The organism is Stagnimonas aquatica (assembly GCF_003730135.1).
In the GTDB taxonomy this organism is placed as follows: domain Bacteria; phylum Pseudomonadota; class Gammaproteobacteria; order Nevskiales; family Nevskiaceae; genus Stagnimonas; species Stagnimonas aquatica.
In genome coordinates this window covers 114778-226222 of sequence record NZ_RJVO01000002.1, presented here as the reverse complement: position 1 = coordinate 226222, position 111445 = coordinate 114778, and the positions used below count along the sequence as shown (strand labels likewise).

General features: G+C 65.5%; 106 protein-coding genes, 1 tRNA gene and 1 pseudogene (2 of these 108 running past the window's edge). 60 read left to right on the top strand and 48 right to left on the bottom strand.

Translation table 11 applies throughout. The features are described from left to right. The 3 genes in view from ED208_RS05515 to ED208_RS05505 are tightly spaced (at most 33 nt apart) and all read left to right on the top strand, a layout consistent with a single transcriptional unit that may run on beyond the window. Positions 1-842, top strand: partial view of a WG repeat-containing protein gene (locus ED208_RS05515; protein WP_123210880.1) — the 3' portion only. Its footprint begins 847 nt before the window's first position; the window shows 842 of its 1689 coding nt (coding positions 848-1689); its start codon lies off the left edge, out of view; the stop codon is at positions 840-842. Between the two features lie 7 nt (positions 843-849). Next, positions 850-2589, top strand: a complete 1740-nt coding sequence (locus ED208_RS05510; protein WP_123210879.1) for an SEL1-like repeat protein — start codon at positions 850-852, stop codon at positions 2587-2589. 33 nt (positions 2590-2622) lie between these two features. Further along, positions 2623-3174, top strand: coding sequence for a tetratricopeptide repeat protein (locus tag ED208_RS05505; RefSeq protein WP_123210878.1), 552 nt, complete (start codon positions 2623-2625; stop codon positions 3172-3174). Between the two features lie 70 nt (positions 3175-3244). Here ED208_RS05505 and ED208_RS05500 read toward each other — a convergent pair whose 3' ends face one another. Further along, positions 3245-4027: an SDR family oxidoreductase gene (locus ED208_RS05500; protein WP_123211217.1), complete on the bottom strand. Its 783-nt coding sequence runs from the start codon at positions 4025-4027 to the stop codon at positions 3245-3247. Positions 4028-4128: 101 nt separating this feature from the next. Here ED208_RS05500 and ED208_RS05495 point away from each other — a divergent pair, with 101 nt between their 5' ends. The 3 genes from ED208_RS05495 (at position 4129) to ED208_RS05485 (ending at position 7009) form a co-directional block, all read left to right on the top strand. Continuing rightward, positions 4129-5061 (top strand): AraC family transcriptional regulator, encoded by a 933-nt coding sequence (locus ED208_RS05495; RefSeq protein WP_123210877.1) that lies wholly within the window; start codon positions 4129-4131, stop codon positions 5059-5061. Positions 5062-5372: 311 nt separating this feature from the next. Continuing rightward, positions 5373-6371 carry an ImmA/IrrE family metallo-endopeptidase gene (locus ED208_RS17040; protein ID WP_148044699.1) on the top strand — a complete coding sequence of 333 codons (999 nt, stop codon included), beginning with the start codon at positions 5373-5375 and terminating at the stop codon, positions 6369-6371. Continuing rightward, complete coding sequence (locus ED208_RS05485; RefSeq protein ID WP_123210875.1) at positions 6371-7009, top strand: hypothetical protein; 639 nt, start codon at positions 6371-6373, stop codon at positions 7007-7009. Before ED208_RS17040 ends, ED208_RS05485 begins: the two co-directional genes overlap by 1 nt. Before the next feature lie 13 nt (positions 7010-7022). Here the strand turns inward: ED208_RS05485 and ED208_RS17035 are convergent, their stop codons facing one another. Beyond that, a complete protein-coding gene (locus ED208_RS17035) occupies positions 7023-7958 on the bottom strand; it encodes a sce7725 family protein (RefSeq protein WP_148044698.1) in 936 nt (311 codons plus the stop codon). A gap of 59 nt (positions 7959-8017) precedes the next feature. Further along, positions 8018-8737: a sce7726 family protein gene (locus ED208_RS05480; protein WP_123210874.1), complete on the bottom strand. Its 720-nt coding sequence runs from the start codon at positions 8735-8737 to the stop codon at positions 8018-8020. Between the two features lie 315 nt (positions 8738-9052). On the opposite strand from ED208_RS05480, the gene ED208_RS05475 reads away from it, so the two are divergent. The 4 genes from ED208_RS05475 (at position 9053) to ED208_RS05460 (ending at position 13133) form a co-directional block, all read left to right on the top strand. Then, positions 9053-9472 carry a VOC family protein gene (locus ED208_RS05475; protein WP_123210873.1) on the top strand — a complete coding sequence of 140 codons (420 nt, stop codon included), beginning with the start codon at positions 9053-9055 and terminating at the stop codon, positions 9470-9472. Between the two features lie 66 nt (positions 9473-9538). Beyond that, entirely contained in the window at positions 9539-11500 is a 1962-nt protein-coding gene (locus tag ED208_RS05470; RefSeq protein WP_123210872.1) for a M1 family metallopeptidase, read from the top strand. Next, the gene (locus ED208_RS05465) at positions 11500-11955 is read left to right on the top strand and encodes a metallophosphoesterase family protein (RefSeq protein WP_123210871.1); all 456 of its coding nucleotides are present in this window, start codon (positions 11500-11502) and stop codon (positions 11953-11955) included. Before ED208_RS05470 ends, ED208_RS05465 begins: the two co-directional genes overlap by 1 nt. Positions 11956-12131: 176 nt before the next feature. Beyond that, positions 12132-13133: an LLM class flavin-dependent oxidoreductase gene (locus tag ED208_RS05460; RefSeq protein ID WP_123210870.1), complete on the top strand. Its 1002-nt coding sequence runs from the start codon at positions 12132-12134 to the stop codon at positions 13131-13133. A gap of 516 nt (positions 13134-13649) precedes the next feature. On the opposite strand, the gene ED208_RS05455 is transcribed toward ED208_RS05460, so the two are convergent. Further along, positions 13650-14249, bottom strand: coding sequence for a DUF2946 family protein (locus ED208_RS05455; protein ID WP_123210869.1), 600 nt, complete (start codon positions 14247-14249; stop codon positions 13650-13652). Positions 14250-14318: 69 nt separating this feature from the next. Then, the gene (locus ED208_RS05450) at positions 14319-15485 is read right to left on the bottom strand and encodes a glycerophosphodiester phosphodiesterase (protein WP_158608446.1); all 1167 of its coding nucleotides are present in this window, start codon (positions 15483-15485) and stop codon (positions 14319-14321) included. Between the two features lie 130 nt (positions 15486-15615). Here ED208_RS05450 and ubiA point away from each other — a divergent pair, with 130 nt between their 5' ends. From ubiA to ED208_RS05435, 3 genes are read left to right on the top strand one after another with little or no spacing between them, the layout of a single operon-like run. Then, a complete protein-coding gene (gene ubiA, locus ED208_RS05445) occupies positions 15616-16470 on the top strand; it encodes a 4-hydroxybenzoate octaprenyltransferase (protein WP_123210867.1) in 855 nt (284 codons plus the stop codon). 4 nt (positions 16471-16474) lie between these two features. After that, entirely contained in the window at positions 16475-17353 is an 879-nt protein-coding gene (locus ED208_RS05440; RefSeq protein WP_123210866.1) for an alpha/beta hydrolase, read from the top strand. Beyond that, positions 17341-18177, top strand: a complete 837-nt coding sequence (locus ED208_RS05435) for an alpha/beta hydrolase (protein WP_123210865.1) — start codon at positions 17341-17343, stop codon at positions 18175-18177. Before ED208_RS05440 ends, ED208_RS05435 begins: the two co-directional genes overlap by 13 nt. A 261-nt stretch (positions 18178-18438) precedes the next feature. On the opposite strand, the gene ED208_RS05430 is transcribed toward ED208_RS05435, so the two are convergent. After that, complete coding sequence (locus ED208_RS05430; RefSeq protein WP_123210864.1) at positions 18439-19767, bottom strand: GDSL-type esterase/lipase family protein; 1329 nt, start codon at positions 19765-19767, stop codon at positions 18439-18441. A 219-nt stretch (positions 19768-19986) separates the two neighbouring features. Between ED208_RS05430 and ED208_RS05425 the strand changes: the two genes are divergently transcribed. After that, positions 19987-21255: a DSD1 family PLP-dependent enzyme gene (locus ED208_RS05425; protein ID WP_123210863.1), complete on the top strand. Its 1269-nt coding sequence runs from the start codon at positions 19987-19989 to the stop codon at positions 21253-21255. Between the two features lie 144 nt (positions 21256-21399). Here ED208_RS05425 and ED208_RS05420 read toward each other — a convergent pair whose 3' ends face one another. Both ED208_RS05420 and ED208_RS17785 read right to left on the bottom strand, forming a co-directional pair. After that, a complete protein-coding gene (locus ED208_RS05420) occupies positions 21400-21969 on the bottom strand; it encodes a ComF family protein (protein ID WP_199720520.1) in 570 nt (189 codons plus the stop codon). A 102-nt stretch (positions 21970-22071) separates the two neighbouring features. Continuing rightward, a pseudogene (locus ED208_RS17785) lies at positions 22072-22230 on the bottom strand (double zinc ribbon domain-containing protein); the annotation flags it as partial. Between the two features lie 101 nt (positions 22231-22331). Between ED208_RS17785 and bioB the strand changes: the two are divergent. The 9 genes from bioB (at position 22332) to ED208_RS05380 (ending at position 30511) form a co-directional block, all read left to right on the top strand. Continuing rightward, positions 22332-23393: a biotin synthase BioB gene (gene bioB, locus ED208_RS05415; RefSeq protein ID WP_123210861.1), complete on the top strand. Its 1062-nt coding sequence runs from the start codon at positions 22332-22334 to the stop codon at positions 23391-23393. A 67-nt stretch (positions 23394-23460) separates the two neighbouring features. Beyond that, on the top strand, positions 23461-24636 hold the full coding sequence (gene bioF / locus ED208_RS05410; RefSeq protein WP_233574864.1) for an 8-amino-7-oxononanoate synthase: 1176 nt from the start codon (positions 23461-23463) through the stop codon (positions 24634-24636). Continuing rightward, the gene (gene bioD, locus ED208_RS05405) at positions 24633-25331 is read left to right on the top strand and encodes a dethiobiotin synthase (RefSeq protein WP_123210860.1); all 699 of its coding nucleotides are present in this window, start codon (positions 24633-24635) and stop codon (positions 25329-25331) included. Before bioF ends, bioD begins: the two co-directional genes overlap by 4 nt. Positions 25332-25386: 55 nt before the next feature. Further along, on the top strand, positions 25387-25914 hold the full coding sequence (locus ED208_RS05400) for a DUF2244 domain-containing protein (RefSeq protein ID WP_158608445.1): 528 nt from the start codon (positions 25387-25389) through the stop codon (positions 25912-25914). Between the two features lie 10 nt (positions 25915-25924). Then, on the top strand, positions 25925-27172 hold the full coding sequence (gene coxB / locus ED208_RS05395; protein WP_123211215.1) for a cytochrome c oxidase subunit II: 1248 nt from the start codon (positions 25925-25927) through the stop codon (positions 27170-27172). Positions 27173-27221: 49 nt separating this feature from the next. Continuing rightward, on the top strand, positions 27222-28859 hold the full coding sequence (gene ctaD, locus ED208_RS05390) for a cytochrome c oxidase subunit I (RefSeq protein ID WP_123210858.1): 1638 nt from the start codon (positions 27222-27224) through the stop codon (positions 28857-28859). A 5-nt stretch (positions 28860-28864) separates the two neighbouring features. Beyond that, entirely contained in the window at positions 28865-28993 is a 129-nt protein-coding gene (locus ED208_RS17675) for a hypothetical protein (protein WP_267897943.1), read from the top strand. Continuing rightward, positions 28990-29568: a cytochrome c oxidase assembly protein gene (locus ED208_RS05385; RefSeq protein WP_123210857.1), complete on the top strand. Its 579-nt coding sequence runs from the start codon at positions 28990-28992 to the stop codon at positions 29566-29568. Before ED208_RS17675 ends, ED208_RS05385 begins: the two co-directional genes overlap by 4 nt. A 64-nt stretch (positions 29569-29632) precedes the next feature. Next, positions 29633-30511 (top strand): cytochrome c oxidase subunit 3, encoded by an 879-nt coding sequence (locus ED208_RS05380; RefSeq protein ID WP_123210856.1) that lies wholly within the window; start codon positions 29633-29635, stop codon positions 30509-30511. Positions 30512-30679: 168 nt separating this feature from the next. Here ED208_RS05380 and ED208_RS05375 read toward each other — a convergent pair whose 3' ends face one another. Continuing rightward, complete coding sequence (locus ED208_RS05375) at positions 30680-30925, bottom strand: twin transmembrane helix small protein (protein WP_233574850.1); 246 nt, start codon at positions 30923-30925, stop codon at positions 30680-30682. Between the two features lie 26 nt (positions 30926-30951). On the opposite strand from ED208_RS05375, the gene ED208_RS05370 reads away from it, so the two are divergent. The 4 genes from ED208_RS05370 to cyoE all read left to right on the top strand — a co-directional run bounded on the left by ED208_RS05370 (position 30952) and on the right by cyoE (position 34303). After that, positions 30952-31713 carry an SURF1 family protein gene (locus tag ED208_RS05370; RefSeq protein ID WP_123210855.1) on the top strand — a complete coding sequence of 254 codons (762 nt, stop codon included), beginning with the start codon at positions 30952-30954 and terminating at the stop codon, positions 31711-31713. Beyond that, on the top strand, positions 31710-32345 hold the full coding sequence (locus tag ED208_RS05365) for a redox-active disulfide-containing membrane protein (RefSeq protein ID WP_123210854.1): 636 nt from the start codon (positions 31710-31712) through the stop codon (positions 32343-32345). The genes ED208_RS05370 and ED208_RS05365 overlap by 4 nt, the downstream gene beginning before the upstream one ends. An 85-nt stretch (positions 32346-32430) precedes the next feature. Then, positions 32431-33423, top strand: coding sequence for a COX15/CtaA family protein (locus tag ED208_RS05360; RefSeq protein WP_123210853.1), 993 nt, complete (start codon positions 32431-32433; stop codon positions 33421-33423). Further along, entirely contained in the window at positions 33416-34303 is an 888-nt protein-coding gene (cyoE, locus tag ED208_RS05355) for a heme o synthase (protein WP_123210852.1), read from the top strand. The genes ED208_RS05360 and cyoE overlap by 8 nt, the downstream gene beginning before the upstream one ends. Positions 34304-34325: 22 nt before the next feature. Here the strand turns inward: cyoE and ED208_RS05350 are convergent, their stop codons facing one another. The 4 genes from ED208_RS05350 to ED208_RS05335 form a co-directional block, all read right to left on the bottom strand. Then, a complete protein-coding gene (locus ED208_RS05350) occupies positions 34326-34772 on the bottom strand; it encodes a GDP-mannose mannosyl hydrolase (protein ID WP_123211213.1) in 447 nt (148 codons plus the stop codon). Positions 34773-34792: 20 nt separating this feature from the next. Continuing rightward, a complete protein-coding gene (gene lipA / locus ED208_RS05345) occupies positions 34793-35764 on the bottom strand; it encodes a lipoyl synthase (protein ID WP_366512207.1) in 972 nt (323 codons plus the stop codon). A 64-nt stretch (positions 35765-35828) separates the two neighbouring features. Further along, positions 35829-36437 carry a thioredoxin family protein gene (locus tag ED208_RS05340; RefSeq protein ID WP_123210851.1) on the bottom strand — a complete coding sequence of 203 codons (609 nt, stop codon included), beginning with the start codon at positions 36435-36437 and terminating at the stop codon, positions 35829-35831. A 23-nt stretch (positions 36438-36460) separates the two neighbouring features. Beyond that, the gene (locus ED208_RS05335) at positions 36461-38572 is read right to left on the bottom strand and encodes a protein-disulfide reductase DsbD family protein (RefSeq protein ID WP_123210850.1); all 2112 of its coding nucleotides are present in this window, start codon (positions 38570-38572) and stop codon (positions 36461-36463) included. On the opposite strand from ED208_RS05335, the gene ED208_RS05330 reads away from it, so the two are divergent. The 4 genes from ED208_RS05330 (at position 38565) to ED208_RS05315 (ending at position 41270) form a co-directional block, all read left to right on the top strand. Continuing rightward, positions 38565-39236 carry a DUF2845 domain-containing protein gene (locus ED208_RS05330; protein WP_148044697.1) on the top strand — a complete coding sequence of 224 codons (672 nt, stop codon included), beginning with the start codon at positions 38565-38567 and terminating at the stop codon, positions 39234-39236. The two genes, ED208_RS05335 and ED208_RS05330, sit on opposite strands and share 8 nt — an antisense overlap. After that, on the top strand, positions 39199-39645 hold the full coding sequence (locus ED208_RS05325; RefSeq protein WP_123210849.1) for a DUF1499 domain-containing protein: 447 nt from the start codon (positions 39199-39201) through the stop codon (positions 39643-39645). The genes ED208_RS05330 and ED208_RS05325 overlap by 38 nt, the downstream gene beginning before the upstream one ends. Before the next feature lie 75 nt (positions 39646-39720). Then, positions 39721-40896: a saccharopine dehydrogenase family protein gene (locus ED208_RS05320; RefSeq protein WP_123210848.1), complete on the top strand. Its 1176-nt coding sequence runs from the start codon at positions 39721-39723 to the stop codon at positions 40894-40896. Further along, a complete protein-coding gene (locus tag ED208_RS05315) occupies positions 40893-41270 on the top strand; it encodes a DUF423 domain-containing protein (protein WP_123210847.1) in 378 nt (125 codons plus the stop codon). Before ED208_RS05320 ends, ED208_RS05315 begins: the two co-directional genes overlap by 4 nt. A 15-nt stretch (positions 41271-41285) precedes the next feature. On the opposite strand, the gene ED208_RS05310 is transcribed toward ED208_RS05315, so the two are convergent. Continuing rightward, complete coding sequence (locus ED208_RS05310; RefSeq protein WP_123210846.1) at positions 41286-42368, bottom strand: response regulator; 1083 nt, start codon at positions 42366-42368, stop codon at positions 41286-41288. A gap of 273 nt (positions 42369-42641) precedes the next feature. On the opposite strand from ED208_RS05310, the gene dusB reads away from it, so the two are divergent. Next, entirely contained in the window at positions 42642-43601 is a 960-nt protein-coding gene (dusB, locus tag ED208_RS05305) for a tRNA dihydrouridine synthase DusB (RefSeq protein WP_123211210.1), read from the top strand. Positions 43602-43898: 297 nt separating this feature from the next. On the opposite strand, the gene ED208_RS05300 is transcribed toward dusB, so the two are convergent. Then, entirely contained in the window at positions 43899-44897 is a 999-nt protein-coding gene (locus ED208_RS05300) for an AI-2E family transporter (RefSeq protein WP_233574846.1), read from the bottom strand. A gap of 382 nt (positions 44898-45279) precedes the next feature. Between ED208_RS05300 and ED208_RS05295 the strand changes: the two genes are divergently transcribed. Beyond that, complete coding sequence (locus tag ED208_RS05295) at positions 45280-45489, top strand: cold-shock protein (RefSeq protein ID WP_123210844.1); 210 nt, start codon at positions 45280-45282, stop codon at positions 45487-45489. Between the two features lie 85 nt (positions 45490-45574). Here the strand turns inward: ED208_RS05295 and ED208_RS05290 are convergent, their stop codons facing one another. From ED208_RS05290 to ED208_RS05280, 3 genes are all read right to left on the bottom strand, one after another. Continuing rightward, positions 45575-46045 carry an SET domain-containing protein gene (locus ED208_RS05290; RefSeq protein WP_123210843.1) on the bottom strand — a complete coding sequence of 157 codons (471 nt, stop codon included), beginning with the start codon at positions 46043-46045 and terminating at the stop codon, positions 45575-45577. Positions 46046-46143: 98 nt separating this feature from the next. Beyond that, entirely contained in the window at positions 46144-46575 is a 432-nt protein-coding gene (gene arfB / locus ED208_RS05285; RefSeq protein ID WP_123210842.1) for an alternative ribosome rescue aminoacyl-tRNA hydrolase ArfB, read from the bottom strand. After that, positions 46562-47038: a flavodoxin family protein gene (locus ED208_RS05280; protein ID WP_123210841.1), complete on the bottom strand. Its 477-nt coding sequence runs from the start codon at positions 47036-47038 to the stop codon at positions 46562-46564. The genes arfB and ED208_RS05280 overlap by 14 nt, the downstream gene beginning before the upstream one ends. A 134-nt stretch (positions 47039-47172) precedes the next feature. On the opposite strand from ED208_RS05280, the gene ED208_RS05275 reads away from it, so the two are divergent. Then, positions 47173-48084, top strand: coding sequence for an alpha/beta fold hydrolase (locus ED208_RS05275; RefSeq protein ID WP_123210840.1), 912 nt, complete (start codon positions 47173-47175; stop codon positions 48082-48084). Here ED208_RS05275 and ED208_RS05270 read toward each other — a convergent pair. The 3 genes from ED208_RS05270 to ED208_RS17265 all read right to left on the bottom strand — a co-directional run bounded on the left by ED208_RS05270 (position 48065) and on the right by ED208_RS17265 (position 55948). Then, positions 48065-49930 (bottom strand): M61 family metallopeptidase, encoded by a 1866-nt coding sequence (locus ED208_RS05270; RefSeq protein ID WP_123210839.1) that lies wholly within the window; start codon positions 49928-49930, stop codon positions 48065-48067. The genes ED208_RS05275 and ED208_RS05270 overlap by 20 nt on opposite strands. 72 nt (positions 49931-50002) lie before the next feature. Then, positions 50003-52897, bottom strand: coding sequence for a WD40/YVTN/BNR-like repeat-containing protein (locus tag ED208_RS05265; protein WP_123210838.1), 2895 nt, complete (start codon positions 52895-52897; stop codon positions 50003-50005). 9 nt (positions 52898-52906) lie between these two features. Next, positions 52907-55948 carry a WD40/YVTN/BNR-like repeat-containing protein gene (locus tag ED208_RS17265; protein ID WP_158608443.1) on the bottom strand — a complete coding sequence of 1014 codons (3042 nt, stop codon included), beginning with the start codon at positions 55946-55948 and terminating at the stop codon, positions 52907-52909. A gap of 136 nt (positions 55949-56084) precedes the next feature. Here ED208_RS17265 and ED208_RS05255 point away from each other — a divergent pair, with 136 nt between their 5' ends. Next, entirely contained in the window at positions 56085-56294 is a 210-nt protein-coding gene (locus tag ED208_RS05255) for a SlyX family protein (RefSeq protein ID WP_123210837.1), read from the top strand. On the opposite strand, the gene ED208_RS05250 is transcribed toward ED208_RS05255, so the two are convergent. Further along, on the bottom strand, positions 56288-56938 hold the full coding sequence (locus ED208_RS05250; protein WP_158608442.1) for a CAP domain-containing protein: 651 nt from the start codon (positions 56936-56938) through the stop codon (positions 56288-56290). The genes ED208_RS05255 and ED208_RS05250 overlap by 7 nt on opposite strands. Before the next feature lie 80 nt (positions 56939-57018). On the opposite strand from ED208_RS05250, the gene kynU reads away from it, so the two are divergent. The 4 genes from kynU to ED208_RS05230 all read left to right on the top strand — a co-directional run bounded on the left by kynU (position 57019) and on the right by ED208_RS05230 (position 61094). Continuing rightward, positions 57019-58299 (top strand): kynureninase, encoded by a 1281-nt coding sequence (gene kynU, locus ED208_RS05245; protein WP_123210835.1) that lies wholly within the window; start codon positions 57019-57021, stop codon positions 58297-58299. A 9-nt stretch (positions 58300-58308) separates the two neighbouring features. Next, positions 58309-59238 carry an alpha/beta hydrolase family protein gene (locus tag ED208_RS05240; protein ID WP_123210834.1) on the top strand — a complete coding sequence of 310 codons (930 nt, stop codon included), beginning with the start codon at positions 58309-58311 and terminating at the stop codon, positions 59236-59238. Between the two features lie 36 nt (positions 59239-59274). Beyond that, positions 59275-59895, top strand: coding sequence for a peptide-methionine (S)-S-oxide reductase MsrA (gene msrA / locus ED208_RS05235; RefSeq protein WP_123210833.1), 621 nt, complete (start codon positions 59275-59277; stop codon positions 59893-59895). A gap of 470 nt (positions 59896-60365) precedes the next feature. After that, positions 60366-61094, top strand: a complete 729-nt coding sequence (locus ED208_RS05230) for a sigma-70 family RNA polymerase sigma factor (RefSeq protein ID WP_158608441.1) — start codon at positions 60366-60368, stop codon at positions 61092-61094. On the opposite strand, the gene ED208_RS05225 is transcribed toward ED208_RS05230, so the two are convergent. Next, on the bottom strand, positions 60986-61600 hold the full coding sequence (locus tag ED208_RS05225; protein ID WP_123211209.1) for a DUF502 domain-containing protein: 615 nt from the start codon (positions 61598-61600) through the stop codon (positions 60986-60988). The two genes, ED208_RS05230 and ED208_RS05225, sit on opposite strands and share 109 nt — an antisense overlap. A gap of 62 nt (positions 61601-61662) precedes the next feature. Then, a complete protein-coding gene (locus ED208_RS05220) occupies positions 61663-62715 on the bottom strand; it encodes an NAD(P)-dependent alcohol dehydrogenase (RefSeq protein WP_123210831.1) in 1053 nt (350 codons plus the stop codon). Between the two features lie 106 nt (positions 62716-62821). Here ED208_RS05220 and ED208_RS05215 point away from each other — a divergent pair, with 106 nt between their 5' ends. Further along, on the top strand, positions 62822-63571 hold the full coding sequence (locus ED208_RS05215; RefSeq protein WP_123210830.1) for a DUF2238 domain-containing protein: 750 nt from the start codon (positions 62822-62824) through the stop codon (positions 63569-63571). Beyond that, entirely contained in the window at positions 63568-63993 is a 426-nt protein-coding gene (locus ED208_RS05210; RefSeq protein ID WP_123210829.1) for a hypothetical protein, read from the top strand. The genes ED208_RS05215 and ED208_RS05210 overlap by 4 nt, the downstream gene beginning before the upstream one ends. Before the next feature lie 20 nt (positions 63994-64013). Here the strand turns inward: ED208_RS05210 and ED208_RS05205 are convergent, their stop codons facing one another. Further along, positions 64014-64772, bottom strand: coding sequence for an SDR family NAD(P)-dependent oxidoreductase (locus ED208_RS05205; protein WP_123210828.1), 759 nt, complete (start codon positions 64770-64772; stop codon positions 64014-64016). Positions 64773-64915: 143 nt separating this feature from the next. Here ED208_RS05205 and ED208_RS05200 point away from each other — a divergent pair, with 143 nt between their 5' ends. Both ED208_RS05200 and ED208_RS05195 read left to right on the top strand, forming a co-directional pair. Then, on the top strand, positions 64916-65722 hold the full coding sequence (locus ED208_RS05200; protein ID WP_123210827.1) for a DUF3014 domain-containing protein: 807 nt from the start codon (positions 64916-64918) through the stop codon (positions 65720-65722). Positions 65723-65808: 86 nt separating this feature from the next. Next, positions 65809-66579, top strand: coding sequence for a hypothetical protein (locus ED208_RS05195; protein ID WP_123210826.1), 771 nt, complete (start codon positions 65809-65811; stop codon positions 66577-66579). A gap of 10 nt (positions 66580-66589) precedes the next feature. On the opposite strand, the gene ED208_RS05190 is transcribed toward ED208_RS05195, so the two are convergent. Beyond that, the gene (locus ED208_RS05190) at positions 66590-67603 is read right to left on the bottom strand and encodes an AraC family transcriptional regulator (RefSeq protein WP_123210825.1); all 1014 of its coding nucleotides are present in this window, start codon (positions 67601-67603) and stop codon (positions 66590-66592) included. Between the two features lie 156 nt (positions 67604-67759). Here ED208_RS05190 and ED208_RS05185 point away from each other — a divergent pair, with 156 nt between their 5' ends. Both ED208_RS05185 and ED208_RS05180 read left to right on the top strand, forming a co-directional pair. Further along, entirely contained in the window at positions 67760-68563 is an 804-nt protein-coding gene (locus tag ED208_RS05185) for a sterol desaturase family protein (RefSeq protein WP_123211208.1), read from the top strand. 353 nt (positions 68564-68916) lie between these two features. Further along, positions 68917-69879 (top strand): NAD(P)H-dependent flavin oxidoreductase, encoded by a 963-nt coding sequence (locus ED208_RS05180; protein ID WP_123210824.1) that lies wholly within the window; start codon positions 68917-68919, stop codon positions 69877-69879. 40 nt (positions 69880-69919) lie between these two features. Here ED208_RS05180 and ED208_RS05175 read toward each other — a convergent pair whose 3' ends face one another. The 3 genes from ED208_RS05175 to ED208_RS05165 all read right to left on the bottom strand — a co-directional run bounded on the left by ED208_RS05175 (position 69920) and on the right by ED208_RS05165 (position 71488). Further along, positions 69920-70111, bottom strand: a complete 192-nt coding sequence (locus ED208_RS05175) for a DUF4169 family protein (RefSeq protein WP_123210823.1) — start codon at positions 70109-70111, stop codon at positions 69920-69922. Between the two features lie 16 nt (positions 70112-70127). Further along, positions 70128-70448 carry a hypothetical protein gene (locus ED208_RS05170; protein ID WP_123210822.1) on the bottom strand — a complete coding sequence of 107 codons (321 nt, stop codon included), beginning with the start codon at positions 70446-70448 and terminating at the stop codon, positions 70128-70130. A gap of 149 nt (positions 70449-70597) precedes the next feature. After that, a complete protein-coding gene (locus ED208_RS05165) occupies positions 70598-71488 on the bottom strand; it encodes a cation diffusion facilitator family transporter (RefSeq protein WP_123210821.1) in 891 nt (296 codons plus the stop codon). Between the two features lie 160 nt (positions 71489-71648). Here ED208_RS05165 and ED208_RS05160 point away from each other — a divergent pair, with 160 nt between their 5' ends. Continuing rightward, positions 71649-71873, top strand: a complete 225-nt coding sequence (locus ED208_RS05160) for a YgaP family membrane protein (protein WP_123210820.1) — start codon at positions 71649-71651, stop codon at positions 71871-71873. Here ED208_RS05160 and ED208_RS05155 read toward each other — a convergent pair. After that, the gene (locus tag ED208_RS05155) at positions 71859-72650 is read right to left on the bottom strand and encodes an alpha/beta fold hydrolase (RefSeq protein WP_123210819.1); all 792 of its coding nucleotides are present in this window, start codon (positions 72648-72650) and stop codon (positions 71859-71861) included. The genes ED208_RS05160 and ED208_RS05155 overlap by 15 nt on opposite strands. A 120-nt stretch (positions 72651-72770) precedes the next feature. Between ED208_RS05155 and ED208_RS05150 the strand changes: the two genes are divergently transcribed. Continuing rightward, positions 72771-73295: a hypothetical protein gene (locus tag ED208_RS05150; RefSeq protein ID WP_199720516.1), complete on the top strand. Its 525-nt coding sequence runs from the start codon at positions 72771-72773 to the stop codon at positions 73293-73295. Here the strand turns inward: ED208_RS05150 and ED208_RS05145 are convergent. From ED208_RS05145 to ED208_RS05135, 3 genes are all read right to left on the bottom strand, one after another. Further along, the gene (locus ED208_RS05145; protein WP_123210818.1) at positions 73292-74074 is read right to left on the bottom strand and encodes a sterol desaturase family protein; all 783 of its coding nucleotides are present in this window, start codon (positions 74072-74074) and stop codon (positions 73292-73294) included. The genes ED208_RS05150 and ED208_RS05145 overlap by 4 nt on opposite strands. 47 nt (positions 74075-74121) lie before the next feature. Next, the gene (locus ED208_RS05140) at positions 74122-74508 is read right to left on the bottom strand and encodes a group II truncated hemoglobin (protein ID WP_123210817.1); all 387 of its coding nucleotides are present in this window, start codon (positions 74506-74508) and stop codon (positions 74122-74124) included. A 127-nt stretch (positions 74509-74635) separates the two neighbouring features. Beyond that, a complete protein-coding gene (locus ED208_RS05135) occupies positions 74636-74986 on the bottom strand; it encodes an FKBP-type peptidyl-prolyl cis-trans isomerase (protein ID WP_123210816.1) in 351 nt (116 codons plus the stop codon). A gap of 153 nt (positions 74987-75139) precedes the next feature. Between ED208_RS05135 and ED208_RS05130 the strand changes: the two genes are divergently transcribed. From ED208_RS05130 to vapC, 3 genes are all read left to right on the top strand, one after another. After that, positions 75140-75802: a glutathione S-transferase family protein gene (locus tag ED208_RS05130; RefSeq protein WP_123210815.1), complete on the top strand. Its 663-nt coding sequence runs from the start codon at positions 75140-75142 to the stop codon at positions 75800-75802. Positions 75803-75966: 164 nt separating this feature from the next. After that, positions 75967-76161 carry a type II toxin-antitoxin system VapB family antitoxin gene (locus tag ED208_RS05125; RefSeq protein ID WP_123210814.1) on the top strand — a complete coding sequence of 65 codons (195 nt, stop codon included), beginning with the start codon at positions 75967-75969 and terminating at the stop codon, positions 76159-76161. 2 nt (positions 76162-76163) lie between these two features. Continuing rightward, a complete protein-coding gene (gene vapC / locus ED208_RS05120) occupies positions 76164-76562 on the top strand; it encodes a type II toxin-antitoxin system VapC family toxin (RefSeq protein WP_123210813.1) in 399 nt (132 codons plus the stop codon). A 361-nt stretch (positions 76563-76923) separates the two neighbouring features. Here vapC and ED208_RS17030 read toward each other — a convergent pair whose 3' ends face one another. From ED208_RS17030 to ED208_RS17020, 6 genes are all read right to left on the bottom strand, one after another. After that, a complete protein-coding gene (locus tag ED208_RS17030) occupies positions 76924-77535 on the bottom strand; it encodes a hypothetical protein (RefSeq protein ID WP_148044696.1) in 612 nt (203 codons plus the stop codon). Between the two features lie 436 nt (positions 77536-77971). Continuing rightward, positions 77972-80068 carry a TniQ family protein gene (locus ED208_RS05115; RefSeq protein ID WP_123210812.1) on the bottom strand — a complete coding sequence of 699 codons (2097 nt, stop codon included), beginning with the start codon at positions 80066-80068 and terminating at the stop codon, positions 77972-77974. A gap of 1 nt (position 80069) precedes the next feature. After that, positions 80070-81134, bottom strand: coding sequence for a TniB family NTP-binding protein (locus ED208_RS05110; protein ID WP_123210811.1), 1065 nt, complete (start codon positions 81132-81134; stop codon positions 80070-80072). Then, the gene (locus tag ED208_RS17025; RefSeq protein WP_148044695.1) at positions 81131-81964 is read right to left on the bottom strand and encodes a hypothetical protein; all 834 of its coding nucleotides are present in this window, start codon (positions 81962-81964) and stop codon (positions 81131-81133) included. The genes ED208_RS05110 and ED208_RS17025 overlap by 4 nt, the downstream gene beginning before the upstream one ends. Continuing rightward, positions 81961-83295 (bottom strand): TnsB C-terminal domain-containing protein, encoded by a 1335-nt coding sequence (locus ED208_RS05105; protein ID WP_158608440.1) that lies wholly within the window; start codon positions 83293-83295, stop codon positions 81961-81963. Before ED208_RS05105 ends, ED208_RS17025 begins: the two co-directional genes overlap by 4 nt. Beyond that, entirely contained in the window at positions 83231-84007 is a 777-nt protein-coding gene (locus ED208_RS17020; RefSeq protein ID WP_148044694.1) for a hypothetical protein, read from the bottom strand. Before ED208_RS17020 ends, ED208_RS05105 begins: the two co-directional genes overlap by 65 nt. Before the next feature lie 1301 nt (positions 84008-85308). Here ED208_RS17020 and ED208_RS05095 point away from each other — a divergent pair. Next, entirely contained in the window at positions 85309-85716 is a 408-nt protein-coding gene (locus ED208_RS05095; RefSeq protein ID WP_148044693.1) for a hypothetical protein, read from the top strand. 47 nt (positions 85717-85763) lie between these two features. Here the strand turns inward: ED208_RS05095 and ED208_RS05090 are convergent, their stop codons facing one another. Next, complete coding sequence (locus ED208_RS05090) at positions 85764-86462, bottom strand: hypothetical protein (protein ID WP_148044692.1); 699 nt, start codon at positions 86460-86462, stop codon at positions 85764-85766. Positions 86463-86932: 470 nt separating this feature from the next. On the opposite strand from ED208_RS05090, the gene ED208_RS17015 reads away from it, so the two are divergent. The 8 genes from ED208_RS17015 to ED208_RS05065 all read left to right on the top strand — a co-directional run bounded on the left by ED208_RS17015 (position 86933) and on the right by ED208_RS05065 (position 98013). Next, complete coding sequence (locus ED208_RS17015) at positions 86933-87331, top strand: hypothetical protein (protein ID WP_148044691.1); 399 nt, start codon at positions 86933-86935, stop codon at positions 87329-87331. A gap of 82 nt (positions 87332-87413) precedes the next feature. Then, positions 87414-87518 (top strand) — tRNA-Ile (locus ED208_RS05085). A gap of 25 nt (positions 87519-87543) precedes the next feature. Beyond that, the gene (locus tag ED208_RS05080) at positions 87544-88527 is read left to right on the top strand and encodes a metallophosphoesterase (protein WP_123210806.1); all 984 of its coding nucleotides are present in this window, start codon (positions 87544-87546) and stop codon (positions 88525-88527) included. Next, positions 88511-88744 carry a hypothetical protein gene (locus ED208_RS17010; RefSeq protein WP_158608439.1) on the top strand — a complete coding sequence of 78 codons (234 nt, stop codon included), beginning with the start codon at positions 88511-88513 and terminating at the stop codon, positions 88742-88744. The genes ED208_RS05080 and ED208_RS17010 overlap by 17 nt, the downstream gene beginning before the upstream one ends. A gap of 161 nt (positions 88745-88905) precedes the next feature. Next, on the top strand, positions 88906-90372 hold the full coding sequence (locus ED208_RS17005) for a restriction endonuclease-related protein (RefSeq protein WP_148044689.1): 1467 nt from the start codon (positions 88906-88908) through the stop codon (positions 90370-90372). Then, positions 90369-93770, top strand: a complete 3402-nt coding sequence (locus ED208_RS17000; protein ID WP_148044688.1) for an ATP-binding protein — start codon at positions 90369-90371, stop codon at positions 93768-93770. The genes ED208_RS17005 and ED208_RS17000 overlap by 4 nt, the downstream gene beginning before the upstream one ends. Before the next feature lie 5 nt (positions 93771-93775). After that, the gene (locus ED208_RS05070; RefSeq protein ID WP_123210804.1) at positions 93776-96508 is read left to right on the top strand and encodes an RNaseH domain-containing protein; all 2733 of its coding nucleotides are present in this window, start codon (positions 93776-93778) and stop codon (positions 96506-96508) included. Positions 96509-96612: 104 nt separating this feature from the next. After that, the gene (locus tag ED208_RS05065; RefSeq protein WP_123210803.1) at positions 96613-98013 is read left to right on the top strand and encodes a DUF2130 domain-containing protein; all 1401 of its coding nucleotides are present in this window, start codon (positions 96613-96615) and stop codon (positions 98011-98013) included. Between the two features lie 57 nt (positions 98014-98070). On the opposite strand, the gene ED208_RS17780 is transcribed toward ED208_RS05065, so the two are convergent. From ED208_RS17780 to ED208_RS05025, 8 genes are all read right to left on the bottom strand, one after another. Continuing rightward, a complete protein-coding gene (locus ED208_RS17780) occupies positions 98071-98289 on the bottom strand; it encodes a KTSC domain-containing protein (RefSeq protein ID WP_123210802.1) in 219 nt (72 codons plus the stop codon). A gap of 10 nt (positions 98290-98299) precedes the next feature. After that, a complete protein-coding gene (locus ED208_RS05055) occupies positions 98300-100195 on the bottom strand; it encodes an ATP-binding protein (RefSeq protein ID WP_123210801.1) in 1896 nt (631 codons plus the stop codon). Beyond that, positions 100182-101384: an SIR2 family NAD-dependent protein deacylase gene (locus ED208_RS05050; RefSeq protein ID WP_123210800.1), complete on the bottom strand. Its 1203-nt coding sequence runs from the start codon at positions 101382-101384 to the stop codon at positions 100182-100184. The genes ED208_RS05055 and ED208_RS05050 overlap by 14 nt, the downstream gene beginning before the upstream one ends. A gap of 248 nt (positions 101385-101632) precedes the next feature. Beyond that, positions 101633-102835, bottom strand: coding sequence for a ribonucleotide-diphosphate reductase subunit beta (locus ED208_RS05045; protein WP_123210799.1), 1203 nt, complete (start codon positions 102833-102835; stop codon positions 101633-101635). Positions 102836-102962: 127 nt separating this feature from the next. Then, positions 102963-105926: a ribonucleoside-diphosphate reductase subunit alpha gene (locus tag ED208_RS05040; protein WP_123210798.1), complete on the bottom strand. Its 2964-nt coding sequence runs from the start codon at positions 105924-105926 to the stop codon at positions 102963-102965. Positions 105927-106371: 445 nt separating this feature from the next. Further along, a complete protein-coding gene (locus ED208_RS05035; protein ID WP_123210797.1) occupies positions 106372-107325 on the bottom strand; it encodes a 2-oxoadipate dioxygenase/decarboxylase family protein in 954 nt (317 codons plus the stop codon). Between the two features lie 10 nt (positions 107326-107335). Further along, positions 107336-108268 carry an FHA domain-containing protein gene (locus ED208_RS05030; protein ID WP_123210796.1) on the bottom strand — a complete coding sequence of 311 codons (933 nt, stop codon included), beginning with the start codon at positions 108266-108268 and terminating at the stop codon, positions 107336-107338. Positions 108269-108290: 22 nt separating this feature from the next. Continuing rightward, complete coding sequence (locus ED208_RS05025; protein WP_123210795.1) at positions 108291-109166, bottom strand: FHA domain-containing protein; 876 nt, start codon at positions 109164-109166, stop codon at positions 108291-108293. A gap of 122 nt (positions 109167-109288) precedes the next feature. Here ED208_RS05025 and ED208_RS05020 point away from each other — a divergent pair, with 122 nt between their 5' ends. Then, positions 109289-111445, top strand: partial view of a bifunctional serine/threonine-protein kinase/formylglycine-generating enzyme family protein gene (locus tag ED208_RS05020; protein ID WP_123210794.1) — the 5' portion only. The gene runs 276 nt beyond the window's last position; the window shows 2157 of its 2433 coding nt (coding positions 1-2157); its start codon is at positions 109289-109291; the stop codon falls past the right edge of the window.

Sequence of the window (111445 nt, the reverse complement as noted above, 5' to 3'; positions counted from 1 at the left end):
ACGACTACAAGGGCCTGTTGATCGACCGCAACGGCGAACGGGTCGCCAGCCTGCCCGCCGCGCGTTGCTACACCCCGGCCGAGAACGGCCGTGTGTTCGCGCAGGTCAGCGGCGGCGATGGCGACGACTACGGCTATCTGCTCGACTACAAGGGCAAGAAGGTCGCCACCATCGCCGGGTTGTTCTGTGGCGACAATCCGCGCCTGCGCTGGATCGACGCCGAGCACTTCGTATTTGGCCAGACGGTCTACTCCGCCAACGGCGAGACGGTGCGCTTTGGTCAGTTTCCGTTCCGCTACGACCGCGTCGAGCGTGTCGACCGGGCAAAAGGTCTGCTCTACGTCAGGGCGGGCGCCGACTACGCGCCGGGCAGCCTGGCGCAGCTCCGGGCGATGGAAGCCGATCTGTATGAAAACACCCAGTTGCGCCCGGTGGGTGGCGCCGACTGGTCGCGCCTGAAGGAGCCCGACTTCCATGTCTACTCGGTGGTGCGCCTGTACGCCGACGAGAGCTGGCAGTCCGGCACCAGCCTTGATCAGCACCTGATCACCCTGGCCGTGGAGGTCAAGGCCCGCGACGGCCGCAGCCAGCGCGATCCGCAACTGGTGCTGGCCACCGCCGGCTGTCGGCCGACACTCGGCATGCGCTTCATCGCCGAAGGCGTGCTGGTCCCGGAAGACCGCAAGAAGAACGACTTCGTCGACTACGAAACCTTCAAGGCCTTCATCAAGCAAAAGACCGGGGCCGGCTACGTGGTGCCTTCGCAGAGCGGCATCGCCTGCGACAGCTTCCGGCTGATCGACGGCGCCATTCCGCGCCCCGCCGCCACGCCGACGCGCTGAAGCCGCCATGCGCAAACACGTTCTGAAATCCTCCCTGCTGTGCGCGGCCTGGTTGCTGGTCAGCGCCACGGCTGTGGCTGACTGGCGCAGCCAGTTCGATGCCGACCGTTTCAGTGCCCGCATGGACGAGCTGTATCGCGCCGAGCAACGGTCCACCGCCGGCATCATCGCCGGTGCCCAGGCCGATATGGCGCGGCAGACCGCCGGCTATTACGCGCGCATCTCGGCCGAGCGCGATGCCCGCTATGCCGCCTTCCAGCGCGCCATGGCGCAGGCCGAGGCCGCCGAGCGCAGCGCCCGCGAGCAGGCCCGATCCCAGGCCGCAGCGCAGCCCGCGCCGCCTTCCGGCTACGACCTGCTGCAGCGCATGGAAGCCGAGGCGCGCAGCGGCAAGCCCGGGCTGGCGCGCACGCTGGGCGACGCTTATCGCGAAGGCGTGGGCGTGGTCGAGCGCGACGCCACCAAGGCGGCGAGCTGGTACGCGCTGGCCGCGCAAGCGGGCGATGCGGCGGCGGCCAGCACCCTGGGAGCGATGTATGCCCTGGGCCAGGGCGTGGCCAAGGACGATGCCGCCGCCTTCCGCTACACCCTGCAAGCGGCGCAGGCTGGCGACGAGACCGCGCTTGGCAACGCCGGCTCGATGTACGAGTTCGGCATCGGCACGGCCCGCGACGACGCGCAGGCGGTGCGCTGGTATCGCCAGGCCGCCGAGCAGGGCAGCGTGCGCGGCGCCAGCGGCTACGGCCGGGCGCTGCTGGTTGGCAAGGGTGGGCTCAGCGCCAACGCGCCGGAAGCCATGACCTACCTGCGCAAGGCTGCCAACGCCGGCGACAGCGCCGCGCAGATGTTTGCGGCGCAAACGCTCATCACCGGCAGCGGTGGCGTGGCACGCGATCCGCAGCAGGCGCTGCGCTGGTACGCCTCGGCGGCGCGCGACTTCCCCGCGCTCTATGGCGATCTCGCCAGCCTCTACGCCAACGGCAGCCAGTACGGCGTCGCGCCCGATTCCGCCAAGGTTCTCGAATACGCCCGCGAAGGCGCCAAGGCCGGCGATGGTCAGGCCAGCTACCTGCTCGCCGACGCCTACTTCAATGGCCGGAGCGTGGCCACCGACGAGAGCATCGGCCGGCAGTGGATCGCGAGGTCCGCCGAGGCCGGCTACCCGCAGGGCATCTACTCCTACGCGCTCTGCCTGCTGCGCGGCATCGGCGGCGAAGCCGATGTTCCGCAGGGCGAGCGGCTGCTGTTCAAGGCGGCGGAAGCGGGCGTGACCAAGGCGCAGTACGAGGCCGCGGTGATGCTGTTCCAGGGCGGCCAGACGGTGCAGCGGGATGTCCCGCGTGGGGTGAAGCTGATGCTCGCCGCCGCCGAAGCCGGACACGCCGATGCCCAGGCCAATGTCGCCGACTTCCGCGCGGTGGGCGAGCTGTTGCCGGCCGACCCGGTGGCGGCGCGCGACTGGGCGCGGCGCAGCGCCGAGCAGGGCAGCCAGATGGGCCTGATCAACTACGGCGACTTCCTGCTGCGCGGCGTCGGCGGCGCCGCCAACCCGCAGGGCGCGGCGCTGCTGGAGAAAGCCGTGGCGCTCGGCGAACCCTATGGCGCGCACGCGGCGCTGACCCTGGGTCAGTACTACCGCGACGGCCGCTACTTGCCGCGCGATCCCGCACTCGCCCTGCGCTGGCTGCAGCAGGCGCGCGCGATGGGCCACCCCGAGGCCGACCAAGAACTGACCACGCTGCACTGAACACGCACCCACTTTTCCTTCGAGGATTCTCCGATGACGGCTTCCCCTGCTTTCCTCCGCCCGGCCGCGACCGCCCTGTTCGCCGGCGCAGTGCTGGCCTTGAGTTCGCTGAGCGCCCAGGCCGGCAGCGCCAACGCGGTGGCACAAGCCGCCTATGACGAAGCCAGCCAGTTGTTCGAGCGGGAGAACTACCCGGCGGCCGTCGCCGCCTACGACCGCGCGCTGGCCGCCGACCCGGCCTTCAAGAGCGCGCTGCAGGACCGTGGCCTCGCCAAGCTGCGCGGCGGCGACTACGCGGGCGCGGCGGCCGACTTCAGCACCCTGATCGCCCGCGCCAAGGCCCCGGAGGAGACCGACGAGGCCTATGCCTACCGGGGCCAGGCGCGCGCCGGCCTCAAGGACTACGCCGGCGCGCTCGCCGATCTCGGCCGCGCCATCGAGCTGTGTCCGACCTGCAGCTACTTCTATTTCAATCGCGGCAAGGTCCGCTTGCAGATGGGCGCCAAAACCGAAGCGAAAGCCGACCTCACCGAGGCCGCTGATCGCGGCGTCGAAGAAGCGATGGAGTTGCTCGAAGGTCTGTGATCGGCCGGCGTCTGGCAACACAGGCCCAGCCGCTGCGAGCCTGCGTCGTTGGCGACCGCCGCAGGACTTCCTAGGTGCCGGCCGGCGTCAGCGAACGCGCGAAGGCCGGGGCGGTCGTCGCGGCCAGCGCGACGGCGTCCGCGCCGGCCGGGAAGCGGAGCTGATTCGACTGGTCATTGGCGGCCCGCCACACCGCCTCGGCAACCTCGATCTCGCGGGTGACCGCCGCCGGCTGCGCGAACAGCGCGAACACCTGCCGCGCGTAGCCGGCGTAGGCCTCCGGAATCAGGCCCTGCATGCGCGCGCCGCCGTTTTCGGTGAAGCGAGTGCTGGGGCCGTAGCCCGGTTCGACCAGTTTCACGGTCAGCCCGAAGCTCGCCAGCTCATGGGCCAGCGAGGCGGTGTAGGCCTCGATGGCCGCCTTGCTGGCCGTATACACGGCCACCAGCGGCATCGGCGCCAGCGTGGCGCTGGAAGTGACGTTGACCACCACGCCCGAGCGCCGCGCGCGGAACTGTGGCAGCAGCGCCTGCGTCATCGCCATCACGCCAAAGGTGTTGGTCTCGAACAGCTCGCGCGTGGTCGCCATCGGCGTTGCCTCGAAGGCGCCGAACAGGCCGATACCGGCGTTGTTCACCAGCACGTCGATAGGGCCGCTGGCGTCCACTAAGGCGGCGATGCTCTCGGGCTGGGTCACGTCCAGCGCCAGCACCCGCATGCGCTCGGATGCAGGCAGCAGTTCCGGGCGCGGCCTGCGCATGGTGGCAATCACTTTCCAGCCCTGGTCATGGAAGTAGCGCGCGGTTTCAAGGCCATAGCCCGACGAGCAGCCGGTGATGAGTACGGTTTTCATGGAGGTCTCCTGGTTGGTTTCCATGGACGCCACGATAGGGTGCCGATGAAGTACGATCTATAACGAATAGTCCAAATAGCGTTATTGATCGTCCAAATCTTATGGACCCTTTGACCGAAGTCATCGCCTTGCTCCGCCCCAGCGCGGTGTTTTCCAAAGGCATCAGCGGCGCCGGACGCTGGGCGGTGCGCTACTCGGTGTTCGGGCAACCGAGCTTCTGCGTGGTGCTGGAAGGCGGCTGCCTGCTGGCCGTGGACGGCGAGGCGCCGATCCGGCTGGAGCAGGGCGACTTTGTGCTGTTGCCGGCCACGCCGGGCTTCACCATGTCCGGCTTCGAGCCGGCCGAGCCGGTGGCGATAGACCCCAAGGTCAGCGCCAGCAGCACCGGCGAACTGCGCCACGGCAGCCGTGGCGGGCGCCCCGATGTGCGCCTGCTCGGCGGCTACTTCGTGTTCGACTCGCCGGACTCGGCCTTGCTGGTGTCACTGTTGCCGGCACTGGTGCAGGTGCGCGGCGTCGAGCGCTTGTCGGTGCTGGTGCGCTTGCTCAGCGAAGAGTCGCGCGAGAAGCGCTCCGGCCGGGAGCTGGTGCTCAGCCGCCTGGTGGAAGTACTGCTGATCGAAGCCCTGCGCGCCGCGCCCGGCGGAAGCGCACCGCCCGGCCTGCTGCGCGGCCTGGCCGATGCCCGGCTGGCACGCGCCATCCGCCACATCCACGGCGATCCCGCCCGGCCCTGGACGGTGGCCGAGCTGGCGAGAAAGGCGGCCCTCTCACGCTCGGCTTTCTACCAGCGCTTCACCAGCGCGCTGGGCCTGTCGCCGATGGAATACCTGGTCGCCTGGCGCATGGCCGTCGCCAAGGGCTTGCTGCGCCGCCAGGAGCTTGGCCTCGCCGAGATCGCCGAGCGCGTCGGCTACGGCTCGGCCAGTGCCTTCAGCACCGCGTTCAGTCGGTACGTCGGACAGCCGCCGAGCCGGTATGGGCGCCAGCCACCGAATGCGGTGGCTGGTGAGATTTTGCCGGGATTGGCTTAGTGCGGATGTCTAGCGAGGGCCGGTTTTGATCGTGTCGGCAACGGCGCCGAGTCAGAGACCGGACCGACTACAGCTTCGTTTTTGGGCTGATTTTGTCAGTGGCGACTGAGTGCCATTAGCGGACGCTCATGGAACTTCAACATCTCGTCCGCTAGGTGACCAAGTGGCAGTGATCTGGCAATAGGAGATGTGGTCGACTAAACCGACTCCAGCAAGCTAAACTCCACTCGCCGACAAATCGCGATCTCACAAAAAAAACATCAGGCGCCGGAGCGTTTTCGGCGAACTGGATGCATTGCGAGGGCAAGCAAGTGAGCGATTTCAACTCTTTATTAACCAGCATCTCTGCGCTGGGAATTGAAAGGCGGTACCTACTGCGGGTACTTCCAGAATGGATGCTGGCATATCCGCCCACCAGCACCACGGAACTTGTCGAAGCCAAAGTTCTGTTGTCCACCATTCTGGGGCTAGATCTAGAGGCACTGCTATCTGGGCATGGGGCAGCCTTTGCTACCCCGCCTTCCCCCCCCTTGTTCAAGCGTGCTTTAAAGGTTTCAGCTGAAGCCCTCACTCCGGCGGCTGCCATGTTTGGGGCGCTCGCAAGGTCAGTGGCGTCCGCTGTTGCCAGTCAGGTGCAGCAGCTGCCAGCTGACCCAGAAATGCTGAGGGTGGAGGTCCTCAAGTCTACTGGCCTCGTATGCTTGGAAAGCCTGCTGACTGCTCTTTGGCAGCACGGCATTCCTGTTGTCCATTTTTCGGACCTGCCCGACAAGTTCAGCCGGCCGGATGCAATGGTCATGGATGTAGGCGGCAGACCATGCGTGGTCGTTGGGGGGAAACGCCAGCACGCCGCATGGCAGCTCTTCTATGTTGCGCACGAGGCTGGCCATATCGCTCTCGGTCACCTGACGGAGAATGGCCTAATCCTTGATGCAGACATCGACACCTCTTCAGTTGAAAAAGATGACGAGGAAGATGAGGCCAATAAGTACGGATTATCGCTGCTAGCCGGATCGCGGGCGATTGACCTCCCCGCTAATCCATCACTTACCGGCACACCCCTAGCACGTCAAATTTCCAAGTTGGCTCGCGATCAGGCAATCGATGCCGGGCACCTACTGCTTCGCTTTGCTGCGCAAAACAACGCTTGGGCAGCAGCCGGGCAGGTGCTGAACTTAATCTCCGTCGATGAGCAAAAAGACGGTCCGAAGCTCATTAATCGGATCGCAAGAGCTCATCTCGACTGGGGCAATATGACCGATGAGGGAAGATCTTTCGTCGCTCGAGCTCTTTGCGTCGAGGCTTCTTAATGACTGCCGTCGTTGACAACGATGTGCTCGTCAAATCGACTCGCTACAACCTCTTAGACGCGACGACGAAGCAACTTGTCAGACGGCACAGCGGAGACGTGATTGTGCAGCACTCTCTAGCCGCCTCTTGTGACTTCGAGGGCCGCCTAAAGCACATCCGCTTGCTTGCAAATATCGGGCAGCGAGATACGTTGCACGCGGCAGTAAAAGGGTTCAAGACTCTGACGCTTTCACCAGAGGCGATAGATTTGCTGACGATTATTCCCAGAGGCGGGAACATCCAGTCCGGCGACGCGCTTTGGCTGGCGGCAGCAGCTGTAGATTCAAAAGTGACAATCTATACGGGCGACAAAAAAGCTCTCGTCGAAATCGCCAATAACGAAATGAGCAAGAGGGTGGCGGACATGCTGCGGGGGCGCTGCGTCATCTTCCCAGAATTGCTGCTAATGCTGATCAATGCAGAAATGTTTAACTCCGTTCGCGCAGGGGTGATGGCCGATCAGGGCTGCGACCCGGGCATCAACAATTTCTTCCCGAACGGCGTAAAAACTGCAAGGGCAGAAGTAGTGGCTCTGTTGCAAGCCGAAATAGCTGCTGCCCACAAAAGTACCCACGGCCTCGTGAATCCGCCAGCTTGACCGGCGAAAGGAACTAAGGCCGCCGGGCGAGTTGAATCATCAACTCGATGTGATGCTGGATGGAAATCCTTTTTAGCGCGGGCAGCCCAGGAAAGTGTGACCGCTGCTGAAGGACCTTAAGCTCATCGCAGGCTGACGAGAAATCAAGACGCCCGCGCTGCCTCGCTAGAAAGTCGATCAAATAAGCGAGAGCTTCTTGAAATTTGTCGCGAACGTCATCTGCGCGGTCATGGCTATCTGAAAGGAAATGTCGCATGCCCACAGTGCCGTCAGGCCGTTCGTAACTCAGGTGAATTGCTACCGCTCCGGGCCGCCCTCCACCCGCCGCGTAGAAATCCCCCGTGATGGTGTAATCCCCGAATGCATCGAACCCGGGAACACGCAGCCGAGCTGCGTACAGCTCATCAGTATCCGCAGCGTAGTCCTGATTCCGGGGACGCCGATTAAAGTGGTCGCTGATAGTCGCTTTCGGACCGGGCCACTGCCGCATATACCTGTCGGAACAGGTGTCGCCTCGAAACAGATGCCAAACAAGCAGCCCCGGAGCACGAGCTAAAGCATCGCGAAACGGGTTCGGTGCACCCGGCTCCGAATCGTGGAATACAGCAAATTCTTTCCGCCCAACAGCAGCGATGCGGCGTTCGAAAGTTGCCACATCCAACTCACTCGTAATCGCCACCACGGGTGTCATGCAGTCGTTCTCGTCGAATGCATTGATCGCAGCAAGAATCTGGCGCTGGGAAGGCGCGGAGTCGTACAAAGGCGTGGTTAACAGGAAACAGGGCAACTCTGCCTCGCTGGCCTGCCGCACCAACAACTCCACATCTCGCTGCTTATTGGTAACAGGCTGAAAAAATGGCTTACAGAGGTCTGAAGCCTTGATCAACGGACTAACGCGCAGCACTGCGGAGCGCTCGGATTGACGAGCGTGAAGTACAGGAACATACATAGCGGCCTCCCTAGGCCAGTGGGTTCTATTTGTTTTTCCCCACGAACACTATTCCTGAATTACAAGCGGGCGTCCAGTGCCTCAGCCACTACCCGATAGCCGGTCACCGTCAACTGCCTGCTTAGGCAGAGGTGCTTCATGCTATCGGGAGCTCCTTTTATTAGCTCAAGCTGGGCGCCATGAATCTCTCTCTTGCGCAGCACGTCAACCATGCTTTGATGCGCTTGCGCTGGCTCCATTTGGCGGAAGGAATTGAGGTAGTGCCGCCGACGATGAAGATTGGGACCGGCATACCGCTGCACGCCAAATGCCTCACCGATGTCCTCAATCTCCGACAGCCGAAGACTCTGAAAAATCGCGTCCGGATCAGTGTGCCCCCTGTTCGAGAGGGCTTCCTTGCGTGTGCTTAGCGATCCTTTCCGCGTAAGAACTACTTGCCCAACGTGGCCGGGGATTTTTTTTGCTACCGAGTCTGATATCACCTCAGACGTAACGACATAGACGCGATCAAATACCAACGAGTAGCGTGCCAGCTGCCTCGACAGACGATCAAAATCGTCAAGGTCGGTCTTGATTTCGTAAGCGGACGAAGTGCCGTTTATGACGGCGACATCTACTTTTACATCCTTGATCCAGAACTCCGAAAGCAGTCGCGCAGTCCGAAGAGAGTGCTTGCCAAGCAAGATGCGCTTTGTGATCTCGTTCTTGAACACATACTCATTCCGATAGCCAGCGAAGAGGCCTGCGTAGGCCTCGTCGTACACTGCGCGGATGGGCATGCCCCTGTATTGAGACAGGCACTCACAGTCTGACAGTATCGACTTGACGACTTTCGCACCTCGCCCTTCAGCTAAGGCTTTGTAGGTAGTAGTAGTGAACAAGCGCGACAACTGCACGGCACTAGGTCCTGTAATAGCTTTCGGAATAAGCGGGGTGCGCAATAAATGTCTGGAGCGCAGCGATAGGCTAGTTGCCCGCGACAAGACTGTCACGTTGGGCGCCAATGCCCGCTTTGGGCTGATCCCGGACGGAGCATCCGCCCGTACCCATGAAGGTACACCAGAGTTCCCTCTCCGGCTGGAGGCCGCACGATCATCGCTGCCAATCCCCGCACCACCATCAAACCCGCGCTGCGCTACCGCGATGCCCAAGCCGCCATCGCCTGGTTGTGCAAGGCACTGGGTTTCGAGCGACGCGCGGTCTACGAAGACGGCGAGCGCGGTATCGCGCATGCGCAGCTCACGCTGCGCAACGGGCTGATCATGGTCAGCAGCGCGCGCGATGACGCCTGGGGGCAGCGCATGGCGCAGCCGGACGAGATCGGTGGACGGGAGACGCAGTGCTGTTGCTTCACCGTCGCCGATGTCGATGCGCACTACCAACGCGCGGTCGCCGCAGGTGCCGAGATCATCGAGCCGCTGGAGGCCAAGGATTACGGCGGCAAGGGCTATGCCTGCCGCGATCCGGAAGGGCATCTGTGGTGGATCGGCAGCTACGATCCCTGGGCCGACTAGGCGCGTCATGCCGTGCCGGCCGCCTATCATGGGGGCCTCGAAACCCGTCGCCCTGCGAACTCCGCCATGCCTCGCGCTGCTGCCCTGCTATTGCCCCTGTTGCTGCTCACCGCCATGACCTCCACCGCTTGCCGCCGCAGTGAAACGCCCGCGTCGCCCGCCGCCGACACCCAGGCTCCGGCCGCGCCCAAGGTCGATCCGCGCCGCGACCTCGCGTCCTACGCCAATGTCGAGGCGCTGCGGCTGTCGGCGCTCAAGCTTGATCTGACGGTGGACTTCGAGCAGCGGCGCCTGATCGGCAGCGCCGAGCTGAAGTTGCAGCGGTTGGACGCCGCCGCGAAGGAGCTGGTGCTCGATACCCGCGCGCTGGAGATCGCCGAGGTGCAGGCGGCGGTGGGCGAGGGCGCCTGGCAGGCGACGAGCTACAAACTCGATGCCGCCGACCCGGTGCTGGGCAGCGCGCTGCGCATCGCCCTGCCGGCCGGTGCCGACCGGGTGCGGATCGCCTACCGCACTTCGCCCGAGGCCAGCGGCCTGCAATGGCTGGCGCCGGTGCAGACCGCCGGCAAGAAGCAGCCCTTCCTGTTCAGCCAGTCGCAGACCATCCACGCCCGCAGTTGGGTGCCCTTGCAGGACACACCCGGGGTGCGCTTCACCTACGAGGCGCGCATCCGCACGCCGAAGAACCTCTTGGCGGTGATGGGCGCGGAGAACGAGGCCAAGGCGCTGCTCGACGGCGACTACAGCTTCCGCATGCCGCAACCTATTCCCTCCTATCTGCTAGCGCTGGCGGTGGGTGAGCTGGGCTTTGCCAGCACCGGGCCGCGCAGTGGCATCTACGCCGAGCCAGCGATGCTGGAGCGGGCGGCGCGCGAGTTTTCCGACACCGAGAAGATGATCGAGGTGGCCGAAAAGCTCTACGGACCTTATCGCTGGGGGCGCTACGACCTGCTGATCCTGCCGCCGAGCTTTCCCTTCGGCGGTATGGAAAATCCGCGCCTGACCTTCGCCTCGCCCACGGTGATCGTCGGTGACAAGTCGCTGGTCTCGCTGGTGGCGCACGAGCTGGCGCACAGTTGGTCGGGCAACCTGGTCACCAATGCCAGTTGGCGCGACTTCTGGCTCAACGAGGGCTTCACCAGCTATGTCACCAACCGCCTGATGGAGGCGGTGTACGGCCGCGAGCGCGGTGACATCGAGCGCGTGCTGGAAGCCGAGGAGTTGAAGCGCGATCTGCCCGAAGTACCGGAAGCCCAACGCGCACTCGCCGGCCCGCCGCAGGAAGGCGATCCGGACAACTTCGCCGGCGCGGTGGCCTACAACCGCGGCTCGCTGTTCCTCTACAACCTGGAACTCGCCTTTGGCCGCGAGCGCTTCGACGCCTTCCTGCGCGAATGGTTTGACCGCAACGCCTTCACCAGCCGCACCACCGAGGACTTCCTCGCCTTTCTCGACGAGCACCTGCTCAAGGCGCAGCCGGAGCGGTTTGCGCCTGAGCTGGCGCGCGACTGGATCTACCAGCCGGCGCTGCCGGCCTCGACGCAGTTCCCGGCTTCCGATGCGTTCGAGAAAGTGGCGCAGGCCCGCAACGACTGGCTGGATGGCCGCATCAGCGCCAGTCAACTGCCGCTCTCCGCGTGGAGCGTGTTGCACTGGACCTACTTCCTCGACGGCCTGCCGGAGCGGGTGAGCGCCAGCCAGCTTGCCGAGCTGGATGCCGCCGCGCGGCTCACCAGCAGTCAGAACCGCTTCCTGCTGCGGAGCTGGCTGCCGCTGGCGATCCGGCACGGCTACGGCGCCGCCGACGAGGCGGTGCGTCAGCACCTGCTGACGGTGGGACGCATGTACTACATCCGCCCGGTCTATCAGGCGCTGCTGGCGACCGAGGCCGGCCGTGCGCGCGCCAAGGCGATCTATGCCGAGGCGCGTCCGGGCTATCACCCCATCGCCCAGGCCAGCATCGACAAGCTGATTGCCGAAGCGGAGGCTGAGGCCCAGGCCCGGGCCCAGGCGGCGACCAAGCCCTGATGCGCATCGGCGTCATCTCCGATACCCACGGTCTGCTGCGGCCGCAGGCGCTTGCCGCGCTTGCCGGCAGCGAACTGATTCTGCACGCCGGCGACATCGGCACGCCTGAGGTGCTGTCGGCCCTGGAGGCCGTCGCGCCGGTGCTGGCGGTGCGTGGCAACAACGACACCGCGCCCTGGGCGCAGGCGTTGCCGGAGACGTGCACGGTCGAGGCCGGTGGCAAGCGCTTCTACCTGCTGCACGATCTCAAGGCACTCGACATCGACCCGCTCGCCGCCGGCATCGACGTGGTGGTCGCGGGCCATTCGCACCGGCCGCTGGCGGAGCTGCGCGAGGGCGTGCTCTACCTGAATCCGGGCAGCGCCGGCCCGCGCCGGTTCAGCCTGCCGGTGTCGGTCGCGCGGTTGACGCTCCACGCCGACCGCGTGCAGCCGGAACTGCTGATGCTCGAATAGTGCGGAGGGTTCCCTCTTCCCTCGCGGGAGAGGTGCGTCGTGTCGTTTCGGAACTCGGCGGAAAGAAGGCATCCGCTCCGCTCGCACCCCTCTCCCCAACCCCTCTCCCGCAAGGGGAGAGGGGCTCTACGCGCTCACCTTGATTCGGGCGCGGGCGTCGCCATCGTCTTCAGACCATGTCGCTCTCCTTCCCGCTCTCTGTACTCGATCTGGTGCCGGTGCCGGAGGGCGGCAGCGCCGCCGAGGCGCTGCGCCGCACGGTGGAAACCGCGCGCCACGCCGAACGCCTGGGCTATGCGCGCTACTGGTTTGCCGAGCACCACGGCATGCCCAGCGTCGCCAGCGCCGCACCGGAACTCCTCATCGGCCATGTCGCCAGCGCCACCACGCGCATCCACGTCGGCGCCGGCGGCATCATGCTGCCCAACCACGCGCCGCTGAAGGTGGCGGAACTGTTCCGCACGCTGGCGGCCCTGCACCCCGGCCGCATCGACCTGGGCCTGGGCCGCGCACCGGGTTCCGACGGGCTTGCCAGCCGTGCCTTGCATGCCAGCGACGGTCACGAATTCCCGGCCCAGCTCGCCGAGTTGCAGGCCTTTGGCGGCAGCCGCGCCTTCCCCACCAGCCATCCCTACCGCGCCATCCAGCCCATGCCCGGCGATGCGCCGCTGCCGCCGCTCTGGCTGTTGGGCTCCAGCGGCGCCAGCGCGCAGTGGGCCGGCTCGCTGGGCCTGGGCTACAGCTTTGCCAGCCACTTCAGCCCGACGCCGGCGGGGCCGGCGTTCCGCGCCTACCGGGACAGCTTCCAGCCCTCCACTGCCTTCCCTCGACCGCATGCGCTGCTGGGGCTGGCGGCGGTCTGCGCCGAAACCGAAGACGAGGCCGACTATCTGGCCGCGACCATGGACCTCGCCTGGCTGCGCATCCGTCGCGGCGAATTCCTGCCGCTGCCCAGCCCGGAGACCGCGCTCGCCTACCCCTACAGCGCTCACGAACGCGAGGTGCTGCGCGAGTACCGCAGCCGCACCCTGGTCGGCACCCCGGCACAGTTGCGCGCCGGCATCGAGCAGCGCGTGCGCGACAGCGGTGCCGACGAAGTGATGATCACCAGCAATCTCTACGACCACGCGGCGCGGCTGCGCAGCTACGAACTGCTGGCGCAGGCGTTTGCTGCCTAGGCGGGTTCTTATTCCCTCCCCTGCGTAGCGGGGGAGGGCCAGGGAGGGGGCGGTTCGTCGCAGGTACAAAGGCACGCATCGAAGCACGCCCCCACCCCAACCCTCCCCCGCAGGCGGGGGAGGGAGTGAAGGAGCGAGTCGGGTTTGCGCTCTGAGCTCTTCTCGCCAGGCCGGCGCCCGCTTTGTCTCCCCTGCGCGAGTAGGGGAGATGTCACGCAGTGACTGAGGGGTAGAGCTGGGCGGCCGCAGCCGCTGGCCCGTGGCGCACCACTCCGTCGCCTGCGGCGCCACCTCCCCTACCAGGGTAGGGGAGGCAAAAGCAGGTTCGACGCCCCCTCCCCCGTAGGTGGAGAGGGGAGCTAGGCATGAGGCTAGCCAGGTATCTGATTCCCTCCCCTGCGTAGCGGGGGAGGGCTAGGGAGGGGGCGTTCGCCACGGGGACAGCGGCAGGCATCGAAGCACGCCCCCACCCCAACCCTCCCTCCGCAGGCGGGCGAGGGAGCACATGCCCGAAGACTAGTCGGGCGCGCGTTCGGAGGTCTTTTCGCCCGGCAAGGGCTGTGGCTCGGCGGCAAAGCCCAGCACCTGCGGCGCTTCGGCGCGGGTCAGTCGGTGCAGGGGCAGCGCTAGCTCGCCCCATTTCAGCCACAGATCAGTGCGCGAGCCCGCAGGCAAGGCCAGGGCCGTCGCCAGCTCGGCTTCTTCGACCGGCCCCTGCGCGCCGTGCAGATGCACGAGCAGCCACTCGGCTTCCTGGTCGCTGAGTGCCGCCGGGCCGTGCTCTGTGGCGAGCCAGAGTCCGCCGTCCTCGTCCAGCCAGGCGGCGGTTGGCGATGCGACGGCGAGGCCGTTGTGCGTGCGCAGTGTCTCGGCCTCGGCGCGCAGCACCAGCGGCGCGGTTTCCAGTTGCACATAGCCGCGCTGCGGGCCGTTCTGGAAATACCAGCGGCCGTGTTCGTCGGCGGCGTAGTTGCGGTCGAAGGTGTCGGTGATCTGCGGACGGCTGATCAGCTCGCCACGGATGCGCCAGCGGCCGCGCCGGTCCAGCGACAGCCAGCCGAACAGCGCCGGCACGTTCGGCCAGCGCGCCATCGCGCGTAATGCCCAGTCTTCCATCGCGGCTCGCTTTTGAGGTTGCGCGGCGATGGTGCAGAGCCGCGCCCGCGACGACAAGAGGGACGCTATCTAGCCTCGCTGGCGGCTCCGCCAGGCCGCCGCCAGCGCCAGCCCGGCCAGCAGCAGGGGCGGCAGGCCGCCGCCGAAGCTGCCTTCCGAGTCGCCGCCGCTTGAGCCACCGCTGCCGGAACCGCTGCCGCCCGAACCGCTGCCGCCACCCGAGCTGGAGCCACTGACCGGCTTGAGCTGCACGCCGCGCGTCCCGGTGGCTTCCCAGACATCGCCAGGGCCGAGATTGCTGGTGACGCGGCCGGCGATGCCGGGGCAGCCGTGCTCGAAGCTCGCGGGGTTGCCGCGCTGTTCCGGCGTGGTGCCGTTGCCGCGCGCGTCGATGGCGGCACGCAGCAGATCGGTGTTGTTGGTGAAGATGCCGTCCACGCCCAGCGCCAGCATCAGGTTCATCTGGGCGCTGTCGTTGACCGTCCAGGTCTGCACGTCGTGGCCGTTGGCGTGGAAGGCGCTGACCGCCAGCGGGTAGAGCAGCAGCAGCGCCGAGTTGGGGATGTAGAAGTCGATGTAGTCCGGGCCGCTGCCGGTGAGCAGCCAGGGCAGGGTGGTCTGATCCGGCACCGAGAACAGGAAGCCGGTGGGTATGCTCGGCGCCAGGCCGCGCATGCGCTCCAGGCTGGCGGCGTTGAAGCTCTGCAGCACGATGGTCGAGGACTGGACATTGCCGCTGGCGAGATCGCCGGTAGCGATCAGGCCCTTGCGGGTGAGCAGGTCCACCATCACCTGCTCGGCGCGGCCGCCGGCGGAGTCCTTGGTCTCGACGTGGAAGCGCATCTTCGGATTGACGCGCAGGTAGCAGTCGAGCTGCTCCTCGAAAGGCACGATGCGGGCGCCGGCGTATTCCGGCTTGGCCAGCGTCGGGTTGGCCTCGTTGAACCAGCTCCCGAAGTCGAACTGCCGCAGCTCCGCCAGCGTGAAACTATCGACGCGGCCGCTGCCGTCGCTGGTGCGGTCGATGGTCTCGTCGTGGATGCACACCGGCACCTCGTCCTTGGTCAGGATCAGGTCGCACTCGATCATGTCGGTGTCCTGCTCGATGGCGAGGTCGTAGGCGTTGAAGGTGTGCTCGGGCGCGTAGGCCGAGGCGCCACGGTGGGAGATGGCGATCTGCGCGGCCTGCGCCGGCAGGCTGAGCGCCAGCAGCGCCGGCAGGAGGTAACGCGGCATGGGAAAGGTCCGAAAAGAAACTGTCACGAGCTTAGGCGGTCGATGTGAAACGTCCATGACCTTTAAGCTAGGCGCCATCAACCCGCAATAGCGGCCGCGACCGTGCGCGGGCTGCCAACTCTTACCGCCGATGCTCAGCAAATTTCTCGACTATCTCCGGCTCTGCCGTCTGCACAAGCCGGTCGGCATCTGGCTGCTGCTCTGGCCCACGCTCTGGGGGCTGTGGTTCGCGGCCGAGGGGCCGCCGTCGTTCAAGGTGCTGTGGATCTTCGTCGCCGGCACGGTGCTGATGCGCTCGGCCGGCTGCGTCATCAACGACGTGCTCGATGCCGACTTCGATCCCGGTGTGGAGCGAACCAAGGACCGCCCGATTGCCGCCGGCCGGGTGAGCCGCCAGGAGGGCGTGCGGGTGTTCGTGGCGCTGGCGCTGATCGCCTACGGGCTCGCCACCAAGCTCAACACCCTCACCGTGCTGCTGGCGATCCCGGCGGCGCTGCTGGCCGCCAGCTATCCGCTGATGAAGCGCTGGATCGCCCTGCCGCAGGCCTATCTGGGCCTGGCCTTCTCCTGGGGCATCCCGATGGCCTACGCGGCGGTGCGTGACGAAGTGGACTGGGGCCCGGCGCTGCTGCTGATGGCCGCCAATGTCTGCTGGGTGATCGCCTACGACAGCTACTACGCCATGGTCGACCGCGACGACGATCTCAAGCTGGGGGTGAAGTCCTCGGCGGTGTTCTTCGGTCGCCACGACCTGCTCGCCACCGGCCTGTTGCAGGCCCTGGCGCTGGTACTGCTGGCGCTAGTGGGTGCCGAGCGCGGCGGCTGGTACTTTGCCGGCCTGGGCCTGGCGGCAGTGATCGCCGCCGGCCTGCAATGGCGGGCGCGCAGCCGCCGCCGCGCCGACTGCTTCCGCGCCTTCGAGCTCAGCCACTGGCTGGGCTTGGCGGTGTTCCTGGGCCTGGTGCTCGACTACCACTACGGCTGATCCCATGCGCCTGCTGTCCGTCTCGCTGCTGCTCGCCGGCCTGCTGGCACTGCCGGGCTGCGCCAGCCATCTCGGCCGTCCGCAAACGCCGGCCAAGCCCGAGGTGCATACCCGCTACCAGATCGCGCGCGATGTCATCTACTCGCCGCCGGGTTGGCCCGAGGTCCTGAAGGCCGACATCTACACGCCCGATCCCGGTCCGCGTTCGATCATGTTCCCGCCGCTGTACTGGCCGGCGGTGCTGCTGATCCACGGCGGCGGCTGGGAGGGGCCGGACCGTCGCGAGCTGATGGCGTCCATCGCCGAACGCCTGGCCAAACGCGGCTACGTGGTGATGAACGTCAACTACCGCTATGCGCCGCAGTACCACTGGCCGGCGCCGTTCGAGGATTTGCAGGAAGCCCTGAAGTGGCTGCGCGGCCATGCCCAGCAGTACGGCGTGCGCGGCGACCGTATCGCCAGCTTTGGATACTCCGCCGGCGGTCAGTTGGCGGCCATGCTCGGCGCGTTGGGCAACACCCCGGAAACCCGGGTTCAGGCGGTGGTGGCGGGCGGCACCGCCAGCGATCTGCGCAAGGTCGCCGAGCATCCCCTGGTGTTGCAGTTTTTGAATGGCAACCAGCAGACCTTTCCCGAGCGCTACCACGCCGCCTCGCCGATCCTCCAGGTCAAGCCCGGCGATCCGCCGGTGTTCCTCTACCACGGCGGCATGGACGGTCTGGTGAAACTCGATCAGGCCGAGGACTACCACCAGGCGCTGGATGCCGCTGGCGTGCCCAACGAGCTCTACATCCTGCGCGGTCGTGGCCACATCGGCGCCATCTTCACCGACGGCGGCGCGGTGGATGCGGCGCTGGAATTCCTCGACCGATGGCTGCGCTGAAGCCGCTGCTCTGGCTGCTGCTGGCGCTGCTGGCGGCGCCGGCGGCGCCGGCGGCCGAGCCGGTGTCCGGCACCGTCGCCTACAGCCTGCAGCGCGACCTCACCTACACCCCGCGCAGCTGGCCGCAGGCCCTGAAGGCCGATGTCTACCTGCCCGAGACCCGGGGCTGGCGGCCGGCGGTGCTGCTGATCCATGGCGGCGGCTGGGCACAGGGCAGCGGCCGCAAGGGCATGGCCACCATTGCCAAGGGCCTCGCCGAGCGCGGCTATGTGGTGGTCAATGTCGAGTACCGGGTGCTGCCGTACTGGCAGTTTCCGGCACCGCTGGAAGACCTGCGGGCGGCCTATCGCATGCTGGTGCGGCGGGCCGCCGATTTCCGCGTCGATACCAACCGCATCGCCGCCTTCGGCTACTCCGCCGGCGGGCATCTGGCGGCGCTGCTGGCGGCGACCGGCGCCGAGGCTGGCGTGCATCTGCGGGCGGTGGTCGCGGGTGGCGCGCCGGCCGATCTCAGCCGCTATCCCAAAGAGCCGGTGGTGCTGAGCTTTCTCGGCGGCGCGCTGGACACCATGCCGGAGCGGGTGGTGGCCGCCTCGCCGGCGCTCAACATCGACGCCAAGGACCCGCCGGTATTCCTCTACCACGGCGCGCGCGACGAGGTGGTGCCGCTGGCCGACGCCCAGGCCTACCAGCACGCGCTGGTGGCGGCCGGCGTGCGCAGCGAGCTGTACGTGGTGCGCGGCGGCGATCACTCGCGCAGTGCCATGGACCTCGGCGCGATGCTGGCGGTGCTGGAATTCCTGCACCGCGAGTTGCGGTCCTAGGGCGAATCGGCACTCATTGCATCGCTGCGGCCGAGGCTGTTTTGGCGCAGCGCGAGGAAGCGAGTCTGCGCAATACGTCGGTATTGAAGGACTTGCTGACGTGGCGATGCGCCAAAACAGTCCGGCCCCGAAGGGTTGCGGCCAAAACCGCGCATTGCATCGTTGCGAGACTTGCCCAGGTTCTAACCTGCGCGGCGTCTCGCGCCTCGCACTGCGCGGTTTTGACTCGCAACGCAGCAATGCAATGAGTGCCGATTCGCCCTAGCGTCGCGTGCAACGCCCCAGCGGCGGCGGCACCAGGGCTTCCAGTGGCACCGCCTGGGCCATCACATAGAAGCCCAGCGAGTTGGGGTGCAGCAGGTCGGGGAAGTAGAGCAGCGGGTTGGGTCGGCTGGCGTCCAGCGGGCTGCCCATCACCGCGTCGAAGTCGGCGATGCCTTCGACGCCGCCGTCGCTGCGGATGCGCGCATTCAGCCACTGCCGCTGGTCTTCCATGGTCGCGCGGTCCCAGCCGAACAGCAGGTCGTCGCGCGGCATCAGGGTGCCCAGCACCACGCAGAGGCCGGCGGCATGGGCGCGGTCCACCAGCCGCCGCAGGCCGGCGTAGAGCGCCTCGCCGGAGACGCCCGAGGTGAGGTCGTTGGTGCCCTCGAACAACAGCAGGCCGCGCACGCCGGAGCGGTCGAGCACGTCGCGCTGGAAGCGGTCCTCGGCGGCCGGGCCCTTGTACAGCTCGCCTTCGAGGATGCCGGCGCGGGTGACGGTATTGCTGTTGATGCCCTGGTTGAGCACGCCCATGTTGGCGCCCAGGGCGTCGAGCCGGGCGGCGAGGAAGTCCGGCCAGCGGGTGTTGGTCTCCGGCACCTCGTAGGCGCCGTCGGTGATCGAGTCGCCGAGCATCACCAGGCTGCCGGGCGAGTCGGGCGCGTGGACATCGACGCCGCTCAAAAAGAACCAGCCCAGGCTGGTCTGGCCGAACAGCAGGCCGCTCGGATCGGCGGTGCGGTCGCCGCTGCCCGGCAGGCTGACGTAGTTGAAGCCGAAGGACACCGCGTGCCAGGTCATTGGCCCGCTCTCGCCGACCACATGGAAGGACACGGCGAGGTCCTGGCCGTAGTCGTAGGCGAAGTCGAGCGGATCGCTGATCGCCTCCGCGCCCGGGGCGATCAGCACCCCCGGTGCCCCGGCGAACAGCACCGGCTTGGCGCTGCCCGGCAGCAGTGCCGGGCCGGCGGCGCGTAGTGCCAGGCTCACCGGCTCCAGGTGCAGCGGACGGTCGCCCAGCAGGTTGGAGAAACGCAGCCGCAGCCGCTGCCCGCCCACGGTGGGATGCACCACCATGCGGAAGCTCTGCTCGCGCGCCTGCTGGTTCTCGAAGTAGGTGATGGCGCCCAAGGGATCGACCGGCAGCACGCTGCTCAACGGGCCTTGCGGATACGGTCCATAGGGCGCCGCCGACCAGGCGCCGACCCAGCCGGCCTCACGGGCGCTGGCCTGATAGCGAGCCTCTGTGCTGTCCTCGCCGCCGCCGCCACAGGCGGCGAGCAGCAGGCTGAGCAGCGCGACGGCGCGCCAGTGGGCATCTTTCATTTCTTCCTCCACGGTTTCTGCGGACCGTTGTTGCAGACGCGAGCTTAGCGGCGGTGCTCGCGCAAGGCGGCGGCAGAGCTAATTTTTCCGGCGCGCAGCGGTTGCCGTCGAGGGCGTCCGGCGAGGATATTGCAAGCCGCATCGGGCCTCGCTGCGGGCGCTCCACGCTCGCCGTGCCGGCCTCTCTCATCCACAAGCAATTACGAACAGGGCGAAGACATGAAGCGGCGCACGGTGCTGTTGGGTTTGGGTGGTCTGGCCCTGGCGGGCGGTTACGCGGCCCGCCCCGGAGACCGGGGGCAGCCCTACGACGACTACTTCCGCAGCCTCAATGCCGAACTGAAGGCCAACGGTCCGATGCGGCCCAGTCTGGTCATCGACCTCGACCGGCTCGACCACAACATCGACCTGGTCGCCGCCTCGGTGAAGAAGCAGCCGGGCCGGCACTACCGCATCGTCGAAAAGTCTCTGCCCTCGCCGAAGCTGCTCGAATACATCGGCAAACGCGCCGGCACCAACCGGCTGATGTCCTTCCACCAGCCCTTCCTCAACCACGACGCCGAGATGTTCCCGGGCGCTGACGTGCTGCTCGGCAAGCCGCTGCCGGTACGCTCGGCGGAACTGTTCTACAAGACGCTCAAGGGGCCGTTCGACCCGGCCCGCCAGTTGCAGTGGCTGATCGACACGCCCGAGCGCGCCGCGCAATACCTCGACCTCGCCAAGGGTCTGGGCACCCGGCTGAAGCTCAATCTGGAGCTGGATGTCGGCCTGCATCGCGGCGGCCTGTCGGCCGGCCTGCCGCTCGCCTACGTACTCAAGCTGATCGCCGAACACCCGGAGCAACTGGAGTTCTCCGGCTTCATGGGCTACGACCCCTTCGTCGCCCTGGTGCCGGGCGCGCTGGGCACGCCGGAAGAGTTGCTGGCCAAGGTGATGGCGCGCTACCAGGCGGCGGTGGACCAGACCCGCCGCGACTATCCCGCCCTCTGGAAGGAAGGCCTCACGCTCAATACCGCCGGCAGCCCCACCTACAAGCTGCACGAGACCGAGACCCTGAGCAACGACATCTCGGTGGGCACCGGCCTGCTCAAGCCCAGTCACTACGATCTCGCCACCCTGGCCGACCATCTGCCGGCGGTCTATATCGCCACGCCGGTGCTCAAGGCCACCGGGCCGGTGCAAATCCCGGCGCTGGACGAGAAGTCGCAGATTTTCTCCTGGTGGGATGTCAACCAGCGCCAGACCTATTTCATCTACGGCGGCTACTGGATGGCGGACTACGAGTCGCCCAAGGGCTTGCAGTTCAATTCCATCTACGGCCACAGCTCCAATCAGGAGATCGTCAATGCCTCGGCCTCGGCGGGCCTGAAGGTGGACGACCAGGTGTTCTTCCGCCCGACCCAGGTCGAGGGCGTGCTCTTGCAGTTCGGCGATCTGCTGGCGGTGCGCGGCGGCAAGATCGTCGATCGCTGGCCGGTGTTCAGCTGAGGGCGGACTGTTTGCTTGTTCCCCTCTCCCCTCGTGGGAGAGGGGTAGGGGAGAGGGGGGCTGCGCGGCTGGGCGGATCGCGGCGCTAGCGAGCGGGTTCCCCCTCTCCCCCAGCCCCTCCCCCACGAGGGGGGAGGGGAGTCTTTAACTGGTGACCTTCCCCAGCGGCTGCCTGGCCAGCGCCCAGGCCTCCACCCGCGTAGCCCCGGCGGCCTTGCAGGCGCGCGCCAGTTCTTCCAGCGTCGCGCCGGTGGTCATCACATCGTCGAGCAGGGCGACGTGCAGGCCCTCGATCCCGGCGCTGACCGCGAAGGCGCCGCGCAGATTGAGCCGGCGCTGGGCCGCGCTCAGGCCGATCTGGTCGGGCGTCGCCCTGAGTCGCCGCGCCAGTGAGGGCGCGACCGGGATATCCAGCGCCTTGCCGAGGTGACGCGCGAGTTCCTGCGCCTGGTTGTAGCCACGGCGCAGCAGCCGGCCACGGTGCAGCGGCACCGGAATCAGCCGCTGCGGCAGTGGCGATTGGCGCTGCCGCAAGGCGCTCGCCAGGCTGTCGGCCAGCCAGCGCGCCTCGTGAAAGCGGGCGCTGTACTTGAGGCCCTGCAAGGCCTGGCGGCCGGGTGCGGCGTAGCGGAAGGCGGCGAAGGCGGCATCGAAGGCGCGCGGCTTCCGCTGGCAGGCTGGGCAGGGCAGGTCAGTCAGCGGTAACGCCCTCACCCCACCCAGGGCTTCGCCCCGGGTTCCCCCCTCTCCCGCAAGCGGGAGAGGGGCGCCGGTCACGGGCGATACGCCCGTGCTGAATACTTGGGGCAGGGCGCAGCCGGGGCAGGCTGGCTGGTTCCAGGGCAGGTCCGCGCGGCAGGCGGCGCAGATCGGGCCGGAGTCCGGCTCGCCGCAGAACTGGCAGGGCGCCGGCAGCAGGCTGTCAACCAATGCGGTCCAGTTCAAGTTGACAGCCCCCCGTTTCGCTGCCGACACTGCTGCTCACTGTAGGTCAAGGAGCAGGCTCCTTCCCACGGTCAGGCTGCGGGGCGCCAGGGGCGCGTCCGCAATCCGCAATCCGCAATCCGCAATCGCTCATGGCCGCCGACGCTTCCTCTGTACCAACCTCCCAGCCCGCTCTCCGCCACGACTGGACCCGCGCCGAGGTCGAGGCCCTGTTCGCGCTGCCGTTCAACGACCTGCTGTTCCAGGCGCAGAGTCTGCACCGGCAGTACCACCGGCCCAACAGCGTGCAGCTCTCGACCCTGTTGTCGATCAAGACCGGCGCCTGCCCGGAGGATTGCGCCTACTGCCCGCAGTCGGTGCGCTTCGAGACCGGGCTGAAGAAGGAGCCGCTGCTCGATGTCGAGGTGGTGCTGGAAGCCGCCCGTGAGGCCAAGGACAACGGCGCCACCCGCTTCTGCATGGGTGCCGCCTGGCGCTCGCCGAAGGATCGCGACCTGGAGCGCGTCGAGGCGATGGTGCGCGGTGTGAAGGCGATGGGCCTGGAAACCTGCGTGACCCTGGGCATGCTCAAGCCGGCGCAGGCCGAACGCCTGGCCGGCGCCGGACTCGACTACTACAACCACAATCTCGATACCTCGCCGGAGTACTACGGCAAGATCATCTCCACCCGCACCTACGAGGACCGCCTCGACACGCTGGCCAATGTCCGCGCGGCGGGGGTGAAGGTCTGCTGCGGCGGCATCGTCGGCATGGGCGAGGAGCAATCCGACCGCGCCGGCCTGCTGCAGCAACTCGCCAACCTGAGTCCGCATCCGGAGAGCGTGCCGATCAACGATCTGGTGCAGGTCGCCGGCACCCCGCTGAAGGGCGCCGACTCGCTGGGCGGCATCGAGTTCGTGCGGGTGATCGCGGTGGCGCGCATCCTGATGCCGGCCTCCTACGTGCGGCTGTCCGCCGGCCGTACCGCGATGAGCGACGAAACCCAGGCCCTGGCTTTCTTTGCCGGCGCCAACTCGATCTTCTACGGCGAGAAGCTGCTCACCACCGAGAACCCGCAGAACGCCCGCGACCGCGCGCTGCTGGTGCAACTGGGCATCCAGACCGAGGGCGCGGTGGCGCCTTCCGCCGCTGCCGAAGCGGGCGCCGGTTGCGGAGCCGGTGCGGCGGCGGCGGCGACCTCCTGCTGCGGCTGAGACAGCGCGAGCCCGCGTCTGGCGCGGGGCTGGCAAGGAGAGCGTGAACGTGGATGGAGCCTCGGCGGTGAATTCGCCTCTGGACCGGCGTCTGGCGGTGGAACTGGAGCGCATCCGGGCCGCCGATCTGTACCGGCTGCGCCGCATCGTCGATGGTGGCCACGGTGCGCGCATCGTCGTCGACGGTCGCGCCTGCCTGAATTTCTGCGCCAATGACTACCTGGGCCTGGCTGGTGATCCGCGTCTGGCGGCCGCCGCGCGCGGAGCCTTGGAGCAGGGCACCGGCAGCGGCGCGGCAGCGCTGGTGTCGGGCTACAACCGCGAGCACGCGGCGCTGGAAGAAGAGTTGGCCGACTTCCTGCGCCGACCGCGCGCCCTGCTGTTCTCCTCCGGTTGGGCCGCCAATCTCGGCGTGTTGCGCGCCCTGCTCGGGCGTGAGGACCTGCTGATTGCCGACGAACTCAACCACGCCTCGCTGATCGACGGCGGCCGGCTGTCGGGCGCGCGCTATGTCCGCGCCGCGCACGCCCAGGTCGCCGACTTCGCGCGGGCGCTGGAGGCCGCACCCGCCGACGCCGGCTGCCTGCGGCTGATCGCCACCGACAGTGTCTTCAGCATGGACGGCGACCTCGCGCCGCTGCCGGCGCTGTCCGGGCTGGCGGCCCGGCACGGCGCAGCGCTGATGGTGGACGACGCCCACGGCTTCGGTGTGCTCGGCGCTGGCGGGCGCGGCGCGCTGGAAGCCTGCGGCGCCGAGGCCGACATCCTGATGACCGGCTTTGGCAAGGCGCTGGGAACCGCCGGCGCCGCCATCGTCGGTAGCGAAACCCTGATCGAATACCTGATCCAGCGCGCCCGCACCTGGGTGTTCTCCACCGCGCCGCCGCCGGCGCTGGCCGCTGCGACCCGCGCCGCGCTGGCCCTGGTGCGCGCCGACGAGGGAGCCGAGCGGCGGGCGCGGCTGCGTGGGCTGATCGCCCGCTTCCGGGCCGGGGCCGCCCAGCTTGGTCTGCCGCTGTCGGATTCGGAAACCGCGATCCAGCCGCTGGTGCTGGGCGAGGCGGCGCGGGCGCTGGCGGTGTCGCGGGCGCTCTATGAGCGCGGCTACTGGGTGGCGGCAATCCGGCCCCCGACGGTGCCGGCCGGCACCTCCCGGCTGCGCATTACCCTTTCCGCCGGCCATGCCGAGGCGGAAGTCGATGGCCTGCTGGCGGCGCTGGCTGCCGCCCTGGCTTCGCCATGACGGCCGCGTTCCCGGCGCAGACCCTGTTCGTCACCGGCACCGACACCGATGCCGGCAAGACCTATGTCGCCAGCGCCCTGCTGCGCCGCCTGCGCCAGGACGGGCTGAAGGTCTGCGGCTACAAGCCGGTGGCCTCGGGCTGCCTGGAAACGCCCGACGGCTGGCGCAGCGAAGACGCCCTGGCGCTGATCGCCGCCAGCGGCAGCGGCGCCGCCTATGACGAGGTCAATCCCTATGCCTTCGGCCCGGCCATCGCTCCCCATCTGGCGGCGGCGGAGCAGGGGCAGGTCATCTCGCCGGCGCGCCTGACTGAAGCGCACGCACGGCTGGCGGCAAGCCATTCAGTGGTGATCGCCGAAGGGGCCGGCGGCTGGCTGACACCGCTGGGGCCGGCGCTGTTCCTGGGCGACTGGGTGGCGGCGCAGGGCTGGCCGGTGCTGCTGGTGGTGGAGTTGCGCTTGGGCTGCCTGAACCACGCCCTGCTCAGCGCCGAGGCGATCCAGCGCAGAACCCGGCTGGCCGGCTGGGTTGGCAATCTGCGTGACCCCGACCTGCCGCGCCTGCAAGGCAACCTGGAAACCCTGGAAAAACACCTGGGCGCCCCCCTGTGGCTGCAGCAGCGGGCAGGCGAGGCGCCGGCCGGGCTGGCATCCCGGCTGTTTCCGGCCTTGGAAGCCGGGCCCTCGCTGCTCTAAAATGCGGCGGCTTTGTGGCTGCGGTATTTTCCGCGGGTGTCGCAAGGCCAACCCCATGCATGCTTCGGACACCCGTCTGGTGATCGGCCCCAATGCCTCGCTGAGCCCGCGTCAGGCTCTGCTGTTCATGGCCTTGGTCTGCTCGGCGGCACTGCCGGTGGCTATCGGGTTCGCCTTGGTGGGCCTGTGGCCGATCCTGCCGTTCGCGGGTCTGGAGTTGGGTGCGCTGGCGCTGGCCCTGTGGGTGAGCCTGCGGCGCAATCGCTATCGTGAGGTCATCGACTTCGAGGCGGACCGGGTGCGGGTGGGGTATGGCTGGATGCAGGCGGGAGCGGTGGCACAGATCGACTGGCCGCGCGTCTGGACCCGCGTCGAGCTGCTGCCGGGCGGTAACCGGCACCAGCCCAGCCAGCTGCGGTTGCGGCAGGCAGGACAGATTTTGCGGCTGGGGCGCTGCCTCACCGATGAAGAACGCGAGCGGCTCCATCGCCGCCTGAAAGAATTGCTACCGCCGGTGTGGAGCTACACGCCAGCGGAGGAGTCGGAGCGAAACCCGACGCAAGAGGTCTTAACTGGAGGTTAGTGGGATGTCGATGACGAAGTGGATGCGGTCCCTGGTCGGTCTTCTGGCCGGCACGTTCGCCAGCGCGGTCGCGCACGCGGAGACGGCCCGGTCGCAATACAACCTGCCGGTCGGTGCAACCGACATCAGCGCCCAGGTGCACAGCCTGCACATGCTGATCCTGGGCGTGGTGACGGTGATCGGCGTCGGCGTGTTCGGCACGATGATCTATTCGATCATCAACCACCGCCGCAGCAAGCACCCGAAGCCGGCTGACTTCCACGAATCGACCACGGTCGAGATCGTCTGGACCATCATCCCGTTCTTCGTCCTGATCGCCATGGCGGTGCCGGCCGCCGGCACCCTGATCAAGATGGAAGACACCCGCAACGCCGATCTGACCGTCAAGATCACCGGCTTCCAGTGGGGCTGGAAATACGAATACGTGGGCCAGGACTACGAGTTCGTGTCCATGCTCTCGCCGGAGTCCAACCAGGCCCGCCAGCTCGGCGCCAACAAGACCCCGGCCGAACTGGCCCAGGTCGACGGTGGCAACTACCTCTGGGAAGTGACCAATCCGCTGGTGCTGCCGACCGGCAAGAAGGTGCGCTTCCTGATCACCGCCCAGGACGTGATCCATGCCTGGTGGGTGCACGATCTGGCGGTGAAGAAGGACGCCATCCCCGGCTACATCAACGAAGCCTGGACCAAGATCAACGAGCCCGGCACCTTCCGCGGCGTCTGTGCCGAGCTGTGCGGCCGCGACCACGGCTTCATGCCGATCGTGGTCAAGGCGCTGCCGGAAACCGAGTTCAACACCTGGCTGGCCCAGAAGAAGGGTGTCGAGGTGGCCGCCGTCGCGCCCGCCGTGTTGACCGAGGCCGCCCCGGCCGCTGCCGAGCCCGCCGCCGCCGCGCCGGTGGAAGTGGCTGCCGCGACCTCGGCCCCGGCCGCCGCTCCGGCCGCCAAGGCCTTGTCCAAGGACGAGCTGATGGCGCAGGGCAAGAAGGTCTACGAGGCCAATTGCCAGGCCTGCCACCAAGCCAACGGCGCTGGCCTGCCGCCCAACTTCCCGTCCCTGGTCGGTTCGCCGGTCGCCAACGGCGACGCCAAGGCGCATGTCGGCCAGGTGCTGCATGGCAAGACCGGCGGCGGCATGATGCCGCCGTTCAAGCAGCTCACCGACGCTGAGGTTGCGGCGGTCGTCACCTACGAACGTCAGTCCTGGGGTAACAAGGGCTCGGTTGTGCAGGCTTCCGACGTAGCGGCGCTCCGCTAAGCGCGAAGCCCGCTGGTCCCCCCGTTTCGAGAATTGCAGGAGTTTCGCCATGGCCCACGCCCACGCCCACGACGGTCACGATCACGACCACCACCACGGTCCCGACAAGGGGATCATGCGCTGGATCAAGACCACCAACCACAAGGATCTGGGCACGCTGTATCTGTGCTTCTCCTTCATCATGTTCTTCATCGGCGGCCTGATGTCGCTGGTGATCCGCGCCGAGCTGTTCCAGCCCGGCCTGCAGTTCGTGGATCCGGAGTTCTTCAACTCCATGACCACCATGCACGCCCTGGTGATGATCTTCGGCGGCGTGATGCCGGCCTTCACCGGCCTCGCCAACTGGATGGTGCCGATGATGATCGGCGCCGGTGACCTCGCCCTGCCGCGCGTCAACAACTGGGGCTTCTGGATCCTGCCGTTCGGCTTCGCGATGCTGCTGTCCACCCTGTTCATGCCGGGCGGCGCGCCGGCGGGTGGCTGGACCATGTATCCGCCGCTGGTGCTGCAGACCGGCAACGCCTTCCCGATGCTGATCTTCGCCGTGCACTTGCTGGGTATCAGCTCGATCACCGGTGCGATCAACGTCGTGGTGACCATCCTCAACATGCGCGCGCCGGGCATGACCCTGCTGAAGATGCCGCTGTTCGTCTGGACCTGGCTGATCACCGCGTACCTCCTGATTGCCACCATGCCGGTGCTCGCCGGCGCGGTCACCATGCTGCTCACCGACAAGTATTTCGGCACCAGCTTCTTCACCGCTTCCGGTGGTGGTGACCCGGTGCTGTTCCAACACATCTTCTGGTTCTTCGGCCATCCCGAGGTCTACATCCTGATCCTGCCGGCCTTCGGCATCGTCTCGACCATCATCCCGACCTTCGCCCGCAAGCCGCTGTTCGGCTATGCCTCGATGGTCTACGCCACCGCCTCGATCGGCTTTCTGAGCTTCATCGTCTGGGCGCACCACATGTTCACCGTCGGCATGCCGCTGGCGGCGGAACTGTTCTTCATGTTCTCCACCATGCTGATCGCCGTGCCCACGGGCGTGAAGGTGTTCAACTGGGTGGCGACCATGTGGCGCGGCTCGATGACCTTCGAGACCCCGATGCTGTTCGCGCTGGGCTTCGTGTTCCTGTTCACCCTCGGCGGTTTCTCCGGCCTGATGCTGGCGATCACCCCGGTGGACTTCCAGTACCACGACACCTACTTCGTGGTTGCGCACTTCCACTACGTGCTGGTGCCCGGCGCGGTGTTCTCGATCATCGCCGCCATCTACTACTGGATCCCGAAGTGGACCGGCCGCATGTACAACGAGAAGCTCGGCAAGCTGCACTTCTGGCTGTCGGCGATCTTCATCAACGTCACCTTCTTCCCGCAGCACTTCCTCGGCCTCGCCGGCATGCAGCGCCGCGTGCCCGACTACAACGTGATGTTCACCGACTTCAACGTGGTGTCGTCGATCGGTGCCTTCGCCTTCTTCTTCAGCCAGTTCATCTTCATCGGCAACATGCTGGTGTGCATGTTCGGCAAGCGCGACGGCAAGGTGTCGGACCGCGTCTGGGAAGGCACTCACGGTCTGGAGTGGACGGTGCCCTCGCCGGCGCCCTACCACACCTTCGAGGATCCGCCGCAGGTCGGCGAGAACGGTGAGCCGGTGAGCGCCGGCCAGACTGCCAAGGCCCACTGAACCCCATGACTCAGCCCGCTCCGCAGCAGGATCGTGAACAGGCCCGGCGCAATCTGCGCCTGGCCCTGATCCACGTCGTGCTGGCGCTAGGGTTTCTCGCCGGTTTCGTCTGGATCACTGTGGCGCAGCGATGAGCGCGGACCTCGGCCCGGCGGAAACCAAGCGCCGCAAACGGCGCAGCGTCTGGGAACTGGCGCTGCTGACGGTGGCGATGTTCGGTTTCGGCTTCGCCATGGTCCCGCTCTACAACGCGCTCTGCGAGCTGACCGGCCTCAACGGCCGCGACAAGGGCATGCAGATCGTCGCCAGCGTGCAGGAGCAGCCCGACCTCAACCGCGAGGTGACGGTGCAGTTCCTGACCGTCGTCAACGGCGGGCGGGAATGGGTATTCAAGCCGGCCGTGTCGGAAATGAAGGTGCATCCGGGCCAGCTCTATACCGTCAACTTCGTCGCCGAGAACCAGCTGGATCAGGACGTGGTGGGGCAGGCGGTGCCGGCGGTGACGCCGGGCAAGGCCGCCCGGCATCTGAAGAAGACCGAGTGTTTTTGCTTCAACCAGCAGCCGTTCAAGGCCCGCGAGGCCAAGGACATGCCGGTGCGTTTCATGCTCGACCCGGAACTCCCGGCCGATGTCCACACCGTCACGCTGTCGTACACGTTTTTCGATGTCACCGAACTGGCGCAGCGCAGCGCCAAGCCGAACGGCTAGGCTGCACAGGCCCAGTCGCTAGAATTCGCCGCACAACTTTTCAGGTCTCAAACAGGGAATCGCCATGTCCAGCCCCGCTCCAGCCAACGGCCAATCACGCTACTTCGTCCCCGACCCCAGCGCCTGGCCGTTCATGCTCACCGCCGGCTTGGTGACGCTGATCATCGGCGTCTGGAGCTCGCTGGAGGACAAGAACCTCGGCGCGCTGCCCTACTACCTGGGCGGCGGCTTCGCGGCCTTCATCATCTTCCGCTGGTTCCGCGGCATCGCCCTGGAAAGCGAGGGTGGCAAATACTCGTCGCAGGTCGACATGACCTACCGCATGGGCATGGCCTGGTTCATCTTCTCCGAGGTGATGTTCTTTGCCGCCTTCTTCGGCGCGCTGTTCTACGCCCGCGAAATCTCCCTGCCCTGGATCGGCGGTGAAGGCGCCAAGGGCGTCGCCAACCTGCTCTGGGACGGCTTCGAGGCGTCCTGGCCGTCCAATGGCCCGGCCAACCTCGGCGGCTACTTCGAGACGGTGTCGGCCTGGGGTCTGCCCTTCATCAACACCTGCCTGCTGCTGTCCTCCGGCGTGACCATCACCTTTGCTCACCACGCGCTCAAGGACAACAAGCGTCTGGCCTGCATCCTGTGGATGTGGGCGACCGTCGCCTTCGGTGTGGTGTTCCTGTACTGCCAGGCGGTGGAATACATCCACGCCTACCACGCCCTCAATCTGACCCTGCACAGCGGCGTCTACGGTTCCACCTTCTTCATGCTCACCGGCTTCCACGGCATGCACGTGACGCTGGGTACGCTGATGCTGATCGTCATCACCATCCGCCTGATGCTCGGTCACTTCAAGCCGGATTCGCACTTCGGTTTCGAGGGCGTGGCCTGGTACTGGCACTTCGTGGACGTGGTCTGGATCGGCCTGTTCGTATTCGTCTACGTGCTCTGAGCGAGCGCCTGGATACGAGAAAGCCCGGCATTGCCGGGCTTTCTTTTTGATTTCTGGTCCGGGCTTGCGTCTGCCGTCCCTGGCGCGACTTCAGTGCCTCGATCTACCACCGGAGCCGACATCCATGTCCGCCCGCTGAGCCGGGAACCTGTCCACTGGACAGTTTCCTTATCGCGTCAGCCCATGCGGCTGGATCCAGCCGAGGAAGTAGGCCAGTGCCAGGAAGGCGATCAAGCCGACCTGCAGGCCTACCCGCCAGGTGAGCGCGTTCAGAGTGCGGCGCTCGCTGCTGGGGTCGCGGATCAGGTAGGACATGCCGAAGAACAGGGCGACGACGATGGCGATCAGGAAGGCGACGATGGCGAGCTTGGGAATCATGCGGAAACCGGAACCGGCGTTGGCGATTGCGGTCATGGTATCCGCATCGCCGCGCTGAACCCATGACTCCGTCCCCGCCTCCCCCCGCCACTCCGCCATTCCGCCTGCGCTTCCGCCCTGCCTGGTGGGCGGTGCTCGGGACGCTGCTGCTGGGCGGCGCCATGCTCGCCCTGGGCTTTTGGCAATACGGTCGCGGCCAGACCAAGCAGCGCCTGCTCGACCGCCACGCCGCCGCCGCCGCGCAGGCGCCGGTGGCCCTGCTGGCCGACAGCGGCAAGCCCGCTACCGGCGAGGTGCGCCGCGTCTATGTCGACGGCGTCTACCGCTCGGAGCTGTCGGTGCTGCTCGACAACCAGAGCAGCCACCGCCGCCCCGGCACCCACGCCTGGACGCCGCTGCAGCTCGCCGACGGCAGTCTGGTGGTGGTGGATCGCGGCTGGCTGCCGCTGGATGTCGAGCGGGTGCCGCCGGCGCCCGAGGGCCCGCAGCGCCTGGAAGGTTACTGGCGGCCCTTGCCGCAGCCGGGCATGCGCCTGGGAGCGGCCGGCGCTGCCTGCGTGCCGGGCGCCGCGCTGCCGGCGCGGCTCAACTACCCCGACCTCGCCGAACTGCGCTGCCGCCTGGGGTCGAACACCCGCGACGGTCTGCTGGAACTGGCGCCGGAACTGCCCGGCGGCTTCGTCCGCGAATGGAGTCCGGCCGGCGTCGATGCCATCCCTCCCCAGCGCCACTACGGCTATGCCGCACAATGGTGGGCTTTCGCGGCGACGCTGCTGGGGCTGTTCATCAAACTCAATCTCAAGAAAGTACCCGTCCAACCATGACTGCCACCGTGCCGCCCGGCCATTCCCAGCTCCGTTCCCGCGCCCAGCTGATCCTGCTGGCCGTGCTGTTCTTCGCGCCCTTCGTCAGCGCCTACATCGCGGTGTTCGTGTTCGACTGGCGCCCCGGCGGCGAGCGCACCAACTACGGCCAGCTGGTGACGCCGGCGCGGCCGACGCCGGTGATTGCGCTGCGTGACGCCGCCGGCCAGCCCCTGGCCAGCGATCCGCTGCGCGAGAAGTGGAGCCTGGTGCAGCTGCTGCGCGGCCCCTGTGACGAGGCCTGCCACCGCGAGCTGGTGCTGAGCCGCCAGACCCGGCTGGCCCTCGGCCGCCAACGCGAGCGGGTGCAGCGTGTGCTGATCGCCGACGATCCGGCACGCCTCGCCGAGCTGCGCGAGCGCCTGGGCGCCGAGCAACCCGGCCTGCTCTGGCTGCTCGACGCCGAAACCGGCCCGAAAGCCTTCGAGCAGTTCGCCGATCTGCCCGCCAACGCCCTGCTGGTGCTCGACCCGCACGGCAACTGGCTGATGTGGTACCCGCCGGTGGGTGAAGGGGAAGCGGCGGTCCAGCAGGACTTCAAGGGCCTGCAGAAGGACATCAACAAGCTGCTCAAGCTCTCCCACATCGGCTGAGCGGCCAAGGCCCGTCCGGCACCGAAGCCTTACAATCGCGCGCCCGCAGGCGCACCCCCCAACGGATTTGCCCATGTTGTCCGGTATGTCGACCTTTCGCCGCCTCAACCTGCTGACCATCGCCCTGTGCTTCGTGGTGATCGTGTTCGGCGCCTACGTGCGTCTCTCCGATGCCGGCCTCGGCTGCCCGGACTGGCCCGGCTGTTACGGCCACTTGGGCGTGCCCAGCAGCGACCAGCACGTCGCCGAAGCCAACGCGGCCTACCCGGAACGCCCGGTAGAAGCGCACAAGGGCTGGAAGGAGATGATCCACCGCTACATCGCCTCGACCCTGGGCCTGCTGATTGTCGCGCTGGCCCTGCTGTCGCTGCGCCTGCGCGGGCAGGGTGCGCCGAAAGTGTTGCCCTGGGTGCTGGTGGGCCTGGTGATCTTCCAGGGGGTGCTGGGCATGTGGACGGTCACCTGGCAGCTCAAGCCGCTGGTGGTGACCGGCCACCTGCTGGGCGGGCTGACCACACTGTCCCTGTTGGCCTGGATGTGGCTGTCGAGCCGGCCCTCGCGCGGGCAGGCCGGACCGCCATTGCCGGGCTGGCTGCGCAAGCTGGCGGCGCTGGGGCTGGTGGCGGTGGCCGTGCAGATCTTCCTCGGCGGCTGGACCTCGACCAATTACGCAGCGCTGGCCTGCCCGGACCTGCCGACCTGTCACGGCCGCTGGCTGCCGGAGACCGATTACCGGGAGGCCTACACGCTCTGGCGCGGCCTCGGCATCAACTACGAGTATGGCGTGCTCGACAACCGCGCGCGCGTCACCATCCACTTCACCCACCGTCTGGGAGCGATCCTGCTCAGTCTGATCCTGGTGAGCCTGGCGCTGGCACTGATACGCCGTGGCGGCCACTGGTATCGCTACGGGCACGCGGTGATCGGCGCGCTGGCGCTGCAGGTGCTGATCGGCCTCAGCGTCGTGCATTGGCAGCTGCCGCTGCTGCTCGCCGACGCCCACAACGCCGGCGCGGCGGTGCTGCTGCTGAGTCTGGTGGCCCTGAATCACGCCGTGTTCGGACGCCGCCATGACTGAGGCCGCCGCCACCGGCCCCGTTTCCCTGCTGCGCGAGTATTACGAGCTGACCAAGCCTCGGGTGGTGATGCTGCTCACCCTGACTGCGGTGATCGGCATGTTCCTCGCGGTGCCGGGCCTGCCGCCGCTGGCGCTGCTGTTCTGGGCCACGCTCGGGGTCACCCTGCAACAGGCCGCCGCCGCCGCCATCAACCAGATCATCGACCGTGAGGTCGATGCCCGCATGGCCCGCACCTGCGGCCGGCCGCTGGTCACCGGTCGCATCGGCGTCACCGCCGGCATCGCCTTCGCCACCGCGCTGGGCCTGGCCGGTTTCGTGATCCTCTGGTTCCTGGTCAACCCGCTGACCGCGCTGCTGACGCAGCTGGGTCTGGTCGGCTACGCCGGCATCTACACCCTGTGGCTGAAGCGGGCGACCCCGCAGAACATCGTCATCGGCGGCGCCGCCGGCGCCATCCCGCCGGTGATCGGCTGGGCGGCGATGACCGGCGAGGTGCACGCGCATGCGCTGATCCTGTTCGCGATCATCTTCGCCTGGACGCCGCCGCACTACTGGCCGCTGGCCATCGCCCGCAAGGACGAATACGCCGAGGCCGGCATCCCCATGCTGCCGGTGACCCATGGGGTCGAGTACACCCGCACCCAGGTGCTGCTCTACACGCTGATCCTGTTCGCCGTCGCCCTGCTGCCGTTCGCCAGCGGCATGAGCGGCTTCCTGTACCTGTTCGGTGCGCTGGCTCTGGGACTGATCTTCATCGGCTACGCCTGGCGGCTGAAGTTCCGGCCGGTGCCGGGCCTGGAGATGCGCACCTTCGGCTACTCCATCGTCTACCTGATGGGCCTGTTCATGCTGCTGCTGGCCGACCACTACCTGCGCTAGGTCTAGCGGCTCCGGAAAGCGATCAGGGGAAGTAGGCCTTCACATTGGCGTGCACCTCGGGGCTGCTCAGCAGCTCCGCCAGCGGCCACCAGCGCAGTTCGCGGTGCTGGCGGTCGGCCGGGGCGAAGTCGCCGTCCAGGCCCAAGTGATGCGCCAGCACCACGTAGTGGGTGCTGAGGCCCGGCTCGCACGCGAAGTTGGTCGTGTAGTGGTGCTCGTAGACGCCCAGCAGGCTGGCCTGGCGGCGCTCCAAGGACAGGCCCAGTTCGTTGCGGGCGATGCGGGCAAACGCGGCGTCCAGGGTTTCGTCTTTGCGAATCACCCCGCCGGGCACGAACCACAGCCCGCGCGCCGGCTCGTTCTCGCGCAGTCCCAAGAGCACGCGGCCCTGGGCATCGCGCAGGATCAGGTCGATGGAAACCAGCGGCGCGTGGCGCACCACCTGCAACCAATCGGCGCGTGGAAGCAGCGGCGCCTCCGGGCGCGCGCTCATCCCACCAGACCGTGCGCCTGCTGGTCGGCGTGATAGCTGCTGCGCACCATCGGCCCGCTGGCGACATGGGCAAAGCCCATAGCCTCACCGAGCACCCGCAGGCGCTCGAATTCGTCGGGGTGCACGAAGCGGGCGACCGGCAGGTGGTGCCTGCTCGGTTGCAGGTACTGGCCCAGGGTGAGCATGTTGACGCCGTGTGCGCGCAGGTCGCGCATCACCTGCTCGATCTCCTCGATCTCCTCGCCCAGACCCAGCATCAGGCCGGACTTGGTCGGCACCTCCGGGTGCAGTGCCTTGAAGCGCTCCAGGAGATCCAGCGACCACTCGTAGTCGGAGCCGGGGCGTGCCTGCTTGTAGAGGCGCGGCACGGTTTCGAGGTTGTGGTTGAAGACATCCGGCGGCGCGTCCTTGAAGATCGCCAGCGCCGGGTCCATGCGTCCCCGGAAGTCGGGCACCAGCACTTCGATCTGCAACTTCGGCGAGGCCGCGCGCGCCTCGCGGATGCAGGCGGCGAAATGCGCCGCGCCACCATCGAGCAGGTCGTCGCGATCGACGCTGGTGATGACCACGTAGCGCAGCCGCATCTGGGCGATGGTGCGCGCCAGCTTGGCCGGCTCCTCGGTGTCGAGCGGCTTCGGTCGGCCGTGGGCAACGTCGCAGAACGGGCAGCGGCGGGTGCAGATGTCGCCCATGATCATGAAGGTGGCGGTGCCCTTGCCGAAGCACTCGCCGAGGTTGGGGCAGCTCGCTTCCTCGCAGACCGTGTGCAGATCGTTGCTGCGCAAAATCTCCTTGATGCGCTCAACCTCCGGACTGGTGCCGAGCTTGGCGCGAATCCATTGCGGCTTGCGCAGCGGCGCCGTGGTCGCCTCGATCTTCACCGGGATGCGCGCCATCTTGTCGGCGGCGCGCAGCTTCACGCCCGGGACCAGGGGCGCAGGCTTGGGCGGCAGGGTGGGTGTGGACACGAAGGGCTTCCAGACGCGAGCAGGCAGCCATTTTACGGCCTCGACGGCCGTCGCAGTCCGGAACTCAGTATTTCACCGAGCAGCCATAGGGTTTGGTGACCGCCACGGTCACCGGTTTGCCGGCGAGAACCTCGTCGAGCGCGTTCTTCAGATAGGGCGTGGCGGCCGGGATGTCTTCCGGATCGGCGCTGGCGATGCTGTCGATGCCGCCGGCGTAGGCGAGCTTGCCGCTGGGGTCGATGACGTAGAGATGCGGGGTGGTCTTGGCCTGGTAGAGACGACCCACCGTCCCTTGGTCGTCGAGCAGCACCTGGGTCGGGCTGGCGCCGCGCGATTGGCTCAGGGCCCGGGCGCCGGCAGCATCGACATGCCCCTGTTTGCCGGGCGCGGAGGAGATCACCGACAGCCAGATCACGCCCTGGCCGGTGTAGCTCTTCTGCAGCGACTGCATGTTGCCGCTGCCGTAGTGCTTCTTCACGAAAGGGCAGCCGTCGTTGGTCCATTCCAGTACCACGGTCTTGCCCGGGTAGTCGGCGAGCGCGTGGGTCTTGCCGTCGGAGCCGGGCAGGGAGAAGTTCGGTGCCGGCTCGCCGACCTTGACGGCGGCCTGGGCGTTCACCGCCAGCAGGGCGGCGGCGAGGGACAGCGACAGCTGGCGGACGAAGGAAGGCATGGCGGCTCCGTGGCGGGCGTGGTTCAGGGTGGCAGGGCGTCGATGACGATCTGCGGAGTTAGGACTTGCGGCAGCACCCGGGGTTCCCCGCCACGCGGATACAGCAGGTACAGCGGTACGCCGTTGCGGCCGAACTCGGCCAGGGCCTGGGTGATGCGCGGATCGCTGGTGGTCCAGTCCGCCACCAGGGTGACCACGCCGGCCTCGGCGAAGGCCTCGCGCACCCGCTGGGAGGCCAGCGCGCCGCGCTCGTTGACCTTGCAGGTAATGCACCAGTCGGCGGTGAAGTCGACGAATACCGTGCGGCCCTCGGCGCGCAGGGCGGCGACCCGCTCCGGGCTCCAGGCTTCCTTGGTCGATGCCGCGCTGGCGGTCGCCGGCTGCACGCGCAGCAGCGGCGAGGCCAGCACATAGCCGGCGGCGAGCAGGGCCAGCGCGGCGATCAGGGTGCCGGCGAGCTTGCGGCCGGGGCGGCCCAGCAGCCAGACCGCCAGCGCCACTGCCACCAGTCCGCAGGCGGTCAGGCCCAGGGCGTCGGCGCCGGCCTGGCGGGTCAGCACCCACAGCAGCCAGGCGACGGTGAGGTAGAGCGGGAAGGCCATCGCCTGCTTGAAGGTGAGCATCCAGGCGCCGGGTCGGGGCAGCGCGCGCGCCAGCTTCGGGAAGTAGCCGATCAACAGGAAGGGCAGGGCGAGGCCCAGGCCGAGTGCCGCGAACACCAGCAGCGCCACCGGCACCGGCTGGGTCACCGCATAGCCCAGCGCCGAGCCCATGAACGGCGCGGTGCAGGGGCTGGCCACCACCACCGCCAGCACGCCGGTGAAGAAGCTGCCGGCCAGGCCGGACTTGCTGGCCAGGCCGGAGCCCACGCCCATCCACGCGGTGCCGATCTCCAGCAGCCCGGACATCGACAGGCCGAGCGCGAACATCAGGTAGGCCAGCGCGGCGATGAAGGTCGGCGACTGCAATTGAAAGCCCCAGCCGAGCGCCTCGCCGCCGGCGCGCAGGGCCAGCAGCACGCCCGCCGCGAGCACGCAGCTGAGCACCGCGCCGGCGGTGTAGGCGAGTGCGCCAGCGCGTTGCTGGGCGCGTGCCTGACCGGCGCTTTGCGCGAGCGAGAGCGCCTTCAGCGACAGCACCGGGAACACGCAGGGCATCAGGTTGAGGATCAGGCCGCCGAGCAGCGCGAACAGCAGGGCCGGCAGCAGGCCCGGCGGGGCTGTGGCGGTCTGGGTGGGGGCCTCCGGCGTGACGCGCGCACCCGGCGGCGCGCGCTCGGTAAGGACCGGCGCGACCGTCCCGGCGACGGCACTCAGCTCGTAGGCGCGGCGCTGGCCACCCTGCTCCAGCACCAGCACGCCCTCGACCAGCTTGGGCGCGTCGAGGAAATAGCTGGACAGCCCCTGGCTCAGGCGCAGGCCCTGGGTGTCCACCGCCAGCTTCTGCGGCGCGGCGTGATTGACCAGATCGTTGGCGTAGGGAAAGAACTCGATCACCTCGGCCTGATCGAGGTCGTGCGCCTGCACGGCCAGCGACAGGCTGTCGCCGGCGATCTGGTACTGCGCCTGCCAGCCGGACGGTGCCGGCTCCGGCAGCGCGGCGCGGGCGCGCTCGAAGGCGGCGGCCTGGGCGGGATCGAGATCGGCGCTGCCGGCGACCACCGGCAGGGTCAGCGTCAGCGTGGCTTCGCCCGGGATGCAGACGTCCTTGCAGACCAGCCACTTGGCCAGCACCCGCAGCGGCAGCGGCCGGTTCAGCGGCCAGTCGCCGGGGACTGCGATGCTGACCAGGTGCAGGGTCTCGTCGTCGTAGCCGTAGTTGGTCAGCTCGCCCAGCGGCGCGCGGTGTGGCGCCGGCCACTGGATCGGGCCGGCGCTGACGCCGGCCGGCAGCGTCCAGTTGAGCTTGGTGGCCAGCCCGGAGTCGCCGGGATTGCGCCAGTAGGTATGCCAGCCGGGCTCGGGCGTCAGCTTGAGCGCCACCAGGCTGTCGCCGCCACGCAGCAGGGCGGTGGTTTCGGCGACCAGTTCGGCCCGCACATGGGGCTGCGGCGCCGGGTCGGCGGACCAGGCGAGGCTGGCGCAGGCGCTCAACAGGCCGGCAAAGAGGAGGCGGGTAAGGGGTTTTATGTCCATGGGGCGCGATAATGACCCAATGAATACGATCGGGTTCCAGACTGCGGTTGCAAGACCGCCGCGTTGGCGGTGGTTGGTGCTGGCGGCGGGCATCTTAGCCGCGTCGCCGTCTTCGGCGGGCTCGCTGCGCTGCGGTTCGCGGCTGGTGGACGAAAACGCCCTGGCGGCGGAGCTGCTCTCCGCCTGCGGCGAGCCCAGCCTTCGTGACCAGTGGAGCTATCAGCTGCCGCAGGGCGGTTACGTGGCTGACACCGAGGTCTGGGTCTATGACCTCGGTCCCAGTCAGCTGCTGCGGCTGGTGAAGCTGCGCAATGGCCGCATCGTCGAAGTGGAAACCGACGGCTACGGCTTTGCGCCGGACAGCGCACCACGCTGCGAGCCGCGTGCGCTGACCGAAGGCCTGTCGAAATACCGCCTGCTACGCCGCTGCGGCGAGCCGCTGACCCGGCGTTCCGAGAACGTGCTGCGGCCGCTCTACAGCCGGCCTGAGATTTACCGTCATAGCAGCGATCCCTATGCTTACCGCAATCAGTACGTGACCCCGGCCTACCGCGAGGAGTGGGTTTACAACTTTGGCTCGCGGGCGGCGATGCGCCTGGTGGTTCTCGAGGATGGATGGGTGACTTATGTCGAACAGTTGGACCGCGGTTTCGATCCTCGCTAGCACGCTGGCGCTGAGTGCCTGCGGTCTGGGCTCGCCGGTGCTGCGCGCCGCCGACGGCAAGCTCGCCGCCTGTCCGCCAGCGCCGCACTGCGTCTCTTCGCTGGCCAGCGGTGAGCAGCAGGTGGCGCCGCTGCGCTACACCGGCGCTGCGGCTGCCGCCCGCGAGCGCTTGGCCCGCACCATCGCCGGACTGCCGCGCTACGCGGTGCTGCGCAACGAGGGTGACTACCTCTACGCCAGCTACACCAGTCCGCTGATGCGCTACGTCGACGATCTGGAGTTGGTGTTTTCGCAGAGCGAGCCCGGGCGCATCGAGGTCCGCTCGTCCAGCCGCATCGGCTACTACGACTTCGGCGCCAACCGCGCGCATGTCGAAGAGTTGCGTGCCGCGTTCAAACCCTCGCCCTGAGCATCGCGCGGCCCAGCGGTCGCGTTCTTTCCTTCCTGCCCTTCACCGCCGGCGCTATCGCGCCGCCGCCAGCCCATGACCGACCGCAGCTACGATTTTGTCCTGTTCGGCGCCACCGGCTACACCGGTGGCCTCACCGCCGAATACCTGGCGCGCCACGCGCCGCGCGGCGCCCGCTGGGCGCTGGCCGGCCGCAATCGCGACAAGCTCGACGCGGTGCGCGCCCAACTCGCCCGCATCAATCCGGCCTGCGCGGCACTGGAGCTGCTGGTGGTGGACGCCCGCGACTCCGCCGGTCTCGCCCGGGTGGCGGCGCAGAGCAAGGTGGTGGTCAGCACCGTCGGCCCTTATGCCCTGCACGGCGAGCCGCTGGTACGCGCCTGCGCCGATGCCGGCACCCATTACTGCGATCTCACCGGTGAGCCGGAATTCGTCGACGCCATGTGGCTGAAGTACCAGGCCGTCGCCGAGCGCAGCGGCGCCAGGCTGGTGCACTGCTGCGGCTTCGATTCCATCCCGCACGATCTCGGCGCCTACTACACCCTGCTGCAGCTGCCGGAGGCGGTGCCGGTGCAGATCGAGGGCTACGTGCGCGTCGGCGGCCGCTTCTCCGCCGGCACCTATCACTCGCTGATCAATGCCTTTGCCCGTGCCCGCGACTATCTCAAGATCAACCGCGAGCGCCGGCTGCGGGAGACCCGGCCGCTGCTGCGCAAGATCGGCGGCAGCCGCAGCCGGCCGCGCTACGACCGGTCACTGGGCAGCTGGGTACTGCCGATGCCGACCATCGACCCGCAGATCGTCAAACGCAGTGCGGTGGCGCTCGAGCGTTACGGGCCGGCGTTCCGTTACGGACACTACCTGCAGGTGAGCAAGCTGCCGCAGGCGGTCGCTCTGGTGGCCGGCGTCGGCGCGCTGTTCGCCGGCGCCCAGTTCAAGCCCAGCCGCGACTTCCTGCTGTCGCGCCAGACCTCCGGTGAAGGTCCCAGTGCCCGGCAGCGCGAGCAGGGCTGGTTCCGGGTGCGCTTCATCGGTGAAGCCGGCGGCCAGCGGGTGGTGGTGGATGTGAAGGGTGGCGATCCCGGTTACGGCGAGACCGCCAAGATGCTGGCCGAATCGACCCTGGCGCTGGCCTACGACAAGCTGCCAGCGCGCGCCGGTCAGCTGACGCCAGTGGCGGCGATGGGCGATGCTCTGCTGGTGCGGCTGCAGAACGCCGGGATCAGCTTCGAGGTGGTGGAACGGACATGAGCTTCGCGCAACTGGCCCTGCTGAGCGGGGCGATCTACGGTTTTCTCGGCGTTGCCCTGGGCGCGTTCGGTGCCCACGGCCTGCGCGAGCGGCTGACGCCGGAACTCCTGGCGGTGTGGAAGACCGCCGTCGAGTATCAGTTCTACCACGCGCTGGCGCTGCTGCTGGTGGGCTTGCTGGCCAGCCAGCGGCCGTCGATCGCGCTGACCAACGCCGGCATCTGCTTCGCGCTGGGGGTGCTGGTGTTCAGTGGCAGCCTGTACACGCTGGCGCTGTCCGGCCTGCGCTGGCTGGGGGCGATCACGCCGGTCGGCGGCCTGCTGCTTCTGGCCGGCTGGGCGCTGCTGTTCTGGGCTGTGCTGAAGCGCTACTGACCCCGGGCTCTCTGCCTAGAAGGAGCCGCGCCCCAGCGAGGACAGCTGCTGGCCCATGGTCTTGAGCATGGAGCTGGTCATCTGGTCGGCGATGCGCTGGGCGGCGTTCATCACCACCCGCTCGGCTTCCTCGGCGGCGGTCTGACGCACCAGCTGCAGGGCCTGTTCGAGACGCTCGTTCTGCGCACGCAGGACCGCATCGAGATTGGCCTGCAGCGAGGTCAGGTGCTGCTCCAGGGTCTGCGCCAGGGCATTGGTGCGGCTCTTGGCGGCCTCCTGGGCGAGATTGCGCAGGCGCTCCTCGCTGCCGGTGCCGGCATTCAGCTGGCCCAACTGCTGGCGCAGGCCCTGCATCTCGGCCAGCAGTTCCTCGCGCAGCGCGGCGAACCGCGCCTCGGCCTCTAAACGCAGCTGTTCCAGGGCATCCGATGCCGGGCTGGCGGCCTCGCTGGACAGCGTCGGCACCGCCGGCAGCTCGGGCCGTGCCGGCGGGCGCGGTTCGCTGGTCTGCGGCATGGCGTCGCGCAGGGATTTCATGACCGCCTGCTGGATCGCCACCGCCGGTTCGCGGATCGGCTGCACCTTCGAGGGCGTGATCGGCGCCGGCGTGGCCGTCACCGTGCCGGACTTGGCCGGGATCGCCGCCATCAGCCGTTCCATCATGCTCGGCGCCTCGCGCGCCGGTGCGGGCTCCGGCTGCAGGCGCGGTGCCAGACTGGCGAAGTCGGCGTCCTGGTTGGAGAGGTTGGCCAGCACGCCGGCGATCTGCTCCGGGCTGGGCGGCTTCTGCAAGACGTCGGTGGCGCCGCGCAGCTTGGCCTGGTGGACGAAGTCCTCACCCTCGTTGGACGAACAGATGACCACCGGCAGCGCCGAGGTCAGCGGGTCGGCGCGAATCACCTTGAGCGCCTCGAAGCCATCGACGCCCGGCATGATGTGATCGAGAAACACCACGTCCGGCAGCGGGCCGGCCAGCTGGCGGTAGGCATCCGCCGCGCTGTCCGCCGTGTTGACCTTGTAGTTGAAGCCTTCCAGAAACTTCCGGAGGGCGAAGCGGGCCGACTTGGAGTCGTCCACTACGAGGGCAGTCTTGATCATGGGGAGATTTCTTATGAATCGTGCGTCAAACCTACCACTCCCCAGCGGCAGGGCCAAGCTGCAAATTGAGCCTCCTCGGCGTCCAGCCGACGAACTGCGCAGAGGGTCGGTGTCGGCGGCTTTTTAACCTGATCTATTCGTCATGAATGCCGGGCCGCATCCGCTGCAATCGACCCTGGGAGACTTCCCCCGGGCGCGGGCTGGCCTACACTCGCGCCCCCGCCAGCCTTCCCATGGCATTTTTCCCGGCCGATTCGCTTGAAGCTGCCCGCGATCCAGATTGGTCCGCACCGCATTGATCCGCCCTTGGTGCTATCGCCCATGGCCGGCGTCACCGACCGGCCGTTCCGTGTGCTCTGCCGACGGCTGGGCGCCGGGCTGGCGGTCAGCGAGATGGCGCACGCCGATCCGCGTCTGCGCGATACCGAAAAGAGTCGCACCCGCCGTGACCACGCCGGTGAGCCCGGACCCATCGCTGTGCAGCTGGCCGGGGCCGAGCCGCAAGTGCTGGCCGAGGCGGCGCGCTGGAACGTCGGGCAGGGTGCCGAGATCATCGACATCAACATGGGCTGTCCGGCCAAGAAGGTCTGCGGCGCGCTGTCCGGCTCGGCGCTGCTGCGCGACGAGGCGCTGGTGGCGCGGATCCTGGAGGCGGTGGTCGCTGCGGTCACGGTGCCGGTGACGCTCAAGTTTCGCACCGGATTTTCCCGCCAGAGCCGCAACGCCCTGCGCATAGCCCGCATCGCCGAGCAGGCGGGCATTGCCAGCCTGGCGCTGCATGGCCGCACCCGCGAGGACTACTACCTGGGCAGCGCCGAGTACGAGACCATCGCCGAGGTGAAGCAGGCGGTGGCCATCCCGGTGTTCGCCAACGGCGATGTCGATGGCCCTCTGAAGGCCGCCGAGGTCCTGCGCCTGACCGGCGCCGATGGCCTGTACATTGGCCGCGCGGCGCAGGGAAACCCCTGGATCTTTCGCGAGATCGCCAGCTATCTGGAGACCGGCGAGATCCCGCCTCTGCCCACCGATGCCGAGCAGCGCGCGGTGCTGCTCCAGCACCTCGATGAGCTGTATGGCCTGTACGGCGAGGGCCGCGGTCTGCGCGTCGCGCGCAAGCACATCCAGTGGTACTGCGAGGCGCGGCCGGACGGCGAGCGCTTCTGGCGCGAGGTCTGCACCCTCAACGAGGCGGCCGCCCAGCGAGCGGCGGTGGCGGCCTTCTTCGCCGCCTGAGCGTCGGCGGCGGACACTAAAAAGGGCATGGCGCGGAAAGCGCGCCATGCCCCAAGGTAAAGGACAGCGCCTACTTCTTCTTGGCGGTCTTCTTCGCAGCGGTCTTCTTGGCGGCGGGTTTCTTGGCAGCGGCCATGTTGATTCCTCCTTACCTTTCAGTACGTGGGGGGCGGCCTTCGCACCATGCGGAGACTACGACCTCCACCGCTAGGGATCGTGGATCAACTGCCATGGAGACACAATGGGTTGTGGTGACTGGCTAAAAAATATCCGACGAACGGTTGCTTTTGGCGGGCTCTACACCAGGCCCTTGTCGCGCAGCTCGTCCTTGAAATACGAATAGGCCATGGGCGCGATGATCAGGCCGGAGATGCCGAACGCGGCCTCCATCGCCAGCATGGCCAGCAGCAGCTCCCAGGCTCGGGCGCGGATGTGGCCGCCGATGATCCGGGCATTGAGGAAGTACTCCAGCTTGTGGATCAACACCAGGTAGCTGAGCGAGGCGAAGGCCAGCACCAGCGACTGGCTCATACTGACCACGAAGATGGCGGTATTGGAGATCAGGTTGCCGATGATCGGCAGCAGGCCGACCACGAAGGTCAGTGCCACCAGGGTCTTGGTCAGCGGCAGATTGATGTCCAGCGAGGGCAGGATCAGCACCAGATAGGCCCAGGTGAGCAGGGTATTGATGGCGGAGATCCAGACCTGCGCGAACACCACGCGGCGGAAGGAGTCGGCGATGCGTCGGCCGTGATGGATGAGCGCGGCGGTCAGCGGCGCCGACTCGCGCGGGCCGCGCGTCGCCTGCAAGGCCAGCATGGCGCCGACCACCATGCCGATGATCACGTGCGCCAGTCCGCGCAGGAACTCGGTGCTCGCGGTCTGCAGTGACTGCGCATGCACCCGCAGCCATTCGGTGACCGAGCGGCGCAGGTCTTCGGCGTTGTCGGGGAGGTTGGCCAGCAGCCAGTCGGGGAGGCGGTCACGCGACTGGTCGATGATTTCCGCCATGCGCTGGAACAGGGCCGGGATGCTCTCGTCGCTGGCGCGGAAGAACGAGGCGATGGCAAAGCCCAGGGCGGCCATGCCGGCGATCACCGCGCTGGCGACCATCAGCACCGCCAGCCAGCGCCGGCCCTCACCGCCCAGGCTGGTGATCGCCAGCCTCGGGGTGAGCAACTGCACCAGGGAATAGACCATCAGCCCCGCCAGCAAGGCCGGCAGCAGATGGGTTTTCAGCACGAAGATCAGCGCCGCCACCGCCAGGCCCCAGGCGATCCAGTCATAGCGACTCACGGCGGTTGGACGGGTAGGGTCGCTCATGGCTTTGGGGGACGACGAAAAGGTGGCGAAGGATACGCGCAGGCTGGGCGACGAATGACGGCGTTTTCGACCGTTGATGGCGAATCGGCGCTGATCGGCCATCCCGGGCTCTGACACTGGGCGCCGCCAGAGGTGCCCTGCATCCCTCGAATGAGGCTCTGAGGGGCTTGCGCCGCAATTTCTACTTGGGTGTAGAATCGCCACCGCAGCATATTCAAAAAAAGATTTCCGGGAGTTTCATCGGCGTTGTTTCAACCTCGATGAATGTAGCGTCACGGTAACGTTTCTGGATGGCTGACAAAACCGCGGCGTTTTGCCGCATTTTCAAAAACATCAGTTCAAAAGGAACGTTTCAATGTCCACGACTACCGGCATCGTCAAGTGGTTCAATGACACCAAGGGCTTTGGCTTCATCACCCCGGAAGGCGGCGGTGAAGACCTCTTCGCCCACTTCAAGGAAATCCAGGGCACCGGCTTCAAGACCCTCAAGGAAGGCCAGCGCGTGGAGTACACCGCGCAGCGCGGCCCCAAGGGCATGCAGGCCACCCAGATCAAGCCCCTGTAAGGCTTGCTCCAAAGGCTTCACGCGGTAAGAAAACCCCGGCCTCGCGCCGGGGTTTTTCGTTGTGCTCGGCCTGTGTCGCTGGCCGCTATTTCGGCCAGGACTTGATGAGCGTGCCGGTGCACTCCGGCGCGCCGCAGCGGCAGGCCCAGATCTTCCGCAGCTTGGCGGTCGGCTTCACGCCGAGGTCGATGCCGTAGTCATAGGCCAGCTCCTCGCCGGACTTCACCGCACGCAGGGTCTCGATGTAGACGCGATCAAACTCCGAGCCCGGCTGCGCGCTTTCCACCAGCAACGCCTGGCAGTTGGGCGCGCAGCTGTGATTGATCCAGCGCGCGGCATTGCCGCTGACATTGGCGTCGATCAGCCAGCGCTCATTGAGCGTGAACAGGAAGGTGTGGCCGCCGGCGTGGTTGTCGCCGTAGATCAGGTCGCCCTCCTCGTGGCTGAGGCGGCGGCCACGATATTCCAGCAGGGTGGTGCCGGCGGGGATGTCCTGGACGGCGAACACGCCAGAGCCGTGGATGGGAGAGCGGCGGACAGCAATTCGGCGGGCCATACTTTTCGATTGCGGATTGCGGATTGCGGATTGCGGATTGCGGATTGCGGATTGCGGATTGCGGATTGCGGATTGCGGATTGCGGGAGCTGGATTCGGCTATTCAAGAAGCTTGCCGCGGCCGGCCTTGAGCTCGGAGCGGCGCCCCTTGTCGTCCAGCCGCCGGCGTTTTGCCGCGCGACTGGGGCGGGTCGGCTTGCGCGGCTTGGGTACGCTGGCGGCGCTGGCGATGAGCTCGGCCAGCCGCGCCAGCGCGTCCTCGCGGTTGCGATCCTGGCTGCGCAGTGTTTGCGCCTTGATGACCAGCACGCCCTCACGGCTGATGCGACGGTCGCCGCGCGCCAGCAGCCGCTCCTGCACCTCGACCGGCAGCGAGCCGGCGCGGATGTCATAGCGCAACTGCACCGCGCTTTCGGTCTTGTGCAGATTCTGGCCGCCGGAGCCCTGCGCCCGCAGCGCCTGCCAGTCCAGCTCGCGTTCGTACACGGCCAGCCCGGCAACCTCTAGCACCGGTGTTTCAGTAGGCGCCATAGGCCAGGCCGGCTGCCAGGGTTTGTCCCAGCTCGCGCGCTGCTTCCAGATGCGCGATTTCGACCTCTCCCTGGACGATCAAGGGTGGCGCGACGCGTCGCCAGTTGTAGCCCAGGGCGATGCGCTCCAGCGCCCGCACCGCGCCGCTGCCGTCGTTGCCGGCGCTCACGAACATCGCCCAGGGCAGGCCATCGACCTTGCCCTGCGCCGGGTAGTAGGTGCGGTCGAGGAAGTCCTTCAGCGCGCCGCTGAGATAGCCGAAGTTCTCCGGAGTGCCGATCAGCAGGCCTTGCGCCCAGAGCAGGTCGTCGAGGTTGGCGTCCAGTGCCCGGCGCCGGCGCAGTTCCACCTCGTCGGCGAAGTCTGCCGCACCGGCTGCCACCGCCTCGGCCAGCGCCGCAGTGCGGCCGGACTGGCTGTGCCAGATCAGCAGCAGATGCTTCTTGGTGGGCGGCGCGGACATGCGCCAGTGTAGCCAGAGCCAAGCCGAATTCCGGGGCCTCGTGCGAGGATGGCCGCAATCCGCAATCCGCAATCCGCAATCCGCAATCCGCAATCCGCAATCCGCAATCCGCAATCCGCAATCCGAGCACCCTCATGCCCCGCGTCACCGCCAACGGAATCGAAATCGAATACGAAAGCCTGGGTCCCGATCAGGCGCCAGTGGCGCTGCTGATCATGGGGCTGGGCTGCCAGCTGATCCATTGGCCGGACGCGCTCTGCGAGCAGTTGCTGGCGGCCGGCTATCGCGTCGTGCGCTTCGACAATCGCGATGTCGGCCTGAGCAGCCGCATGGAGCAGGCGGGCATGCCCAAGCTGCTGCGCGCCGGCATCGCTGCGCGCCTGCGGCTACCGCTGCGCGCGCCCTATGGTCTGGAAGACCTCGCTGCCGACGCCCTTGGACTGATGGATGCGCTGGGCATTGCCCAGGCCCATGTGGTGGGCCTGTCGATGGGCGGCATGATCGCCCAGTTGCTCGCCGCCCGGCACCCGCAGCGCTTGCGCAGCCTGACGCTGTGGATGACCAACAGCGGCCATCCCGGCCTGCCGCAGCCGCACTGGCGGCTGCAGTTGCGCATGATCCGTCGTCCCGAAGGCCGCGACCGCGCCGCGCTGGTGCGTCATGGTGTGCAGACCTGGCAGTTGATCGGCAGTCCTGGCTATCCGACGCCGGTCGAGCACTTGCAGGCCCAGGTGGAGCGCTACATCGACCGCGCCCACTACCCGCGCGGCACCGCTCGCCAGACTGCCGCCATCCTCGCCGCGCGCCACCGTCGCCAATTGCTGCGCCAGTTACCGATGCCGGTGCAGATCATCCACGGCGAGGCCGATCCCCTGGTGCCAGTGGCGGCCGCCTACGATCTTGCCAAGCAGGTGCCGGACGCCACCCTGCACGTGATTCCCGGCATGGGCCACGACATTCCGCCGGTGCTGGTGCCCAAGCTCGTCGGTCTGCTGGTCGAGCATTTCGACAAGGTTGAAGCCCTGGCTAGTTCGCGCGCGGCCTGAGGATGGCGGACAGCCGGTCGGGCGTGCCGGCGAGGCGTTCCAGGCGCGGATAGCGCGGGCCTTCGCGGTAGTCGATGCGCACCGTGCGCCAGCGGTCGAGGTTCTTCAGGATCAGTTCGATCGGCTGCGTGTTCTTCTGCGCGTCGATCAGCGCCTGCCTGAGCAAGTCGGCGCTGTAGCTGCGGCCATTCACCGACAACAGGGTGTCGCCCTTGGAGAGCCCGGCGGCGAAGGCGGGTGAGCCCCAGAGCACATCCTCCAGCGCGCCGTCCTTGCCCACCACGACGCCCAGCGACCAGCTGAAATCCTTGTTCTTGTTGCGCTCCTCGTTGCTCTTCACGAAGGCGGTGGGCTCCGGCGCGAAGCTCAGCTTCCAGCCGGCGCGGGCGAGGCCGTCCAGCGGCGCGTCCTCGCTGCTGCGATGCAGCTTGTCCTTCAGGAAGCCGGCCCAGTCGTAGGGCGCGATCCGGTTCAGCGCAGCCACCACGTCTTCAAACGAGTAGGGCAGGGCCTCGACGCGGCCATCCTCGACGCCGAAGAAGCCAGCGGCGAAATCGTCCAGCGACTTCTTTTCCCGGCTCAGCTCGCGCAGGCGGGTGTCGACATCCAGCCAGATCAGCGCGCCTTCGGTGTAGTAGTCCTCGCCGCGCTGCCAGCCCGGCCAGGACAGCGGCCGGCGTGGGGTGAGGATCGGCTGGTTGGTGGTGTCGATCAGGGGCCGCCAGAGCCGTCCGGGCCGCGCCAGTGCCTGGGTGGCGACCAGTTGCGCCAGCGCCTCGCGGGCGAAGTCGGCGCTCCACAGTCCGGAGCGCGCCGCCAGCACATTGCCCCAGTAGGTGGTCTGGCCCTCGTAGACCCAGAGCAGGCTGTTCTGCAGCGGCGTGTTGTGATTGGCCACCACCTGGTCGGCGGGGCGGCGGAACTTGCCGTTCCAGGAATGCACGTACTCGTGCGGCAGCAGCGAGCGCCCGGCGCCGGCCTTGTCCCAGTCGCTGAAGTAGTTGGGCGGCAGCGCGTTTTCGCTGGAGCGATGGTGCTCCAGGCCGATGCCGCTGAAGGCATCGCTGAGCGCGAAGAGGAAGTCGTAGCGCTCGAAATGCCGCGAGCGGAACAGCGCGTCGGCCTCGCGCACCAAGCGGGCATGGGCGGCGAGCTGCTCGGGCTTGGCGTCGAGCTGGTAGGGCGCGTCGGCGACCATGTTCAGGTACACCGGCCGCGCGCCGGCATCGAGCGTGTACTGCCGGAAGTAGCGGCCGGCGAACAGCGGTGAGTCGATCAGAGTGTCGAGATCCACGTTGGCGAAGCGGACGAGGTCGCCCTCGCGGTCCCGCGCCGGCAGCGCGCTGGCCTGCTGCCAGCCGGTCGGCAGGCGGATGCTCGGTTCGACGCGCAGCTCACGGGCGGCGCCCTCGGGGTACAGCAGCACGGTGTTCCATTGCAGGCCGATCATTTCCGGCGTGGCGACGATGCGGCCCTGCTCGCGCAGCATCGGTGTTGCGTAGTCGAACCGGACCTTCAGCTCGCTGACGCCGTCCGGAACCAGCAGGCGGAAGCGGTACATGTCCAGAGGATCGCGGGTCCAGGCCAGGGCCTGGCCGCCGCCCTCGATGCGCAGGCCGGCCAGGGCCTCGATGGGGCCGCGCGGGGCGTGATTGCCGGGCAGCCATTCCGGGTAGAGCAGCGACAGCGGTCCGGCTTGCACCGGGATGGTTTCCTCCACCCGGAACAGCCGGCGCTGGGTGTCGCTGACATCGACCTGCAACTGGATCGGCGCCGGCGCCGCGAACAGGGAGCCGGTGTAGGCGGTGAACAGGAGGGCGAGGCGGGGCAGGGGCGAGCGGTTCATGCAGTTTGGCTAGCAAGAAAAAGCCCGGGTTTCGCCCGGGCTTGATCCTGACCGTACCGGCGGTGGATCGGTTCAGTGGCGGCGACGGCCGCGCCGCAGGGCCAGCAAGCCCAGCAGGCCGAGCAGGCTCAGGCCGCCCAGGCTGCCGCCATAGCGGCCCTGGCCGTCGCCACCGTCGCTGCCACCACCACCGGCGGGCGGCGGATCGACGATCAGCTTCGGCAGCTCGTAGCTCCAGATGCCGCGACCATGCGTGGCGGCGAACAGGGTGTCGGGCTCGTCGGCGCTGGCCTTGGGCTTCATCCGCAGCATCACCACCGGCACATTGGGCAACTGGTTGCCCAGCGGCGCCCAGTTGCTGCCCTCGGTGTCGCTGGAAATGAAGGGGCCGATGTCGGTGCCGACGATCAACTGGCCGCGCCCGCTGGCGTCGCGATGCAGCACCACGGTGTTGGTCTGCGCGCGCGGCAGGTTGCCGGAGATGTCGGTAAAGCTCTCGCCCGCGTCGGTGGACTTGAACACCACGCCGCTGCCGATCTTCTCGGCATTGGGGTCCTGGTAGCTGCCGGCCGGCCGGATGTTGGAGGCGTAGCCGGCGAGCGTCACGTAGATGGTCTTGGGGTCGCTCTCGTCCATCTCGATGCCGGCGATGAAGCGGCTGTCCAGTCCGCGCGCGGCTGCGAAGTGCCAGCCCTTGCTGGTCCCCTTCTCGGGCGGTTCGGTGCCGCCGACATTGGTGGCGATGCCATTGGCGAAGCCGGTGTCGTTCACCGTCACCCCGCAGTCGCCGCAGTAGCCGACGTAGGCGTGCGGGCCGTGGACGTGCATGGTGGTGGTGGTGCGGATCGCGCCGGTGTCGGGATTGCTGCCGAGGTTGAAAACCTCCAGCCAGGAGCTGCTGGTCACCGTCTCGGCCTTGAGCGTGGCGTAGATCTCCTGCGCGCCGGTGAGCATGTGCTGGGCGTCCAGCGGGTCCATCACGAACCAGTTGGCGAAGTTCACCCGGGTGTAGCTGGGCGCGATGTTGCTCGAACTGGCGCCGCGGTCGGTGGTGCGGCGCAGGCCGCCGTTCTGCGACTCGGTGTAGCTGACATCGCTGTTGTCCGGGTCCACCTCGGCGAAGAAGCCGTCGGCGCCGAAGTCCTGGAACTGCTCGCGGGTGTCCGGCTCGATGTGGCCGGAGCCGTTGTCCTGGTGGCCCTGCCAGACGGTGCCGTCCTTGGCCACCGCCAGGCCGTAGGGCAGCAAGGCGTAGAAGCCCTCGTTGGCGCCGGCGCCCCACTTCGTGTTGTCCATCTCCTCGTTGGCGGCCACGCACTGCTTGAACACGCCGCCGTCACCGCCGGCAAACAGGCAGACCCCGCCCTCGCCATCCGGCAGATAGAGGCCGACGTGCTGGTCGGGATGGGTGGTGGTGGACTCGCCGGGCAGGCCCAGCTCGAAGTAGCGGCCGATCACCGTGAAGTCGAGCAGGCCGGCCTGCAGCACACCGTTGAGCGGCACTCGCGTCAGCGTGTTCTGGAACACCTCTTCCATGCCGAAGCTCATGCGGGTGGGGATGCCGGCCAACTGGCGCGTCGGGTCCACCGCGATCCATTCGTTGTACCAGGTCTGCACGCCGGGCAGGAACGACAGCGAGCCCACCGTCGCGATCAGCTCGTCGTCGTTGGCCATGCGGAACCAGCTCTGGCCGAAGTCGGCGGAGACGAAGATGCCGTGCACGGCAGTCGTCAGCGGCAGGGTCAGCAGATCGTCGAGGATGGGGTCGAGCAGCGCGTAGCCCTCGTTGAAATTCACCGAGTCCTGGACGATGGCGTAGAGGTAGTTGTGATCCTGCTCGGGGCCGGTGGCGGCGCCCATCTCGATGCGCCCGGTGCGCGCGCGTGGCGCGAAGCCCTGCGGCAGCAGCGCGTTCAGCGGCTCGTCGTCGATGGCGACGAAGCTGTCGCGGGCGCCGGTGTCGGAGCGATAGAGACCGTTGGCCGGCGCCATCACCGTGCCGTCGGGGAAGGTCGCTTGTCCGGCGCGCCAGCCCACCGCCGCCACCACCGGGCAACCGCTGGGATCGCAGACCTCGCCGGTACTGCCGCCCGGTGCCTTGATGACCACGTCGGTGACCACGTTGGCGAACTGGCAGGGGCTGCTGATGCTCTCGTTGCCGGCGCAGTCCGGGGTGGTCGGCAGCCGTACGTTGACGAAGCTGCGGCCGGCGTCCTCCGAGCGGTAGAGGCCGATGGATGAGGCGATGTAGAGAACCTGCGGATTGCCGGGATCGCGGCGGGCGTTGTAGACCTGCACGCCGTCGGGGAAGCCGGTGGCGCGGGTCCAGCTCTGGCCGAGGTCCTTGCTCCAGTACGCGCCCAGGCCCATGTAGCCGTTGTTGCCCATCACCGATTCGCCGCCGGCCGCCAGCAGGGTGCCGCCACCGGCCGGGGTCCAGATCACCCCGCCGTTGATCTGGCTGGGCAGCTTCTCGCCGACCGAGACCCAGTGGTCGCCGAGCGTGCGGATGTCGCCGTCGATGGCCTCGCTCATCCAGAGGCCGCCGGTGCCGACCGCCGCGAACAGGCGCTTGCCGTCCTCGTCGTAGGCGAAGTTGTCGACGCGGGCGCTGTAGATCGAGCGCCCGGAGATCAGCCCGCCCCTGGCATAGGGCTGCCAGTCGCCATTGGCCTTGGGCACCAGGCTCTTGAGCGGCTCCAGGCTGGCCTTGTCGTGCAGGGCGCCGCGAAAGACCGCCGGGTCCGGCGCCGCGCCGCGCAGCAGCGGGTGCGCGCTCGGCGCCTTCGCCTCCAGCTCGCGCGGCACCAGCTTGCTGCAATAGCGCCCGCCCTGCTGCGCCCGCGCGCTATGGATCGGCTGCGTGCCTTGCGGGCATTGCCCGGGGCGCGGATCGGTGCCGCTGACCGCCAGGGTGGCGAGAACCGCCAGCGAGGCCGCCAGCAAGGGTGCCTTGGGCAGGGCCACGGCGGCGACTCAGCGACCGCCGGCCAGGCGCCGGCGGCCGGCCAGCGCCGCCAGCATCAGCAGACCGAGCAGGCCGCCACCCAGACTGCCGCCGCCGAAGCGACCCTCGTTGCCGGAGCTGCCGCCCGAGCCCGAGCCGCTGCCCGAGCCGGAACCGCCGGAGCTGGAACCGGAGCCGGAGCTGGTCGAACCGCCGCTGCTGGTGCTGCCCGAACTGGAGCCCGAGCCGCTCGAACCGCCGGAACCCGAGCCGGAGCTGGTCGAGCCGCCGGAGCTGGAACCGCCGCTGCTGGAACCGCCCGCCGGGTCGGCGAAGCGGTAGCTCCAGATGTGGCGGCCGAAGGTGGCGGCGAACAGCTTGTCGGCCTCGTCCGGCGTGGCCTTGGGCTTCATCCGCAGCATGTTCACCGGCACCGCCGGCAGGCCGGTGCCGAGGCCGGTCCAGCTGCTGCCGCTGAGATCGCTGGAGATGAACACGCCGACATCGGTGGCGACGATCAGCTGCTGGCCGCGCAGCACCACGCTGGACGCCTGGGCCTCCGGCAGGTCGCCGGAGGCAGCGACGAAGGTTTCACCGGCGTCGGTGGACTTGTACAGGGCGCCGCCGCCGATGTTGGTATTGGGGTCGTTGTAGTGGCCCGGCGGACGCAGGTTGGAGAGGTAGCCGCCGAGCGCGACGTAGATGGTCTTCGGATTGGCCGGGTCGATGGCAATGCCGGTGATGTAGCGGTTGGGCAGGCCCTCGCGCTTGGCGAGATGCCAGCCGGCAGCCGTTTCCGGCACCCGCTCGACGCCGTCCTGGACGTTGGTGGCGAGGAAGTTCTGGAAGCCGGTGTCGTTGCCGGAGGCGCCGCAGTCGCCGCAGCCGCCGACGTAGACCGCCGTGCCCAGCACCTCCATGGTGGTGGTGGTGATGATCGCGCCGGTGTCGGGGTTGGTGCCGAAGTTGAACACCTCCACCCAGCTGCTGCCGGTGACGGTCGAAGCGCTCTTGGTCTCGTAGATCTCCTGCGCGCCGGTGACCATGTGCTGGGCGTCCAGCGGGTCCATGCGGAACCAGTTGTCGAACATCACCCGGGTATAGGTGGGCGCGATGTCGCTGGTGCTGGCGCCACGGTTGGTGGTGCGGGTGAGGCCGCCGTTCTGGGTCTCGAAGTAGGCGATGTCGGAATTGTCCGGATCGACCTCGGCGTAGAAGCCGTCGCCACCCAGGGTCTGGAACATCTTGAATTCGCGCTTGGGGTCGATCAGGCCGGAGCCGTTGTCCTGCAGGCCGAACCACACGGTCTCGTCCTTGGCCACGCCCAGGCCGTAGGGCAGCAGGCTGTACATGCCGGTGTTGGCGCCCTGGCCCCAGCCACTGTTGTTCATCTGGCCGTTGGCGGCCACGCACTGCTTGTAGACACCGCCGTCATTGCCGGCGAACAGGCAGACGCCGCCGTCGTCCGTGGGCAGGTAGATGCCGGCGTGCTGGTCGGGATGGGTGGTGGAGGGGAACAGGCCGGCGAGATTGAAGTAGGTGCCGATCACCTCGAAGTCGGAGGGGCCGAACTGGCTGAGGCCGTTGAGCGGCACGCCGGGGATGCGGTTCTGCCAGACCTCTTCCAGACCGAAGCCGATGCGGGTGGGCGCGCCCAGCAGCAGATCGGCGCGGGTCGGGTCCACCGCCACCCAGGCGTTGTACCAGGTCTGGATGCCGGCGCCGCTGCCGGCGATGACGCCGACCAGGGCGATCTCGGAGCCGGTGATCGGGGCGATGATCTCGGTGGTGTCGGCCATCCGCACCCAGCTGTCGCCGAAATTGGAGGACACGTACAGGCCGTTGAATACCGAGGGGAAGCCGAGGATCAGCAAGGGCCCCAGCAGCGCGTCGAGCTGTTCGATGCCGGTGATGCCGCCGTTGAACAGGATCGCGTCCTGGACGATGGCATAGACGTAGTTGTGGTCCTGATCCGGGCCGTGGGCACTGGTCAGCTCGATGCGGCCGATGCGCTCCTGCGGCGCGAAGCCCACCGGCAGCAGCGGGCTGACGGCGGAGACATCGAGCTTGGCGAAACTATCCACCTCGCCGCTGGCCGAGCGGTACAGGCCGTTGCCCGGTGCCTGCGGGGTGCCGTCCTGGAAAGTCGCCGTGGAGCCGGTACGGAAGCCGACGCCGGCCAGCACCGGGCAGCCCTTGGCGTCGCAGGTTTCCTCGGTGAGGCCGCCAGGCACCTTCACGATCACGTCGGTGACGTAGTTGGCGTAGAAGCACTTGCTGGCGATGTCCTCGACACCGGCGCAGTCCTCCGAGGTCGGCAGCCGCACATTGGCGTAGCTGCGGCCAGCGTCGGCGCTGCGGAACAGACCCTTGCTGCTGGCGATGTAGACGTACTGCGGATTGGCCTCGTCCACCGCGACGCGGAACACCAGCGCCGCGTCCGGAAAGCCGCTGGCCTGGTGCCAGCTGGCGCCGAGATCGCTGCTCCAGTAGGCGCCCAGGCCCAGGTAGCCGCTGGAACCCATCACGGCCTCGCCGCTGGCGGCGATCAGGGTGCCGCCTTCGGCCGCGCTCCAGCCGACGCCGCCGACGATCTGGGTCGGCAGGGTTTCGCCCACCGAAACCCACTGGTCGCCGATGGTGCGTACGTCGCCATCGACGGCGGTGGACATCCAGACGCCGGCGGTGCCGCCGGCCAGGAACAGCCGCTTGGCCACCGGGTCGTAGGCGAAGTTGTCGACTCGCGCGGCCTGGAAGGCCCCCGAGCCGTCGTCGAGATTGCCCTTTCCGTGCTCGGACCAGACGCCGGCGGAGCCGGGGATGTCGGCCTTGCCGGCGATCAGCGCCTTCTGCGCCAGTGCCGAACGGATGGCGCCCTCCGGCACCACACCGGCCTTGCGGTGGCGCACGTCCTTGGCCTGCATCAGCTGTGCCGGGGTTTCGGCGCTGCGATGGGCGGTCAGCCGTTGTTGCCGGGTTTCCGCCGGCGGCCGGGATTGCAGGGTGGCAGTGACCAGCAGCAGGCTGCAGAGGGCAGCTCCGAGGGCGGGCGGCAGGCGGAGAAGGCGCATGGGTAACGGACCTGAAGATGTTTTGTTAACGGAAAGTTAACGCAAACAATGCACCAACCTGTCGTCAAAGTCAGGTCTGGGATTCAACTTTCGTTACGATCGCCGCCCAATCTGCCTATCCGACGGGTCGCCGCGCATGTCCGAAGACCGTTTCATCACCCTGGAAATCAAGCTCGCCGAGCAGGAGGACAGCCTGCGCGTCCTCAACGAGGTGCTGATCCGCCAGACCGAGCAGATCGACCGGCTGGAAGCGCTGTGTCGCCAGCTCAAGGAGCGCCTGGACCGCCTCGGCGACGGCAACCAGGAGAAGTTCAGCCTCGCCGAGGAAGTCCCGCCGCACTACTGAGGCGGCGGCACCGGGATCAGGTGCGGCGAGGACAAGACCGGCGTCGCCTGCGGTCCCGGCATGGCATCGTCAATCGAGCAGCCGAGCACCTCGGGCGGCGTCACCGGCTGCGGCGGCGGGTTGCCGTAAGGCTTCAGGCCCTCCTGATTGCCGCGCGGGGTGTAGTGGCAGACCCAGATCTCGCCATCGGCGCAGCGGGCGCGGCCGCAGCCCACTTCGGTGGTGGTCTCCCAGATCATCTGCAGGTACTGCCCGCACTGGCGCCCCTGCGGCGCCTGGCAGCGGTGCTGGGCGTGGTTGTAGTACAGGCCCTCCGAGGACCAGCGCTCGACCACTGCCGCCGGCGTGCGCTTGTAGCCGTCGTAGGCGGTGGTGGACCAGGCCTTGAGCAGGTTCTCGCCGGTGGTTTCGCGGCGCGCCGGATCGCTGCTGTAGCGCAGCGCGCAGCCCTGCGTCGCCAGTTGGTTGGCCCAGGCCTGGGCGCTGGTGGCGTTGGCGTTTGACCAGCCCAGCGGCGCCAGCCCCAGCGGCGCGCGCAAGGCGTTGTGCCCGGCCAGCAGGCCGGCGAATTCGGCCGGCTCGGACTCGGCGTGCGCGGTCGGGCCGAGCGTGAGCGCGGCCAGCAAGAGGCTGAGGCGGAGCATGGGTGGATTGCGGATTGCGTGCGTGGTGGCGCCAGTATCGGCAGCGCGGCGGCGGGCGTCCATGATGCTAGCCTGCCGCCATGACGATTCCTTCATCCCGCGAGGCCTGCCTCGCCCTCGATGCCGCCGACCCGCTTGCCGGCTTCCGCGCGCGCTTTCACCTGCCGGCCGGGCAGATCTATCTCGACGGCAATTCCCTGGGCGTGCTGCCCCTTGCCACCCCGGAGCGCCTCGCGCGGGTGATCCGCGAGGAGTGGGGCGAGGGCTTGATCCGGAGCTGGAACAGTCCCTCGCCCGAGTCCGGCCTCGGTGCCGGCTGGGTGGATGCGCCGCTGCGGGTGGGCGAGCGCCTGGCGCCATTGCTCGGCGCCGCGCCGGGGCAGGTGGCGGTGGCCGATTCCACCTCGGTGAATCTCTACAAGCTGCTGGCCATGGCTTTGCAACTGCGGCCGGAACGCCGGGTGATCGTCAGCGAGGCCGACAACTTTCCCACCGATCTCTACATCGCCCAGGGGCTGATCGCGCAACTCGGAGGCCGGCACGAGCTGCGCCTGCTGCCCGCCGGCGCCAGCCTCGCCGACTACAGGGCGGCGCTGGACGATCAGGCCGCAGTATTGATGCTCTCGCAGGTCAGCTACCGCAGCGGCGCCCTGCACGACATGCGCGCGCTGAGCGCGGCTGCCCATGCGGCGGGTGCGCTCACGCTCTGGGATCTCGCGCACTCGGCCGGCGCGCTGCCGCTGGCGCTGGATGCCGATGGCGCCGACTTCGCGGTGGGCTGCGGCTACAAGTACCTCAATGGCGGCCCCGGTGCGCCGGCCTTCCTGTACATCGCCCGTCGCTGGCAGGGTCAGGCGACCAGCCCGTTGAGCGGCTGGTTCGGCCACGCCCAGCCCTTCGCCTTCGAGCCCGACTACCGGCCGGCGCCGGACATCGCCCAGGCGCTCTGCGGCACGCCCCCGATCCTCGGCCTGAGCGCGCTGGAGGTCGGCATCGAGCAGTTCGAGGGTGTCGATATGGCGCAGTTGCGCGCCAAGTCCCTGGCCCTGAGCGAGTTGTGCATCGGGCTGGTCGAATCCCGGCTGGCCGGGCAGGGCTTTGTCCTGGCCAGCCCGCGAGAGGCGGCCCGGCGTGGCAGCCAGGTCTGCTGGCAGCATCCCCAGGCCTGGCCGATCTGCCAGGCGCTGATCGCCCGTGGTGTGGTCGGCGACTTCCGCGCGCCGGATATCCTGCGCTTCGGTTTTACGCCGCTGTACCTGCGCCATGTCGATGTCTGGGACGCCGTCGAGCAACTCGCGCAGGTGATGGCCAGCGACGAGTGGCGGCAGGCGCGCTTCCAGGCGCGTGGCAAGGTCACCTGAGGAGGCGTCATGTCCATCCACAAACTTCTGTTCCTGCTGTGGTCCGGCAGTCTGGCGCTGGCCGCCGGCGCCGAGCCGGTAAAGGCGCCGCCGATGAGCCCGAAAACCCTGAGCTGGTCCGAACTCGACGCCATGCCCTATCCGGCCAAGCCGGGGCAGCGCATTCCCTACGGCGCCTCCGCCGCCAAGTTCGGCGAGCTGCGGCTGCCGGATGCCAGGCGCCACGGCAAGGGGCCGTATCCGGTGCTGGTAATGATCCACGGCGGCTGCTGGCTGGCCGACTACGACTACGCCTACTTCACCCGGCTCGCGGCCTGGGTCACCGAGCAGGGCTGGGCGACCTGGAACATCGAGTACCGCCGGCTCGGCGACCCCGGTGGCGGCTGGCCCAACACCTTCATGGATGTCGGCGAGGCGGCCGATGCGCTCTATGTCATCGCCAAGACCGACCCGGTTGATCTGAAACAGGTCTACGCCGCCGGGCATTCCGCCGGCGGCCAGTTGGCATTGTGGCTGGCCTCTCGCGCCAAGCTGGCCAACGACAGCGAGCTGGCGCGCAGCGAGCCGCTGAAGATTCGCGGCGTGCTGGGCCTGGCGGCGATCACCGATCTCGCCAGCTACCGCGTCGGTCCCGCCGACAGCTGCAATGCCTCGGTCGACCGCCTGCTGGGTGGCAGCCCGGAGCAGGAGCCGCGCCGCTACGCCGAGACCTCGCCGCTGGCGCGCCTGCCGCTGGGTGTGCCGCAGGTGCTGGTGCAGGGCGCTCTGGACCCCATAGTGCCCACCGCCGGCGTGCAGGCCTATGTCGATGCGGCGGTGCGGGCTGGTGACGCCGCGAGTCTGGTCGTGCTGCCCGGGGCCGGCCACTTCGAGCCGGCGGTGCCGCACCCGGCCAGCGAGGCGGCGCTCAAGCAGGCCTTGCAGCGCTTGCGGCAGTGACCATATTGCCTGCTCAGCCACTCACGGAGGTGTCCCATGTTCGGTTCCCGATTCGGTGGCAGTAGCCTCAAGGTGAGTCCCCGCGAGGTGCCGGCGCCGGACTACGATCCGCCGCAGCCGGCCGGGCGCGCCGAGGCAGTGCTGGCCGGCGGCTGCTTCTGGTGTACCGAGGCGGTGTACCGCGAACTGGATGGGGTGCTGGCGGTGGTCTCCGGCTATTCCGGTGGCAGCGCCGAGACCGCCGACTACGGCACCGTCTGCACCGGCCGCAGCGAGCACGCCGAGGTGATCCAGATCGCCTACGACCCGGCCCGGGTCAGCTACGGCGAGTTGCTGCGCATCTTCTTTGCGGTGGCGCACGACCCCACCCAGCTCAACCGTCAGGGCAATGACGTCGGCCCTCAATACCGCTCGGCGATCTTCTATGCCGATGCCGAGCAGAAGGCGGTGGCCGAGCGTTACATCGCGCAGCTCGACGCCGCCGGCGTCTACACCGCGCCCATTGTCACCCGGCTGGAGACGCTGGCGGCCTTCTTCGAGGCCGAGGCCTACCACCAGAACTACGCCGCCCTGCATCCCGGCCAGCCCTACATCCAGGCGGTATCGACGCCCAAGGTCGAGAAGCTGCGCGCCTATTTCGGCGAGGCGCTGCGCTAACAGCGTCCCGGCCGGCTTGCCGGCCCGGGCCCGAGCGCCCCGGTCACCGCAGTGCGCGCCGTCCCTCCTCGGGGAGGCGGGTCCCGGCGTCCCGGCCTGGGCGGCCTCCGGGCGCCGGCTTTTCTTCCCGCATTCCCAGCACTGCTGCTGGGCTGCCTGCAGGCCTGTCACCGTTCAGGCCGGTGTCCATGTTTTGTGAATATCCGAGCTGCATGCCTGGTCTGGCGCCCGGGGGGGACGACTTTCGGCCGGCGACGGGCGCGACAATTCAATAGCAGTGACAGCGCGAATCAGCGAGGGAGGGTCCGTTTCACAGGCGGTGCGTGGCGGTCGGCCCGTGGTGGCTGCGGTCGGCGCTAGAAAATGTACAAAAATTAAATACAAACTAATAAACACTACTGTGTAATTTATGTATATTTAAAGGACAGGCCCATCCCCCGATGCGGCTGCCACCCGACGGGAGCTGTCCGATGACTCCTCAAAATCAGGAACTGGCCCTGCTGCTGGCGCGTGTTGCTGAAGGTGATTCCCGCGCCTTCGAGGCCCTGTACCGGGTCACCAGCGGCCCGCTGTATGCCCTGCTGCTGCGGATGTTGCGCGAGCCCATGCAGGCCGAAGACCTGCTGCAGGAGTGCTATCTGAAGATCTGGCGCAACGCCGCCAGCTACCGGCCGGAGAAAGGCGCGGTGATGGCCTGGCTCACCGCTCTGGTCCGCAACGCCGCGCTGGATCAGCTGCGCAGCCCGCGCCAGGCGCTGTGGAACGCGTCCGAGGAGCTGGTCAGCGAAGGGCCGGCGGAGCTGGTCGATCCGCAGCGCGAGCTGGCCGAGCTGGCCGATGCCCGCCAGGAGCTGAACCGGGTCGCCGAATGCATGCGCCAGCTCAGTGGCTGGGAACGCCAGACTTTCCTGATGGCCTATTACGAGGGCATGAGCCACCAGGAGATTTCCGCCCGCCTGAGGGTGCCCCTGGGCACGGTGAAGAGCTGGATCCGCCGCGGGCTACAGAAGCTGCGTGGCGAGCTGGAGAACGCCGCCGCCTTGGTGCGTCCGCCGCTGCCGCCGCTGGCCGCCGTGCAGCCGGCGCTGGCTCAGCGGCCGCTGGCGCCGGTGTCGTCGGGATCGTTCGGCCGCGACAGGCCGGCGGTGATGACGAAGCGCATGGCCTCCTCGAAGCCCATGTCCAGCGGCGTCAGGTAGCGGCGCGGCAGCAGCAGGGTATAGCCGCCGATCTGGTAGCTCATCGGCAGATAGACCGCGACCTCGTCCTCGCCGTTGGCGAGGCCCAGGCTGGCGAGATCCTCGATGGTGACGAAGCCGACCAGCCGCAGCGGCAGGTTGGGCATCTGCACCACCACCACCTGGCTGAACTTGCGGCCGTTCTTGTTGCTCATCAGGCCGGTGAGGTCGCGCACGGCGCCGTAGACGGTCTTGATCAGCGGGATGCGGTTGATCGCGTCTTCCACCCAGCCCAGGAACTGCCGCACGAACAGGCCCTGCATGCCGGCGCCGACCAGGAAGATCAGCACGATCGCCAGCAGCAGTCCCATGCCCGGCAGATACAGGCTGTTGGGCAGCAGCACGCCGAGCAGGCCGCCGAGCACCGACTCCGCCGCCTGGAACAGCCACATCACCACCGCCACGGTGATCAGGATCGGCAGCACCGCCAACAGGCCGGTGAAGAAGGTGCCGGCCAGCCGCCGCAGATTGGCGGCCAGGCTGGCCTGGGTTTTCGGGTTCAGCTTCATGGGGTGGGAGACCGCAAGTTTCAGGCCGCTTTCAGGCTGGCGAGGTCGATCACGAAACGGTACTTCACATCGCTGCGGATCATCCGCTCGTAGGCGGCGTTGATGTCCTGGATGGCGATGCGCTCGATGTCGGCGACGATGCCGTGCTCGGCGCAGAAGTCGAGCATCTCCTGGGTCTCGGCGATGCCGCCAATCAGCGAGCCGGCGAGGCTCTTGCGCTTGCCGATCAGGGCGAACATCTGCACCGCCGGCGGCTGGTCGGGCACGCCGACCAGGGTCATGGTGCCCTCGCGCTTGAGGCAGGCGAGATAGGCGTTGAGGTCGTGCGGGGCGGAGACGCAGTCGAGGATGAAGTCGAGCTGGTTGGCCTGCGCCTTCATCTGCTTCTTGTCGCTGGAGATCACCACCTCGTGGGCACCCAGGCGCAGCGCGTCCTCGCGCTTCTTCTCGGAGGTGGTGAACAGCACCACATGGGCGCCGAAGGCCTTGGCAAACTTCACCGCCATGTGGCCGAGGCCGCCAAGCCCGACGATGCCGACCTTGTCACCGGCCTTCACGCCCCAGTGGCGCAGCGGCGAGTAGGTGGTGATGCCGGCGCAGAGCAGGGGTGCCACCGCGTCCAGCGCCAGACTGTCCGACACCTTCAGCACGAAGGCCTCGTCGACCACGATGTTGTTGCTGTAGCCGCCCTGGCGCAGCGAGCCGTCGATGCGGTCCTTGCTGTTGTAGGTGCCGGTGAATCCGTTCTCGCAGTACTGCTCCAGGCCCTCGCCGCAGGCGCCGCAGGCGCGACAGGAGTCGACGATGCAGCCCACGCCCACCGCCTCGCCGACCTTGAACCGGGTCACCGCGCTGCCCACCGCGCGCACCCGGCCGACGATCTCGTGGCCCGGCACCATCGGGAACAAGGAGCCGCCCCATTCGTCGCGCGCCTGGTGGATGTCGGAATGGCAGACGCCGCAGTAGAGGATGTCGATCAGCACATCGCCCGGCAGCGGCTCGCGGCGCTCGAAGGAAAACGGGGCCAGCGGGGTTTTCGCGTTCTGGGCGGCGTAGGCGAGGGAGCCGATCATGGTTCACTCCAGGGGCGGGATCAGGTGGCCGAGGATACTGCCCGGTCACACGCGGCGGCCAGCCCGCTGCGCATAATCGGGCTCAGGCCCACTCCGAGAGTCGCCCATGTCGCACCCCCTGCAACCGCACCGCCGCTACCTGCTGATCCTGGCCCTGGTCTATGCCCTGCTCTGGATCGGCCTAGCGATCAAGCCGGTGGACCGCCACGACTGGGCGCTGGAGAACGCGCTGGTGCTGGTCTTCGGCCTGGCGATGGCGGCGAGCGCCCGGCATTTCGTGTTCTCGCGGGTGTCCTACACGCTGATCTTCCTGTTTCTCTGCCTGCACGCGGTCGGCGCCCACTACACCTATGCGCTGGTGCCCTACCAGGAGGCCTGGCAGTCGCTCACCGGCGGCTCGCTGAATGCCGCGCTGGGGTTGTCGGAGCGCAATCACTTCGACCGTCTGGTGCATTTCAGCTATGGCCTGCTGCTGGCCTATCCGCTGCGCGAGCTATTCCTGCGCCTGGCCGAGGTGCGCGGCTTCTGGGGCTATTTCCTGCCGCTGGATTTCACCCTCGCCAGCTCGGCGCTGTTCGAGTTGTTCGAGTGGGGCGCGGCGGAATTCTTCGGCGGCGATCTCGGCGTCGCCTATCTGGGCACCCAGGGCGATGTCTGGGACGCCCACAAGGACATGGCCCTGGCCGGCTGCGGCGCGCTGGTCGCCATGCTGATCACCGCCGCGCTCAATGCCTGGTTGCAGCGCGACTTCGCCCGCGAGTGGTCGGACAGCCTGCGGATCAAGGACGCCCGTCCGGCCGGCGAGGACGAGATTCTGCGCCTGCTCGCCGAGCAGAAGGCCGGAGGCAAGGCGTGAGTCGCTGCCGGCTGCCCGGCATCGTTCTGGCCGCGCTGTGGCTGGCCGCCTGTGGCCGTGCGCCGCAACCCGCCGCCGCGCCGCTCGCGACCGCCCCTGCTCTGCTGCCGGCCGACCCGTTGACCGGCAAGGTCTGGCTGCGCCGCGATGCCGACGCGCCGCCGGGTGAGCTGCGCATCTTCCTGCCCGACGGCAACCTGCTGATGAGTTCCTGCGTGGAGACCTACCGCATCGCCCGCTGGCAGCGCGATGGCGCCGACGCGATCCACTGGGACGAAGACGGTGCGCGCATCGAGGCGCGGCTGCCGCGATTGGACGGTGAGCAACTGCAACTGGAGTTGCAACTCCGGGGCGGCGAGCACCAGCTTCAGCACTACCAGGCCTCGAACACCGCGCGGGTCTGTCCGGACCTGCCGCGCTGAGCTTCCGCGCTGCCGACCGCTCAGCTCGCGAAGGGATTCTGCTTGGCCATCGCCGAGGTCGGCAGCCAGCGCAGGACCTTCATCGCCAGTGCCCAGGGGAAGCCCGGCACGGCGGCTTCCTGCACGCGCCGCTCGATCCGGTCGGCGATCAGGGCGGCGCCCTTTTTCACCGTCACCAGGAACGGCCGGCTGCGCATGCGCTGGTTGATCGGAGTGTCGATGTAGCCGGGGTAGAGCGTGGTCACCCGCACGCCGCAACGGTGCAGCTCGTTGCGCGCGGCGTCGGCGTAGACCGCGATGGCGGCCTTGGAGGCGCTGTAGGAGCCGGCGCCGGGCAGGCCGCGCGCCGCCGCCACCGAGGCGATGGCGACGATCTGCCCTTTCCGGCGTGGCCGGAACAGCGCGGCGGCGGCGTCGATGGTGGCCATCGCGCCCAGCACATTGGTCTGGATCAACTGCGCGTCGCGGGCAAAGCCGCCGCTGCCGATCAGCCCGCCGCCGTCGCCGATGCCGGCGTTGGCGACGACGATGTCCAGGCCGCCCAGCGCCTGGTCGATGTCATTCACCACCGGCGCGACGGTTTCCAGCGCGCAGACATCCAGTTCCCGCAGAACCACCTGGCATTGCGGGTGGCGGCGGCTGATCTCCTGCGCCAGGGTTTGCAGGCTGTCGAGCCGGCGCGCGGCCAGGCCCAGGTGGTGGCCGCGGGCGGCGAATTCCAGGGCGAGCTGGCGGCCGATGCCGGAGCTGGCGCCGGTAATCAGGATGCGGGAGGGCATGGTCGAACTTTCCGTGGAGGATGGGGATCGCAAGGGTCGCCAGCTTAGCCGCTGGTGGGGGTGGATTTACCTCGTCCGCGCGCCCTATCGGCGCGCCGCTTGCGGCAAGATCGGTGGCCGGGTTGATGCAGGAGTCGGAACGGATGAACGAGAAACAGTGGTTTGCCTGGCTGCTGGCGCTGACCGTCGGTGCCGGCGCGGCGGTGTACTACTTCCTGCTGCGCGAGCCCGCGCCGACGCCGGTGGCCAGCGCGCCGCCGGTCGAGGCCCCGCCGGCCGAGCCGGCCCCGGCGCCGGTGTCCACCGAGCCGCAGTACCCGTTGCCGCCGGCGAGCAGCGAGCAAGCCGAGGCGCCGCTGCCAGGCCTGGGCGACAGCGATGGCGAGTTCATCGACGCCCTCGGCGCCCTGCTGGGCAGCGCCAACGCCCAGCGCCTGCTGGTGCCCGAGCACCTGATCCGCCGGCTGGTGGTGGCGGTGGATAACCTGCCGCGCGAGCGGGTGGGTCTGCGCGAGTGGCCGGTCAAGACCACGCCCGGCGCCCTGGTGGTGGTCGAGCAGGACGGCGACACCGTGCTCGCCGACGACAACGGCGCCCGCTACACCCTGGCGGTGACCGTGCTCAAGGCGGTGGATGTCGACGCGCTGGTGCGGCTCTACCGCCACTACTACCCCTTGTTCCAGGCCGCCTACCGCGAGCTGGGCTACCCGCAGGGCCATTTCAACGACCGGCTGGTGCAGGTGATCGACCATCTGCTGGCGGCGCCGGTGCCGGCGGCACCGATCCGCCTGCAGCGGCCCAAGTATTTCTACGAGTTCGCCGATCCGGCGCTGGAAGCGCTGTCCTTCGGGCAGAAGCTGATGATCCGGCTGGGCCCGGCCAACCGCGCGGTGGTCGAGGACTGGCTGCGCGCGCTGCGCCGCCGGGTGACCGGTGCCGCCGCGCCCTGAGCACCGGCCGGCGTACCGCGCTGGATCGCCTGGCACCGCTTTTGAATCCCGTCTCCCCATTGCCTGCTGCGCTGTGCTGAACCGTCATGATTGAGCCTCACCCGGACAAGGACATCCTCCGCGATCCGCTCACCGCCATGCGCCGGCTCGGCTCGGTATCGGCCGAGAAGCTGAGCCAGGCCCTGGCGCTGGCGCTGGCGGCGCCGGCCGGCGACCCGCGCGGGATCGCGGTGATCGACCTGCTGGAGGCCGCCTACCGTCAGCCGGAGGGTCTGGCCACGCCCCTGCGGGTGCAGGCGCTCAAGCAGTTGCAGAGCCAGCGGCCGGGCCTGGTGCAGGGCCTGCGCGAGCGGCTGCGCAACCAGATCGCGCTGTTGCAGCTCTACGCCGACGCCCTGGGCAGTTGGGACGAAACCGCGCTCGCTGAAGTCGCCGAGGGCCTGCTGCAATGCCCGCCGAGCCCGCACCGGCGCCCCTGCGTGCGCGCCCTGATGGTGCGCCTGCACCGCGCCGGACGGCACCTGGAACTGGCGGCGCTGCTGCCACGGGTCGATCTCCTGGAGTACCTCGATCTGTGCAACAGCGAGTCCTACTGGCGCGGCGCTTTCGGCAAGGCGGTGCCGGGGCCGGGCGAGGTGCTCAAGGAGCTGGCCAAGCGGATGAACTGGTTGTCGAGCGTCGAGGAGCGTCGGGCGGTGCTGGATTTCTGCCGGCAGTTGCCCGAGCGCCTGGACGAGGCTGGGCAGGCCGCCATCGCCGATACCGTGCGCAGTGTCGCTCTGCGGGTGGACGACCCGGACCTCCGCGCCTTTCTCACCGCCTATGGCGCCCGGCTGCCCAACAGCCGCCGCTGGTAGCTGCCGCGCCTCAACCGGCCGCGCGCTGGCGCCGGTACTCGCCCGGGGTCTGCCCGGTCCAGCGTTTGTAGGCGCGCTGAAAGGCGCTTTGCTCGGAGTAGCCGAGCAGGAAGGCGAGGTCGGTAAGATCCAGCGCCGGCTCGGCCAGATAGCGCTCGGCCAGCTCGCGGCGCACCGCCTCCACCAGCTGGCTGTAGCTCAGGCCCTGCTCCTGCAACAGCCTTTGCAGACTGCGCGGTGAAAGCTGCAACTGCGCGGCGACCCGCCCCAGTTCCGGCACGCCATCGCTGAGCTGGCGCGCGATCTGCGCGCGCGCCCGCGCCACCGGGTCGTCGGCTTGCGCCAGTTGCTGGAGCTGGCGCCCGGCGAGGCGATCCATCAGCGCGCGCATCGCCGGATCGGGCTGGATCAGCGGCAGGCCGGCCCAGGTCTGGGGGATCAGCAGCCGGTATTCACTCTCGCCGTAGCGCAGCGGGCAGCCGAACAGGCGGCGCTGCTCGCGGGTGTCGGCTGGCTCCGGGTAGATGAAGTCCAGCCGTAGCGGCCGCAGCGGCAGGCCGGTGATCCAGCGCACGAAGCTGAGCAGGGCCGAGAGATTGAATTCGGCGAGCTGGCGGTAGCTGGCGTCCGGCACCGACCGCCAGCTCAGCAGCAGGCCCTCGTCCTCCTGGTTCAGGCGCATCGGCGGCAGGCTCAGTACCAGCGACTGGTAGCGCTGCTGGCAGGCCAGCGCCTCGCCCAGGGTGTCGCAGGCCATCGCCACATAGCCGAGCACGCCGTAATGGCCGGGGCGGATCTGCTCGCCGACGTGCAGGCCGAGGTCGGCGTCGCCGAGCAGGGTGGCGGCGTGATCGAACAGCGCCGCCGCCTCCGGCTCGGGGATGCGCGCCTCGCGGTCGTCGAAGTCCAGGCGCCGTCCCGCCAGCAGGGTTTCGGCCGCGATCCGGTTCAGCCGCAGGTAGTCGAACAGCGCGCGCAGATAGCCGAGGGCAACGCTGGGTGGCTGGCTGGCGTCTGCGGTCATTCGGATTGACGGCTGCGGTCAAGAAGGCGCGCGCACGCTCCCCCAGAATGCCGCCAGCGTCAACCGTTAGAGAGGAGCCCGAACGTGCAATCGCTGCTGCAACAAGCCCTGGCCGCTGTGCAGGCCATCGGCCTGGAGAAGATCTTCCTGTTGCTGATGGCGCCGGTGTTCGCCGTCTGCATGGCCGCCGAGGCCTGGTATCTGGCGCGGCGCGGCCGGCAGACCTACTCGCTCGGGCAGGTCTCCACCAACATCCTGCTGGCGCTCAGCCACGCGGTGGCCGACGGCATCGCCTGGGCGCTGGTGATCGGCCTGTTCTACGGGCTCTACCAGCACCGGCTGTTCGAGATTCCGGCGACCTGGTGGTCGGCGCTGCTGCTGCTGGTATTGCAGGACTTTCTCTACTACTGGTTTCATCGCGGCAGCCACCGCATCCGCTGGATGTGGGCCAGCCACGTCACCCACCATTCCTCCGAGACCATGAACCTGGCCACCGCGCTGCGCCAGAGCCTGACCTATCCCTTGTCCGGCATGTGGATCTTCTGGCTGCCGCTGGCCTGGCTGGGCTTCAAGCCAGAGACGGTGATCCTGGCCGTGGCGATCAGCCTGGGCTACCAGTTTTTCGTGCACACCGAGAGCCTGCGCAAGCTGCCGCGCTGGATCGAGGCGGTGTTCAACACGCCCTCCCACCACCGCGTGCACCACGCCCGCAATCCCCAGTACATCGACCGCAACTACGCCGGCGTGCTGATCGTCTGGGACCGCCTGTTCGGCACCTACGTGCCCGAGGTCGAAGCGCCGGAATACGGCATCGTCCGCCAGATTCACAGCCGCAACCCGCTGGTGATGATGTTCCACGAATGGCAGGACATGTTCCGCGACGCCGCCCGCCCCGGCCCGCTTTGGCAGCGCCTGAAACACCTCTGGGCGGCGCCGGAATGGGTGAGGCCGGGCGCTTAGCGAGGGCCGGTGGCCCTCGCTGCCCGGCCGAACGCCCGGCCATGGATGGCCGGGCCGGGGGTAGATCGGAGTGGTTGGTCGCGCCAGGGATGGCGAGGACGGGCTGCATACGGAGTGCGGGCGCTTAGCGAGGGCCAAGCACATCACTCGCTGCTTACGCCCCTTCCCCCGCTTGCGGGGGAAGGCCGGGATGGGGGCGTTTCGCTCGGGCGTGCTGCGCAAACGAGGGCGCGGCAACCGCCCCCACCCCAACCCTCCCCCGCAGGCGGGGGAGGGGGCTCAAGCTGGCATACCGCCCGGTAGGTCGCGCATCATGCGCCACCCGAATTTCCCTACCGCCCCACGAGGTCCTCATGGCTCTGCCCGCCGCGCTCCAGAACAAGCTTCGTCTGCCCGTCATCGGCTCGCCGCTGTTCATCGTCAGCAATCCCGATCTGGTCATCGCCCAGTGCAAGGCCGGCGTGGTCGGCAGCTTTCCGGCGCTCAACGCGCGGCCGGCGGCGCAGCTGGAGGAATGGCTGATCCGCATCACCAGCGAGCTGGCCGAACACGACGCCAAGCACCCGGAAGCCCCCAGCGCGCCGTTCGCCGTCAACCAGATCGTGCACAAGTCCAACGACCGGCTGATGCACGACCTCGAGCTGACCGTGAAGTACAAGGTGCCGGTGGTGATCACCTCGCTGGGCGCGCGCGAGGACGTCAACGCCGCAGTGCACAGCTACGGCGGCGTGGTGTTCCACGACATCATCAACAACAAGTTCGCCAAGAAGGCGGTGGAGAAGGGCGCTGACGGTCTGATCGCGGTCGCTGCCGGTGCCGGCGGCCATGCCGGCACCACCTCGCCGTTCGCGCTGATCCAGGAGATCCGCGAGTGGTTCCAGGGGCCGCTGGCGCTATCCGGCAGCATCGCCACCGGCGACGCCATCCTCGCCGCGCAGGCGATGGGTGCCGATCTCGCCTACATCGGCTCGGCCTTCATCGCCACCGAAGAGGCGCGTGCCAGCGCCGCCTACAAGCAGGCCATCGTCGATGCCAGCTCGGCCGACATCCTCTACACGCCCTCGTTCACCGGCGTGCCTGGCAACTACCTGATCCCCTCCATCGTCGCGGCAGGACTGGACCCGGCCAATCTGCCCGGTTCCGACCCCAGCAAGATGGACTTCGGCGCCGCCAGCGGCGATGCCAAGGTCTGGAAGGACATCTGGGGCTGCGGCCAGGGCATCGGCGCGGTGCGCGAGGTGCGGCCGGCGGCGCAGCTGGTGCAGCGGCTGGCGGACGAGTACGCGGCGGCGCGCCGGCGCCTGCTGGCGGCCTGAACCGGCAGCGGGTCGGCCTCCCGCACGGCGGGGGCGGGAGCTAGGCCTCGGGCTCGGACGGGTCCAGCCGCAGGCCATCGAGCTTGCGGCGCATCGCCTCGGTTGCGGCGGCGTCCTGCTGTTTCTGCGCTTTGCTGCGGCCGTGGCGGACCCGGTTTTCCGCCGCCTGCTGCTCGGCGCTCAGACGCGCCTTGGCCTTGCGCGCCTTGTTGAGGTTGATGATCTCCGCCATCGGCCGGCTCCGGGGCTCAGCGGCCGGCGGTGTGCAGTGGCACGCCGCAGGCCGAAGCCAGCTGCCGGCGCGCGAGGTCCAGCTGCTCGCTGGCTTCTTCCAGATCGTGGTCGCTGAGCGACTCGCCGGCGGCGAACGGCGCCATCGCCATGCGCAGGCCGAATTCCAGGCGCCGCAGGTAGTCGAGTTCCTCCGGGCCCATGCTGTCCATGCGGGCGTCCACCCGCGCCGCGCAGGCACTCATCAGCCGCTCATCGACGCCGCCAGCGGGCACCGCCAGCGCTCCGGCGCTGAACAGCCACAGTGCGGCGAAGCTGGAAAGGCGCTGGCGGGGCATGGCGAACTCGGTAGCGAAGCGGAGCGGAATCCGCCCCTTTTTAGATGCAAGAACTGATTCAGGGCTGAACGAACAGTCAGTCTGGAACGCGCTTGCGTCCGGCCAGCTTAGCCGGAACCGCCGGACGAGCGGCCGTCAGGGCGCTGTCGTCAGTTCGGCAGGGGTTCCAGATGGATGTTGATCGAGGCTTCGCCGAGCGCGCGCAGCAGGGCTTCCTCGATGCGGTCGCAGCGGGCGTGCGCCTCGGCGACAGTGAGCTGCGCCGGCACCTGCAAGGTGAAGTCGATGAAGCTGAGCCGGCCGGCCAGCCGGGTGCGCAGGCCCAGCACGCGGGCATCCTCGCCCTTCTCCGCCTCGATCAGGGCGACCAGCCGATCCAAATCGGCGGCTGGCAGGGCGGCGTCCATCAGGCCGCCGAGGCTGTCGCGCATCAGGGTCCAGCCGGTCCAGAGGATGTGCAGGGCGACCAGGCCGGCCAGCGCCGAGTCCAGCCAGGCCCAGCCGCTGAGAGCCACCACCGCCACGCCGAGCATCACGCCGGCCGAGGTGTAGACGTCGCTCATTAGGTGGTGGCCGTCGGCCTCCAGCGCCGGCGAACGCGCCCGGCGACCACGGCGGATCAGCATCAGGCCCCAGGCCATATTGAGGGCGCTGGCCAGGCCGCTGACCAGCAGGCCGGCCAGGGGCGCATCCAGGGGGCGGGGGTTGAGCAGTCCGTGGTAGGCCTCGCGCAGGATCGCCAGCGCCGCCAGCAGGATCAGCGCGCCCTCCACCACCGCCGAGAAATACTCGGCCTTGCTGTGTCCGTACGGATGGCCGGCGTCGGCCGGCAGGGCGCTGACCCGGATCGCCGCGTAGGCAGCAATGGCGGTGACGACGTTGATGATGCTTTCCAGCGCATCCGAGTAGAGCGCGACGCTGCCGGTGAGCTTCCAGGCCGCGAACTTCAGCGCCAGCACCACCAAGCCGAGCAGGATGCTGCCCAGCGCCAGGCGTTGCAGACGGTGGTCGGGGGCAGAGCCGGCGGCGCGGGCGGTCATGGGGGCAGGGCAGGCGGGAAAGGCGGCGCAGTGTAGGCCTTCGCCCCGGAGCAAGCCCAGCGCCGGTGCTGGCCGACTTGATCCTGGTCAACGCGGCGGTTTCGCGTCGCGGCTCTACTGCCGGCTCGGGTGGCGATGCCACCTTGCGCAGGAGCTTGCCGTGAAAACCAATGTCGGAACCGTGGACCGCGCCGCCCGCGCGCTGCTGGGTCTGCTGCTGATCGCCTGGGCGCTGTTCGACGGCCCGCTCTGGGCCTGGATCGGCCTGATCCCGCTGGCGACCGCGCTGGTTGGCTTCTGCCCGCTCTACCGCCTGCTCGGCTTCAGCAGCGCCCCGTCCAGAAAGCTGCGTTCGCGCTCGCGGCGCTCCTCAGGGCGCCTCTAGCCCGGCGAGAAACGCCTCGATCAGCGGCGTCACCTGCTCGGGGTGGGTGAGGTTGCTGGCGTGGCCGGCGCCGGCGATCACCTCCAGCCGCGCCTGCGGCAGCGCCTGCGCCATTTCCTGCGCGTGCGCGAGCGGGATGGCGGCGTCGGCATCGCCATGGATCACCAGCGCCGGCACCGCGATGCGCCCCAGCTCGTCGCTGATGTCGTCGCGGCTGGCCAGGGTGTGGAAGATCTGCGCCAGGTTGGCGGGGCGCTGCGCCTTCCACTTCTCCTTCCAGGCCGGCGCACGGGCATAGCCGGCGCCGAGGATGATGTGCTCGATGGTGGTGGCCATCTCGTCCGACAGCCCTTGGGCGACCCAGGTGCCGATCATCTGCTCGTACATCGGCAGCGTCTCCGCCGCCTCCGGCCGGGCCTGGGTGTCGATCAGGATCAGCGCCCGTACCCGTTGCGGATGCCGCAGCGCCGCGCGCAGCGACAGATAGCCGCCCTGCGACATGCCGGCGAACACCGCCCGCGCCACGCCGAGATGATCGAGCAGGCCGACCAGATCGTCCGCCGAGTCGTAGTAGCTGAACGGCGCGCCAGCGTCGTTGGTGAGGCCGTGGCCGCGCTCGTCCCAGGCGATCACCCGGTAGTGGTCGCGCAGCGCCTTGATCTGCGGCGCGAACATCGCGTGATCCATCAGCAGGCCGTGCGAGAAGACGATGGCCGGCCCGGCTCCGCCGGTGTCGAGGTAATGCAACTGCTGACCATTGATGGCGGCGTAGGGCATGGCGCGACTCCTCGGGCACGGGCTTTTGTAGTGGCGCCAAGGTAGTCCCGGCGGGCGGTGCTCACAAGCGGCCGTACTTGGCTAGCATCGAAGGGCCTGTTGCCGTCAGGAGCCCCGGCGATGACCGCGATCCAAGCCTGCCCGCTGCCCGAGGATGCCCTGCTGTGCCGCTATGCCAGCGATGGCGGCTATGCCGATTGCTATGCCGTCGAAGTCGATGGCGCCGTCTCGCTGCCGCAGTACCTGCGGGCCTTCTACACCGGCCGGCTTTTCCGGCTGGAGCGGCTGATTCTGCGGCTGGCGGTCAACAGGCCTTCCAGCGATGCCCAGCTGCTGCAACTCGCCGCAGGCGCCACCAACAGCTTCGCTGCCTGGACGGTCGAGGCCCGCGACCACCGGCAACTGCTGCTCAGCGACTACCTCGGCCGTACCCGCTCCTGGCTGATGGTGTTGCCGCTGGCGGGCGCGCCGGTGCCGCACACCCGGCTGTACTTCGGCTCGGCGGTGGTGCCGTTGCGCACCGCCGCCGACGGCGTGCCGCGCATGGGCTGGCTGTTCCACGCCCTGCTCGGCTTTCACCGGCTCTACTCGCGGCTGCTGCTGCGCGGAGCCCTGGCGCGCCTGCACCGGCCAGCGTTGATCTAGGACGCGCGCTGCGCCTGCCGCAGCCGGTCGCGGTCGGCCTCGTAGTCGCGCACGTAAGTGCCGAACACGCGGTCCCAGATCGGCAGGAAGCCCCCGAAGTTGCCGCGCACCCGCGCGTGGTGAAAGTCGTGGTGCAGGGCGCCGTCGGAGAGCGGCAGGAAGCGCGTCGGCGAGAACGGCAGGTCGTAGCCGCAATGGCCTTCGGCGGCTTCCCACTGGCGGATCACCACCCACAGGTAGACGGTGAAGACATGGGCGCCAACCAGCACCGGGCCGAGCGTGGCGATCAGGCCGGTGGCGACGTACTCGAAGGGGTGCATGTTGTGGCCGGTGATCGCCCAGGGCGTGTGCACGCGGTGATGCACGCCGTGCACGCGCTTGAACCACCAGGGGCGGTGCATCGTCCGGTGAAAGGCGTAGTAGATGGCGTCGTCGAGGTAGATGAAGAACAGCAGTTGCAGCGCCACCAGCCACCAGGCCGGCAGCGGTCCGGCGTGCACGCCGGTGAGCCGCACCAGCGGCCAGACCAGCACCACGGTGGCGAGCATCCACAGGTTGTTGCGCAGCCAGGCCCAGACCGAGGGCCAGAACAGGCCCGGCTTCTCGCGCCGGTTCTGGATGCGGTAGCGCCTGAGCCAGGGCACATCCTTCTGCGCCGCCCAGGTCATCGGCAGCGCAAAGGCCATGAAGGCGACCATGCCGATCACGATGGTGGCGATCGGAAACTGCCAGAACAGGGGTTCGCGATAGAGCGCGAGCAGGGCGGTGACGGTATCCATGCCCGGATGCTAGGGGCGGATAGCCGTGACGTTCCAGAGCCGCCGCGTCAGCCCTCGACCGTGCGCAGCGCGCTGGCCAGGCGGTGAAAGGCCTGGCGCAGCGGTTCGCGCAAGGGCAGGGGCGCGCCGATTTCCTCCAGCGCCGCGTGCATGCACAGCAGCCACTGGTCGCGTTCGGCGTCGCCGATCTCGTAGGGCTGGTGGGCGCGGCTCAGGCACATCGGTCCGAAGCGCTCGACATAGACCAGTGGCCCGCCCAGCCAGCCGCTGAGATAGGCCGCGAGCTTGGCCTGGATCAGCTCCAGCGAGGCGCCGTGCATCGCGCGGATGCCCTGCGCTTCCGGCAGGCGGTCCATGGCACGGTAGAAGGCGGCGGCCAGGGCTTGCACCCCGGCTTCGCCGCCGAGCATTTGGTAGGGATTGAGCTGGGACATTGGCGGCCTGGGATCGCAGGGGGGCGCCGAGCATGGCCTCGGCGCCGTCCGCGCAACTTGATCCGCGTCAGTTAGGCCGGGCGCCTCCCGCCCGGCCCGCGAGCCGGCCTCAGACCGCGAGCCGGCCTCAGACCGCGAGCAGCTCCACTTCAAACAGCAGCGTGGCGTTGGGCGGAATCACGCCGCCGGCGCCGCGCGCGCCGTAGCCGAGCGCGGCGGGGATGATCAGGCGACGGGTACCGCCCACCTTCATGCCCTGCACGCCCTCGTCCCAGCCGCGGATCACCTGGCCGGCGCCGAGCGCGAACGAGAACGGCTGGCCGCGATCCTTGCTGCTGTCGAACTTGCCGCCCTGCTTGCCGTCGTTGTAGAGCCAGCCGGTGTAGTGCACGCGCACCTGCTGCCCGGCCTTGGCTTCGGCGCCGGTGCCGACGGTGGTGTCTTCGTACTGCAGGCCGGAGGCGGTGGTCACGGTCATGGCGGTCTATAGCTCGGTTGGATTCAATGGGGCCGGCAGGGTAGCGAGCCGCCCCCGGGCTCCACAAGCGTCCTGATGCTCCGCATACCGTGGCTCGCGCGGGCACACTGTGCCTCCGCGCCCCTCGCGCCACCGCCCGGACCGTACCCCGCCATGGCCCTGAAGCTCTACGCCCATCCGTTCTCGTCCTACTGCCAGAAGGTGCTGATCGCCCTCTACGAAAACGGCCTCGCCTTCGACTACCAGACCCTGGGTGCGCCCGACTCGCCGGCCAATCTGGAACTGGCGCGGCGCTGGCCGATCAAGCGCTTCCCGCTGCTGGTGGATGGCGAGCAGTCGGTGATCGAGGCCTCGATCATCATCGAGCACCTCGATGTGAACCACCCCGGCCGCACCCGCTGGCTGCCCGCCGACCCCGCCAGCGCCTTGCAGGTGCGCTTTCTCGACCGCTTCTTCGACAACTACATCCAGAGCCATCAGCAGAAGGTGGTCTTCGACGCCCTGCGCCCGGCCGAGCAGCGCGACGCACGCGGCGTGGCCGACGCCCTGGCGGCGCTGGAAACCAGCTACGCCTGGCTGGAGCAGTATCTGCCCGGCCGAACCTGGGCCGTCGGCGATGCGCCCAGCCTGGCCGACTGCTCCGCCGCCCCCGCGCTGTTCTATGCCGACTGGACCCAGCGCATCGACGCCACGCGCTACCCGAACCTCACCGCCTACCGCGAGCGGCTCAAGGCATGGGCGCCATTCGCACGGGCGGTGGAGGAGGCGCGGCCGTTCCGGCCGTACTTTCCCTTGGGGGCACCGGAGCGGGATTGAGTCCGCGCGGCCAGGCCTTGTCTCCCCTGCGAGCAGGGGAGATGTCGCAAGGCGACAGAGGGCTTGCTTGGGAATAGGTAAGCGATCAGGCCTGCCTCAGGCACGTTGCCGCGACACGCCGCGATGTGTAGTGTCCGTGGAATAGATACACATCGGAGCCCCCCATGCGCACCAACATCGTGATTGACGACCAACTGATGAAGCAGGCCCAGGCCGCTGCGGGGCTCAAGACCAAGCGCGAAGTCGTGGAGCAGGGGCTCAAGGCCCTCATCACCCTGCAAAAGCAGCGGGACATTCGCAGCTTGCGCGGCAAGCTCAAGTGGGAAGGCGATCTGGACGCCATGCGCCGCGACGCATAGAGATGATCTTTGTTGATTCAAGCGTCTGGATCGCCTACTTCAACGGCATCGACACCGCGCAAACCAATGCGCTGGATGCCGCGCTGGGCAATACCCGCGTCGTGGTCGGCGATCTGGTTCTGACCGAGGTCCTGCAAGGCTTTCGCGTCGATGCCGACTTTCGCAAAGCCCGCGCGCTGATGCTGCACCTGGACGTAAGGACCGTGCTGAGCACGGAATTGGCGCTGCGCGCCGCAGAGCACTACCGGTTTCTGCGCAACAAGGGCATCACCGTGCGAAAAACGGTGGATACCCTCATCGCCACGTTCTGCATCGAGGAAGGGTTGCCCTTGTTGCACGACGACAAGGATTTTTTGCCCTTCGAGCAACACTTGGGCTTGCTGGCGGTGGCTGTTGCCTGAGTAAATCCGATGGCGCTGCGCGCGTAGTCAGCCAGGGATTTATTTACTCCGACCCCTTTGTTCGCCTTTGTTCCGCGCTAGGTCCGTAGCCCGGATGAAATCCGGGAGTGCACGTTCGAACCAAAGCCCCGGATTGCATCCGGGCTACGCTGGCTGGCTTCAGCACCTTCTTGCCGGCGGTATGAAAGCGGCCACGCACCGCGCCGGACCAATCGGTGACTTCGGCGATGTCGGAGGTATCTGGTTTCGGCTTAGCTTTGCTCATAGCGTCGGCATTCCTGCCTGGTTGCATGTTGTGCGGAAATGATGCGGAGATGACCTCATCTTCGTCTGTGGATTGTCTGAGCACGATGTCCCGTGCCTAGTACGGCTCATCAAAAGTTTGTTGTCCCGGTGGGTAATAAATCATTACCGTTGGGATTCCGTTCTTTTGTATTCGACGAAATGTATCGCTCACAGTCTCTAGAGCTTTAAGCGAGGCATTTGCGAGATTTTTGATGGCAGTGAGCTCTGGCTCGGTGATGGCGAACCAGTCCGCTGCAGCCAGATTGGCAATTCTGACTTCGAGATGACGGCAGATGTAAATGAGGCCTAGGTAGGCGTCTGCTCTATCAGAGCGTAGGTGGATGGCATCGGGAATTTGATTCTCCAGCGCGTTCAGTCCCAATAGCTCAATGGGTTCCCAAGTCGCGCCAGCAAGTGCACTTGAAGCTCCTGCCTCGATTTTCCGCAAACTTTGCTCAAGCAAGTTCAGATCGGTTTGGCGGGTGAGAACCAGTTTCCGTGCATGCACCCATTGCTGGATTCGCCGATCTTGACGCTGCATAAGATCGGCGCTTATCCGAAACGCTAATTCTTTTCGTTGCGACGCGACATAAATCCAGATGCTTATTACAAGCGCTACTACAGATCCAATTGCTTGGACCCAAGCAGCGAGGTCGCCAATGTCTATATTAATTTGCAGGTGGTACATCCAAGCCCCGCTTTGGTTCTTTTACAAGGCGGGTCCATGGGGATGATATTTGCGTAGGGGCTTTTCTCTCCCTGTAAGGGCCTTCAACAAAATCATGGCCTTGCGAATATGCGAATTGGTGCCCCAGATCGGTTGAGCCTGCAAATCCGGCAATAGGCCCCGGAAATGACTGCTAAGGCCAGATTCGCGGGACGAGGAAACGCCGGAAAAGGTGGCCGCTACATTCAGATTCGCGCCCGGCGAGATGGACGTAATTTCTGGATTCGGCGCCAGCCGGACCAGCAAAAAAAGCTCGGCCAAGTGACGACTTGGCCGAGCTTCGGGCACGCAGGGATACCTTCAGATGCCTCGCGGTTTGGACGTGGGCGCGCAGCGAATCTCGGAATGCCTCTCCGTGTTTACCCCGTTAAGGCATGGCGCTGATCTGGGGATTGCATCACGCGGTATCGGCTATCGCTGGATTCGCCGGCAGGAAGCGCGCGAAGGCCTCGGCGGCCCGCGAGTACAGCTTTACCTTGCGTGTGCCCGTGCCGATCACCCGGACCGGCCGAAGCTGACCAATCTTCTCCAAGTTGGAGCAGAGCGTACGGTGACGCCCCGTGAGCCGACCGATTTCCGATCCTGTCGCGAGTTGTTCCCAGAGGGCCTGCAGGCTTTCGAGGTCGGCCAGCGGTACCAAGTCCCGATCGCCGAGCCGCCGGACTGATATCAAACCGGTGTCCACCCAGGTTTTTCGAAACTGGGAAGGTGTCTGACTCAGCCGTGACGCTGCGGCCAGCAGCGGCAGGTGGTCCTGAGTCACTCGATCACAAATGGCGTGCACGTCCTCCTCGATGAACCTTCGGGCGTCGCTCGCGCAGCCCGAGAGATCAATCCATCCATCCGCCGCAGCGACGCGAAGCTGTTGGGATGACAGGCCCAGCGTTCGGGCGGCCCCGGCCCAGCCCAACGTCTGCTTCCGCCGCCGGGTTGAAAGAGGCCGCCTTCCGGCCGGGGACACGTAGTCACCTGTCGCGATCCGGTTGAAGTCCAGGCCGGCAATCTCCGCCCGCCGAAAGACGTACGTCAGGCCACCGTCCATGTCCGGCCCACTCGCCGGAGCGATGCCCGCCGATCGGATGCGGCTTGCGAACGTCGTCACAGGTGCGGCGTGTGCCTTGGCGAGGACGGAGGCGAAGACGTAGGTGTTTTCGAACTGGGCGACCGCTTCTGGCTCGAAGGTCCACCTCACGCCGGCGGCACTGATGTCACGACTGGCGCTGAGCAGCCCAGTCCGAACTAGGCTCCGGACGCACTCCGTATGCACGCCGAGATGCAGCGCCACCTCCTTCAGCCCGAACTCCGGAAATCTGCCGGGCGCTTTGGCTTTTGACGGATCCTGTACCTGCAGGCCCTCGAGACCCCGATTAACCGGACAGTGATAGGCTTTGATCCCTCCGGCATGTATCTCACCGACGATCGCGGATAGCGACAGTCGATGCTTCCCGGTACGAAGCTGTTGAATCGAGACCAGGTCCTGGCTCGGCGCATGAGCCCCTTGAGTCGACCACAGCAGTTGATCGAGATCGGAGACCGCGAAAACACCCAATCTCGGCACCAAATGCCGATCACGAACCAGCTTGCCGAAAGGCACCCTCCTCAGGCCTAGGACTGCCATGGCGTCACTGGCGCTCATCACGGCATCGAGATGAGCGCCCACTAGGTGAGGGACATCCTTCTCCAGCAGCTTTGCCGCCAGGTCTCTGCCTGCCGGATGCGGGCTGGTGAGAAGAGGCGCCAAGGCAACGCGTGGATGAAGCCGTTTGCTGTCAGCGCCATCTGCCATTGGAGGCGACTCTGGCCATCGGCCCGTGAACAGCCTCTCCAACGCCACAGCTCTCGAAAGCGGCTCCAGGCTGAGCCCGAGACGTTGCCACCAGGTTAGTACCTGCTCGACGCACCCGAGCAGCGACAGCCCGACCTGATCGCTGGCGGCGATCAATCGATGCAACAGCGTGGCGGCCGGAGTGGGAGTGGGAATCGCCAAGGCCTGAACTTGCTCGGCCGGGCACCGGCACGCCAAGGCTCCTCGATCGTGAGTCCACGCCGCACGACACAGCGGACAGGCATCCATCAACAAGACTTCGTGTCGGGCACATGCGGCTGCGGCGCGGTGATCCCACTCACTTGCCGAGTAGCCCTGTTCCTGAAGGCAGGTGATGCAGGTTTTTGCACGCCGGAAGCTCAATCCGCCGACCGGAACTCGAAGTCCATTCCAGATGAGTTGGTCGCGACCGCCGGCGCCGACTCGACGGTAGACCGTTGATTCGATATCAGCCGCTGCGATGCCGACCGCCAGACATGTGTTCCGGAACAGCTCCGGGTTGCGTGCCAGTGTCCCGAGCGCGGTCTCGGCGTAGTCGATCTCCGGATTGAGGCTGACCGCGAAGCCCAGCGTCGACCGAACGCCATTGCCGTGTGCAGCGCGCCGCAAGAGGCTGAGAGGAGACTCCCCCGCTTGAGCGCGGGGTCTGAAGGGAAGGTGGGCGATCATCTCAGGCCGCCTTCTGATACGCCTGCGAGAGCACCCACTGCTCCGGCGCGGTGAAAGGGTTGATGACTGAGGTGGGCAGGCCTGGCTCTCCGTTCTCCCTGCGCACTTCGTTTTGCGTTTCGAGGCTTCTACTGACCGACTCGTAGGCCGACGCGAAGTGAGCCAGCGTGATGATCCGGTCGCCTCGCACCAGAGCGTGTCGTGCCGCGTTGATCACCAGATCCTTGATCGGGCCTGGAACCCCACCGGTTGCCAGATGTATTCGCAGAGCGTTGTAGGACTGATCCTCGAACGACACGGCATCGTCGAAGAAGCTCAGCTCATTGACGGCACAGAACAGGAGGTCGCCGACAAAGGCACCGATCGTGCTGGGCTTTTTCGCGGCGGGCATCGGGAACGCGCGCAGCCGAAAAATCTGGTTGAACCGCCGTGACATCTGATCCTCGGCCAGCAGTAGCGCGGTGGACGACGGCAGGCCCAACAGGATGAAACTCACTCCGGACTTCACGATCAGCGTCTTGATCCAGTCCTGGACCTGCCTCAACTGTTTAGGGGCCTGCTTTTCCCCGCCTTCACCGACCGACAGCAGGTGTTGGAACTCGTCGAGGACGACAACCCGTACGTCGCACTGCCTGAACTGCTCGATCAGTTCTTCGGTAAGTGCCTGGGTCGGCTGATTGAGTCTGCGGGTGATTCCCATGCTGCGAAGCATCTGGATCGCCATGGACCGCGGGGTCACGGGGCTCGGCACCGAGGTCATGAGCGCGCCGACATTACGTTGTACGCCCAGACGGAACTCCTGGTCGAAAGTCCCATACCGATTCTCGATCAGGTCGCACAATGTCGATTTTCCGCAGCCCGAATCCCCAATGACCAGCAGGTGGCGGGGCTCGGAGTAGTGGCGATTCATCGCGATGACGCTATCGACCAACCGGGAGGCGTGCGCCATTTCAGGGTGATTGATGACGGCTGAACTCAAACGCTCCAGAAGCAGGGCTTCGTTGGGCGGAAGATCGTTTGCGGCGGCGCAGTCCGGAGACAGCGTGGTGGTGTCGTAGGTATTCATCGCGGAGTTCTCCGAATAGACAAAGATGAAAAGCTGGGGTTGGCCTTCACGCCGCGCGTGGCGCTCGAAAACGTAGAGGTCGCCGGGGCAGGTGCGTCAGGCTCGGGAGCAGCACTGGCCGGCAGAGGTGCTTCGACAGGCGGGTCGGTAACAGATGGGTCGGCAGACGGTGGCGGCGACGGAGCCGCTCCGCCGGCTGGATTTCGGGGTCTGCCGCGTTTCTTCCTGCTGGGTGGCTTCTCCGGATTCGCATCGGCCATCCCGTCCGGAGATCGAGCCTCACCGAGTACTGTCTCGGGTTCCTCTGAGGCAAGCATGTCAGGCGGTTCCGACCTGCCACTTTCATTGCGGCGAGCTGCGAGCTCGTCCCGAATCTTCTCGAGGCGCCGTGCAGAGATCGGGTCTTCCTGCCGCCCTAGAAGGGCGTAGTACTCCAGCCTTAATCGATAGAGCTCGGTGTCGGCCATTCGCTCCAGTCGGCACTGAAGGTGTTTCTCCTTGAGCACGGCCTTCAACTTCTGGTGCTCGTAAAGCGACAGGTACTGCGTGTACATCGGCTGCGTCGACTCCGCTCGTAGCTTCACGGACGGGATCCCCTCCTCGGCTGGAAGAACAACGTAGACGACGGTCAGATCGAGTTCGTCGATCAACAGCTCGACTGCGCGTGATTGATTTCGGTTCCGCCGACGCAGCTCCCATTCCCTCAGCGCGTGGGATCTCCAGCGAAGGCCATGTCGTTCGACATAGCCTTTGCTGACCACAGCGCTAACAGAGGACCGTGCCAGGATCTCCGCGTCCTTGGCAGACAGGGTTCGAATCGGGACTTTCATGCGTTGAGCCCTTCCGACCACACATCGATCGGGGCCCGACAGATGCCACGGTGGATTTCGAGGTGGTAGACGTCGTGGATCCAGACTTTCACGTGCTTGCGGATGTCGTCGATCGTCATCCGCGCGAACGTCTGCGATGCGTAGTCACCGCGTGAGGTCGGATTGGAGAAGGTCGTGCCGGGAAACTTGTGGATCAGCCCCTGATTCAGAGTCCTGAAAAACCGTTCAACGATGGCCTTGCCGTTCGGGGACCTCGGGGGACACGGCTCGACCACGATGTTCTGTTGGGAGCAGAAACGGACGAAGCCGGCGTGACGGTAGTCGGAGCCGTTGTCGACGATCAGGGTGCTCATGATTCCCCTGGGCTCCTTTCCGTTCGCCACCACGGCTTCGGCCATGGTCTTGAGCAGCGTGGCACCGCTGAATGGAGCCAGACTGACGTGCGCCGCCAGTACACAGCGTGAGTAGACGTCGATGATCACCGTGATGAAGGGGCGCCCGATGTCCTGGCCGTCGGCATCCACGACGATGATGTCCATGATCTGCCCGTCGGCCATGGCGAGGTCCAGAATTGAAATGGCACTGAACGCCCGGCCCACCGCACGATGTCGACGTCGCGCGTAGGCCGTGCCATAGCGCTCCTTGTTGCGGGCGTAGAGGTCAATCCGCTGGATGATTCGTCGAATGGTCTCTGCCGACGGAGCTTCTAGCTGAGCTGCCGAATGCTCGTTGTACTGAGTGATGCGGAGATGGACATCGGCGCACACCGCCTTCATCGAGTTCCGCTGGCGGGTCATGTAGACCTGCTGGATCGACTCCGAAACGATCCGGTCGACATCAGGATCGAGACTGCTGACGGCGCGCGACGGCTTGATGCTAGGCATCAGGGCGGCATCCCTGCGGCCGCCATCGAGCCATAGCTTCACCCAGCTTGCGATCGTGGATGCGCCCGGAGGATCCTGGTCGCTGAGGCGCTTGGCGAGTTCCGGAATCTGCGCTCGGATTTCCTTCTGCGAGCACGGATTCTCGTTGGCGCGGTAAACACCGTGCACGTAGTGCAGTCTCCGCTTGAGCTGCTCCAGCTGTGCTTCGGTCAAACCGGAGTAGAGGCCTTCGCCGAGCGGATCGGAGGCAGACGGCGGTGTGTATTCGGCCTTGATTTGACCCTGCTCAACCAGCTCGCTAAGGGTCTCGAATTTCATGACGCGCGTCGGCCCACCCTGCATCGGTGTAATGCGGAGTTGATCCTTGCCGACGTGCACCACCTCATAGTCGGACGACAACATCTTGAACTGAGCCCCAAACTGCACGAGCGGAAGAATGGCTTTCATGACGATCTCCAATAAGGGTTTTGCTGCCCCAAGGGGCATTGATTTCGAAAGACAGGAAATTGCGGATCACGAGCTTCTCGATGGCGAAGACCGGGAGCCGCTCGGATCGGCAGAACTCGCGGGCCTGACCGACCGTCACCGGGCCGCGGCGAACGAAGCCGAGTAGGCCGTCGCGCTGGTGCGCGGTGACCGGCGCATCGACGCCCTTCCAGAGCTGGTCGCGAATCTGGCGGGCTGGCTGACGTTCCAGGTCGAGCTCCGTGACGATCCGGTGTGGCACGAAGGAATCCGCCAACAGGCTTCGTACGTGACGCATGCGTTCGGCGACCCTCGCGCTGGCCAGTTGCCCGCTCGGCTTCACGTCAACGACCAGGTAAATGCCGTCGGACTGCTGCACGGCGAAATCGCACACGACTTTGCGACTCATGGGGCCGGGCATCGAGAACGGCTGTCCCCGGAACCGCGCTGCGAACGGATCGATCTCCAGATTCTTCGCGAGCGCCGCTTCCAGGCGACCCTCGCAGGCGATAGTTCCGCCGTTCTTGCTGGAGGGGACAAGCACGATGCGCGTGTGGGGAACGCCTTGGCGCATCGGGCGGACGCCCTGCAGGATGCCGGCAGCGTCGGGTCGTCGATGGAAGCATTCAGCAACGGCCCGGAGATACGGCGCTGTTCCGGACGGCCTTACTGCAATTTCAGATGGATCTGTCATGGGTGACTTGCTCCTTGGTAGCGCACACGGGAGGGCCCGCCAGAGAAGGCGGAGTTGTTTTTCGTGTGCTGGGAAACGCCCGTTTTGGGCGGTGGCGGTGGACGCCTTTAGGAGCAAGTCGGCACAGTTGTCCCAGCCCCTGGATGGGGCTTGACGGATTTTCTGGATGCGCGATACTGGCCTTAGAAGAACCTGCAAAATTCTTCGACCAAGCCTCGATAAGCGTCCTACCGCTGTCGGGGCTTTTTCTTGTCCGCTAGGTCCACGGTTCTCGCGGTGCTCTAGCTGGGATTCATGGCGCTCTCCTCGGTCGATTGTTTCGCGGTTCCTCGGTCTCGCCCTGCCCACTGATTGCCGCAGTGTCTCGGTTGCGCCGCAGTCGCTCGACGTCCTCCACGAACGCATAGACCCCTTTCCGTCCCTGAACTGGGTACAGGGGTATCGCGATTCGGCCTTGTTGCTTCGCGCGCTGAAACGAACGCGCGCTGGAAAACCCTAGCGCCGCGACGAGAGCGTCGCCGGAAAGCGTCTGTTTTGCAGCCACGATCTCATTCCTTTTCATTTGCACGGTGGACGGGTTGGCGGTTTGCCTGGGAAACATGTCTATTTGACTGGTGACGGCGTGGATGGTCTAGTCGCCATAAAGAGGCGATTAAAGTGCTCCAAGAATTCCAGCCATGAAGCGGCCTCGAGGGCGTCCGGAAATCGATATCGCGGCCCGGATTCGGAACTGGGGGTGGTGCTGGCTGGTAAAGACTGAGCTCCAGCTTTCTGACGACGCTTTGGACGAACGATTCGGAGCGGTGATGTCATCTGCGCGCCGGCGGTTGTTCTTCCAAATACGCCGTGACGGCGCGTCACCAAGGTCTTTCGCCGGTAAACGTGGTCGCGGCGGGGCTACGCTTTTCCACGCAGTGCATCGAGACGGGGGCTGCGAGGAAGCGCGGCTTTGGTTCGAAGCTCCGATTTGGGAGCTGCTTCAAGATCCTCAGATGCCGTCGGAACGGGTCCAGGAAGCGTTGGACGTTTTGGTCAGGGAAAACTCGTGCTACCGCGTGGCGCCCGATGACATGTCGGTTGGTCAGTGGACATTCCCAGAAGAACCCGCATTTGTTCCTCCAGAGGCTGTAGAACTTCGCCGAGAGCTCCGTGCTCTGCGGAGGGGGTGGCCAAGGATCGCCTCCCTATCGCTGCTGTGTCTGTTGTACAGGGAGTCGGAAATTCTTCGCGACCATGCGTCAGCAGCGGCCCTAGAGATGGAAATGCTAGCGGCCCCTCAGGAACTCTGGCCCTCGGAATCCATGAAAGAGGGGCTGTCAGAGCTTCTTCAGGCAGTCATTCGCCTGCGCCTTGTGGAAAAGCGGGCCCTGAATTTTGCGGAGGTCGCGAGATGTCGAACGCAGGAACCCGACCCATCCCCGGCTGGCTACGTCAGTGCCAGAAAATGGCTGAAGACAATGGGCAATCCCTCGAAGGACAAGTTGGAGGATTTGTGCGACTGGATGGTGGAAGCGGCTAAGACGCCTAGGCCGAGCATCAGACGAGTGGTCTACCGAACTCCACAGCTTGAGTGGTTCGAGGAAAGCCTGAAGCCGTTGCACGGCCAATACAAAAAATGGCGATTGGGCCCCCTGGCTCGACCGCGAGACGTCGTGCGCGCGGAGGTGCTGGAGCAAGTGGCCGCGTTGAAGAAGACCTGTCCTAGCTGACCCTACGCTTTGTCATCGCGCGTAGCTCCGTTGCTGAAATCCTCGGCCTAAGTCTCAGTTCGCCTGAACATCCAACTGGCATTGGGACTTTTGGCTGGCCGCTGTTCGAACTTAAACCCAGGGATCTGCCTGGCGATCGCCAAAAGTCCTTTGGGCAAGCCTGAAATTTCTTGCCGGGCCAGTTGCCCGACCGCGTTGAAATGCGTCCAACCCTCCTTGTCGACGTGGGACTTCTGAAGTCGCTCCATCGCTATCGCAAGGATGCTCTCGACGCTGTTGAGAGGTACCGTCAATGTGATGGTTCCGACTGACTCGCCGGCAAGGCGCAGAGCCAGAGCTTCGGCCAGGCGTTGACCATCTCCGATATCGGCCCCCACCTCGACCCAGGAATCGAGGAATGCCTTCAGCACTTTGATTGTGATGCGCGTGGCCTCCATCACCTCATTCGCCAGAATGAATGCAGCCTCATAGTCTCGGTCCAACCGTTCGATGCAGCTTTGGCACTGCTCATCGCTCGCCAGAAATCCGTGGTCGCTGATGAGGTGGTGGACTAGCCAATTTCGCGCGGCCACAAAAGCTTCGAGATGGCCGAGCCGATCAGACCTAGGTGTCGGGCCAGACGAAGCGCCGTATGCGCCCAGAAGCTGTCCCAAGGTGAGAAGCCGTAGCTTCTCGGAGTGCGCCCGGACCTCCTCGACGCCCGCGGTCGTCATCGTGAAGTGTCGGAGGGGCAGCAGCATCTTCAATCGCAGCTCTACCAGCTGATATCGGAGCAGGTTGCGTCCGATGCGCCGTTCGACCTCTGGCTGAAGCTGTGAGCGTGGAGGCAGCATTGTTTAGTGCGATTTAATTTAGGCGAGCAGGGCGGTGACTTGGCGTTGGGGCAGCATATCCAGACGCAGGGGGCGTAGCTCCCACTGGCTTGCCAAGCTCCCGGCGGCGGGCCTAGCATGAAACGGACGCACACCCCTCGCGCTACCCGAAAACCATGGCCCGCACTCCTTCCGCCCTCCCCATCCTGAGCGCTCAAAGCGCCGGCGGGAGTGTGCGTGCGCACCAGGTCATACGCATACGGATCTCCGCCCCGACGTTGCCGGCCTGATCTGACAAATCGAGGTCGGCAAGTCCGACCTCCCTGTGAATCCAACGCCCCGGGAGGCTCACTTCCGGGGCGTTTTCTTTTCTGGCGTTGGGTCCTGTTTCCAAGCACGCCCCCATGAGCACAATCCAAAACCTCTCCAAACCCCACCTGGTGTTTGGCAAGACCGTGACCCAGGTCCAACGATGGACCGAGGACGTAGCTGTCCCGGCCAACGACATCTCAGTCGGTGGCAATGACACTCATGCGATTTTGAGTGGCGTTTCGCCAACTTTAGCCGTCTGCAACCGAGGCAACGGCCGGCAAAAAAACTGGGCACCCGAAGGTGCCCAGCTTGCCGTGGCTCAGTTCTGCACTTCCGTCTTGCGACGTATCCCGCTCGCGCGTGGCCGAATTCCTTCAGGGTGGGCGCTCTCGGCTTTCGCCTCAACTGATCCGTCGCCCGCGTTGATTATCGAATCCGACTGCGCTTGGGGCAAGGCTGCCGTGATCCGTGCGGCCGATCAGGACGCCTGATCGCCATGTTGAGCTCATTGAAAATCACAGCCGCGACTGAGCGGCACCAAGTCCGAATACGTCGGGCGTTGATCTGTTCAACGCCCGGGTGGCTGACATTGGTTCAAAGCGCCGGCCTTATAAACCGGTTCACAGCACTCGCCAGATAAGCGAGCTGATGCGGGTTCGATTCCCGCCCCGGGCACCACTCCAATCGTTATGAGGAGTTTCGTGTGCGAAACCCATCCATCGTTCGTCGGCTGCCCCCGAACTCCAGTGGCCGCGACTTCTATATCGGCGACCTGCACGGCTGCACCGATCACCTTACGCGGCTACTCGAATACATCGCCTTTGACCCGTCATCCGACCGGGTTATCTCTGTCGGCGATCTCGTTGATCGAGGGCCGGATTCCTTAGGGGCAACAGAATTGCTCGACACCCCATGGTTCTTCGCCGTCTTGGGGAATCACGAGATCTGGTCACTCTCGCAATTTCGAATCACCCCCTACACGCAGTGGGAGGAGCGGCTACGGTACTCGGACCACCTCGACTGGCACGGGAAGCTGCAAGCCTCAAAGCGCGCTCAGCTGATAGCGCGCTTGAAGTCACTGCCGCTGGCCCTCGAAATCGAGCAGCCACAAGGCGGTTTGATTGGTGTGATCCACGCCATGCTACCCATCAAAACCGCCTGGAGCGCCCTGTATGGCGTCGATGTCCACGACATGCTGCCTCAAAGTCCAAGAGTCGGCACTTTGGTCTGGGATGTCATTCGAGGGCGCGAACAGGCCGCCTTGGAGGGAGCGCTGGGGCTACGGAGCACACAGGGCTACGAACGGGGACTAGCCCGAAACCGTCGCTCTCTTCAGCGACGTGCTTGCCGAACGCCGGGAGTGGACCTGCTGATCAGTGGTCACGTTATCACCCCGAACTTCGAGCCTGTCGCCATCGCCAACCGCCTGTCGATCGATACGGGCGTCTATCGCCCTCTGGGCCGACTGACGATGGTGGAGCCAGCTACACGCCGCTACTGGCAAGTCGGGTGGCGGAAGAATCTCAAAGCACCGCTTCGCCACGTCCATTCCGGCACGCTGGCGATGCCGTACACCGCTTGGGATGTTCGCGTGTCGTTGCGGAGGATCCTGGAAGCAGACGCTGCAACACCGGGGGTTGTATCAGGGGAGGTCGGCCATGACGACGCCCATGCACATCTACAGTGAAATCGCGGCGCGATATGGGGCGAAGACTGAAGAGGAGGTAGACCATTTCTTCCAGATCGAAGTTTTCAAGCTACCTGCCGAAGTCCAGAAGGTCATATTCAATGAACTCCTCGATTCTCATGCTGTGCCGAGCAAGCTGATCGCTCGTGCATCGAAGCCTTTCGTGCGTCCGGAAAGGAGCGAATCGATACCGCCTGTAGGGAAAAAGCTCGATTGATCTTCCCAGTTTCTGGAAGCTCAGTACTCATGGTGGCCTGTGACTGGCTCGCGGCCACCAGATCGCCTCAATCTGCGTGGTGCGTTGAACCCGGCCTTACACAAAAAAGACGATATGTATAATATTATACAAAGCATTTTCTTGTATGTATAATATTGTACATGTCGGATAAAATATCGTTATTAATCAATGAAATAAGATCATCTCGTGACTGGTTCGGATCTGCGTCTGGACTGGCTGAGAAGGTCAACTCGCTTCTCAGCAAAGCCGCGCTATCGCTTGAGCCGTACGGCCGAAATGGGGTGATTGCGTACCGGCAAATTGGGGTGCTCTCCGCTCCGGAGGGGAAGCAATTTACCTGGCGGCACATTCTGGAACTTGCTGCTGCACGGCGATTAGCCGACGTGCGTTGGTCCCGTAAACAACTTGCAGATTGGATTCCGCACCAGGCTCCTGAGAATTTGCTTGAGGCTATTCGAGCACCCATGTCGGCGTCCGAGCACTTGGGGATTTCCGTTTCTCGCGAGACGCGGGAGCGTGCTGAGCAGGCTGTACGCCTTCTGGCTATCGCTGTTGTGGAGGTCTATCGAGCGTGCCGTGGCGGGGACGTCCTGATTCAAGGTCCACTTTTGCCCCACGCCATGTATTTAGCCATGTTGCGGCTTGGTGCACTGAAGGTCTCGGCTGGGCTCGTCGATGAATTCGGCTCAGTGCATGACGTGTTGGCTCGCTGTCGTGAAACCTTTGCCTCGGGTGCTTGGAACCTGCCGGTATTTGAAGATCCCCAGTTTGCATTTGCTGGGGTGAGACTTCTTGACCCAGCGACTCGCTTGCCGACGATTGACGCCGTAGAAATGGCTCGATTGGCTCGAAACGAACTCGACCTACTAGAGCAACTGGCATTCGAAGAGCTTCGGGCGACAAGCGATCGTTTTGTAGGCCGTGCGCCTGAGGTCTACACGATCTTGCGCAGATTCATAGCCGAGCACGCGATCACGACTGTCGACGAGATCCGTGTCTATCAGCGATCCCAGGCGATTCAGCTTGCGGTGGCTTTCATAAACTCCTGCTACGAGTCTGTTCAACCACACCATTTAGTAAATGGTGGTTTGTACCGTTGTAAGAGTTGTAGGACGCCAATGCGTGCAGCGCGAGTGACTGGAAAAGTCGCCTGCGTAATTCCGCAATGTGTTGGCTTTGAGGAGCCTGTCGATCCGACTTTGGTTCGTTCCGAGCACGGCGCAAACACCAGAATCGCTCGCCCGCATGTGATGACCTACTGGATCGGTCCGGCGATCGATGAGCTCGCTATCGCTCGGAAAGCAGAAAATTTGAGTTTGCCGTACATGCTGTATCCCGATTTTGATTCTTGCGACATCAGCTTTGATGGGGGCAAAACAGGCATTGATGTGAAGAGTCATTCAAATGCTTTTGTGCTCGCGGAGGCATTGTCAAAAAAACCAGGCCTTCTTTCGTTTTATGAGAAAAAGATCGTCGCCATAAACGATCAAAGCTTAAAACGCTTTCCAAACTACTTGGAGGTGCTCAAGCGCGAGTACCGAGGTGGCTCCGACATTGAATTTTTGTCGATGTCAGCCCTTTTGAAGCGAATGAAGGCGATCGAATGAAAGATCCAGTAATCGAATCTCTGCGCCTTCACAAGCTCGACATCTTGTGTGGCTTTCTGCAGCACGTCCTGGGAAGTCGGTCGTTGATCGACGCTCCCATTCTTTTGATGGGCTATCAAAGTGTCGCTGAAAGCCAGTTGCTTAAGCCTCATCGCGTTAGCTTGATCAATTTGAGGACGCTATGCCGCGGGATGACCACGTTGCCGGCCTTGCGCGCGAATGCAGCTCGCTATAACGATCGTAATTCGCGCCAATACCTCATCGACGAGAAATCACTCACTTTCAAACCCATGTTCGATGTGCCGAGCTTGGCAATCCAAGAGGGGCTGAGGCATCTCTCTCAGCCGCGGCAACATGGAAAGCATGGGCAGAAGCTTCCGTCGAACAAGTTGCCCATAGAGATCAGCGTCGATTACGCGGGAGAAAGGAGACGCTACGGAGTCGTGGGGTTACCCAGCGATCTGCAAGCGCCTATTGCCCATTCAGTTGAGACGCGACGGCGAGAGCCGATTCGCATCCGATGGTCCCAGCTTCTCGACCAAGCAGATTTGATGGATCAAATCGATACGAGTCGAGGCTCTGAACGCCCTGGTAACTGGCGCAAGAGGCTTGAGGCTGTAAACCTTGAAAAGGTCATGACATCGCCCGTTCCAGTTGATGAAATCGATCTAACAGGGCTGAAGCATTTGATCGGATTACCGGGCGCGGGGAAGACAACGGTTCTCATGTGTCTGTTAAGGCACTGCGAAGCATTCGGTATCCGCGTTGCCATGTTCATGCCGTCGATCGAGATGTGTCGGCAGTACCTAGATGACCTGCGCGGGTACGAAGTTAACGCCGGCCTCCTTGTTGGTCAGAGTCGATCCACACGTGAGCGTCACGCGCTCAAGCTTGCCGAGTCAATTGCTACCGGCGATTCCCTGAGGGGCTTTGCCAACACGACGACTTCTGCACCGTTGTTCGAGGGGAATTGTGTCCTTCCGGCCTTTACGCAAGCTCCATCGGAGGCGTTCGGCTTTCAGAGCCGCTTTTGCCGAGATGTCATCCAAGTCACGGAAAAGTCGCGTGATGGCAAGGCGCACCTGTGTCCAGCCTGGTCCGTATGTTCGCTGAACCGTGCGCCACGTGAACTACCTACTGCCTCTGTTTGGCTGGGGCATGTCTTGTCAGCCGACACAAAAGTGCCGTCGCATACGACGGCATTGGACATCCGATATTTCGACTTGATCGCCGAGCAGTTCGATCTGGTCATTTTCGATGAGGCGGATCAAGCGCAGCGCGATCTCGACATGAGCGGAATCTCGCAGCTCCAGTTGTCCGGATATGCGCTCTCTTTTCATCACCAGGCTCAGCAGACGACGTTGCAGCTCCTCGGCAAGGGGGTCAATGCATGGCTAGGCGATGACTCCCTCGCCCAACTTGCTATCGAAGCTGCGGAGTTTGAAAAGCTAAACATCTGCCTAATCAGTGCCGTGCAACGACTTCCTGATCGTTTGCGGAACGAGTTGCAGGGGATGTTGTTGACCACTTTGCGAATCATCGGAGATTGGCTGTCTCCTCCGAAGCACAGTGGGTTAAATCCAGATGCAGAATTCAGAGACGGAAATGCTCGGGCAAAAGATGCGCTTTGCTCGATATGGGAGAGTGCTGCAATTCCGGCATTTCAGTTCCGAGCTGCTACCTCGGAAAGCAACGAGACTTTAGCTGATGACGAATTGCAACGGTTGGCTGCTGGACTTCGAACAGACACTGAGACTGTTAATCAACTTCGTTCGAACCTGCTGGCCGAGCTTGCTCGGTGGCTCAATGCGGTAAATCGACAGCAGCGAGAAGAGCAAGAGCGAAAGATCAGCGAGCTTCTAAAGCCTTATGTGAAGCCGTCGGGCAAAGGCGACACAGATGAAGTTTGTGCGTTGCTGATCGCTGTGACTTTCACGATATTGGGTTATCGGCGCCTGTCGCCGAAATTGGCGCAGCTGGGTGAAGATCACGGCTTCATTCCAGTCGCCGCCGAGCGCCGATGCTCTGACGCATTACTCGATTTAACGCCAGAAAATTTGCTGGGCAGTCTCTCTGGAGTGCGATTTTTCGCTGCAAGTCGTGGACCTTCGGGCGGTAAGGGGGACCTGTTCGACGTTCGACTGCAGTATGTTGTTTTCTCGGGAGCTCCTCGTGCTTTGCTTTACCACTTGCACGAGTGGTGTGTTCGTCCGGATGGGACACGGGATGGTCCGTCTGTACTCCTCACCAGTGCTACCAGCTACCTGCCTGATAGCCCGGCCTCTCACATCGCAAGTGGGCCGCACTACATTCTCCGCCGTGCCTCCGGTTTCGCTGCAAAGCAGTCATCACTTTATGCATTTCGACCAGTAGAGACCGGCGAGTTGATGGGCGAACGGCACTATCGATTCAGTGGAGTTCGGTCAGAGCATCAAAGGCTTTCCAATTTAGAGCGCATGGTTGATTCACTTTTGGACGGCCGCCCAAGTGAATCTCAGCTCTGGCGGGACTGCGATACGTTCGATGTCCGTGAGGGCATAAAGCGAAGAGCTGCATTCGTGGTGAATAGCTACGATCAGTGTCGTCGACTCAAGACATACATTGATCAACGCTACCCCGCGTGGCGTGGCCGTGTTGTAGCCGTAGTTAAAGAACTGCCGGAGCACCTAGGCGACGTTGGCTATGTCACGGCCGCACGTGTCGAAGCCTTGGGCGACGATCCGAACTGGGACATTCTCATCTTTCCAATGGGGGCGCTGGGTCGAGGTGCCAACATCGTCTTCACCAGTGGACCCAGAAAGCTCGACGCAGCGATTGGAAGTCTTTATTTCCTCACTCGACCGCACCCAAGTCCCGAAGATCTCTCGCTACTAGTCAGCTTAGGAGCATCCGCCACCCAGAGCTTCGACATGCAGGATTTCTCAACAGTGACCTCAATGGGGAGTCTTGCTGAAAAGCTTACGAAAGCTCGAGGGAAGACTTACAAGAGGGTCGGGAAACTTCTTCGCCACCCGCTTTATTCGCGCACTCTCGGGGAGCTTTTCAAACCTTTCACCGCAGATGTTGCGGTCATCTTGTTACAGACTATTGGGCGCGCGATGCGCAACGGCTGTCCTGCGCAGTGCTTTTTTGTCGACTCGGCGTGGGCCCCTAAATCTGCGGTCGGCGAGGACGACAGTCAGAACTCAAGCATGCTCGTTCAGTTGCGCTATCTGCTTGAGGAGGGAGTCTCTCAGTCGGACGCTACTGCTGCATGGCTTTATCGAGAGCTATTTGGTTCATTCCTTGATCCTTTGCGCAAGGTCTCAGGGCTCCAATCCAAGCTGACGGGGAAAAGTAGCGATACAGAAGAAGGAGATTTCTTGGGTACGCCTTTGTTGAACATAGAAGGGGAATAAACGGGATGAAAGGCCAAGACATAGTGCTCGCGCTCAAATTCGATTTGTCGATGCCACCGCATGCGGTCAGTGTTGCCGCCATATCTTGGTCGCCAGATGCGCTCAGAATTCTTGCGGGAATGCGCGAACGCGCCGTATCCGGAGAGGTCAGTCGAGCAAGGGGCAAAGAAAAGCTCAGCCTGCCTTACGCCAGCTTGCGCGCATCGCTTCTTATTGCAGATCCACGATTCGCCTCCATGGATCCTGGCCTCGGCCTGCGTCAAACAAAAATGACGGCGGACCCCTTTGGATATCTTGAGGGGAATGCGGTCTTAAGTATCGATGATCTTCAAGACGCTGCTGCTCAGTGGATTCAAGGTCGGCTATCCGCATGGGCTCAGGCTTACGGCGTTTCTGGGCAAGCGATCAGCCAACTAACGCAGCTAATTCGGACGCGCTCACTGTTTTCAGTAGCTCACCGCGAAATGCAGGCATTCCCATGGGGAGTCGCTGGCGCTCCGACGGACTTCTATAAGGTAACGGCGGGACAGATTTCGCGTCTTCTGGCTGGAAAAGAGGTGTTCCCAGGGTTGGGCCCAATGCTTCGTGTTGTCGGTGACCAGTCCAATTCGGCGGAGCTTTTTAGTCGACCGCAGATAGCAGGTAAAGGGCGATTTAGCTTGGGGTGCAGGATTTCGCTTGAAACATTACCTGGAGCTCGGCAGCCGGTCGTCTATCTCCGCTTTTTCCGTCGACGCTGGGCCTCAGGTTTTGAGCAAGGTTACGTTGCCGAGCGAAACATCGGAGGTTTTGTACTTTCTGAGGCGATTAGGCCTCATGAGGCGTTTTCGTTCAACGCGACGATGAAGTTCGAGCAAGGCCGAAAGATCTGGCGAACTGATGAAGCATTTGACGAGCTCGTGAGTCATTTCGGCATGCAGGTTGGATATGCCAACGAGCAAGTCGTGGACTATCCAAACGACGAAACTGCCGAAGCATTGTTAATGTACAAAGCGAAGGTGACGACGTTGGGTGAGCCTGACTTGGGGGCGGGCGTATCTGCTACCGACCAATTGGACGCAACGCATGCCATTGTGGGAATCCTCGAACCTTATGGATTCCGGATTTTCGACGGTCATTCTGAGGTTAAAAAGGTAACGCCGGGGCGTAAAGCCAAAGCTGTACCCCGTCTTGACGTCTTCAAGCCTGCGATGATTCTCAATCGCTTGTTTCGTGATCAAGGCGAGCAGCTTGAAGAGCCCGTACTTGAAAGTGTCGATGAGGCGCTTCGTCGCGTAACTCAGAAGCCTCTGAGTGAGTGGTTTTCGAAAAATGTTAAAGGCTTAGAAGAGCGCTATGAAGGCACTTTAGCGGGCTTGGTTAGCCGAGTCGTGGAGGGGATGGGTGTTCGCACCGATCCGGGCCGACGCAATCTTTATCTTCTGCTCAATACCGGCGAGTCGAGCATGTGGATAAAGGCGGTCGATAGCATGATGGTCGGCGATGAGGTCAAGGTTACTGCGGTACAACTCCCGCCTGATGTTCACGGACCGAGAAATGGATTGCCAGGTTCGGAACTCAACTCTGCCGAACGTTTCCAGTGTCGCGTAGCTGCTTGGCGGCGTTTCATCGAGTCGAATGAATTCGGCAGTCGGCCCATGTTCCTAGTTCAAGCAGCCGATTTTTATCCCGGCGGTCAGGACGATTCCGTCAATAAGGTTGCTGCAGTGAGAACTCTCTCCGGAGTCGGGGGAGGCACGGTTCAGTATCTACTGCCGCCTGAACGAGGCCGGATGGATGGCTATCTGGTGCGCCTTCAATCGGCATTGCTAGACCTTCGATATGGCCATGCCGGATGTGTGATGGGGCTGAAGGCAGTAGTTGAGGCTGCTTTTCCGGACATGGATTCGCGTCCGCAATTCCTGGCCGGTATCGGGTATATCCGAATTGGCGAGAGGGCTGACCTTGCAACCCTAGTTGCAACCGCCCGCATTGAGGTCGCGACCGGCAAAACTTGCATCAAGCTGGCCCATCTCGAGTCGGAGGCAATCGTTACAACCTGGATGACGTTTGACGAGGCGCTCGGATACGTCGCCGGGCGCGGGCGCCTGACGATGGGGGACTACAACGCGCAGAAGAGTCTAATTTCTAAGTTGCTTCGAGAGTCATTTGACTCGCTGTCGAGCGAGGACGCCAACGCTGTCGTTTTTGTCGATGCCACAAATATGGCGCGATTTTGGCCAATGCTCACCAATCCCAAAGCAAAATCCGACGACATTGTGATTGATGGACAAGCCTTTCCAAAGTGGAATAGCTTGCGTCTGATCCGAGTTCGCGAAAACGCTCCTATGATCGTTCACCAACGATCAGCGTTATTTGGAGATCGTTCTATCGAGTGGGCAACGCCAGTACAGCGTCTAATCGAGGCTGCTGATACTGTTGTACCAACGTACTGGTCAATTGCTCGGACGATTGGCCAATTCAAGCGGGGCACCAGTTGCTACCGATCGAAGTATGTTCTTCGAGCTGATCGCCTAGGGTTCGAGGAGCGAGATGCAGAGTATTCGCAGCATCAGACTCCGAACCCAATTGAGCTCGCCGTACTGCGTCGGCAGCTGAATGATGATCCGACTGTTTTAGCTGGGCTCGGCCATCACCTCCGTGCGGGGATTCCACAAGCACGTGGTGACATTTGGGTCAAGATGCCCTCGCCACTCCATGTGCTGGAAAAAATAAGGGAATATCTGGAGTCATACTAATAAATAATTCTTAATATTATTTAGTGTTTTCTGGGGAATATTGTGGGAGGACGGCGGTAAGTATTCCGAAAGCGACTATTGAATTTTGTGTCTGACGAGGGACTATGACCGAAATAATTTGTCCGCACTGTGGAAAGGCATTCAAAATCGATGAGGCTGGATACGCCGACATTCTGAAACAAGTTCGAGACAGCGAGTTCGAGAAACAGTTGCAGGACCGGCTTGAGTTGGCAGAGCAAGACAAAAGGAGTGCTGTCGCACTCGCCGAGACTAAATTCGCTAGCGAGTTGCAAAAGGAATCCGCTGCCAAGGACTCCGAAATAAACTCACTCAAAGCCAAGCTCGACGCCGGTGAGGTTGAGCGGAAGCTTGCGGTAGCGGAGGCCTTGGCTGCTGTGGAAAAGCACCGCGATATGCTTGCAAACGAGCTTGAGCGAGCGAAGCAAGATAAACAGGGTGCCTTACAGCTAGCGGAGGCGAAGCTTTCGATTGAACTTGAGAAATCGACGGCTAAGAAGGATGCCGAAATTCAAGGATTAAAGTCCGAACTAGCAGCGACTGCGGTCGCGCAACAGTTTGCAATAGTCGAAGCCATTGGCGCAATTGAGAAAGAACGAAATGAGCTTAAAAGCGATTTAGAACGAGCAAAGCTCGAAAAACTGATTTCGGAAAAATCGCTTAAAGATAAATATGAGACGCAGATAAAGGATCGCGACGACGCAATCGAACGGCTAAGAGACATGAAGGCCCGGTTGTCTACTAAGATGGTCGGCGAAACTCTCGAGCAGCATTGTGAAACGGAATTCAACCGAATCCGCGCGACCGCATTTCCGAAGGCATATTTTGAGAAGGATAATGATGCGCGAACCGGCAGTAAAGGCGATTACATCTTCCGAGATTTAGATGAGTCTGGCGCCGAGATCGTCTCAATTATGTTTGAAATGAAAAACGAGAGCGATAAGACGGCCACTAAAAGTAAAAATGAAGACTTCCTAAAAGAACTCGACAAGGATCGTGGCGAAAAGGGATGTGAATACGCGGTGTTAGTGTCGCTGCTTGAGCCTGACAGTGAGCTTTATAACACTGGGATTGTCGATATGTTTCATCGATATCCCAAAATGTACGTCGTTCGACCGCAATTTTTTCTCCCAATGATCACATTGCTGAGAAATGCGGCGATGAATACAGTTAAATACAAATCAGAGCTTGCGCTAGTCAAGGCGCAAAACGCGGACATCACAAATTTTGAAAACGAACTTGAGACTTTTAAGGTTGCATTCGCAAAAAATTACGATTTAGCCTCAAGACGCTTCCAGGTTGCAATCGAGGAAATCGACAAATCGATTGATCATCTTCAGAAGACTAAAGATGCTTTGCTGGGAGCTGATAGAAATCTTCGGCTTGCCAACGACAAAGCACAGGATGTGACAATAAAAAAACTTACTCGTGGAAATCCAACAATGGCGGCGAAATTTTCCGAGTTGAATGAAAAAAAGGATTCTTAAGTCGTTGTGATTTGCTTTTGTAAGGCATTGCGGTTTTCTGCTTAGTAAAAGCTGTTTTTAGGCTTTGCTGTATCTGTAGTGTCCTTTTATATTGGCCGCCAAGAAAGCGCCTTTAGAGTCGGCATTCTTCATTGCTTCAGCAATATGGGATGGAACGTCGAAATATTGATAGGTTCCTCCATTGTGAAAGGTTACTTCCAAAATGGCTTGCGTTTCTTCGTATCGAGCCGACGCCAAATTCGATGACGTGAAAGATGGAAACTGATTCCAGGACATTAGTGGGGCCTCATTTTTTCTGGGATAAAACCGGGCTCTGTTGAAGCCACGTCTCGACAAAATCATTGTAGTCGGAATCCTCAACGCGCCGAATGTTCCAGCCGCCGGGATTCATTGAATCTTGAGGAGGCAATTCATCGCAAACCACGGGATCTTGGCTATCTGGCAACCTCTCTTTGGGGGGCGCTTGGATCATCGTCCTCATCGGGAGTCGAACGGATTCTCCGAGAATTATCGCTTCCCCGGTCCGCAAAATGGGGAGCATGTTGGTTAGCCCTTCCAAGTTGTCAGACAATGCTCCAGTTACGTGTGATCGATCAGTTGAGTTGCTAAGCCGCATGGCGAAGAAAGTGCCGCACTGCGACAGAATGGTTGAATTGATCTCAGAAGGACGCTGGCTCACGATCATGGCGCCTATGCCATATTTTCGCCCTTCTTTAACAATTCTCTGTGTGATAACGGAGGCTGCGCCGTCAAAGTTATCATTGAGGTAAGCGTGTGCCTCTTCCATAACGACTAAAAGTGGGCGCTCTCGCCCACCTTCTGACAGGTGCCTTGCCCAGAATAGCCCGTCATAAAGTACTCTGAGCACACTTCCAATGATGTCCTTGGTCATTGAAGATGGCACGCCTGACAAATCTAAAATTGTGATGGGGCGAGGACTACCCAACCACTTCTTTAGAAGCCCTGCCAGACTTTCTTGAGTTACTCCTTCAAGGTCCGGTTGCCATGCTCCGGGCTTCAGAAGAAAATCGTATCTAGAAATTCGAAGTTTTGCTCCAAGGGCCTCGAGTGGTCCCCGAATGTTTAAGGGGTCGGGAAGGTAGTTAATCTTCTCTGCATCGTCTTTGACATTTTTGACTTTGCGAAATTTCGGCGGCACACCATTTGCTGCATCGCCTTTAAGAAGATTGCCGTCGGCATCGCTCTCATACGCCCAAGTGGCTGGGTCAGATGGGTTAGCGTTTCCCGAACTATAGTAGGTCCCAAATTCAGTGCAGTAAAGGTCGTACCAAAGCTGATTCAGCGAAAATGGCACTGGGCTATCGACGCTGATATTTTCTCTCGAAATTCCTTGGATTCCATTCTTTTCAATGCTCTCTGCTTTTGCTTCTGCAATGCGCTCTAATATTATGTTTCGAGCTTTGCCATCAGGTGGAAGAGAGCCAAAGGTTACGCGGACAAGTTCGTCAAAGCTCAACGCCCAAAAGGGAATGCAAAGCCGCGACTCGTTATTTTTATGTTGATCGGGGCTGATTCTGTAGATATTTGCTAGGTCGCCTAATGCGCGCCCGTACTCTCCATGGAGGTCGAGGACGCAAATTCGGGCAGAAGGGAAACGATTGGTATTTGATAATGCATTGAGCAGCCCTGCTACTGTGGTGGACTTTCCTGAGCCTGTCGTGCCTACGATGGCCGAATGCCGGGTAACCAATTTATTTATATCTACAAGAGCGTCAATAGATTCGCTCCCCGCGATATGGCCGACCCTTACTAAATGATTTTGCTGATGCAGTCTTCCATAGAGGGCTTGTAAATCCGCCTCAGAGACTAGATGTACTTCATCATCAATCGTTGGATATTGCGAAATGCCGCGCTGAAATTTGCCGCCGCGATAGCCTTCGCCAATCAGCTGAACCGTCATCCAGCGCAAGCCATTCGGAGCGTTGGGGGCAAGGGTTTCCGGGACTGCGCTTGCGCCAACTTGAGAAACAATTCCGAATAAATCGATGTAGCCGATGGGTATTTTTATAAAACTGCCGATTTGGCCGATTCGGTAACCTTGACCATCGACGAAGCTTAAGCCTGAGGAGCGGTCGGATTTTAGAGTGACGCTAACGGATGCTCCGCTAACATCTTGAACCGTTCCAATTATCGTTGCGCGCCCGGCGTTACTCGGTTTCATGTGCGCTGTCTTGGGCCCCGGATAAGGCGCGGAGCAGGTTGCCGAAAGCAGAAAAGTCGCCAAGTTTCAGACTGATGTCTTCCCCGCTACTGACGAGCACGTTTACTGGCAGGCTCAGAGCGGTTGGGTTGTCGGTCTTCCAAGCACCGATGTTGCGACCAATAATGGCTTTATCAAAAGCCAAAAGGCTTAAGTTGGGGGTTTTTTCTGCCCATATTTTGCCGTGCATGTATTTGGGATCTTCTAAGGCTCCGAACAAAAATGCAAAAACATGTGCGGTTGGGTTTGTTTCTAGACTTCTGCATATAATATCGTTTATATGCTCATCGCCAAAAGAGTACCCGCATATAAAAACAACGGCAGATGGCGATAGTAGAAATGATTTCAGGCGATCTAGCATTGCCAGATAAGGCATCTTGCGGCTTTGGTCGTATTTTAGATGTGAGGGGTATATTAAATAAGATTGATTTTCGGATTTAATATCACTTCTGACGACATTATTTTTATTTTCCAGGCGCCAGTTCAAGGAGCCGTGAATCTTCCAAAGGCGAGTCCAGCGAGGTGGTAAGAGATTTTCGTCTTCAACGGCACCTAGGTCGAAAAAAGCCTTCCGAGCGCCAATAAACCCGTCGAAATATGGGGCGGAACTTTCTTCGAGTGCCTGCTCCAGCAGCAGGTCATAATTGGTTGTAAAAAGATGTACGGGTTTTTCGCGGTGAATCGAGCGAATCCATACCGCTAGATTGTGATATGGCGTCTGGTTATTGGGGAGGGAGCGTTCTACTTCTTCTGAGATGACTTTGCAGATGCTGCTGTCGAGAGTTGTTAAATCATCGACGGCCATTCCGCGCACATTGCCTTTCCCTGCCACGCTGATGAACGCTCGAATCTTGCTTAGAATTAATTCAATATTCATCTCATTGCCGCCGTCCTCCCTAACGATGGCAATCATTTTGTCCCAGTTAGACGGTTGCGCCCCCTCCGTCGCTCTTAGGCGATCTCCGATGACCTTCGTTAGCCCGGCGACATCCCAGATTAGTGGGAGATTCTGAGTTGTTCCGTCGATTTCGCGTGTTATTCGTACCGACAATGGGCAGCCTGCGCCGATAAAAAAACCGAGAGGCTTTCTATTTTGCGATAGCGCTTGCTGTATGAAGCCGAGCTGCCGATTGGGGTCATGTGATTGCATCGCGGTTCTGTCCCTTGATTTTTATATGTAGAAGCATGATGCCGACAGGGAGTAAGCATTCTCTCGGTGATTCATGGCAGGAACTGCAAATCTGGTTGTTGCCTGTAATCGAGCTGATCTAGGTCGTCGGGGAATCTCGTCTTAACTGTTGTTGTGGACGCCAAATCTGGGTATTGAGTTAAGAATATAAAAAGCCCCCTAGAGAATCTAGGAGGCTAGTTGCCCTTACGATTTGCCGGTACCGCAGATCAATCCCAGCTCAAAGCTCCGCCCGTCTGGTACTCGGTAACCCGCGTCTCAAAGAAGTTCTTCTCCTTCTTGAGATCAATCACCTCGCTCATCCACGGGAAGGGGTTCTCGATGGCGCCGGGGTAGAGGGCCTTGAGGCCGATCTGGGCGCAGCGGCGGTTGGCGATGAACTTCATGTAGTCGTTGAACATGCTGGCGTTCAGGCCCAGCACGCCGCGCGGCATGGTGTCGTGCGCGTACTTGATCTCCAGCTCGGTCGCTTCGCGGATCATCTCCAGCACTTCCTGTTGGAACTCGGCGCTCCACAGGTGCGGGTTTTCGAGCTTGATCTGGTTGATCACGTCGATGCCGAAGTTCATGTGCATGGCTTCGTCACGCATGATGTACTGGATCTGCTCGCTGACGCCGATCATCTTGTTGCGGCGGCCGAAGCTGAGCAGTTGCACGAAGCCGACGTAGAAGAAGATGCCTTCAAACACCACGTAGAAGGCGATCATGTCGCGCAGGAAGCGGCGGTCGGTTTCTGGCGTGCCGGTGTGGAACTCGGGGTCGGCCAGGCTCTGGGTGAAGGGCAGGCTCCAGGCCGCCTTGTCGTGGATCGACGGAATCTCCCGGTACATGTTGAACACCTCGGCCTCGTCCAGGCCCAGGCTTTCGATGCAGTACTGGTAGGCGTGGGTGTGGATGGCCTCCTCGAAGGCCTGGCGCAGCAGGTACTGGCGGCACTCGGGGTTAGTCAGGTGCTTGTAGACGGCGAGCACGAGGTTGTTGGCCACCAGCGAGTCGGCGGTGGAGAAGAAGCCCAGGCTGCGCTTGATGATGGTGCGCTCGTCCTCGGTGAGGCCGTGCGGGTCCTGCCAGAGGGCGATGTCGGCCGTCATCTGGATTTCCTGCGGCATCCAGTGGTTGTTGCAGGCGGCGAGGTACTTCTCCCAGGCCCATTTGTACTTGAAGGGCACGAGCTGGTTTAAGTCGGCGCGGCAGTTGATGATCTTCTTCTCATCGACGCGGATGCGCGCGGCGCCCATCTTGATCTCTTCCAGGCCGGTGGCGCCGCCTTCGGCGAACAGACCGTCTTGCTTCGGTGCGGCGACCGGCGCGGCGCTCATCACCACCGCCGGATGCGGGGTGTAGCCGCCGGTGGTGGCGGGCTTGGCGGCGGCGGGAGCCGGGGTGGTGGGTTCGTCGTCCCAGTTCAGCATGGTGTTGGTCCTCTCAACAAATTGTTCGTTGTCGTCCGCGCCGTGGCGCGGGCTTGCAGATGTCTCTAGGTGCAACGACCCGCGCGGGGCGGGTCGTTGCGGTGCTTCATGGCGCCCTCGCGCCGGCCTACTGGCAGGCCTCGCAGGTGGGGTCTTCCAGCGAGCAGAGCTTCGGCCCGGCGGCAATGCCCTGTTCCTCGGCGGTCAGCGGCTTGGCGACGATGGGCGCGCTGGCGGCCACGCCACCGCCGCTGGCGGCGCCATTGCCCACCCCCGCTGTTCCCACCCTGTTCAGACGGCCATCGGTGATGGTGGTCTTCTCTGTGTGGGTGGCACCCAGGCTGCGCAGGTAGTAGGTGGTCTTCAGGCCCGAGACCCAGGCGTGCTTGTACAGCTCGTCCAGCTTGCGGCCGCTGGGCTGCGCCATGTACAGGTTGAGGCTCTGGGCCTGGTCCAGCCACTTCTGGCGGCGGCTGCCGGCATCCACCAGGCGCTTGGAGTCGATCTCGAAGGCGCACTTGTAGATCGCCTTCAAGTCGGCCGGCACGCGGTCGATGCGCTGCACGCTGCCGTCGAAGTACTTGAGGTCGTGGGCCATCACCTCGTCCCACAGGCCCAGCTTCTTGAGGTCGTTGACCAGGTACTCGTTGACCACCGTGAAGTCGCCCGACAGGTTCGATTTCACGTACAGGTTCTGGTACGTGGGGTCGATGCTCTGGCTGACGCCGACGATGTTGCTGATGGTGGCGGTGGGGGCAATCGCCATGCAGTTGCTGTTGCGCATGCCGGTGACCTTGATCTCGGCGCGCAGGCTGGCCCAGTCAAACTGGCCGGACTGGCTGCGGTCCTGCACCAGATGGCCGCCGCGCTGCTGCGCAAGGATCTCGATGGAGTCGATCGGCAGGATGCCCTGGTCCCACAGCGAGCCCTTGAAGCTCGAATAGGCGCCGCGCTCCTGCGCCAGCTTGTTGCTGGCCTTGATCGCGTAGTAGCTCACCGCCTCCATGCTGGTGTCGGCGAACTGGATGGCGGCATCGCTCTCATAGGGCAGGCGCAGCTTGTAGAGCGCGTCGTGGAAGCCCATCAGGCCCAGGCCCACCGGACGGTGGCGCAGGTTGCTGTTACGCGCGGTCGGCACCGAGTAGTAGTTGTAGTCGATGACGTTATCCAGCATCCGCATGGCGGTGCTGATGGTCTTTTCCAGCTTCACCAGGTCGAGCGTGCCGTCGGCCTGGATGTGCGCCGGCAGATTGACCGAGCCCAGGTTGCAGACCGCGATCTCCGAGCCCGCCTTGGTGTTCAAGGTGATCTCGGTGCAGAGGTTGGAGCTGTGCACCACGCCGACGTGCTGCTGCGGGCTGCGCAGGTTGCAGGGGTCCTTGAAGGTGAACCAGGGGTGGCCGGTTTCAAACAGCATGGCCAGCATCTTCCGCCACAGGGTGACGGCCGGCATGCGCTTGAAATTCTTGATGCGGCCGTCGTCGGCCAGCTTCTCGTACTCGTTGTAGCGCTTCTCGAAGGCGGCGCCGGTGAGGTCGTGCAGGTCGGGCACTTCCTCGGGGCTGAACAGCGTCCACTGGCCTTCCTCCATCACCCGCTTCATGAACAGGTCGGGGATCCAGTTGGCGGTGTCCATGTCGTGCGCGCGGCGGCGCTCGTCACCGGTGTTCTTGCGCAGGTCGAGGAATTCCTCGACGTCGCGGTGCCAGGTTTCCAGGTAGGCGCAGAGCGCGCCCTTGCGCTTGCCGCCCTGGTTGACCGCCACGCAGGTGTCATTGGCGACCTTCAGGAACGGCACCACGCCGTTGCTCTTGCCATTGGTGCCCTTTATGTAGCCGCCCATGCCGCGCACCGGCGTCCAGTCGTTGCCCAAGCCGCCGGCAAACTTCGAGAGCATGGCGTTGTCGTGCACCGCGCTGAAGATGCCGTGCAGATCGTCCGGCACCTGGGTGAGGTAGCAGCTCGACAACTGCGGGCGCGGGGTGGCGCTGTTGAACAGCGTCGGCGTCGACGACATGAAATCGAACGAGCTGAGCAGGTTGTAGAACTCGATGGCCTTGGTCTCGCGGTCCACCTCGTTGATCGCGAGGCCCATGGAGACGCGCATGAAGAAGGCCTGCGGCAGCTCGAAGCGCTTCTTGTTGCGGTGGATGAAGTAGCGGTCGTAGAGGGTCTGCAGGCCGAGGTAGTCGAACTTGCCGTCGCGCTCGGGGATCAGGGCATTGCCGAGGCGTTCGAGGTCGTACTCCATGCAGCGGGCGTCGAGCAGCTCTTCCTTGACGCCGCGCTCGATGTAGGCGCGGAAATATTCGGGGTAGAGGCCGGCCATCTCGCTGGCGCTCGGACGGGTCTGGGCCTGATCGAGGAACTTCAGCGCCTCGTGGTACAGGGCCACGGTCAGCAGGCGGGCGCTGACGTAGGTGTAGTTGGGCTCCTTCTCGATACGCGCGCGAGCGGCGAGGGTGAGCGCCTGGCTCAGCTCCGCCTCCGGGATACCGTCGTAGAGGTCGCGCACGGCGGCGGTGACCACCTCGCCGACATCGACGCCGCTCAGGCCCTTGCAGGCTTCGCTGACCAGCACGGTGAGGCGCTCCTGATCCAGCGGCACGCTGCGGCCGTCGTCGAGCTTCACGCTCAGGCCCGGGCGGGCGGACTCGGCCGGCGCCTTGGCGGCGGCTTCGGCGGCACGCGCCTGGGCGCGCTCTTCGCGGTAGATCACGTAGCTGCGGGCGATCTTGTGCTCGCCGGCGCGCATCAGGCCCAGTTCCACCTGGTCCTGGATGTCTTCGATGTGCACGGTGCCGCCGCCGCTCATGTTGCGGGTCAGCGCGGCGACCACGCTGCGGGTGATGGACTCGACCTTCTCGCGCACGGCGGCGCTGGCAGCGGCAGCGCCACCTTCCACGGCCAGGAAGGCCTTGGTGACGGCGATGCTGATCTTGCTGGCGTCAAACGCGGTCACCTTGCCGTTGCGGCGGATGACGCGCAGGCCGCCCGGGGCGGTGGCGCTGACCTCGGCGAGGCCGGTGGGAGCGGCCGGCGGCGGGAGATGGTCCGGGCGGCTGGGGGTGGTAAGGCTGGAACTCTGCATGGAACGGTCTCCCTGGACGGCTTACGGCCTGCTGCCGCGTGTTGGTATCGGAACGAAACGAAATGAAGTGCCTGTCGAGGCCGGGTTACGCGGTATTCACGCGTGGCGGACGACGAAAGGGGTGCAGCGGATAGTGGACCGACGATACCGCCGCAGGGGGGTAGCGTCAACGCGTTTTCTCACAAAATGTTGTGGTCTGATGACGGCCTAGCCACTACATCCTGTGTTACAGCCTGAACAAGCCCGCGCCAAAGCCGTCGATAAGCGGTGGATAACTTGGGGAGGCTTTCGGCAAAAACCTGCGTGGACAGTCACTTAGCGATTTGCCTGCAAACCCGGGCAAAAACCGTCGCTAGTGGCTCCCGCAGCGCTGCGGCCGGCCTCGGTGCCGGCGCAATGGAGCTGATTTTTCGGGGGCAGGGCGGCGCCGTGGTCGGCGCCGCGCTCAGCAGCTGGGAGCGCTGGCCTTGGTGGCGGCGGCGTCGAAGATCTTCTCGGCGTTGGCGGCCAGGAAGTGCTTGTAGATCAGCGGCCGGCCGTCGTCCTGCCAGAGCAGGGCGCCATCCTCGGCGCGCGCCTGGGCGCGCTCGATGATCTCCACGAACTGCTTCTCGGTCGGCGCGCTGCCCAGGCTGCCGTCGGCCTCCAGCACCGGCGTGGCCATGGTCGCGGCCATGGTCGCGGTCTGCCGCAGCTTGCTGCCGGGCGCGCCCTGGATCGCCGGCAGCAGCTTGAAGCCGCGTGCCGCCATCGCCGCCGCCATCGCTTCAATGCCCTCGAAGCCGGCGGCCCGCACGTCGATGGTGACGTGGTTGAAGTCGGGGCCGAGCGCCAGGGCGCTGGCGGCTTCCGGCGACACCGCCGCCACCGCTTCCAGGGTGCTGCGTCGCATCGGCGCGCCGTTGCGGTTCATCAGCCGGGTGACGAAGTGTTCGATGTAGGCCTCGGCGTCGGTCTCGCTCAGGCCGCCCTGCTGCTCGGCGCGCTCGATCTGGGCGAGAAAGGCGCGGTGATCGACCGCCGCCGCCTGCTGGGCGCAGTCCTCGCGCAGCAGGCCGGCCACCGCTGGCGGAAAGGCCTCAAGGTCCACCTGCGAGACGAAGATCTTGAACTGGCCGGCGTCCTGCCCCTCGGCCTGCAGATCGAAGCTGACCAGCTTCTTGGCCGGGAACAGGTAGTCGCGGTCGCGGTGCAGACCCAGCACCCGCGCGGCGCGGACGATCAGCGCACGCAGCGCCGGGTCGGCGGTGCGGATGGCGCCGTGATCGTTGCGGAACACGCCGCCCTGTTCGCCCACCAGCTGTCGCAGGGCGACGAAGTCCGGCACGTTGGCGGCGAACTTGGCGGTGGCGCGCTCGACGAAGCGGGCGCGGAGGGCGGCGGCGGGGAGCAGGCTCATGGCGGCGACTCTAGGCTTCGATGCGCACAGTGTCGCCCGGCTCGGGGGCGTCCAGTTGCAGTTTCGACGGCCGGCAGGAGTAGCGGACGATATCGCCGGTCTGCTGGTCCAGCGGCAGGCCCGGGCTGATCGCGCCTTCGCCGGCCAGGATCAGGCTTTCGCCGCGCTTGAGCTGCAACTCGGTGCCGGCGGCGGTCAGCACATAGCTGCCGTTCTTGCTGTCGTCGACGTAGACGAACTTCTGGTGCTCGAACTCGATGCGGCCGTGCACCCGCGACACCTTGTCGCCGGCCAGCACCAGGGTGCAGAGGGTGTCGCGCCCCAGGCGCAGCGGGCAGTCGGCGGCGGCAAACTCGCGGGTCTCGCCGCGCAGCTTCAGGCTCAGGTTCATGAACAGGCCGGAGCTGAGCAGGCTGGGCTCGCTGGCCAGCCGGGTTTCCGATTCGCCCAGCGGCGCGCTGAGCAGCCACAGGCCCTCGTCCAGGCGCTCGCTGGGCTGCGCCGCCTGACCCTCGCTGTGCCAGCGTTCCAGCAGGGCCTGGGTGCAGCCGATGGCATGGCCGGGCAGGCGCCGCAGCCGGCCGGGCAGATCCTCCAGACCCTCGGTGCGCAGCTGCGGCCCGGCGCGGTGGTAGCGGCCCCAGTCCAGCACCACCTGCACCGACAGCTGCCGGCGCAGTGGATTGGCGACGCGCACCGCCTCCACCGCCCGCAGCAGCGCCTGCGCCGCCTGCCAGGCCTCGCCGGCCTCGCCGAACAGGGCGCTGACCCGGCTGGTGGTCATCTCCAGCGGCAGGCCGCCGGCGTGTTCGAGGATGCGGCTGCACAGCCGGCGGTCCTCGTAGTCGAGCACGCCGTCCACCAGCTGCCGGCCGCGGGCATCGGAATACACCGCCAGTAGGATGGCGCCTTCAAAACTGCCGTTGCCGGGCTTCAGGGGCATGCGGCTCCTTTCGGTGGTGGGGTCAGCCGCCCGGATCGACGGCCAGACAGAGGTAGCGGATGACGTCGCCGGTCTGCTCGACCAGCGGCGCGCCGGGGCTGATGACGCCCTCGGAGACCAGCGGGAAGCGCTCCGAGTGCACGAACACCTCGGTGCCGCCGCTGGTCAGGTAGCTGCCGTTGCGGGAGTCGTCGCGGAAGTGGAACTTGCCGCCCTCGTGCAGCACCGCGCCGTGCAGGCGCGAGACATTGGGGCCGCCGATGCCCATGGCACAGGCGGCGTCGCGGCCGACCGTGAACGGGCAGTCGGCCGGGCGCACCAGCACGCTGCTGCCGCGCCGGGTCAGGCGCAGGGCCTGGTGCTGGCCGGCCGGGATGCGGCTGGAGACAAACAGCGTCGCTTCGCGGTAGGTGGCGGCGTTGTCGCGCCAGGGCAGTTCCAGCACGGTCTGCAAGCCGGGGTCGCTCTGGCGGCGGCCCAGCGGTTGCAGCTCGCCGCGCAGCTTCACCGGCAAGTGGCCGGCGCAGTCCTGGGTCAGCAGCAGGCCGTGATCCGGCGCCAGCGCCAGGATCTGGCGGATGCGTTCCACCGGCAGCTCACTGTCCTCGGGCCAGACTTCCAGCGCCACCCGGCCGGCGTAGGCGCCGGCCAGGCCCTGCTCGTTGATCGCCTCGGCGGCGTTGAGAAAGGCGAGGGCGGCTTCCAGCGCCAGGTCGCTGCGGTCGTACATGCCGAGGTACTCGCCGCCGCCGGTGACGGCAATCGCCGCACCCGGGCGCTCCAGCGCGGCCTTCAGCGACGCCTGCTGGTCTGGTCGCAGGCTGCCGCCGCGCAGCGAGGCGACCGAGGCCAGCATCACGGTGGAGAGTCGGGGCGTGGTCGGGGAAACGAGGCTCATGCGCGGCAGTATCGGTGGGACGCGGCGGGCTGCGTAGCCTAGCGGCTGCCGGAGAAGGTCGGGCGGCCCGGACCTGCGTTGACAGGTCGCGTCGTGGATACGGGCGATTATACAATCGGGTCATGACCTCGATTGATTCCGCAGCGAGCGCTGCGCGCTATCAAAAGCACTGCCCAGGCTGCTTCCAGCTCAAGGGCGGCGCCGCGGTCTGTCCCCACTGCGGTTACGACGAGGCGACGCCGCGCAGCCCCTTGTTCCTGCCGCACGGCATGATCCTCGGCGGCCAGTACCGGGTCGGCCGGGTGCTGGGGCGGCCGGGCGGCTTCGGGATCACCTACCTCGGTTGGGACGTCAACCTGCAGCAGCGGGTGGCGATCAAGGAATACCTGCCGCGCGAGCTGGCGGCCCGCACCCAGGACAATCTGGAGGTGTCGGCGCACACCGCCGAAGACCGGCGCGGCTTCGAGTTTGGCAAGGAGCAGTTCCTGCGCGAGGCGCGCATCGTCGCCAAGCTCGACCACCCCAACATCGTGCGGGTGCGCAACTTCTTCAATGCCTATTCCACCGCCTATCTGGTGATGGACTACTACGAGGGCATGACGCTCGGGGACTACCTCACCAGCGTCCGCACCCGGCTGGAGCCGGCGCTGGCGATCCCGCTGATCAAGCCGGTGCTCGATGGCCTGCAATACGTGCACGAGCGCGGCCTGGTGCACCGCGACCTCAAGCCGCACAACATCTATCTGGCTGCGGTCGGCCGGCCCATCGTGCTCGACTTCGGCGCTGCCCGGCAGGCGGCCGGCGACCGGGTGCAGAGCCTCTCGGTGGTGCTCACCGAGGGCTATGCGCCACTGGAGCAGTACCAGCGCCGCGCCATCCAGGGCCCCTGGACCGATGTCTATGGCGCCGCCGCCACCCTGTTCCGCATGCTCACCGGGCACGCGCCGCCCATCGCCCTGGACCGCATCGGGCAGGACCCGATGGAGGGCGGCGGCTGGGCGGGTATTCCGGAGCCTCTGATCCCGGCCCTGCGGCAGGCGCTGGCGGTACGTCCGAACGAGCGCTACCAGAGCGCGGCGGAATTCCGCGCCGCGCTGGAGCAGTACCAGGCCGGCGGCGAAGCCCCGGCCGCCAGCCGCCCGGCGCCGGAGCCCGATCCGGCCAGCCGGCCGCGCTCGCGCAGCCTGCCGCCAATGACCCCGGAACCGCCGCCCTCGGCGGTTCCCAGCACCGAGCCGCTGTCGGCACCGACCAGCCCCGGCAGCAGCCTGCCGCCCGACCCGCCGCCGCCGGTGGTGCTGCGGGCGACGCCGGCACCGGTGGCACCGGCGACCCCGAGCCTGGGGCCACTGCCCGCCGAGGCGCTGGCCGCCGAGCTGGGGCCGGCCGACGGCCTGCGCCCGGCCGGCGGCTACCCCTTGCTCGGCCGCAGCGAGCTGGCCGATGTCCCACCCCGGGCGCCGGCCAGCAGGCCGGTGCCGCCCGCCGTGAGCGCCGGCCGCGCCGCCGGCCCGGTGCCGCTGGCGCCATTGGACTCGGTCTCGGCCCCCACCCACCGCCGGCCGCCGGACCCGACGCCCTCGCTGCTCGCCAGTCCGGCCCTGCCGCCCCGGCGCCGTGCCGAGGACCGTCCCGCCAGCCGGGTCCAGAACCGCCTGCTGCTCGGCGGCCTGCTGCTGGCGGCGAGTCTGGCGGTGGTCTATGTGCTGCTGAATCCGCCGGGCAGCGGTCGTGCCGGGCCGGTGCCTGGCGTGATCGCCGCCCCGCCCGCGAGCACCGCGCCGTCGCCGACGCCGACCCACCTGGCCGAAGCTCCCGAAGTGCCGGCCACGCCGGAAAGCCTGGGCCCGCTGCGGCCGCCGGAACTGGTGGCGCTGCCGGCCGGCGAGCTGCCGTCTTCGGCTGGCGGCGCGCCGCTGTCGCTGCGGCCGTTCCGCATCGGCGCCAGCGAGGTCACGGTTGGCGAGTTCGCCGACTTCGTGCGCCGCAGCGGCTACCGCAACCCGCGCTGGCCCAACTACCCCTGCGAGAGCGCCGGCGGCCGTCTTCCGGAGTGGGACGCGCCCGGCTACGCCCAGACCGACGATTTCCCGGTGGTCTGCACCAGCCTTGCCGACGCACTGGCCTACAGCGACTGGCTGAGCCGCGAGACCGGCCAGCGCTTCCGCCTGCCCACCGAGGCCGAGTGGGAATACGCCGCCCGCGCCGGTTCCCGTGGCCGCTACTGGTGGGGCAACGAATACGCCGAGGGCATGGCCAGCTGCCAGAGCTGCCCGCCG

Bases quoted from the DNA above. Each gene is read 5' to 3' on its own strand.
- ED208_RS05510 (WP_123210879.1), top strand. From the start codon at position 850: ATGCGCAAACACGTTCTGAAATCCTCCCTGCTGTGCGCGGCCTGGTTG.
- ED208_RS05505 (WP_123210878.1), top strand. From the start codon at position 2,623: ATGACGGCTTCCCCTGCTTTCCTCCGCCCGGCCGCGACCGCCCTGTTC.
- ED208_RS05500 (WP_123211217.1), bottom strand. From the start codon at position 4,027: ATGAAAACCGTACTCATCACCGGCTGCTCGTCGGGCTATGGCCTTGAA.
- ED208_RS05495 (WP_123210877.1), top strand. From the start codon at position 4,129: ATGGACCCTTTGACCGAAGTCATCGCCTTGCTCCGCCCCAGCGCGGTG.
- ED208_RS05485 (WP_123210875.1), top strand. From the start codon at position 6,371: ATGACTGCCGTCGTTGACAACGATGTGCTCGTCAAATCGACTCGCTAC.
- ED208_RS17035 (WP_148044698.1), bottom strand. From the start codon at position 7,958: ATGTATGTTCCTGTACTTCACGCTCGTCAATCCGAGCGCTCCGCAGTG.
- ED208_RS05480 (WP_123210874.1), bottom strand. From the start codon at position 8,737: ATGCCCATCCGCGCAGTGTACGACGAGGCCTACGCAGGCCTCTTCGCT.
- ED208_RS05470 (WP_123210872.1), top strand. From the start codon at position 9,539: ATGCCTCGCGCTGCTGCCCTGCTATTGCCCCTGTTGCTGCTCACCGCC.
- ED208_RS05465 (WP_123210871.1), top strand. From the start codon at position 11,500: ATGCGCATCGGCGTCATCTCCGATACCCACGGTCTGCTGCGGCCGCAG.
- ED208_RS05460 (WP_123210870.1), top strand. From the start codon at position 12,132: ATGTCGCTCTCCTTCCCGCTCTCTGTACTCGATCTGGTGCCGGTGCCG.
- ED208_RS05455 (WP_123210869.1), bottom strand. From the start codon at position 14,249: ATGGAAGACTGGGCATTACGCGCGATGGCGCGCTGGCCGAACGTGCCG.
- ED208_RS05450 (WP_158608446.1), bottom strand. From the start codon at position 15,485: ATGCCGCGTTACCTCCTGCCGGCGCTGCTGGCGCTCAGCCTGCCGGCG.
- ubiA (WP_123210867.1), top strand. From the start codon at position 15,616: ATGCTCAGCAAATTTCTCGACTATCTCCGGCTCTGCCGTCTGCACAAG.
- ED208_RS05440 (WP_123210866.1), top strand. From the start codon at position 16,475: ATGCGCCTGCTGTCCGTCTCGCTGCTGCTCGCCGGCCTGCTGGCACTG.
- ED208_RS05435 (WP_123210865.1), top strand. From the start codon at position 17,341: ATGGCTGCGCTGAAGCCGCTGCTCTGGCTGCTGCTGGCGCTGCTGGCG.
- ED208_RS05430 (WP_123210864.1), bottom strand. From the start codon at position 19,767: ATGAAAGATGCCCACTGGCGCGCCGTCGCGCTGCTCAGCCTGCTGCTC.
- ED208_RS05425 (WP_123210863.1), top strand. From the start codon at position 19,987: ATGAAGCGGCGCACGGTGCTGTTGGGTTTGGGTGGTCTGGCCCTGGCG.
- bioB (WP_123210861.1), top strand. From the start codon at position 22,332: ATGGCCGCCGACGCTTCCTCTGTACCAACCTCCCAGCCCGCTCTCCGC.
- bioD (WP_123210860.1), top strand. From the start codon at position 24,633: ATGACGGCCGCGTTCCCGGCGCAGACCCTGTTCGTCACCGGCACCGAC.
- ED208_RS05400 (WP_158608445.1), top strand. From the start codon at position 25,387: ATGCATGCTTCGGACACCCGTCTGGTGATCGGCCCCAATGCCTCGCTG.
- coxB (WP_123211215.1), top strand. From the start codon at position 25,925: ATGACGAAGTGGATGCGGTCCCTGGTCGGTCTTCTGGCCGGCACGTTC.
- ctaD (WP_123210858.1), top strand. From the start codon at position 27,222: ATGGCCCACGCCCACGCCCACGACGGTCACGATCACGACCACCACCAC.
- ED208_RS17675 (WP_267897943.1), top strand. From the start codon at position 28,865: ATGACTCAGCCCGCTCCGCAGCAGGATCGTGAACAGGCCCGGCGCAAT.
- ED208_RS05385 (WP_123210857.1), top strand. From the start codon at position 28,990: ATGAGCGCGGACCTCGGCCCGGCGGAAACCAAGCGCCGCAAACGGCGC.
- ED208_RS05380 (WP_123210856.1), top strand. From the start codon at position 29,633: ATGTCCAGCCCCGCTCCAGCCAACGGCCAATCACGCTACTTCGTCCCC.
- ED208_RS05375 (WP_233574850.1), bottom strand. From the start codon at position 30,925: ATGACCGCAATCGCCAACGCCGGTTCCGGTTTCCGCATGATTCCCAAG.
- ED208_RS05370 (WP_123210855.1), top strand. From the start codon at position 30,952: ATGACTCCGTCCCCGCCTCCCCCCGCCACTCCGCCATTCCGCCTGCGC.
- ED208_RS05365 (WP_123210854.1), top strand. From the start codon at position 31,710: ATGACTGCCACCGTGCCGCCCGGCCATTCCCAGCTCCGTTCCCGCGCC.
- ED208_RS05360 (WP_123210853.1), top strand. From the start codon at position 32,431: ATGTCGACCTTTCGCCGCCTCAACCTGCTGACCATCGCCCTGTGCTTC.
- cyoE (WP_123210852.1), top strand. From the start codon at position 33,416: ATGACTGAGGCCGCCGCCACCGGCCCCGTTTCCCTGCTGCGCGAGTAT.
- ED208_RS05340 (WP_123210851.1), bottom strand. From the start codon at position 36,437: ATGCCTTCCTTCGTCCGCCAGCTGTCGCTGTCCCTCGCCGCCGCCCTG.
- ED208_RS05330 (WP_148044697.1), top strand. From the start codon at position 38,565: ATGTCCATGGGGCGCGATAATGACCCAATGAATACGATCGGGTTCCAG.
- ED208_RS05335 (WP_123210850.1), bottom strand. From the start codon at position 38,572: ATGGACATAAAACCCCTTACCCGCCTCCTCTTTGCCGGCCTGTTGAGC.
- ED208_RS05325 (WP_123210849.1), top strand. From the start codon at position 39,199: ATGTCGAACAGTTGGACCGCGGTTTCGATCCTCGCTAGCACGCTGGCG.
- ED208_RS05320 (WP_123210848.1), top strand. From the start codon at position 39,721: ATGACCGACCGCAGCTACGATTTTGTCCTGTTCGGCGCCACCGGCTAC.
- ED208_RS05315 (WP_123210847.1), top strand. From the start codon at position 40,893: ATGAGCTTCGCGCAACTGGCCCTGCTGAGCGGGGCGATCTACGGTTTT.
- ED208_RS05310 (WP_123210846.1), bottom strand. From the start codon at position 42,368: ATGATCAAGACTGCCCTCGTAGTGGACGACTCCAAGTCGGCCCGCTTC.
- ED208_RS05295 (WP_123210844.1), top strand. From the start codon at position 45,280: ATGTCCACGACTACCGGCATCGTCAAGTGGTTCAATGACACCAAGGGC.
- ED208_RS05290 (WP_123210843.1), bottom strand. From the start codon at position 46,045: ATGGCCCGCCGAATTGCTGTCCGCCGCTCTCCCATCCACGGCTCTGGC.
- arfB (WP_123210842.1), bottom strand. From the start codon at position 46,575: ATGGCGCCTACTGAAACACCGGTGCTAGAGGTTGCCGGGCTGGCCGTG.
- ED208_RS05280 (WP_123210841.1), bottom strand. From the start codon at position 47,038: ATGTCCGCGCCGCCCACCAAGAAGCATCTGCTGCTGATCTGGCACAGC.
- ED208_RS05275 (WP_123210840.1), top strand. From the start codon at position 47,173: ATGCCCCGCGTCACCGCCAACGGAATCGAAATCGAATACGAAAGCCTG.
- ED208_RS05270 (WP_123210839.1), bottom strand. From the start codon at position 49,930: ATGAACCGCTCGCCCCTGCCCCGCCTCGCCCTCCTGTTCACCGCCTAC.
- ED208_RS17265 (WP_158608443.1), bottom strand. From the start codon at position 55,948: ATGCGCCTTCTCCGCCTGCCGCCCGCCCTCGGAGCTGCCCTCTGCAGC.
- ED208_RS05255 (WP_123210837.1), top strand. From the start codon at position 56,085: ATGTCCGAAGACCGTTTCATCACCCTGGAAATCAAGCTCGCCGAGCAG.
- ED208_RS05250 (WP_158608442.1), bottom strand. From the start codon at position 56,938: ATGCTCCGCCTCAGCCTCTTGCTGGCCGCGCTCACGCTCGGCCCGACC.
- kynU (WP_123210835.1), top strand. From the start codon at position 57,019: ATGACGATTCCTTCATCCCGCGAGGCCTGCCTCGCCCTCGATGCCGCC.
- ED208_RS05240 (WP_123210834.1), top strand. From the start codon at position 58,309: ATGTCCATCCACAAACTTCTGTTCCTGCTGTGGTCCGGCAGTCTGGCG.
- msrA (WP_123210833.1), top strand. From the start codon at position 59,275: ATGTTCGGTTCCCGATTCGGTGGCAGTAGCCTCAAGGTGAGTCCCCGC.
- ED208_RS05230 (WP_158608441.1), top strand. From the start codon at position 60,366: ATGACTCCTCAAAATCAGGAACTGGCCCTGCTGCTGGCGCGTGTTGCT.
- ED208_RS05220 (WP_123210831.1), bottom strand. From the start codon at position 62,715: ATGATCGGCTCCCTCGCCTACGCCGCCCAGAACGCGAAAACCCCGCTG.
- ED208_RS05215 (WP_123210830.1), top strand. From the start codon at position 62,822: ATGTCGCACCCCCTGCAACCGCACCGCCGCTACCTGCTGATCCTGGCC.
- ED208_RS05205 (WP_123210828.1), bottom strand. From the start codon at position 64,772: ATGCCCTCCCGCATCCTGATTACCGGCGCCAGCTCCGGCATCGGCCGC.
- ED208_RS05200 (WP_123210827.1), top strand. From the start codon at position 64,916: ATGAACGAGAAACAGTGGTTTGCCTGGCTGCTGGCGCTGACCGTCGGT.
- ED208_RS05195 (WP_123210826.1), top strand. From the start codon at position 65,809: ATGATTGAGCCTCACCCGGACAAGGACATCCTCCGCGATCCGCTCACC.
- ED208_RS05190 (WP_123210825.1), bottom strand. From the start codon at position 67,603: ATGACCGCAGACGCCAGCCAGCCACCCAGCGTTGCCCTCGGCTATCTG.
- ED208_RS05185 (WP_123211208.1), top strand. From the start codon at position 67,760: ATGGCGCCGGTGTTCGCCGTCTGCATGGCCGCCGAGGCCTGGTATCTG.
- ED208_RS05180 (WP_123210824.1), top strand. From the start codon at position 68,917: ATGGCTCTGCCCGCCGCGCTCCAGAACAAGCTTCGTCTGCCCGTCATC.
- ED208_RS05175 (WP_123210823.1), bottom strand. From the start codon at position 70,111: ATGGCGGAGATCATCAACCTCAACAAGGCGCGCAAGGCCAAGGCGCGT.
- ED208_RS05170 (WP_123210822.1), bottom strand. From the start codon at position 70,448: ATGCCCCGCCAGCGCCTTTCCAGCTTCGCCGCACTGTGGCTGTTCAGC.
- ED208_RS05165 (WP_123210821.1), bottom strand. From the start codon at position 71,488: ATGACCGCCCGCGCCGCCGGCTCTGCCCCCGACCACCGTCTGCAACGC.
- ED208_RS05155 (WP_123210819.1), bottom strand. From the start codon at position 72,650: ATGCCCTACGCCGCCATCAATGGTCAGCAGTTGCATTACCTCGACACC.
- ED208_RS05150 (WP_199720516.1), top strand. From the start codon at position 72,771: ATGACCGCGATCCAAGCCTGCCCGCTGCCCGAGGATGCCCTGCTGTGC.
- ED208_RS05145 (WP_123210818.1), bottom strand. From the start codon at position 74,074: ATGGATACCGTCACCGCCCTGCTCGCGCTCTATCGCGAACCCCTGTTC.
- ED208_RS05140 (WP_123210817.1), bottom strand. From the start codon at position 74,508: ATGTCCCAGCTCAATCCCTACCAAATGCTCGGCGGCGAAGCCGGGGTG.
- ED208_RS05135 (WP_123210816.1), bottom strand. From the start codon at position 74,986: ATGACCGTGACCACCGCCTCCGGCCTGCAGTACGAAGACACCACCGTC.
- ED208_RS05130 (WP_123210815.1), top strand. From the start codon at position 75,140: ATGGCCCTGAAGCTCTACGCCCATCCGTTCTCGTCCTACTGCCAGAAG.
- ED208_RS05125 (WP_123210814.1), top strand. From the start codon at position 75,967: ATGCGCACCAACATCGTGATTGACGACCAACTGATGAAGCAGGCCCAG.
- vapC (WP_123210813.1), top strand. From the start codon at position 76,164: ATGATCTTTGTTGATTCAAGCGTCTGGATCGCCTACTTCAACGGCATC.
- ED208_RS17030 (WP_148044696.1), bottom strand. From the start codon at position 77,535: ATGTACCACCTGCAAATTAATATAGACATTGGCGACCTCGCTGCTTGG.
- ED208_RS05115 (WP_123210812.1), bottom strand. From the start codon at position 80,068: ATGATCGCCCACCTTCCCTTCAGACCCCGCGCTCAAGCGGGGGAGTCT.
- ED208_RS05110 (WP_123210811.1), bottom strand. From the start codon at position 81,134: ATGAATACCTACGACACCACCACGCTGTCTCCGGACTGCGCCGCCGCA.
- ED208_RS17025 (WP_148044695.1), bottom strand. From the start codon at position 81,964: ATGAAAGTCCCGATTCGAACCCTGTCTGCCAAGGACGCGGAGATCCTG.
- ED208_RS05105 (WP_158608440.1), bottom strand. From the start codon at position 83,295: ATGAAAGCCATTCTTCCGCTCGTGCAGTTTGGGGCTCAGTTCAAGATG.
- ED208_RS17020 (WP_148044694.1), bottom strand. From the start codon at position 84,007: ATGACAGATCCATCTGAAATTGCAGTAAGGCCGTCCGGAACAGCGCCG.
- ED208_RS05095 (WP_148044693.1), top strand. From the start codon at position 85,309: ATGAAAGAGGGGCTGTCAGAGCTTCTTCAGGCAGTCATTCGCCTGCGC.
- ED208_RS17015 (WP_148044691.1), top strand. From the start codon at position 86,933: ATGAGCACAATCCAAAACCTCTCCAAACCCCACCTGGTGTTTGGCAAG.
- ED208_RS17010 (WP_158608439.1), top strand. From the start codon at position 88,511: ATGCACATCTACAGTGAAATCGCGGCGCGATATGGGGCGAAGACTGAA.
- ED208_RS17005 (WP_148044689.1), top strand. From the start codon at position 88,906: ATGTCGGATAAAATATCGTTATTAATCAATGAAATAAGATCATCTCGT.
- ED208_RS17000 (WP_148044688.1), top strand. From the start codon at position 90,369: ATGAAAGATCCAGTAATCGAATCTCTGCGCCTTCACAAGCTCGACATC.
- ED208_RS05070 (WP_123210804.1), top strand. From the start codon at position 93,776: ATGAAAGGCCAAGACATAGTGCTCGCGCTCAAATTCGATTTGTCGATG.
- ED208_RS05065 (WP_123210803.1), top strand. From the start codon at position 96,613: ATGACCGAAATAATTTGTCCGCACTGTGGAAAGGCATTCAAAATCGAT.
- ED208_RS17780 (WP_123210802.1), bottom strand. From the start codon at position 98,289: ATGTCCTGGAATCAGTTTCCATCTTTCACGTCATCGAATTTGGCGTCG.
- ED208_RS05055 (WP_123210801.1), bottom strand. From the start codon at position 100,195: ATGAAACCGAGTAACGCCGGGCGCGCAACGATAATTGGAACGGTTCAA.
- ED208_RS05050 (WP_123210800.1), bottom strand. From the start codon at position 101,384: ATGCAATCACATGACCCCAATCGGCAGCTCGGCTTCATACAGCAAGCG.
- ED208_RS05045 (WP_123210799.1), bottom strand. From the start codon at position 102,835: ATGCTGAACTGGGACGACGAACCCACCACCCCGGCTCCCGCCGCCGCC.
- ED208_RS05040 (WP_123210798.1), bottom strand. From the start codon at position 105,926: ATGCAGAGTTCCAGCCTTACCACCCCCAGCCGCCCGGACCATCTCCCG.
- ED208_RS05035 (WP_123210797.1), bottom strand. From the start codon at position 107,325: ATGAGCCTGCTCCCCGCCGCCGCCCTCCGCGCCCGCTTCGTCGAGCGC.
- ED208_RS05030 (WP_123210796.1), bottom strand. From the start codon at position 108,268: ATGCCCCTGAAGCCCGGCAACGGCAGTTTTGAAGGCGCCATCCTACTG.
- ED208_RS05025 (WP_123210795.1), bottom strand. From the start codon at position 109,166: ATGAGCCTCGTTTCCCCGACCACGCCCCGACTCTCCACCGTGATGCTG.